This window comes from Phycicoccus ginsengisoli (genome assembly GCF_054779295.1).
Genome location: NZ_BAAGYN010000004.1, coordinates 1 through 112531, shown reverse-complemented (window position 1 = coordinate 112531; position 112531 = coordinate 1). Strand labels below are relative to the sequence as shown.

At 73.0% G+C, this 112531-nt stretch carries 110 protein-coding genes and 1 pseudogene (1 of these 111 cut by a window edge); 63 read left to right on the top strand and 48 right to left on the bottom strand.

Annotated features, from left to right (window positions below; translation table 11 throughout):
* Nucleotides 1–902 carry the 5' portion of a LacI family DNA-binding transcriptional regulator gene (locus tag ACYVDO_RS07900; protein ID WP_460934500.1) on the bottom strand. It extends 103 nt beyond the left edge of the window, so the window shows 902 of its 1005 coding nt (coding positions 1–902); the start codon lies at nucleotides 900–902; its stop codon lies beyond the left edge, outside the window.
* A gap of 197 nt (nucleotides 903–1099) precedes the next feature.
* Here ACYVDO_RS07900 and mmsA point away from each other — a divergent pair, with 197 nt between their 5' ends.
* The 4 genes from mmsA (at nucleotide 1100) to ACYVDO_RS07880 (ending at nucleotide 6419) form a co-directional block, all read left to right on the top strand.
* Nucleotides 1100–2707 carry a multiple monosaccharide ABC transporter ATP-binding protein gene (gene mmsA / locus ACYVDO_RS07895; RefSeq protein WP_460935042.1) on the top strand — a complete coding sequence of 536 codons (1608 nt, stop codon included), beginning with the start codon at nucleotides 1100–1102 and terminating at the stop codon, nucleotides 2705–2707.
* A 119-nt stretch (nucleotides 2708–2826) separates the two neighbouring features.
* On the top strand, nucleotides 2827–4077 hold the full coding sequence (gene mmsB, locus ACYVDO_RS07890; RefSeq protein ID WP_460934498.1) for a multiple monosaccharide ABC transporter permease: 1251 nt from the start codon (nucleotides 2827–2829) through the stop codon (nucleotides 4075–4077).
* Nucleotides 4078–4148: 71 nt separating this feature from the next.
* The gene (locus ACYVDO_RS07885; protein WP_460934496.1) at nucleotides 4149–5243 is read left to right on the top strand and encodes a substrate-binding domain-containing protein; all 1095 of its coding nucleotides are present in this window, start codon (nucleotides 4149–4151) and stop codon (nucleotides 5241–5243) included.
* Between the two features lie 117 nt (nucleotides 5244–5360).
* Nucleotides 5361–6419: a GDSL-type esterase/lipase family protein gene (locus ACYVDO_RS07880; RefSeq protein ID WP_460934494.1), complete on the top strand. Its 1059-nt coding sequence runs from the start codon at nucleotides 5361–5363 to the stop codon at nucleotides 6417–6419.
* On the opposite strand, the gene ACYVDO_RS07875 is transcribed toward ACYVDO_RS07880, so the two are convergent.
* From ACYVDO_RS07875 to ACYVDO_RS07850, 6 genes are all read right to left on the bottom strand, one after another.
* The gene (locus tag ACYVDO_RS07875) at nucleotides 6416–6988 is read right to left on the bottom strand and encodes a dihydrofolate reductase family protein (protein WP_460934492.1); all 573 of its coding nucleotides are present in this window, start codon (nucleotides 6986–6988) and stop codon (nucleotides 6416–6418) included. The two genes, ACYVDO_RS07880 and ACYVDO_RS07875, sit on opposite strands and share 4 nt — an antisense overlap.
* 373 nt (nucleotides 6989–7361) lie before the next feature.
* Entirely contained in the window at nucleotides 7362–8804 is a 1443-nt protein-coding gene (locus tag ACYVDO_RS07870; RefSeq protein WP_460934490.1) for an HNH endonuclease signature motif containing protein, read from the bottom strand.
* Between the two features lie 92 nt (nucleotides 8805–8896).
* Nucleotides 8897–9538 (bottom strand): DNA-3-methyladenine glycosylase family protein, encoded by a 642-nt coding sequence (locus ACYVDO_RS07865; protein ID WP_460934487.1) that lies wholly within the window; start codon nucleotides 9536–9538, stop codon nucleotides 8897–8899.
* A 134-nt stretch (nucleotides 9539–9672) separates the two neighbouring features.
* Nucleotides 9673–10068, bottom strand: coding sequence for a DUF488 domain-containing protein (locus ACYVDO_RS07860; protein ID WP_460934485.1), 396 nt, complete (start codon nucleotides 10066–10068; stop codon nucleotides 9673–9675).
* Nucleotides 10069–10121: 53 nt separating this feature from the next.
* Nucleotides 10122–10262: a hypothetical protein gene (locus ACYVDO_RS07855; protein ID WP_460934484.1), complete on the bottom strand. Its 141-nt coding sequence runs from the start codon at nucleotides 10260–10262 to the stop codon at nucleotides 10122–10124.
* 138 nt (nucleotides 10263–10400) lie between these two features.
* Complete coding sequence (locus ACYVDO_RS07850; RefSeq protein WP_460934482.1) at nucleotides 10401–11069, bottom strand: class I SAM-dependent methyltransferase; 669 nt, start codon at nucleotides 11067–11069, stop codon at nucleotides 10401–10403.
* A gap of 285 nt (nucleotides 11070–11354) precedes the next feature.
* On the opposite strand from ACYVDO_RS07850, the gene dnaK reads away from it, so the two are divergent.
* The 5 genes from dnaK to ACYVDO_RS07825 all read left to right on the top strand — a co-directional run bounded on the left by dnaK (nucleotide 11355) and on the right by ACYVDO_RS07825 (nucleotide 17256).
* A complete protein-coding gene (dnaK, locus tag ACYVDO_RS07845) occupies nucleotides 11355–13253 on the top strand; it encodes a molecular chaperone DnaK (RefSeq protein WP_460934480.1) in 1899 nt (632 codons plus the stop codon).
* Entirely contained in the window at nucleotides 13250–13894 is a 645-nt protein-coding gene (gene grpE, locus ACYVDO_RS07840) for a nucleotide exchange factor GrpE (RefSeq protein ID WP_460934478.1), read from the top strand. The genes dnaK and grpE overlap by 4 nt, the downstream gene beginning before the upstream one ends.
* A 62-nt stretch (nucleotides 13895–13956) precedes the next feature.
* Nucleotides 13957–14970 carry a DnaJ C-terminal domain-containing protein gene (locus tag ACYVDO_RS07835; protein ID WP_460934476.1) on the top strand — a complete coding sequence of 338 codons (1014 nt, stop codon included), beginning with the start codon at nucleotides 13957–13959 and terminating at the stop codon, nucleotides 14968–14970.
* A 2-nt stretch (nucleotides 14971–14972) separates the two neighbouring features.
* Nucleotides 14973–15431, top strand: a complete 459-nt coding sequence (locus tag ACYVDO_RS07830; protein ID WP_460935040.1) for a heat shock protein transcriptional repressor HspR — start codon at nucleotides 14973–14975, stop codon at nucleotides 15429–15431.
* A gap of 118 nt (nucleotides 15432–15549) precedes the next feature.
* A complete protein-coding gene (locus ACYVDO_RS07825; RefSeq protein WP_460934474.1) occupies nucleotides 15550–17256 on the top strand; it encodes a formate--tetrahydrofolate ligase in 1707 nt (568 codons plus the stop codon).
* Between the two features lie 63 nt (nucleotides 17257–17319).
* Here the strand turns inward: ACYVDO_RS07825 and ACYVDO_RS07820 are convergent, their stop codons facing one another.
* The 4 genes from ACYVDO_RS07820 to ACYVDO_RS07805 are packed head-to-tail and all read right to left on the bottom strand — an operon-like array spanning nucleotide 17320 to nucleotide 20109.
* Entirely contained in the window at nucleotides 17320–17955 is a 636-nt protein-coding gene (locus tag ACYVDO_RS07820; RefSeq protein WP_460934472.1) for a hypothetical protein, read from the bottom strand.
* Nucleotides 17956–18007: 52 nt separating this feature from the next.
* The gene (locus ACYVDO_RS07815) at nucleotides 18008–19228 is read right to left on the bottom strand and encodes a hypothetical protein (protein WP_460934470.1); all 1221 of its coding nucleotides are present in this window, start codon (nucleotides 19226–19228) and stop codon (nucleotides 18008–18010) included.
* Nucleotides 19221–19538, bottom strand: coding sequence for a hypothetical protein (locus tag ACYVDO_RS07810; RefSeq protein ID WP_460934468.1), 318 nt, complete (start codon nucleotides 19536–19538; stop codon nucleotides 19221–19223). The genes ACYVDO_RS07815 and ACYVDO_RS07810 overlap by 8 nt, the downstream gene beginning before the upstream one ends.
* A complete protein-coding gene (locus ACYVDO_RS07805) occupies nucleotides 19525–20109 on the bottom strand; it encodes an SseB family protein (RefSeq protein WP_460934466.1) in 585 nt (194 codons plus the stop codon). The genes ACYVDO_RS07810 and ACYVDO_RS07805 overlap by 14 nt, the downstream gene beginning before the upstream one ends.
* A gap of 132 nt (nucleotides 20110–20241) precedes the next feature.
* Between ACYVDO_RS07805 and ACYVDO_RS07800 the strand changes: the two genes are divergently transcribed.
* Nucleotides 20242–20577, top strand: a complete 336-nt coding sequence (locus tag ACYVDO_RS07800) for a ribonuclease E inhibitor RraB (RefSeq protein WP_460934464.1) — start codon at nucleotides 20242–20244, stop codon at nucleotides 20575–20577.
* Here ACYVDO_RS07800 and ACYVDO_RS07795 read toward each other — a convergent pair.
* Both ACYVDO_RS07795 and ACYVDO_RS07790 read right to left on the bottom strand, forming a co-directional pair.
* Nucleotides 20574–22163 carry a glycoside hydrolase family 3 protein gene (locus ACYVDO_RS07795; RefSeq protein ID WP_460934462.1) on the bottom strand — a complete coding sequence of 530 codons (1590 nt, stop codon included), beginning with the start codon at nucleotides 22161–22163 and terminating at the stop codon, nucleotides 20574–20576. The two genes, ACYVDO_RS07800 and ACYVDO_RS07795, sit on opposite strands and share 4 nt — an antisense overlap.
* Nucleotides 22164–22326: 163 nt before the next feature.
* On the bottom strand, nucleotides 22327–22470 hold the full coding sequence (locus ACYVDO_RS07790) for a hypothetical protein (RefSeq protein WP_460934460.1): 144 nt from the start codon (nucleotides 22468–22470) through the stop codon (nucleotides 22327–22329).
* 136 nt (nucleotides 22471–22606) lie between these two features.
* On the opposite strand from ACYVDO_RS07790, the gene clpB reads away from it, so the two are divergent.
* The 3 genes from clpB to ACYVDO_RS07775 all read left to right on the top strand — a co-directional run bounded on the left by clpB (nucleotide 22607) and on the right by ACYVDO_RS07775 (nucleotide 27484).
* Nucleotides 22607–25195, top strand: coding sequence for an ATP-dependent chaperone ClpB (clpB, locus tag ACYVDO_RS07785; protein WP_460934458.1), 2589 nt, complete (start codon nucleotides 22607–22609; stop codon nucleotides 25193–25195).
* Between the two features lie 142 nt (nucleotides 25196–25337).
* Nucleotides 25338–25781, top strand: a complete 444-nt coding sequence (locus tag ACYVDO_RS07780) for a hypothetical protein (RefSeq protein ID WP_460934456.1) — start codon at nucleotides 25338–25340, stop codon at nucleotides 25779–25781.
* A gap of 14 nt (nucleotides 25782–25795) precedes the next feature.
* Entirely contained in the window at nucleotides 25796–27484 is a 1689-nt protein-coding gene (locus tag ACYVDO_RS07775; protein ID WP_460934454.1) for an alpha-amylase family protein, read from the top strand.
* Between the two features lie 24 nt (nucleotides 27485–27508).
* Here the strand turns inward: ACYVDO_RS07775 and ACYVDO_RS07770 are convergent, their stop codons facing one another.
* Nucleotides 27509–28345 (bottom strand): C40 family peptidase, encoded by an 837-nt coding sequence (locus ACYVDO_RS07770; RefSeq protein WP_460934452.1) that lies wholly within the window; start codon nucleotides 28343–28345, stop codon nucleotides 27509–27511.
* 106 nt (nucleotides 28346–28451) lie between these two features.
* Between ACYVDO_RS07770 and ACYVDO_RS07765 the strand changes: the two genes are divergently transcribed.
* A complete protein-coding gene (locus tag ACYVDO_RS07765; RefSeq protein WP_460934450.1) occupies nucleotides 28452–29162 on the top strand; it encodes an LppX_LprAFG lipoprotein in 711 nt (236 codons plus the stop codon).
* The gene (locus ACYVDO_RS07760) at nucleotides 29143–30771 is read left to right on the top strand and encodes an MFS transporter (RefSeq protein WP_460934448.1); all 1629 of its coding nucleotides are present in this window, start codon (nucleotides 29143–29145) and stop codon (nucleotides 30769–30771) included. Before ACYVDO_RS07765 ends, ACYVDO_RS07760 begins: the two co-directional genes overlap by 20 nt.
* A gap of 93 nt (nucleotides 30772–30864) precedes the next feature.
* On the opposite strand, the gene ACYVDO_RS07755 is transcribed toward ACYVDO_RS07760, so the two are convergent.
* Both ACYVDO_RS07755 and ACYVDO_RS07750 read right to left on the bottom strand, forming a co-directional pair.
* The gene (locus ACYVDO_RS07755; RefSeq protein WP_460934446.1) at nucleotides 30865–31761 is read right to left on the bottom strand and encodes an alpha/beta fold hydrolase; all 897 of its coding nucleotides are present in this window, start codon (nucleotides 31759–31761) and stop codon (nucleotides 30865–30867) included.
* A gap of 1 nt (nucleotide 31762) precedes the next feature.
* Nucleotides 31763–32548 (bottom strand): exodeoxyribonuclease III, encoded by a 786-nt coding sequence (locus ACYVDO_RS07750; RefSeq protein ID WP_460934444.1) that lies wholly within the window; start codon nucleotides 32546–32548, stop codon nucleotides 31763–31765.
* A gap of 45 nt (nucleotides 32549–32593) precedes the next feature.
* Here ACYVDO_RS07750 and ACYVDO_RS07745 point away from each other — a divergent pair, with 45 nt between their 5' ends.
* Genes ACYVDO_RS07745 through ACYVDO_RS07735 form a run of 3 tightly spaced genes read left to right on the top strand, consistent with a single transcriptional unit; the run spans nucleotide 32594 to nucleotide 34771 of the window.
* Nucleotides 32594–33361, top strand: coding sequence for an SDR family NAD(P)-dependent oxidoreductase (locus ACYVDO_RS07745; protein ID WP_460934442.1), 768 nt, complete (start codon nucleotides 32594–32596; stop codon nucleotides 33359–33361).
* A 44-nt stretch (nucleotides 33362–33405) separates the two neighbouring features.
* Entirely contained in the window at nucleotides 33406–33960 is a 555-nt protein-coding gene (gene pyrE / locus ACYVDO_RS07740; protein WP_460934440.1) for an orotate phosphoribosyltransferase, read from the top strand.
* Between the two features lie 49 nt (nucleotides 33961–34009).
* Complete coding sequence (locus ACYVDO_RS07735) at nucleotides 34010–34771, top strand: LemA family protein (protein WP_460934438.1); 762 nt, start codon at nucleotides 34010–34012, stop codon at nucleotides 34769–34771.
* Nucleotides 34772–35096: 325 nt separating this feature from the next.
* Here ACYVDO_RS07735 and ACYVDO_RS07730 read toward each other — a convergent pair whose 3' ends face one another.
* Complete coding sequence (locus ACYVDO_RS07730) at nucleotides 35097–35804, bottom strand: winged helix-turn-helix domain-containing protein (RefSeq protein WP_460934436.1); 708 nt, start codon at nucleotides 35802–35804, stop codon at nucleotides 35097–35099.
* Between the two features lie 25 nt (nucleotides 35805–35829).
* On the opposite strand from ACYVDO_RS07730, the gene ACYVDO_RS07725 reads away from it, so the two are divergent.
* Genes ACYVDO_RS07725 through ACYVDO_RS07705 form a run of 5 tightly spaced genes read left to right on the top strand, consistent with a single transcriptional unit; the run spans nucleotide 35830 to nucleotide 40739 of the window.
* A complete protein-coding gene (locus ACYVDO_RS07725; protein WP_460934434.1) occupies nucleotides 35830–37056 on the top strand; it encodes an MFS transporter in 1227 nt (408 codons plus the stop codon).
* 33 nt (nucleotides 37057–37089) lie between these two features.
* The gene (locus ACYVDO_RS07720) at nucleotides 37090–38049 is read left to right on the top strand and encodes an ABC transporter ATP-binding protein (RefSeq protein WP_460934432.1); all 960 of its coding nucleotides are present in this window, start codon (nucleotides 37090–37092) and stop codon (nucleotides 38047–38049) included.
* On the top strand, nucleotides 38046–38855 hold the full coding sequence (locus tag ACYVDO_RS07715) for an ABC transporter permease (protein WP_460934430.1): 810 nt from the start codon (nucleotides 38046–38048) through the stop codon (nucleotides 38853–38855). Before ACYVDO_RS07720 ends, ACYVDO_RS07715 begins: the two co-directional genes overlap by 4 nt.
* Nucleotides 38856–38892: 37 nt before the next feature.
* A complete protein-coding gene (locus ACYVDO_RS07710; RefSeq protein ID WP_460934428.1) occupies nucleotides 38893–40116 on the top strand; it encodes a sensor histidine kinase in 1224 nt (407 codons plus the stop codon).
* Nucleotides 40113–40739, top strand: a complete 627-nt coding sequence (locus tag ACYVDO_RS07705) for a response regulator (protein WP_460934426.1) — start codon at nucleotides 40113–40115, stop codon at nucleotides 40737–40739. The genes ACYVDO_RS07710 and ACYVDO_RS07705 overlap by 4 nt, the downstream gene beginning before the upstream one ends.
* 10 nt (nucleotides 40740–40749) lie before the next feature.
* Here ACYVDO_RS07705 and ACYVDO_RS07700 read toward each other — a convergent pair whose 3' ends face one another.
* From ACYVDO_RS07700 to ACYVDO_RS07690, 3 genes are all read right to left on the bottom strand, one after another.
* On the bottom strand, nucleotides 40750–41439 hold the full coding sequence (locus tag ACYVDO_RS07700; protein ID WP_460935038.1) for a DedA family protein: 690 nt from the start codon (nucleotides 41437–41439) through the stop codon (nucleotides 40750–40752).
* A gap of 150 nt (nucleotides 41440–41589) precedes the next feature.
* The gene (locus tag ACYVDO_RS07695) at nucleotides 41590–43500 is read right to left on the bottom strand and encodes a GTP-binding protein (RefSeq protein ID WP_460934424.1); all 1911 of its coding nucleotides are present in this window, start codon (nucleotides 43498–43500) and stop codon (nucleotides 41590–41592) included.
* Nucleotides 43501–43672: 172 nt separating this feature from the next.
* Nucleotides 43673–44548 (bottom strand): LLM class flavin-dependent oxidoreductase, encoded by an 876-nt coding sequence (locus tag ACYVDO_RS07690; RefSeq protein WP_460934422.1) that lies wholly within the window; start codon nucleotides 44546–44548, stop codon nucleotides 43673–43675.
* A gap of 67 nt (nucleotides 44549–44615) precedes the next feature.
* Between ACYVDO_RS07690 and ACYVDO_RS07685 the strand changes: the two are divergent.
* The 9 genes and pseudogenes from ACYVDO_RS07685 to ACYVDO_RS07645 form a co-directional block, all read left to right on the top strand.
* Nucleotides 44616–45287 (top strand): annotated as a pseudogene (locus tag ACYVDO_RS07685) (TrmH family RNA methyltransferase); the annotation flags it as partial.
* A 153-nt stretch (nucleotides 45288–45440) separates the two neighbouring features.
* Nucleotides 45441–45800, top strand: a complete 360-nt coding sequence (locus ACYVDO_RS07680; RefSeq protein ID WP_460934420.1) for a YciI family protein — start codon at nucleotides 45441–45443, stop codon at nucleotides 45798–45800.
* A gap of 10 nt (nucleotides 45801–45810) precedes the next feature.
* Nucleotides 45811–46173 (top strand): YciI family protein, encoded by a 363-nt coding sequence (locus ACYVDO_RS07675; protein WP_460934418.1) that lies wholly within the window; start codon nucleotides 45811–45813, stop codon nucleotides 46171–46173.
* Between the two features lie 7 nt (nucleotides 46174–46180).
* A complete protein-coding gene (locus ACYVDO_RS07670; RefSeq protein WP_460934416.1) occupies nucleotides 46181–46543 on the top strand; it encodes a YciI family protein in 363 nt (120 codons plus the stop codon).
* Nucleotides 46540–47805 (top strand): RNA polymerase sigma factor, encoded by a 1266-nt coding sequence (locus tag ACYVDO_RS07665; protein WP_460934414.1) that lies wholly within the window; start codon nucleotides 46540–46542, stop codon nucleotides 47803–47805. Before ACYVDO_RS07670 ends, ACYVDO_RS07665 begins: the two co-directional genes overlap by 4 nt.
* Nucleotides 47806–47886: 81 nt before the next feature.
* Nucleotides 47887–48912 (top strand): class II fructose-bisphosphate aldolase, encoded by a 1026-nt coding sequence (fbaA, locus tag ACYVDO_RS07660; protein ID WP_460934412.1) that lies wholly within the window; start codon nucleotides 47887–47889, stop codon nucleotides 48910–48912.
* Nucleotides 48909–49319, top strand: coding sequence for a DUF3151 domain-containing protein (locus ACYVDO_RS07655; protein ID WP_460934410.1), 411 nt, complete (start codon nucleotides 48909–48911; stop codon nucleotides 49317–49319). The genes fbaA and ACYVDO_RS07655 overlap by 4 nt, the downstream gene beginning before the upstream one ends.
* 304 nt (nucleotides 49320–49623) lie before the next feature.
* Nucleotides 49624–50460, top strand: a complete 837-nt coding sequence (locus ACYVDO_RS07650) for a hypothetical protein (protein ID WP_460934408.1) — start codon at nucleotides 49624–49626, stop codon at nucleotides 50458–50460.
* A 100-nt stretch (nucleotides 50461–50560) separates the two neighbouring features.
* Nucleotides 50561–51871 (top strand): adenylosuccinate synthase, encoded by a 1311-nt coding sequence (locus tag ACYVDO_RS07645; protein WP_460934406.1) that lies wholly within the window; start codon nucleotides 50561–50563, stop codon nucleotides 51869–51871.
* Nucleotides 51872–51952: 81 nt separating this feature from the next.
* On the opposite strand, the gene ACYVDO_RS07640 is transcribed toward ACYVDO_RS07645, so the two are convergent.
* Nucleotides 51953–54169 carry a HelD family protein gene (locus tag ACYVDO_RS07640; RefSeq protein ID WP_460934404.1) on the bottom strand — a complete coding sequence of 739 codons (2217 nt, stop codon included), beginning with the start codon at nucleotides 54167–54169 and terminating at the stop codon, nucleotides 51953–51955.
* Nucleotides 54170–54422: 253 nt separating this feature from the next.
* Complete coding sequence (locus tag ACYVDO_RS07635) at nucleotides 54423–55466, bottom strand: helix-turn-helix transcriptional regulator (RefSeq protein ID WP_460934402.1); 1044 nt, start codon at nucleotides 55464–55466, stop codon at nucleotides 54423–54425.
* Nucleotides 55467–55723: 257 nt separating this feature from the next.
* Here ACYVDO_RS07635 and purD point away from each other — a divergent pair, with 257 nt between their 5' ends.
* Nucleotides 55724–57007, top strand: a complete 1284-nt coding sequence (purD, locus tag ACYVDO_RS07630) for a phosphoribosylamine--glycine ligase (RefSeq protein ID WP_460934401.1) — start codon at nucleotides 55724–55726, stop codon at nucleotides 57005–57007.
* A gap of 71 nt (nucleotides 57008–57078) precedes the next feature.
* Here purD and ACYVDO_RS07625 read toward each other — a convergent pair whose 3' ends face one another.
* Nucleotides 57079–58512, bottom strand: a complete 1434-nt coding sequence (locus ACYVDO_RS07625; protein WP_460934399.1) for an MFS transporter — start codon at nucleotides 58510–58512, stop codon at nucleotides 57079–57081.
* Between the two features lie 128 nt (nucleotides 58513–58640).
* Here ACYVDO_RS07625 and ACYVDO_RS07620 point away from each other — a divergent pair, with 128 nt between their 5' ends.
* From ACYVDO_RS07620 to ACYVDO_RS07610, 3 genes are read left to right on the top strand one after another with little or no spacing between them, the layout of a single operon-like run.
* Entirely contained in the window at nucleotides 58641–59150 is a 510-nt protein-coding gene (locus ACYVDO_RS07620) for a SigE family RNA polymerase sigma factor (protein ID WP_460934397.1), read from the top strand.
* A gap of 5 nt (nucleotides 59151–59155) precedes the next feature.
* Nucleotides 59156–60472 carry a hypothetical protein gene (locus tag ACYVDO_RS07615; protein ID WP_460934395.1) on the top strand — a complete coding sequence of 439 codons (1317 nt, stop codon included), beginning with the start codon at nucleotides 59156–59158 and terminating at the stop codon, nucleotides 60470–60472.
* Between the two features lie 27 nt (nucleotides 60473–60499).
* Nucleotides 60500–61411 carry a phosphoribosylaminoimidazolesuccinocarboxamide synthase gene (locus ACYVDO_RS07610; protein WP_460934393.1) on the top strand — a complete coding sequence of 304 codons (912 nt, stop codon included), beginning with the start codon at nucleotides 60500–60502 and terminating at the stop codon, nucleotides 61409–61411.
* A gap of 89 nt (nucleotides 61412–61500) precedes the next feature.
* Here ACYVDO_RS07610 and ACYVDO_RS07605 read toward each other — a convergent pair whose 3' ends face one another.
* The 3 genes from ACYVDO_RS07605 to ACYVDO_RS07595 all read right to left on the bottom strand — a co-directional run bounded on the left by ACYVDO_RS07605 (nucleotide 61501) and on the right by ACYVDO_RS07595 (nucleotide 64866).
* Entirely contained in the window at nucleotides 61501–62898 is a 1398-nt protein-coding gene (locus ACYVDO_RS07605; RefSeq protein WP_460934391.1) for an HNH endonuclease signature motif containing protein, read from the bottom strand.
* Nucleotides 62899–63128: 230 nt separating this feature from the next.
* Nucleotides 63129–64055: an NAD(P)H-hydrate dehydratase gene (locus ACYVDO_RS07600; RefSeq protein ID WP_460934389.1), complete on the bottom strand. Its 927-nt coding sequence runs from the start codon at nucleotides 64053–64055 to the stop codon at nucleotides 63129–63131.
* The gene (locus ACYVDO_RS07595; RefSeq protein ID WP_460934387.1) at nucleotides 64048–64866 is read right to left on the bottom strand and encodes a histidine phosphatase family protein; all 819 of its coding nucleotides are present in this window, start codon (nucleotides 64864–64866) and stop codon (nucleotides 64048–64050) included. Before ACYVDO_RS07595 ends, ACYVDO_RS07600 begins: the two co-directional genes overlap by 8 nt.
* 196 nt (nucleotides 64867–65062) lie before the next feature.
* On the opposite strand from ACYVDO_RS07595, the gene purS reads away from it, so the two are divergent.
* From purS to ACYVDO_RS07570, 5 genes are all read left to right on the top strand, one after another.
* A complete protein-coding gene (gene purS, locus ACYVDO_RS07590; RefSeq protein ID WP_460934385.1) occupies nucleotides 65063–65332 on the top strand; it encodes a phosphoribosylformylglycinamidine synthase subunit PurS in 270 nt (89 codons plus the stop codon).
* Entirely contained in the window at nucleotides 65329–66000 is a 672-nt protein-coding gene (gene purQ / locus ACYVDO_RS07585) for a phosphoribosylformylglycinamidine synthase subunit PurQ (protein WP_460934383.1), read from the top strand. The genes purS and purQ overlap by 4 nt, the downstream gene beginning before the upstream one ends.
* Entirely contained in the window at nucleotides 65997–68318 is a 2322-nt protein-coding gene (gene purL, locus ACYVDO_RS07580) for a phosphoribosylformylglycinamidine synthase subunit PurL (protein ID WP_460934381.1), read from the top strand. The genes purQ and purL overlap by 4 nt, the downstream gene beginning before the upstream one ends.
* A 57-nt stretch (nucleotides 68319–68375) precedes the next feature.
* Nucleotides 68376–69539: a sensor histidine kinase gene (locus ACYVDO_RS07575; RefSeq protein WP_460934379.1), complete on the top strand. Its 1164-nt coding sequence runs from the start codon at nucleotides 68376–68378 to the stop codon at nucleotides 69537–69539.
* Between the two features lie 295 nt (nucleotides 69540–69834).
* On the top strand, nucleotides 69835–70197 hold the full coding sequence (locus tag ACYVDO_RS07570; RefSeq protein WP_460934377.1) for a sterol carrier family protein: 363 nt from the start codon (nucleotides 69835–69837) through the stop codon (nucleotides 70195–70197).
* A 7-nt stretch (nucleotides 70198–70204) separates the two neighbouring features.
* Here ACYVDO_RS07570 and ACYVDO_RS07565 read toward each other — a convergent pair whose 3' ends face one another.
* Genes ACYVDO_RS07565 through ACYVDO_RS07555 form a run of 3 tightly spaced genes read right to left on the bottom strand, consistent with a single transcriptional unit; the run spans nucleotide 70205 to nucleotide 73128 of the window.
* Nucleotides 70205–71248, bottom strand: coding sequence for a Gfo/Idh/MocA family protein (locus ACYVDO_RS07565; RefSeq protein WP_460934375.1), 1044 nt, complete (start codon nucleotides 71246–71248; stop codon nucleotides 70205–70207).
* A 27-nt stretch (nucleotides 71249–71275) separates the two neighbouring features.
* Complete coding sequence (locus ACYVDO_RS07560) at nucleotides 71276–72079, bottom strand: spermidine synthase (protein ID WP_460934373.1); 804 nt, start codon at nucleotides 72077–72079, stop codon at nucleotides 71276–71278.
* Nucleotides 72080–72081: 2 nt separating this feature from the next.
* A complete protein-coding gene (locus tag ACYVDO_RS07555; RefSeq protein ID WP_460934371.1) occupies nucleotides 72082–73128 on the bottom strand; it encodes a zinc-dependent alcohol dehydrogenase family protein in 1047 nt (348 codons plus the stop codon).
* Between the two features lie 107 nt (nucleotides 73129–73235).
* Between ACYVDO_RS07555 and ACYVDO_RS07550 the strand changes: the two genes are divergently transcribed.
* Nucleotides 73236–74105, top strand: a complete 870-nt coding sequence (locus ACYVDO_RS07550; protein WP_460934369.1) for an LLM class flavin-dependent oxidoreductase — start codon at nucleotides 73236–73238, stop codon at nucleotides 74103–74105.
* Nucleotides 74106–74212: 107 nt separating this feature from the next.
* Here the strand turns inward: ACYVDO_RS07550 and ACYVDO_RS07545 are convergent, their stop codons facing one another.
* The 4 genes from ACYVDO_RS07545 to ACYVDO_RS07530 all read right to left on the bottom strand — a co-directional run bounded on the left by ACYVDO_RS07545 (nucleotide 74213) and on the right by ACYVDO_RS07530 (nucleotide 78204).
* Nucleotides 74213–75088, bottom strand: a complete 876-nt coding sequence (locus ACYVDO_RS07545) for an anti-sigma factor (protein WP_460934367.1) — start codon at nucleotides 75086–75088, stop codon at nucleotides 74213–74215.
* A complete protein-coding gene (sigK, locus tag ACYVDO_RS07540; protein WP_460934365.1) occupies nucleotides 75085–75681 on the bottom strand; it encodes an ECF RNA polymerase sigma factor SigK in 597 nt (198 codons plus the stop codon). The genes ACYVDO_RS07545 and sigK overlap by 4 nt, the downstream gene beginning before the upstream one ends.
* A gap of 24 nt (nucleotides 75682–75705) precedes the next feature.
* Entirely contained in the window at nucleotides 75706–76347 is a 642-nt protein-coding gene (locus ACYVDO_RS07535) for a fasciclin domain-containing protein (protein WP_460934363.1), read from the bottom strand.
* 186 nt (nucleotides 76348–76533) lie between these two features.
* Nucleotides 76534–78204, bottom strand: a complete 1671-nt coding sequence (locus tag ACYVDO_RS07530; RefSeq protein ID WP_460934361.1) for a molybdopterin-dependent oxidoreductase — start codon at nucleotides 78202–78204, stop codon at nucleotides 76534–76536.
* A 103-nt stretch (nucleotides 78205–78307) separates the two neighbouring features.
* Here ACYVDO_RS07530 and ACYVDO_RS07525 point away from each other — a divergent pair, with 103 nt between their 5' ends.
* The gene (locus ACYVDO_RS07525; protein WP_460934359.1) at nucleotides 78308–78535 is read left to right on the top strand and encodes a hypothetical protein; all 228 of its coding nucleotides are present in this window, start codon (nucleotides 78308–78310) and stop codon (nucleotides 78533–78535) included.
* Between the two features lie 22 nt (nucleotides 78536–78557).
* Nucleotides 78558–80102 (top strand): amidophosphoribosyltransferase, encoded by a 1545-nt coding sequence (gene purF / locus ACYVDO_RS07520; RefSeq protein ID WP_460934357.1) that lies wholly within the window; start codon nucleotides 78558–78560, stop codon nucleotides 80100–80102.
* On the opposite strand, the gene ACYVDO_RS07515 is transcribed toward purF, so the two are convergent.
* A complete protein-coding gene (locus tag ACYVDO_RS07515; protein WP_460934355.1) occupies nucleotides 80099–81082 on the bottom strand; it encodes a hypothetical protein in 984 nt (327 codons plus the stop codon). The two genes, purF and ACYVDO_RS07515, sit on opposite strands and share 4 nt — an antisense overlap.
* A 99-nt stretch (nucleotides 81083–81181) precedes the next feature.
* Between ACYVDO_RS07515 and purM the strand changes: the two genes are divergently transcribed.
* The 4 genes from purM to ACYVDO_RS07495 all read left to right on the top strand — a co-directional run bounded on the left by purM (nucleotide 81182) and on the right by ACYVDO_RS07495 (nucleotide 83912).
* A complete protein-coding gene (gene purM / locus ACYVDO_RS07510; RefSeq protein WP_460934353.1) occupies nucleotides 81182–82294 on the top strand; it encodes a phosphoribosylformylglycinamidine cyclo-ligase in 1113 nt (370 codons plus the stop codon).
* Nucleotides 82295–82396: 102 nt separating this feature from the next.
* On the top strand, nucleotides 82397–82840 hold the full coding sequence (locus ACYVDO_RS07505) for a hypothetical protein (RefSeq protein ID WP_460934351.1): 444 nt from the start codon (nucleotides 82397–82399) through the stop codon (nucleotides 82838–82840).
* Nucleotides 82841–82864: 24 nt separating this feature from the next.
* Nucleotides 82865–83356 carry a hypothetical protein gene (locus ACYVDO_RS07500; RefSeq protein ID WP_460934349.1) on the top strand — a complete coding sequence of 164 codons (492 nt, stop codon included), beginning with the start codon at nucleotides 82865–82867 and terminating at the stop codon, nucleotides 83354–83356.
* 73 nt (nucleotides 83357–83429) lie between these two features.
* On the top strand, nucleotides 83430–83912 hold the full coding sequence (locus ACYVDO_RS07495; protein WP_460934347.1) for a hypothetical protein: 483 nt from the start codon (nucleotides 83430–83432) through the stop codon (nucleotides 83910–83912).
* Between the two features lie 64 nt (nucleotides 83913–83976).
* Here ACYVDO_RS07495 and ACYVDO_RS07490 read toward each other — a convergent pair whose 3' ends face one another.
* The 4 genes from ACYVDO_RS07490 to ACYVDO_RS07475 all read right to left on the bottom strand — a co-directional run bounded on the left by ACYVDO_RS07490 (nucleotide 83977) and on the right by ACYVDO_RS07475 (nucleotide 87717).
* Nucleotides 83977–84531: a cysteine hydrolase family protein gene (locus tag ACYVDO_RS07490; RefSeq protein WP_460934345.1), complete on the bottom strand. Its 555-nt coding sequence runs from the start codon at nucleotides 84529–84531 to the stop codon at nucleotides 83977–83979.
* The gene (locus ACYVDO_RS07485) at nucleotides 84528–86018 is read right to left on the bottom strand and encodes a purine-cytosine permease family protein (protein WP_460934343.1); all 1491 of its coding nucleotides are present in this window, start codon (nucleotides 86016–86018) and stop codon (nucleotides 84528–84530) included. The genes ACYVDO_RS07490 and ACYVDO_RS07485 overlap by 4 nt, the downstream gene beginning before the upstream one ends.
* Before the next feature lie 144 nt (nucleotides 86019–86162).
* On the bottom strand, nucleotides 86163–86354 hold the full coding sequence (locus ACYVDO_RS07480) for a DUF3073 domain-containing protein (RefSeq protein ID WP_460934341.1): 192 nt from the start codon (nucleotides 86352–86354) through the stop codon (nucleotides 86163–86165).
* A 256-nt stretch (nucleotides 86355–86610) separates the two neighbouring features.
* On the bottom strand, nucleotides 86611–87717 hold the full coding sequence (locus ACYVDO_RS07475; RefSeq protein ID WP_460934339.1) for a Glu/Leu/Phe/Val dehydrogenase dimerization domain-containing protein: 1107 nt from the start codon (nucleotides 87715–87717) through the stop codon (nucleotides 86611–86613).
* A gap of 296 nt (nucleotides 87718–88013) precedes the next feature.
* Here ACYVDO_RS07475 and ACYVDO_RS07470 point away from each other — a divergent pair, with 296 nt between their 5' ends.
* The 3 genes from ACYVDO_RS07470 (at nucleotide 88014) to ACYVDO_RS07460 (ending at nucleotide 89990) form a co-directional block, all read left to right on the top strand.
* On the top strand, nucleotides 88014–88202 hold the full coding sequence (locus ACYVDO_RS07470) for a BldC family transcriptional regulator (protein WP_310151424.1): 189 nt from the start codon (nucleotides 88014–88016) through the stop codon (nucleotides 88200–88202).
* Nucleotides 88203–88361: 159 nt separating this feature from the next.
* Entirely contained in the window at nucleotides 88362–89480 is a 1119-nt protein-coding gene (locus ACYVDO_RS07465; RefSeq protein WP_460934337.1) for a CaiB/BaiF CoA transferase family protein, read from the top strand.
* Between the two features lie 123 nt (nucleotides 89481–89603).
* A complete protein-coding gene (locus tag ACYVDO_RS07460) occupies nucleotides 89604–89990 on the top strand; it encodes a hypothetical protein (protein ID WP_460934335.1) in 387 nt (128 codons plus the stop codon).
* 99 nt (nucleotides 89991–90089) lie between these two features.
* Here the strand turns inward: ACYVDO_RS07460 and ACYVDO_RS07455 are convergent, their stop codons facing one another.
* The 8 genes from ACYVDO_RS07455 to ACYVDO_RS07420 form a co-directional block, all read right to left on the bottom strand.
* Complete coding sequence (locus ACYVDO_RS07455; protein ID WP_460934333.1) at nucleotides 90090–93314, bottom strand: response regulator; 3225 nt, start codon at nucleotides 93312–93314, stop codon at nucleotides 90090–90092.
* A gap of 91 nt (nucleotides 93315–93405) precedes the next feature.
* Nucleotides 93406–94752, bottom strand: a complete 1347-nt coding sequence (locus tag ACYVDO_RS07450) for a nucleotide disphospho-sugar-binding domain-containing protein (RefSeq protein WP_460934331.1) — start codon at nucleotides 94750–94752, stop codon at nucleotides 93406–93408.
* Nucleotides 94749–96983 (bottom strand): glycosyltransferase, encoded by a 2235-nt coding sequence (locus ACYVDO_RS07445; protein WP_460934329.1) that lies wholly within the window; start codon nucleotides 96981–96983, stop codon nucleotides 94749–94751. The genes ACYVDO_RS07450 and ACYVDO_RS07445 overlap by 4 nt, the downstream gene beginning before the upstream one ends.
* 189 nt (nucleotides 96984–97172) lie before the next feature.
* Nucleotides 97173–97394: a hypothetical protein gene (locus ACYVDO_RS07440; RefSeq protein WP_460934327.1), complete on the bottom strand. Its 222-nt coding sequence runs from the start codon at nucleotides 97392–97394 to the stop codon at nucleotides 97173–97175.
* Between the two features lie 63 nt (nucleotides 97395–97457).
* Nucleotides 97458–97658 (bottom strand): hypothetical protein, encoded by a 201-nt coding sequence (locus tag ACYVDO_RS07435; protein WP_460934325.1) that lies wholly within the window; start codon nucleotides 97656–97658, stop codon nucleotides 97458–97460.
* Between the two features lie 113 nt (nucleotides 97659–97771).
* On the bottom strand, nucleotides 97772–98185 hold the full coding sequence (locus ACYVDO_RS07430; protein ID WP_460934323.1) for a TraR/DksA family transcriptional regulator: 414 nt from the start codon (nucleotides 98183–98185) through the stop codon (nucleotides 97772–97774).
* Nucleotides 98186–98355: 170 nt separating this feature from the next.
* Nucleotides 98356–98529 (bottom strand): hypothetical protein, encoded by a 174-nt coding sequence (locus ACYVDO_RS07425; protein ID WP_460934321.1) that lies wholly within the window; start codon nucleotides 98527–98529, stop codon nucleotides 98356–98358.
* Between the two features lie 46 nt (nucleotides 98530–98575).
* On the bottom strand, nucleotides 98576–99592 hold the full coding sequence (locus tag ACYVDO_RS07420) for a YeiH family protein (RefSeq protein ID WP_460934319.1): 1017 nt from the start codon (nucleotides 99590–99592) through the stop codon (nucleotides 98576–98578).
* A 93-nt stretch (nucleotides 99593–99685) separates the two neighbouring features.
* On the opposite strand from ACYVDO_RS07420, the gene ACYVDO_RS07415 reads away from it, so the two are divergent.
* Nucleotides 99686–100591 (top strand): LysR substrate-binding domain-containing protein, encoded by a 906-nt coding sequence (locus ACYVDO_RS07415; protein ID WP_460934317.1) that lies wholly within the window; start codon nucleotides 99686–99688, stop codon nucleotides 100589–100591.
* 3 nt (nucleotides 100592–100594) lie between these two features.
* Here the strand turns inward: ACYVDO_RS07415 and ACYVDO_RS07410 are convergent, their stop codons facing one another.
* On the bottom strand, nucleotides 100595–101302 hold the full coding sequence (locus ACYVDO_RS07410; RefSeq protein ID WP_460934315.1) for a hypothetical protein: 708 nt from the start codon (nucleotides 101300–101302) through the stop codon (nucleotides 100595–100597).
* Between the two features lie 1500 nt (nucleotides 101303–102802).
* Between ACYVDO_RS07410 and ACYVDO_RS07405 the strand changes: the two genes are divergently transcribed.
* The 11 genes from ACYVDO_RS07405 (at nucleotide 102803) to ACYVDO_RS07355 (ending at nucleotide 112220) form a co-directional block, all read left to right on the top strand.
* A complete protein-coding gene (locus ACYVDO_RS07405; protein ID WP_460934313.1) occupies nucleotides 102803–103813 on the top strand; it encodes a LacI family DNA-binding transcriptional regulator in 1011 nt (336 codons plus the stop codon).
* Nucleotides 103814–103826: 13 nt separating this feature from the next.
* Nucleotides 103827–104597, top strand: a complete 771-nt coding sequence (locus ACYVDO_RS07400; protein ID WP_460934311.1) for an ABC transporter ATP-binding protein — start codon at nucleotides 103827–103829, stop codon at nucleotides 104595–104597.
* On the top strand, nucleotides 104584–105393 hold the full coding sequence (locus tag ACYVDO_RS07395) for an ABC transporter permease (protein WP_460934309.1): 810 nt from the start codon (nucleotides 104584–104586) through the stop codon (nucleotides 105391–105393). Before ACYVDO_RS07400 ends, ACYVDO_RS07395 begins: the two co-directional genes overlap by 14 nt.
* Nucleotides 105394–105404: 11 nt before the next feature.
* Nucleotides 105405–106508, top strand: a complete 1104-nt coding sequence (locus tag ACYVDO_RS07390) for an ABC transporter substrate-binding protein (RefSeq protein ID WP_460934307.1) — start codon at nucleotides 105405–105407, stop codon at nucleotides 106506–106508.
* Nucleotide 106509: 1 nt separating this feature from the next.
* Complete coding sequence (locus ACYVDO_RS07385) at nucleotides 106510–107328, top strand: N-acyl homoserine lactonase family protein (RefSeq protein WP_460934305.1); 819 nt, start codon at nucleotides 106510–106512, stop codon at nucleotides 107326–107328.
* A gap of 9 nt (nucleotides 107329–107337) precedes the next feature.
* Entirely contained in the window at nucleotides 107338–108078 is a 741-nt protein-coding gene (locus tag ACYVDO_RS07380) for a glutamine amidotransferase (protein ID WP_460934303.1), read from the top strand.
* A gap of 223 nt (nucleotides 108079–108301) precedes the next feature.
* The gene (locus ACYVDO_RS07375; RefSeq protein ID WP_460934301.1) at nucleotides 108302–109756 is read left to right on the top strand and encodes a purine-cytosine permease family protein; all 1455 of its coding nucleotides are present in this window, start codon (nucleotides 108302–108304) and stop codon (nucleotides 109754–109756) included.
* Nucleotides 109756–110664, top strand: a complete 909-nt coding sequence (locus tag ACYVDO_RS07370; RefSeq protein ID WP_460934299.1) for an arginase family protein — start codon at nucleotides 109756–109758, stop codon at nucleotides 110662–110664. Before ACYVDO_RS07375 ends, ACYVDO_RS07370 begins: the two co-directional genes overlap by 1 nt.
* A gap of 34 nt (nucleotides 110665–110698) precedes the next feature.
* Entirely contained in the window at nucleotides 110699–111544 is an 846-nt protein-coding gene (locus tag ACYVDO_RS07365; RefSeq protein WP_460934297.1) for a ribokinase, read from the top strand.
* A gap of 47 nt (nucleotides 111545–111591) precedes the next feature.
* Nucleotides 111592–111903 carry a YidH family protein gene (locus ACYVDO_RS07360; RefSeq protein WP_460934295.1) on the top strand — a complete coding sequence of 104 codons (312 nt, stop codon included), beginning with the start codon at nucleotides 111592–111594 and terminating at the stop codon, nucleotides 111901–111903.
* Nucleotides 111900–112220 carry a DUF202 domain-containing protein gene (locus ACYVDO_RS07355; protein WP_460934293.1) on the top strand — a complete coding sequence of 107 codons (321 nt, stop codon included), beginning with the start codon at nucleotides 111900–111902 and terminating at the stop codon, nucleotides 112218–112220. Before ACYVDO_RS07360 ends, ACYVDO_RS07355 begins: the two co-directional genes overlap by 4 nt.
* A gap of 98 nt (nucleotides 112221–112318) precedes the next feature.
* Here ACYVDO_RS07355 and ACYVDO_RS07350 read toward each other — a convergent pair.
* On the bottom strand, nucleotides 112319–112531 hold a 213-nt coding region (locus ACYVDO_RS07350; RefSeq protein ID WP_460934291.1), incomplete at its 5' end, for a transposase.

Sequence of the window (112531 nt, the reverse complement as noted above, 5' to 3'; positions counted from 1 at the left end):
AACAGCAGCCGCGCCGCCTCGGCACCGACCCGCTCGACGTCCTGTGCCACGACCGTGAGGGGTGGGTCGAGCAGGTCGGCGAGGGGGAAGTCGTCGAACCCGACCAGCGCGGTGGTGTGCGACGCCCCGCGCTCACGCAGCGCCCGGACCGCCCCCGCGGCGATGGTGTTGCGGGCGGCGAAGACGGCCGTCGGGGGGTCGTCGAGGTCGAGCAGCCCGAGCAGGGCGCGCGTCGTGTCGTCCGAGGTGCGCAGTGAGGTCACGACGAGGTGGGGGTCCTGCTCCACCCCCTTCCGCTCGAGCGCGCCGAGGAAGCCGGCACGCCGCGCGGAGGCGGTCTGGATCCGGGGCAGGTCGCCCAGGTAGGCGATCCTGCGGTGGCCGACGGCGAGCAGGTGGTCGGCCGCCATCCCGGCACCCCGGGCCGCGTCGACCGCCACCGAGTCCACGTCGACGCCGTTCGGGCGGCGGTCGACGAAGACGGTGACGAGGCCGGCGTGGAGGTCGGGCAGCAGGTAGTCCTGGTGGGTCGTCGCCGGCATGAGGACCAGGCCGTCCACCCGCCGGCGCACGAGCCCCTCGACCAGCCGGCGCTCGCGCTCCGGCTCCTCGTCCAGGCTCGACGCGACGACGGCCACGTCGCGTTCGTGCGCGGCCAGCTCGAGGGCACGCAGGACGCTCGCCGAGTACGGGTTGCCCAGGTCCTGCAGCATCGCCGCCACGGTCGACGGCCGGCGCACCGTGCGGCGCAGGTTGCTGGCCACGAGGTCGTGCCGGTAGCCGAGCTGCCGTACCGCGTGCTGCACCCGCTCCGCCACGTCCGGGGACACGGCGGGCTCGTCGTTGACCACACGCGAGACGGTCTTGACGCTCACGCCTGCCACGGCCGCGACGTCTCGCATGGTCGCGCGAGGTCGGGGCCAATCGGACATCCTTGTCACGGTCTCGACTCTCTTTGGGGCTGGGAGTTGACTCGTGTCGGCGTGCTGACTAAAACTCCCCTCTGACAACGTTGTCAAGTGACGGCGGCGCGGCCCGAGGACCAGCGCCACAACCTCGGCGAGGAGGCAGCGTGAGCGACGGTGGGACGATCCTGGAGATGACCGGGATCACCAAGACATTTCCCGGTGTGAAGGCGCTCTCCGACGTCACGCTCTCGGTGCGCCGTGGCGACGTCCACGCGATCTGCGGCGAGAACGGCGCGGGCAAGTCGACCCTGATGAAGGTCCTGTCCGGGGTTCACCCCCACGGCAGCTACGAGGGCCAGATCGTCTTCGACGGCAAGCCCGTCGAGTTCGCGAGCATCCGCGACTCCGAGCACGCCGGCATCGTGATCATCCACCAGGAGCTCGCGCTCATCCCCGAGCTGTCGATCGCCGAGAACATCTTCCTGGGCAACGAGACCACCCACAACGGCGTCATCGACTGGGTCTCCACGAACAACCGCGCCCGCGAGCTGCTCGCCCGGGTCGGCCTGCAGGAGGACCCCGAGACGCCGATCAAGAACCTCGGCGTCGGCAAGCAGCAGCTGGTCGAGATCGCCAAGGCGCTGAGCAAGGAGGTCAAGCTCCTCATCCTCGACGAGCCGACCGCGGCGCTCAACGAGGACGACTCGCGCCACCTGCTCGACCTCATCCGCGGCCTGCAGCAGCGCGGCATCACCTGCATCATGATCAGCCACAAGCTCAACGAGATCGAGGCGATCGCCGACGCGATCACGATCATCCGCGACGGGCAGACGGTCGAGACGCTCGACGTCCGTGCGGGCGCCGTCGACGAGGACCGCATCATCCGCGGCATGGTCGGCCGCTCGCTGGAGTCCCGCTTCCCCGAGCACACCCCCCACATCGGCGAGACCTTCTTCGAGGTGCGGGACTGGACCGTCGCCCACCCGAGCGTGCCGGACCGGCTCGTCGCCAAGGGCTCGGACTTCTTCGTCCGCAAGGGCGAGATCGTCGGGTTCGCCGGCCTGATGGGGTCGGGGCGCACCGAGCTGATGCGCTCCATCTTCGGCCACAGTTACGGCACCTTCGTCAAGGGCACGATGGTGCTCAACGGCAAGGAGGTCCGGCTGCGCAGCGTGCCCGCCGCGATCGACGCGGGCATCGCCTACGTCACCGAGGACCGCAAGGTGCTCGGGCTCAACCTGCTCGACGACATCAAGACCACGACGGTGTCCGCGAAGCTGAAGAAGATCGCGAGCCACTTCGTCGTCGACCGCCGGGCCGAGCACAAGGCGGCGGAGGAGTACCGCGTCGCCCTGCGCACCAAGACCCCGTCGGTGGAGTACGGCGTGGCCAAGCTCTCCGGCGGCAACCAGCAGAAGGTCGTGCTGGCCAAGTGGCTGTTCACCGACCCCGAGCTGCTCATCCTCGACGAGCCGACCCGAGGCATCGACGTCGGCGCCAAGTTCGAGATCTACGGCATCATCCAGCGGCTCGCCGACGAGGGGAAGGGCGTCATCGTCGTCTCCTCCGAGCTGCCCGAGCTGCTGGGTCTCTCGGACCGCATCTACACGATCTGCGAGGGCCGGATCACCGGTGTCCTCGAGCGCGGCCAGGCCGACCAGGAGTCGCTGATGCGGCTCATGACGGTCACCAGTTCCATGCACACCCCCGAGTCGCAGCGCGCCCCCGACGTCGCGGACGACGAGTTGCACCCCGAGCCGGCCGGTGCCGACTCGGGCACCCGGGCAGCAGCGGGCTGACCCGCTCTGACCGCAGCGGTCGTCGGCGCGGCACCGAGCGCCCGGCCCCAGGCCCAGCCGGCCCACCCACCAGTACCACCCCCGCCCCACCCCCGACCAGCGAGGACCGCGAGACGCCCATGGAAAAGCTGAAGCAGATCTTCGGCGGTGACACCCGCCAGTTCGGCATGATCTTCGCCCTCGTGGCGCTGATCGTGCTCTTCCAGATCCTCACCGGCGGGCTGACCCTCAAGCCCGAGAACGTCATCAACATCTTCCAGGGCAACAGCTACATCCTGGTGATGGCGATCGGGATGGTGCTGGTCATCATCGCCGGCCACATCGACCTGTCGGTCGGGTCCGTCGCCGCGTTCGCCGGCATCGTCGTGGCGATCGCGATGCGCGACTGGGGCATCCCTTGGTGGCTCGGCATCGTGCTCGGCCTGGTCATCGGCGCGGTCGTCGGGGCGTGGCAGGGCTTCTGGGTCTCCGTCGTCGGCATCCCCGCGTTCATCGTGACCCTCGCCGGCATGCTCATCTTCCGCGGCGCGAACCAGTTCGTCGGGCACTCCAACACCGTCCCCGTGCCCAACGACTTCCAGGTCATCGGCGCCGGCTACCTGCCCGAGGTCGGCCCGGACACCGGCTACAACAACCTCACCCTCCTGCTCGGCGTGCTGCTGTGCGTGGCGATCGTCGCCGGGATGGTGCGCAACCGCCGCAACCAGCGCAAGATCGGCGTCGCGGTCGAGTCCGGCTGGTTCGTCTGGGTCCGTCCGGCGCTCATCTGCGTCGCGATCCTGGCCGCGTCGATGCTCATGGCCTCCGGGCGCAAGGGCACGTCGCTGCCCGTGTCGGCCCTCATCCTCGGCCTGCTGGTGCTGCTCTACGGCTTCATCTCGACGCGCACCATCGTGGGCCGCCACGTCTACGCCGTCGGTGGCAACCGGCACGCGGCCGAGCTGTCCGGGGTGCGCAGCCGCCGGATCAACTTCCTCGTCATGATGAACATGTCGATCCTCGCCGCGCTCGGCGGCATGATGTTCGTGGCCCGCTCCAACGCCTCCGGCCCGTTCGACGGCGTGGGCTGGGAGCTCGACGTCATCGCCGCCGTCTTCATCGGTGGCGCGGCGGTCAGCGGCGGCGTCGGCACCGTCGTGGGGTCGGTCATCGGTGGCCTCGTCATGGCCGTCCTCAACAACGGCCTGCAGCTGCTCGGCGTCGGCGCCGACCAGACCCAGATCTACAAGGGCATGGTGCTGCTCATCGCCGTCGCGTTCGACGTCTACAACAAGAGCCAGGGGCGCCGGTCGATCACCGGCATGCTCATGAAGAACTTCGGAGGCCGAGCCACCGAGGGCACAGGGGAGAAGGTCGGCCAGGAGGCGTGACTCCAGTCGTCGCTGGTGGACCTCGACCCCGGCACTCCCATGCAACTCACAGAAAAGGAAACATGATCCGTATGCGATCTCTCACCAAGGTGATGGCGGTCACCGCCGTCGCCGCCATGGCACTGGCCGGATGTGGCCGGTCCGACAGCGGCTCGGGTTCCAGCAGCTCCGGCGGGGGTTCCGACAAGTTCCCCAAGGACGCCCTCATCGGTGTCTCCCTCCCGCAGAAGACCTCCGAGAACTGGGTCCTCGCGGAGAACCTGTTCAAGACCGACCTCGCCGCAGCCGGCTTCAAGGCCGACGTGCAGTTCGCCAACGGCGGTGTGACCGAGCAGCAGAACCAGATCCAGTCCATGGTCACCAAGGGCGCCAAGGTCATCGTCGTCGGCGCGATCGACGGCTCGCAGCTCGGCACCCAGGTCAAGGCCGCCAAGGACTCGGGCGCGACCGTCATCGCCTACGACCGCCTCCTCAAGAACACCGACGCGGTCGACTACTACGTCGCCTACGACAACTTCAAGGTCGGTGTGCTCCAGGGCAACGCCCTGCTCGACGGCATGAAGAAGAAGAAGGCCAACGGCCCGTACAACATCGAGCTGTTCGCCGGATCACCCGACGACGCGAACGCGCAGGTGTTCTTCGACGGCGCGATGAGCGTGCTCAAGCCGAAGATCGCCGACGGCACCCTCAAGGTCGTCTCGGGCCAGACCAGCTTCAACCAGGTCGTCACCCAGGGCTGGAAGGCCGAGAACGCGCAGAAGCGCATGGACACCCTGCTGTCCGCGAACTACACCTCGACCGCGATCGACGGCGTCCTGTCGCCGAACGACACCCTGGCCCGCGCGATCATCACCTCGGTGAAGGCCGCCGGCAAGCCCATCCCGATCGTCACCGGGCAGGACTCCGAGGTGGAGTCGGTCAAGTCGATCATGGCCGGCGAGCAGTACTCGACGATCAACAAGGACACCCGCAACCTGGTCAAGGCCACGATCGAGATGATCCAGGCCATCCAGAAGGGTGACCAGCCGAAGATCAACGACACCAAGTCGTACAACAACGGCGTCAAGGTGGTCCCGGCCGAGCTGCTCCCGCCGCTCATCGTGACCAAGGACAACGCCAAGGAGGCGTACGCCAACGACCCGACCCTGTCCAAGGTCACCGGCTGACCTCGGGCACTCGTCGACGACGGGCCCGGTCACCCCTGCGGGTGGCCGGGCCCGTCCGCGCGATCACGTAGCGTCGTGCCCGGGTGGTCACTGCCCCTCGTCCCCAGGAGGTGCCCCGTGCGACGTACGCGCGCAGGAGCGCTCGCTGCCGTGCTCGCCGTCGTGGTCGCCGGCGGCGCAGCGGTGGCCGTCACGCGGGCCGGCGACACGGGCGGTGGCGCCTCCGCGCCCTCGACGACCGCACGGGCGGGCGCGACGACGGGCTCCGGAGCTCCGGTGACGACGGCGGGCCGGCAAGCGCCGAGCCCGACCAGCCGCCCTGGCGTGGGCACCGTGGTGGTGCTCGGTGACTCCTACTCGGCCGGCAACGGGGGCGGTGGCCGGACGGGCCCGTGCTACCGCAGCGGGGCCAGCGCCGTGCACCGGTATGCCGATGCCGTGGGTGCGCAGGTCGTCGACGCCTCGTGCAGTGGTGCCGTGGTCTCCGACCTCGTCGCCCCGGACCGGGCCGGCCGACCGCCGCAGGAGTCGGCGGTGGACCGCCACGCCGACGTCGTGGTCCTGACCATGGGCGGCAACGACATCGGTTTCGGCGACCTCGTCACCCAGTGCTTCCTGCTCGCCACCGGCTCGCGGCCCCGCGGCTGCGCGGATGCCGTCGCCCGCGCGCGCAGCCTGCTCCCCACCGTCCAGGCCCACCTGGTCTCCGCCCTGCTGCAGGTCCGGTCCAGGATGCGGCCCGATGCCGTGCTCGTGCTGCGCGCTTACCCGTTGCTGGCACCGGACCACCCGTTCGTCCAGCAGGGCGGGTACGACGCCAACGCGAACCTCCGCGCGCTCGGTACCGAGGGCGTCGCCATGCAGGAGCGCGTCGTCGCGGCGGTCCGGGCCGGCGCGCCCGGGGGCAGCGGCGCCCGCACCTACTTCGACACCTCGGCCCTGCGCGTGTTCGCGGGGCACGAGCTCGGCGCCTCGACGCCTGCCGGCAGTCCCGGCCGGTCCGCGGCGACCTCCGGCTCATCGCCGGGCACGACCACCGGCCGCGCCGCGGAGCCGTTCTTCACCGGATTCCAGACCCCCGGAGCCGACCTCTCCGACGTGTTCCACCCGAACGCCCTCGGCCAGGCCGCCTGGGGGCATTCCCTGCAGGCATTCCTCGCGCCCCTCACGCGTTAGGCGCCCGCGCCGCCCGAGGGCGTGCGGACCCGGAAACGCAGGATGGTGGCATCGGCCGAGCGCCGGCTGTCGAGGGGCTCGAGGTCGGTGTGGGGAGTGGCCGGCGAGGAGAACCTGATCCCGTCAGCGAGCAGCACCGGCAGCACGTAGACGAGGACCTCGTCCACCAGGCCGTGCTGAAGGCACTGGCCCGCCGTGTCGGCGCCGAGGACCTCGACGTCCTTGCCATCCGCTGCGTCGAGGGCAGCCGCGACGGCGGGACGGATGTCACCGGCGACGACTGTGACCCCGGGCGCCGGGGTCTCCAGCGGCCGGTGCGTCAGGACGAACATCGGACCCGTGAACGGGTAGTCCACGGCGCCCGGGTCCTCCTCCCGCATCCGGGCCCCCACGTCCCACGTCCGCCGGCCGACGAGCATCGCGCCCGTGGCGGCGGCGATGCGGGCCATGTCGTCGGCCTCGACGAAGTCGGCCAGGGCCCGGCCGCCACCCCAGTCCATGGAGTCCCCCGGTCCGGCGATGAACCCGTCCAGCGACATGCACCGGTTCACGACCACCTTGCCGCTCATGTCCCACCTCCTCGCCCCTCGCGTGCCCCCGGCCGGGCCTCCAGCTCGGCCGCCGCGCCACCCACAGCGTCGGCGCCACCGCTGATCCTTCCCGTCGACAGGCCCCGGGGGAAGGGGGGTGGCGGGGTGGGGGCGCGGGGTACCGCCCGGCTGCGGCGCCGACTCGACCGGCCTCGCGGCATACCGGGGACATCGGCCTGGCTACGGTGCCGACTCGACCGGCGTCGGGACGTACCGCCGCCGCCCTTGCCCGGGTCCGGTGCCGACTCGCCCGGCGGCGCGGGATACCTCCCCCATCGCCGTGGTGCGCCCGAGCGGCTCGCGTCGCGGCAGCCGGACGACCCCGCGCGGCCGGGCGGGGTGCGAAGCGAGGTCATGGTCGCCAGGGCGGGGAGACCGGCTCGCCCGCCGCCGTCGCGACCTGGCCCCACTCGTCGAAGAGCCGTGGACGCAGCGCGGACGCGCACTCCGCCTGGGCCCTGGCTTGGGCCTGCGGCGGCTCCTTGGCCCCCGACCCCGCGTCGAACCCGGATTCGTCCTGGGCCGCCGCCACGAGGGCGTCGGCGGCACGGGCCCGCTGCTGCGCGAGCCAGTGGTCGTAGGCGCCGGGCGTGAGGTCCCAGTCGACGTGCCCGGCGCGCACCGTGCCGTGGAAACCCTTGACGTGGACGACGGTGTGGTGCCGGCCGCACAGCAGGGCGGCATGGTCGAGGTCGCTCGGGCCGCCGTCGACCCAGTGCCAGAGGTGGTGGGCGTCGCACCACGACGCCGGCACCGAGCAGTCCGGGAAGGAGCAGCGCCCGTCGCGCAGCCACAGCGCGCGCGTCTGGGCGCTGCTGAAGAACCGGTGCCGCCGCCCGAGGTCGACGACCTCGCCCGAAGACCCGAGGACAGCCGGGACGAGCCCCGCGTCGCACGCGAGGCGACGGACCGTCTCGGGCCCGAGCAGCTCGCCCACGTCGCCGGAACCGAAGACCGTGCCGGCCCCGACCCGGGCGGTCAGGTCGGCCAGGTCCATGGTGACGTAGAGCTCGGCCTTGGGGGTGGTGGGCACGCCCTCGGCCGACGACACACCACGACGGACGACCTCGACCAGTGCGTCGAACCGGCGCTGGCCGGAGGGCCGCCGGTCGGGCTCCCCGTCGGCGGGGCGGGGTGCGGACAGCGCTTGGACGGCCGCCTCGAGCACCGCCCTGCCCTCGGCGTCGGCGAGGAGGCGGTACTCGTACAGGCCCGTGCCGTCGTCCATGGGTTGCGACAGCGAGGTGCGCTCGCGCAGCCGGTCCTGCTCGGCCTGGAACTCACCCTCGTGGCCGTACCGCGCGACCAGCCGCCGCCGCACGCCACGGATGTCGCGCCGGGTGCCCTCCTCGGCGACGCCGACCAGCGTCTCCATGACCGGCCCCTGCGCCGCGGGGTGGAGACGGTGCCCGATGCGCTCGTACTCCTCGACGACGCAGGCGGCGTGCGCCACCGGGACGCGCGCCTCGAGCACCGCCTCCTTGAGCAGGGTGTAGCGGGGGAGCCGGGTGTGCTCGACGACCGCCACGACTGGCGCCGACCCGCCGGCCCGCAGGGAGGGGGCGTGCTCGCGCAGCCATCGCTGCGCCCCGGCCGTGCCGCCGGCCGCCTCGCCACGGTCGACGGCCTCGGCCAGCACGGCCACCCGACCGGCTCCGACCCGGGCTCCGACCTCGTCGACGAGGGTCAGGAGGGGCCCGAGGTCCACCCCCTGCGCGGCCCAGAGCTCCTCACCGATCCCGTCGAGGGCCGCGCACGCGTGCTCGAGCGCCTGCCGGCGCTGGAGAAGTGTCATGCCCCCTGACATGCACCCAACCTAGCGGCGACCACTGACACTGCCCGTGGGCAATCCCTTGCCACGCAAAGGGATCGGCGCAGCAGGCGGGCTCAGCCCAGGACGGTCACCGGCGTCTCGACCCGGCCCCGCCGGTCGAGGTAGCCGTGCCACAGCAGCCGCGCGGCCGTCGAGCGGTGTGGCCGCCAGCGGTCGCCGAGGTCCTCGAGCTCGGCGGGCCCGGGGACCGCCTCGAGGCCCAGTGCCTCCGCGGTGGCCACCTGCAGGGCGCGGTCGCCCACCGGCCACAGGTCGGGCCGGCCCAGGCACGCGAGCAGGTACACATCGGCCGTCCACCGGCCGATGCCGGGCAGCGTCGTCAGCTCGCGGCGGACGGCGTCGTCGTCACGGCTCGCGAGCCCGTCGAGGTCGAGCCGCCGGGTGAGCACCGCGGTCGCCAGCGTGCGCAGGTAGCGGTCCTTCTGGCGCGAGACCCCGTCGAGCCGAAGCTCCTCGGGCGTCGCTGCCAGGACGGCGGCGGGGGTCATGACCCCGACCCGGTCCAGGACCCTCGTGTAGGCCGCGGCCGCGCTCGCGAGGGACACCTGCTGCTCGAGGATGAACAGGACGAGGCTGGGGAACCCGGCGGGCCGCAGCCACAGCGTCGGCACGCCGTGCGCCTCGACCAGGGCGGCGAGGTGCTCGTCGGAAGCGGTGAGCTCCTCGACGGTGCGCCGGAAGAGGCAGTCGTCCACCGGGCGACGGTACCCGACCCCCCGCGCACGGCGCCCGGGCACGAGGTGCCGACGGACGGCGCGTCCGGCTCCGTGGTCGGGTGCGGGCTCTCCCGGCCCCGGGCGCGAGGTGCCGACCGCGGGGTGGGTCAGTGTCAGTCGTCGGACGCGAGCTCTGCCCCCGCGTCGACGAGCAGCTCCCGCAGCACCGCGCGGTGGCAGCGGGACTCGTCCTCGCAGTAGCAGCCGACCGCGAGGTCGGTGCGGTGCGACGAGGCAGCCAGCAGGTCGATGAGGTGCCGTGCGGCCGGCTGGGCCATCTCGCGCCGGTAGGCACGGACGAAGGCCGCCCACTCGCGGTCGGTTCCGGCCGCCAGGGCGCGCGTCACGAGCGCCGCGCTGGGCGAGAGCTCGGGCAGCCAGACGTCGTACCAGTCGTGGCTGGCGAACTCGGACTTCGGCACGCCGCGCGGCGGCCGGCGCACCGTCCCGATACGCAGGCCCTCGCGATCGTGCCGCGGCGACCCCAGGCGTACGACTCGCAGTGCCATGCCCACCACTGTGCCACCGGCCGCCCGCTCGCCCTCACCGGGAGGGGAGCGCGTCAGCCGGCGCGCAGGCGCCGGCGCTGCTCGCGCAGGGCCTGGACCTGGGCCCAGTAGTCGCTGCGGTCGGGGGTGTCGCGGACGTCGGGTGCCTGCGGGGCCCGGACCACCCGCAGGTGACGCGAACGCTGCTCTGCCATGTCCCGAACGCTAGGGCCGCCCACCGACACCCGTCGCGACCCCGTTCGCGGGCGCGCCGGGCTGCCGGGGTGGTGGGGGGCTGGCGGGCAGGACGGTCTCGCAGTGAGGGGGCCGGGGACCGGGGCCGAGGGGCTGCGTCAGCCGGGCCGTCGCGCCTCGCCGAGGACGTGCGGCGTGGCGGGTGTCGTGGGGCCCGGGTCGGGGAAGCGGAACCGCCGTATCGCCGTCACCTCGAACCCCGCCGCCTCGAGCTCGGCGACCTGGTCGCGAGAGGTGTGGCAGCCCCCGACGAGCAGCGGCCAGACGGTCGCGTCCACGAGCCGTTGGAGCCGCCGCTGGCCCGCCCCCTCCGCGACCGTGTGCTCGAGGAACCGCACGGTGCCACCGGGCCGCAGCACCCTGGCCACCTCGGCCACGGCGCCGTGCAGGTCGGCCACCGAGCACAGGACGAGGCACAGGACCGCCGCGTCCATGCTCGCGTCGGGGAGGGGCAGTGCCTCGGCCCGCCCGGGCAGCACGGTCACCGGCCGCTCGGGCCGGGAGACCTCCGCGGCCCGTTGCTCGGCCAGCCCGCGCAGGCGCGGCTCGGGCTCGACGCCGACGACCTCGGTGACCGCCGCCGGGTAGTGGGCGAAGTTCAGGCCGTTGCCGCACCCGACCTCGACCACCCAGCCGGCCACCGGCGCGAGCAGCGCGCGGCGCAGGTCACCCATGCCCGCCGGCTCGATCCGCTCGCTCGCCCGCGCGTACAGCCGGCTGAAGACGGGTCGGCTCAGGTCCGTGGAGGAGTCGCCGGTCCGGGCCATGCCCCACCCTCCCATGCCCCACCCTCCCATGCCCTCGCCCGAGCCCCACCCGCCGAGCTCCGATGGGACGGGCCGGCCGGCCGGACCAGTCCGCGCGCACCCGCCCGCCGGGGAACCCCAGTCCGCGCGAGCCCGCCCGCCGGGGAACATCCGCGGCCCTGCCGAAGTTGAGTCAGGTGAGCGCAAGTTCGGACGCCCCGATTTGCCACGCGGCATACCGGCTCCTAACTTGAGCGAAGACAACTCAACCCAGCACCATCCCCGAGCAAAGCAGGAGAAACTCCCATGGCACGTGCGGTCGGCATCGACCTCGGTACCACCAACTCGGCTGTCGCCGTCCTCGAGGGCGGGGAGCCGACCATCATCGCCAACGCGGAGGGTGGTCGCACGACCCCGTCCGTCGTCGCGTTCTCCAAGGGCGGCGAGGTCCTCGTCGGCGAGATCGCCAAGCGCCAGGCCGTCACCAACGTGGACCGCACCATCCGGTCGGTCAAGCGGCACATCGGCACCGACTGGAAGTCGGCCGAGATCGACGGCAAGCAGTACACCGCGCAGGAGATCTCCGCGCGCATCCTGCAGAAGCTCAAGCGCGACGCCGAGTCCTACCTCGGTGAGGACGTGACCGACGCCGTCATCACCGTCCCCGCGTACTTTGACGACCACGAGCGCCAGGCCACCAAGGAGGCCGGTGAGATCGCGGGCCTCAACGTCCTGCGCATCATCAACGAGCCCACCGCCGCGGCCCTCGCGTACGGCCTCGACAAGGGCAAGGAGGACGAGCTCATCCTCGTCTTCGACCTCGGTGGCGGCACCTTCGACGTGTCCCTCCTCGAGGTCGGCAAGGACCCCGAGGACGGGTTCTCCACGATCCAGGTCCGCGCGACCTCGGGTGACAACCAGCTCGGTGGCGACGACTGGGACGAGCGCATCGTGAACCACCTGCTGACCGTCGTGAAGAACACCTCGGGCGTCGACCTCGCCAAGGACAAGATCGCCATGCAGCGCCTGCGGGACGCGGCGGAGCAGGCCAAGAAGGAGCTGTCCTCCTCGACCTCGACCTCCGTGTCGCTGCAGTACCTCTCGATGTCGGAGAACGGGCCGATCCACCTCGAGGAGACGATCACCCGTGCCCAGTTCGAGCAGATGACCAAGGACCTGCTCGACCGCACCCGCCAGCCGTTCGCGAACGTCATCAAGGACGCCGGCATCTCGGTGGGCGACATCGACCACGTGGTCCTCGTCGGCGGCTCGACCCGCATGCCGGCCGTGAGCTCGCTGGTCAAGGAGCTCACCGGTGGCAAGGAGCCCAACAAGGGCGTCAACCCGGACGAGGTCGTCGCCGTGGGCGCGTCCCTGCAGGCCGGTGTCCTCAAGGGCGAGCGCAAGGACGTCCTGCTCATCGACGTCACGCCGCTGTCCCTCGGCATCGAGACCAAGGGCGGCCTGTTCACCAAGCTGATCGAGCGCAACACCGCGATCCCGACCAAGCGTTCCGAGGTGTTCTCGACCGCCGAGGACAACCAGCCGAGCGTGCTCATCCAGGTCTTCCAGGGCGAGCGCGAGATCGCGCAGCACAACAAGGCCCTCGGCACCTTCGAGCTGACCGGCATCGCGCCGGCCCCGCGCGGCGTGCCGCAGATCGAGGTCACCTTCGACATCGACGCCAACGGCATCGTGAACGTCTCCGCCAAGGACCGGGGCACCGGCCAGGAGCAGAAGATCACGATCTCCGGCGGCTCGGCCCTCCCCAAGGAGGACATCGAGCGGATGGTCAAGGAGGCCGAGGAGCACGCGGCCGAGGACAAGAAGCGCCGCGAGGAGACCGAGGCCCGCAACACCGCGGAGAACCTCGTCTACTCCACCGAGAAGTTCCTCACCGACAACGCCGACAAGCTCCAGGACGACCAGCGCAAGCCGGTCGACGAGGCGCTGGCGGACCTCAAGGAGGCCCTCAAGCCCGAGTCCGGCGCGAGTGCCGAGGACATCTCCGCCAAGAGCAGCAAGCTCTCGGAGGAGTCCCAGAAGATGGGCACCGCGATGTATGCCGCGGCCTCGGCTGCCGACGCCTCCGCCGGGTCCGAGGGTGCGGCCTCCGGTGAGGGTGCCGCCGCGGGCGGTGCCGGTGCCTCCGACGAGGACGTCGTCGACGCCGAGGTCGTCGAGGACGACGAGGAGAAGAAGTGACCGACCACACCCCGACGGCCGACCAGCCCGACGGAGCCGAGGCGATGGTGGGCTCGGAGGAGTTCGAGCCCACCACCGCCGAGGCGGCGGCCGCGGAGCAGGCCGCCGTCGCGGACCAGCAGCCGTCCCACGACACCGTGACCGGCGAGTGGCAGTCCGGTGCCCAGCCGGCTGCCGCCGGGCAGCCGGGGTCGCAGGTCCACCCGGACACCGCGCTGGCGGCCGAGCGGCTGACCGACCTGCAGCGCCTGCAGGCGGAGTACGTCAACTACAAGCGCCGGGTCGACCGCGACCGCGCGGTCGTGCAGGAGCGCGCCGTCCGCGACGTGCTCGAGACGCTGCTGCCGGTGCTCGACGACATCTCCGGTGCGCGCGAGCACGGGGACCTCGCCGACGGCCCGTTCGCCAAGATCGCCGACAAGCTCGAGACCACGCTCGGCAAGTTCGGCCTCGAGCGCTACGGCGCGGTGGGGGAGGAGTTCGACCCCAACCAGCACGAGGCGCTCATGCACACGGCGTGGCCCGCGGACGGCTCCGTCCAGGGCGACTCGACGACTGTGGTGCAGGTGCTGCAGGCCGGCTACCGCGCCGGCGAGCAGGTCCTGCGGGCGGCCCGCGTCGCGGTCGCCGACCCCGAGTGACCCGGCTCCGGGCCGGGACCGACGCACGACTCCCCACCCCGTCCCGCTGAGAGGAGGACGCCATGGCCAGCCAGGACTGGTTCGAGAAGGACTTCTACGCGATCCTCGGCGTCCCCCAGGACGCGGACGAGGCGGCGATCAAGAAGGCCTACCGCAAGCTCGCCCGCAAGCACCACCCCGACCAGAACCAGGGGGACGCCGCGGCCGAGCAGCGCTTCAAGGACGTAGGCGAGGCGCACTCCGTGCTCTCCGACCCCGAGAAGCGCCGTGAGTACGACGCCATCCGGCAGATGGCACGCGGCGGGGCCCGCTTCACGGCCGGTGGTCCGGGCGGTGCCACCAACGGCGGCTTCGAGGACATCTTCTCCTCGATGTTCGGCGGCGGAGGCCCGGGAGGTGGCACCCGCGTCCGGTACTCCACCGGCGGGGGCGGCCAGCCCGACCTCGAGGACATCCTCGGCGGGATGTTCGGGGGCCGCCCGGCCTACGGCGGGGGTGCGGGTTTCCGTGCCCCCACCGGCCCGCGCAAGGGTGCGGACCTCACCGCGCGCACCACGCTGTCCTTCCGCGACGCGGTCTCCGGTGCCACGGTGACCCTGGGCACCTCGGGTGGCGACCAGATCACCACCCGGATCCCCGCCGGGGTCAAGGACGGCCAGAAGATCCGGCTGCGCGGCAAGGGCCAGCCGGGGGACTCCGGCGCGCCGGCCGGCGACCTCATCCTCACCATCACGGTGGAGAAGCACCCGGTCTTCGGCCGGGACGGCGACAACCTCACGGTGGAGCTGCCGGTGACCTTCGCCGAGGCCGCCCTGGGTGCCACGGTGTCGGTCCCGACCCTCGAGGGCGACCCGGTCAAGGTGCGGATCGCGCCCGGGACGCCGAGCGGTCGCGTCCTGCGGGTCAAGGGCCGCGGGGTGCAGCGCAAGGACGCCCCCGGCGACCTCATGGCCAAGGTCGCGATCGTGGTGCCGCAGCGGCTCTCCGACGAGGCGAAGGCCGCCGTGGAGACGCTGCGCGAGCTCGACGGCGGGCACGACCCGCGGGCGGAGCTGTTCGAGAAGGCCCGGCGGTGAGCATGGCGGCCGAGCCCGAGTTCCGGCCCGACGACGACGCGCCGATCTTCGTGATCTCGGTCGCCGCCGCGCTCGCCGGCATGCACGCCCAGACGCTGCGCCAGTACGACCGGCTCGGCCTCGTGCGGCCCTCGCGCACGCGGGGCGGCGGCCGGCGCTACTCCGGCCGCGACGTCGCGCTGCTGCGCGAGGTGCAGCGGCTGTCGCAGGACGAGGGCATCAGCCTCGCCGCTATCCAGCGCATCCTCGCGCTCGAGGACCAGGTCTCCGCCCTGCAGGCGCGGGTGCGCGAGCTGCGGGCCGAGCTCGAGGAGGCCCGCACCGCCGCCGGCTACGGCGGCCCGGGCTCCCGGGTGTTCGCGGTCGGCCCGAGCGGCGAGGTGTATGCGCTGCGCGCCGGCCAGCGGGTGCGCAGCGAGCGTTCGCAGGCCCTCGTGGTCTGGCGCCCCGGCTCCCGCTGAGCCGGCAGGCCCCTTCACCACCGCCCCGTCGGCCTGCACCCTCCTACCCCGGCCCGGGGGCTCGCACCACGGACCTCCGGCCCTGATGGTGCGGCCGTCGCCGGGGCACACTGACGGGGTGTCCTCGTCGCCAGCACCCACGGACCTCGCCATCGCCCGGGCCGCGCACCTCGAGCCGATCGCCGAGGTGGCGCGCGCCGCCGGCATACCCCCGGAGCGTCTCGAGCCCTACGGCCGCCACGTCGCCAAGGTCGACCTGGCGGCCGTCCACGACCTCGCCGACCGGCCGCCAGCGAAGTACGTCGTCATCACGGCCATCACCCCGACCCCGCTGGGGGAGGGCAAGACCACGACGGCGGTCGGCCTGGCCCAGGGCCTCGCCCAGCTCGGCCACCGCGCCACGCTCGCGCTGCGCCAGCCGTCGATGGGACCGACGTTCGGCATCAAGGGCGGCGCGGCCGGAGCAGGCCACAGCCAGGTGCTGCCGATGGAGCAGCTCAACCTGCACCTCACCGGCGACTTCCACGCCGTCAGCGCGGCGCACAACCTGCTCGCCGCGATGGTCGACAACCACCTGCACCACGGCAACGAGCTCGGCCTCGACCCGCGCAGCATCGCCTGGCGGCGGGTGCTCGATGTCAACGACCGCGCCCTGCGCAACATCGTCGAGGGCCTCGGCGCCCGCATCGACGGTGTGCCGCGGCAGAGCGGCTTCGACATCACCGCCGCCAGCGAGGTGATGGTGGTCCTCGGCCTGGCGACGTCGCTGCGCGACCTGCGCGAGCGGCTCGGGCGCATCGTCGTGGGCTTCACGTATGCCGGTCGGCCGGTGACCGCCGACGACGTCCGGGCGGCCGGCGCGATGGCCGTCATCCTCAAGGACGCACTCCAGCCGAACTTGCTGCAGACCACCGAGAACACGCCGGTCCTGGTCCACACCGGCCCCTTCGGCAACATCGCGACGGGCAACTCCTCCGTGGTCGCCGACCGGCTCGGCATCCACACCGGGGACTACCTGCTCACGGAGGCCGGGTTCGGCTCGGACATGGGGGCCGAGCGCTTCGTCAACCTCAAGTGCCGGGTCTCGGGGCTGCGCCCGGACGCCGCCGTGCTCGTCGCGACGGTGCGCTCGCTCAAGGCGCACTCGGGCAACTACCAGGTCGTGGCCGGCCGGCCGCTGCCGCCGGAGATGCTGCACGAGAGCCCGCGCTCGGTCCGTGCCGGCGTCGACAACCTGCGCCGCCACCTCGAGATCGTCCGGTCGTTCGGGATGTCGCCCGTGGTCGCCGTCAACGCCTTCCCGTCCGACTTCGAGTCCGAGCACGCCGTCATCCGGGAGGTGGCCGAGGCGGAGGGGGCGCACGTCGCGGTCTCCACCCACGTGGCCGACGGCGGGAAGGGTGCGCTCGACCTGGCCGAGGCGGTCGTGGCCGCCTGCGGCGAAGCGAGCGAGCTGCGGTTCACCTACGAGCTCGACGACACCCTGCGCGACAAGATCGAGGCGGTCGCCAGGAAGGTCTACGGCGCCGACGGCGTCGACTTCTCGCCGGCCGCGGCCAAGGACCTCGAGCGGTTCGAGGTGCTGGGCTACGGCGGCTTCCCCGTGGTCATCGCCAAGACGCACCTGTCGATCTCCTCCGACCCCACGCTCCTCGGCGCCCCCACCGGCTGGCGGCTCCCGGTGCGCGAGGTCCGGGCCGCGGCGGGCGCCGGCTACGTCTACGCGATCAGTGGCGAGATGCGCACCATGCCCGGCCTGCCACGCCACCCGGCCGCAGCGGACATCGACCTCGACGAGGACGGCGAGGTCGTCGGCCTCTTCTGAGGGCGGGTGAGGGTGCGGCGGTGGGGGCGCGGCGAGCGGCCGCCGAGGGCCTGCCGCTCGTGCCTAGCGGAGGTGGGGCCGGTCGGAACCGTCGGCCGAGCCGTCCGCCGAGCTGTCCGGCGGGCCGACCGACGCACCGGGGAGGCCCCGGCGGGACCGGATGATCCCGCGGGCGTAGGTGAGGTCGCCCCAGAGGACCACCAGTCCCACCACCGCCAGCAGCGCGCCGGCAACCTCGTTGCTCCCGCCCAGGAGGCCGACCAGGCCGCCGGCGAGGAAGAGGACGCCGATCGCGGCGATGACCGCGGCGACCGCCCAGGCCACGGCCAGGTGCCACGCGCGCACCTCCCGCGCGGGCGTGTCGTCCCGGCGGACGGGGCGTGCGGCCTCGTGCACCGCCGAGGGCCCGGTGCGTCCTGCCCGGGAGGCGTCCCGTCGACCCGGCGCAGCGGTGTCCAGCGCCTGCGCGAGCTCGGTCCGGGCCGAGGTGAGCTCCCCGGCCGCACGGCGGTAGCGCAGCAGGCGCGTGAGCTGCCACCCCGCACCGGCCAGCACGAGCAGGCCGAGGCCGGTGACGGCTGCAGCCTGCGTCCCGGTCACGCCGCCGGCGGCCGCGCCCAGCACCACGAGGCCGAGGCCGACGAGGAGGCCCAGCACGGCGAGGGTCCACAGCAGGACGAGGGTGGAGCGCTTGGTCACGGGGTGGTTCGCCCTTCGGGAGGCTGCTGGAGGCTGGTGGGGTGGACCGGGCTCAGAAGATGGCGTCCCAGGCGTCGCCGGCCAGGTCGCCGACCGCCGAGCCCAGATCGGTCACCGCGTCGATGCCGGCTGACGCGGCTGCCCCCAGGTCGGTGATGCCGTTCTCGAACATCGAGTCGATGGCGCCGGAGGTGAAGGCGCCGACCACCGAGCCGACGGCCGCACCCGCCACGAAGCCCACGGCCGTCCCCACGCCGGGTACCGGGATGAAGGTTCCCACGAGCGCACCGATGGGGGCGCCCGCTGCGGCACCGGCCGCCATACCCGCCACCATGCCGCCGACGTTGGAGGTGACCGCCTGCGTCGCGGACTCGCCCTCCTCCATGTCCTCGTGGATGGAGTAGCCGGTCGCGACGACACCGAGGATGCCCAGGCCGCGACCGATGCCCTTGGGGATCTCGACGTTCCGCGCGCTGCGGGCGACCCGGGCGGCGTCCGTCTCGGCGGCCGAGGCCCGGTCGAGGAGGTCGTAGTAGGTCTTGGGGTCGTAGACCCGGCCCGTGGGGGTCTTCAGGGCCCCGGCATGCTCCCGCAGACGGCTGGCGGTGTCGGCAAGGAACTCGGACTGCTTCATCAGGATGGGGGCGGTCCTGAGCACGAGCGCTGCCGAGGCACCGCCGGTGAGGAAGTCGGCCGTCATGCTGACGAGCTCCTTGTCCCACCGGACGAGGGCCGAGGCGGAGTCCTCGACGGCAGCGGCCCAGTCCTTGAAGACGCTGTCGGCCGCCTTGCACGCCTTCTCGAACGCGTCGACCTTGTCGTTCTGGGTCTTGACCTGCTCCTTGACCTGCTCGTACCGGGCCGACTCCCGGGGGGTCGCGTCGGGGCCGGGTGGGGTGCCCTGCACCACCATCCGCTGACCGGGGTCGTGGATGACGGTCCCCGACACGGTGAGGTCGTCGGCGCCCGCCGTCCTGCGGACCTGTCCCATGTCGTCCAGCGCCCGGTCGAGGGCCGTCGCGAGACGTTCGACGTCGCGATCCGCCACCAGTGAGGACTCGTGCGCGTGCTGGGCGGCCTCTGCCAGGACCTTGGCGCGGTTGCCGAAGGCGGTGCTCGCCGGTCCGTCCCACGCCCCGAGGCCGGTGCTGCGGCCGCGGAACACCGCGGTGGCCATCTCGTCCGCCTGGTTGCCGAAGGAGTCCCTGAGCCAGTGGCCGACGGCGCGGATGCTGCCCGGGGAGCCGTCGATCCTCGTGTCGAGGTCAGTCATGAGCGCCTCCGCCGATGAGGAACCGCTCGGCCGCGGCCGCATCGGTCGCCGCGGAGGTGTCCACAGAGGTGCGCACCGCCTCGCTGATCGTGCGGGCCTCGAGGGCCAGGCGCCCACCGGCCTCGCACCACCGACTGAGCAGGCTGCTCAACACCGGGCCGGCCAGCCCGAGGTCCGAGGACGCCGGCAGGGCATTGCCGGTGGCGTCCATCTGGCCCGCGCTGTCGGACAACGACGTCGCGACGTCCCCCAGCACCTTCTCGTCGACGTAGAGGCGGCTTCCCCCGCCGCCTCCTTCAGCTGCGTACATGCAGGCTCCCCTCGCCTCGGCCGTGGACAGCGAGCTCGTCGTCGACGAGCAGGTGGTCGTACGGGTGTGCGCCCCGCAGCGTCTCGAGCTTGGCGGTCTCTGCCAGGAACCACGGCTGGTCGACCCCGAGCACGGCCTGCAGCCGGTCGAGGGAGGTGAAGGCCGGCAGCCCGGTGGAGCCGTCATCAGCCTGCAGGAAGCAGATCTCGACGTCCTCGAGGCTGGTGACGTCCGTGGCGCAGGGCAGGTAGAGGACCGGCGGCAGCCCTCGAGGGGCCGGCGAGGCGCCTCGCCGCTGGTCCGCAGGCATCGCGAGGTCGAGCAGCAGCAGGTCGAACGGCTCCCGTCGCTGCAGCTCGTCGAGCTGCTCGAGCGTCATGAGGGTCCAGGGCTGCTGGGCGCCGCAGCCGTCGAGCAGCCGGTCGAGGGCCGAGTAGGCGACCACTGCCGTGCGGCCGTCGCGCGTGCGCCGGTACTCCACCCTCGGGGCGGCGGCCGGACCGTCGGTGGCGTCGGCGTCGGCGCACGGCAGGTAGACAACGGGCGGGTATGCCGGCGACGGGCGACGCATGCCGAGAATATAGGCTATGTCCGAATGGTCCCGTCCGGTCCGACGGCGGTCGTACCCGTGCCAGCGGCCGGCGAACCCGTGCCAGCGGCCGGCGAACCAGTGCCGGCGCCGCGCACGCGGCATACTCGACCCATGAGCGAGCACCTGCTGGTCTTCCCCGAGCGCGACGTCGCCGACCAGGTGGCGGCCGAGCTGCGGGACGAGGGGTTCAGCGAGGTGCGGGTCGTCCGGGAGGCGCTCGCCGGCGAGGACGACTCGGAGTCGCACGAGTGGGGCGTCCACGTCGTCGAGGAGATGGTGGCCGACGAGTCGGGGCCGGTCGAGGGTGGCCTGCGCGACCGGTTCCAGGCCCTCGTCGAGGAGCACGGCGGCTGGTACGACCCCGAGCCCGACGGCTGGTCGACCCCGCCCGGCGTGGTCGCGCACCGTTCCACGGCCGAGACCACCCAGGAGCCGACCCCGGCCTAGGGCCGGTCCGGGCCGCCCAGGAGCTCGACGACGGCCTCGCCCGCCGCCCACGACGCCCCCTGGGTGAGCACGTGGGTGGTGCCCGCGGGCGGCTCCCAGCCGGGCCACCCGGTGTCGACGACCACGGCCCGGGGCCGCGCGGCCACCACGGACCGCACCGCGTCGTCCATCCAGGTGTGCCGGTGCGGGTCCCGCACGACGACCCACAGCGGCCGGTCCTGCGCGGCCGCCCGAGCCGCCGCGGCGACGTCGTCGGTGGTCCCCAGCCGGCGCACCTCGACCTCCGGCCAGCGCCGACGTGCCGCGGTCACCACGCCCACCGGTGTCTCGGCGCCGACCGCGATGTTCGTCGCCGCCTCGAGGACCAGCAGCACCGGGACGTGCGGGGACGGGACCACCTCCCCACGCACCCGCAGCGAGCGGGCAGCGGCCTCACGTCCGGCCGCGCGCCCCGCCTCGCGTCCCGCCCCAGGCCCTGCCTCGCGCCCCGCCCCCCTCACGGGCCCGGCGAGCTGCTGACCGAGCTCGCCCGGGTGAGCCGTCGCCGTGGCGCCCCGGGCGGCGTGGTCGGCTCGGTCGCGCAGGGCGTCGCGCCCGGCGGCGGCTGCGGCGACGCGAGCGACCGCCTCGGCGAGCCGCTCCTCGGGCAGCCGGCCGGCGTGCACCGCCTCGACGACCGCGTCGACGACGAGGTCGAGCGTGTCGACCCCGGCGGTGTCGCCGCCGATACACAAGGCGTCCACGCCCGCTACCAGCGCCAGCACGGCACCCTCGGCGAGCCCCACGGTGCGGGCGACGGCGCCCATCTCCAGCCCGTCCGAGACGGCGAGCCCGGTGAAGCCCAGGGTCTCGCGCAGCAGCCCGGTCATCACGGCCGGGACGAGCGTGGCCGGGCGGTCGTCCAGCACGGGGAGTCGGATGTGCGCGCTCATGATCGCGGCGACCCCGGCGTCCACGGCGGCGCGGAACGGCTCGAGCGCCGGGTCGTGCGCGGGGTCCCGCACGTCGACGACCGGGACGTCGAGGTGGCTGTCGACCCGGGTGCCCCCGTGGCCGGGGAAGTGCTTGGCGCAGGCGAGGACGCCGGCCGACTGCAGGCCGCGCACCCACGCCGCCGTGTGGCGGCCCACCAGCGCCGGGTCGGACCCGAAGCTGCGCACCCCGATGACCGGGTTGGCGGCCTCGACGTTGACGTCGGCGTCGGGGGCGTAGTCGAGGTCGATGCCGACGGCGACGAGCGAGAGCCCGATCTCGGCGCCGACGCGCTGGGTCAGGTCGACGTCGTCGACCGCACCGAGCGCGAGGTTGCCGGGCCAGGACGACCCGGTCTGGTGCTCGAGCCGGGTGACGTCCCCGCCCTCCTCGTCGACCGCGACGAGCGCGGCGGGGTTCGCCTCGTGGACCTGGGCGGTGAGCCGGGCGACCTGCGCCGGGTCGACGATGTTCCGCCCGAACAGCGCCACCCCGCCCAGCCCCTGCTCGAGGCGGGCCAGCAGCCAGGACGGCGCGGTCTCGCCGACGAAGCCCGGCTGCACGACGGCCAGGGCGAGGCGGGCCAGGTCGGGGGAACGCGACGACAGCTCCACGGGTCCTCCTGCTGCGGGTCGGTCGTGCCACGCCGGCACGGGGCGACACAGTGCGGCACGGGGCGGCACGGTCCGCCCGTGCCGCACGGTAACAGCGGTACGTCCCGCCGTGGCCGTGGTTCCACCCGCGAGCGGGGGCGCCAGGTCGGGCGGCTCCCGCGCCTCACACCGTGCGCAGCTCCAGGAACTCCTCGACGTCGAGGAGCCCGAGGACCGCTCGCTCCACCCGGCGGATGCCCCGGCGGTCCGGGTCCCGGTAGACCCGGAGCCCCTTGGTGAACCGTGCGACCGCAGCGGGGATGGGCACCACCCCACGGTATGCCGCGTGCCCGCCGGGCGGGGGGTGGTCGCGGTTGCCGAGCAAGGTTGAGCGGAATACGCTCAACTTTGACGAGGTTGTCACCCACGGAACCGTCCACCGAGCACAGGAGAACCGACCAGGCATGGAGCTCAAGCCCACCGCCAAGGTCGCGGAGGCGCTCGCGCTCGCGCAGCGCGCCGCCCAGACCGCGGGCCACCCCGAGATCACCCCGGACCACCTCACGAGCGCCATCGTGCAGCTCGACACCGCCCAGGCGGACGCGCTGCTTCAGGCCGCCGGCACCGGCGCCCAGCACGTGCTCGGCCAGGCCGACGCCCGGCTGCGCGCCCTGCCCACGACCTCCGGTGCCAGCGCGACCCCCGGCCTCGGCCGCGAGGCCGCTGCGGTGCTCCAGCACGCCGACACCCTCATGCGGGCCAAGGGCGACACCTACCTCGCCCTCGACCTGCTCCTGCTCGCCCTCGCCGAGACCGGGCACCTCTCCGCCGTCCAGCAGCGCGGCGCCAAGGACATGGAGGCCAAGATCGACGCCCTGCGCGGGGGGCGCAAGGTCACCAGCGAGACCCCTGCCGAGCAGGGCGAGGCGCTCGAGAAGTACGGCACCGACCTGACCGAGATGGCGCGCGACGGCAAGCTCGACCCGGTCATCGGCCGCGACTCCGAGATCCGGCGCGTCGTGCAGGTGCTGTCCCGCCGTACCAAGAACAACCCGGTCCTCATCGGCGAGCCCGGCGTCGGCAAGACCGCCGTCGTCGAGGGCCTCGCCCAGCGGATCGTCGACGGCGACGTGCCCGAGAGCCTGCGTGGCAAGCGGCTGGTCAGCCTCGACCTCGGCGCCATGGTCGCCGGGGCCAAGTACCGGGGCGAGTTCGAGGAGCGGCTCAAGGCCGTCCTGGAGGAGATCCGGAACAGCAACGGCCAGATCGTCACCTTCATCGACGAGCTGCACACCGTCGTCGGCGCCGGGGCCACCGGCGAGAGCGCGATGGACGCCGGCAACATGCTCAAGCCGCTGCTCGCGCGTGGCGAGCTGCGCCTCGTCGGCGCCACGACCCTCGACGAGTACCGCGAGCACATCGAGAAGGACCCCGCGCTCGAGCGCCGCTTCCAGCAGGTCTTCGTCGGCGAGCCCTCGGTCGAGGACACCATCGCGATCCTGCGCGGCCTCAAGGAGCGGTACGAGGCGCACCACAAGGTGACCATCGAGGACTCCGCCCTCGTCGCCGCGGCCTCGCTCTCGGACCGCTACATCTCGGGCCGCCAGCTGCCCGACAAGGCGATCGACCTCGTCGACGAGGCCGCCTCCCGCCTGCGCATGGAGATCGACTCCAGCCCGGTCGAGATCGACGAGCTGCGCCGCCAGGTCGACCGGCTCCGGATGGAGGAGCTGCACCTGCAGACCGAGACCGACGAGGCCTCGCGCGAGCGGCTCGAGGCGCTGCGGGCGACCCTGGCCGACAAGGCCGAGCAGCTCGCCGCGCTCAACGCCCGCTGGGAGGCCGAGAAGTCCGGCCTGAACAAGGTCGGCGAGCTGCGCGCCAAGGTGGACGAGCTGCGTACGCAGGCCGACCGGTTCGAGCGCGAGGGCGACCTCGGCAGCGCCTCGCGCATCCGGTACGGCGAGCTGCCGGCCCTGGAGAAGGAGCTGGCCGCCGCCCAGGCCGCGGAGGACGCGGCCACCCCGGCCGACGCCATGGTCAAGGAACGCGTGGGTGCCGACGACATCGCCGAGGTCATCTCGGCGTGGACCGGCATCCCCGCCGGCCGGCTGCTGCAGGGCGAGACCGAGAAGCTGCTCTCGATGGAGTCCATCATCGGGGCCCGGCTGATCGGCCAGGAGACCGCGGTCCGCGCGGTGTCCGACGCCGTCCGCCGCTCGCGGGCCGGCCTCGCCGACCCCAACCGGCCCACCGGGTCGTTCCTCTTCCTCGGCCCGACCGGCGTGGGCAAGACCGAGCTCGCCAAGAGCCTCGCCGACTTCCTCTTCGACGACGAGCGGGCGATGGTCCGCATCGACATGAGCGAGTACTCCGAGCGGCACGCGGTCGCGCGGCTCATCGGCGCCCCGCCCGGCTACGTCGGTTACGAGGAGGGTGGCCAGCTCACCGAGGCGGTCCGCCGCCGGCCCTACTCCGTCGTCCTGCTCGACGAGGTCGAGAAGGCGCACCCGGAGACGTTCGACATCCTGCTCCAGGTGCTCGACGACGGCCGGCTCACCGACGGCCAGGGTCGCACGGTCGACTTCCGCAACGTCATCCTCGTGATGACCTCCAACCTCGGCAGCCAGTTCCTCATCGACCCGGTGATGGCGCCCGAGGACAAGAAGGAGGCGGTGATGACGGCCGTGCGCACGGCCTTCAAGCCCGAGTTCCTCAACCGGCTCGACGAGGTGGTGGTCTTCGACCCGCTGAGCACCGAGGAGCTCAGCCACATCGTCGAGCTCCAGGTCCGCGAGCTCGCCTCGCGCCTGGCCGACCGCCGGATCACCCTCGAGGTGACCGACGCGGCCCGCGAGTGGCTCGCCATCACCGGCTACGACCCGGCCTACGGCGCCCGCCCGCTGCGGCGGCTGGTGCAGCGCGAGATCGGCGACCGGCTGGCGCGGGCGGTCCTCTCCGGTGAGGTGCGCGACGGCGACACGGTCGTCGTGGACCGGGACGACAGCCTCGACGGGCTCACCGTGCGGGGGGCGGACCACGCCGTGGCCTGACCGCGCCACCCGCCGCGCCCCCGAACCTGGGGACGAGGGGGTATGCCGTGGGCACACGGCATACCCCCTCTGCCGTCCCAGCGGGGTGCAGGAGGCGACGCGAGCCGTGCGAGTCCGGACGGACCGCACCAGACTGGGGCGCATGACCAGGAACGGCGAGGAAGGGCTGGCCCGGCGGCCGGAGGGAACCAGCGACGCGACGGTCGAGGCGGTCGGCAAGCTCAGCGAGGCCTTCGAGACCATCGAGGAGGCCCGCGGGCGGCTGTACGGCTTCCACCGGCTCACCGGGTCCGCGGACCTCGCGCTCGGCGAGGCGGTGGACAAGCTGCGGGACGCCGGCCACGCCGAGCTCGCCGACCGGATCCAGACCGAGCTCGTGGGGCGCAACGTGGTCCAGGGCCGCTGGACCTTCCAGCTCGTCGAGGAGTTCGACGACGGCTACCACGCCGACTTCGCGCGGATCGAGCGCGAGGTCCGCGAGGAGCTCATGGGCGGCCGGCGGCACGTCTTCGAGGCCGAGATGAAGGCCGACCGGCGCACCGAGGGGCGCGCGGGCCACGAGGCGACGCCCGAGCCGGGCGCCTGAGGGGACGACGACCCGTGACCACACGCCTGTCCCAGACCAGCGACCTGTGGTGGAAGAACGCCGTCATCTACTGCGTCGACGTCGAGACCTACTTCGACGGCAACGGCGACGGGATCGGCGACCTGCACGGCCTGACCCAGCGCATCGACTACCTCGCCGAGCTCGGCATCACCTGCCTGTGGCTCATGCCGTTCTACCCCTCGCCGGACCGCGACGACGGCTACGACGTCACCGACCTCTTCGGCGTCGACCAGCGGCTCGGCACCCACGGCGACCTCGTCGAGCTGATCCGCACCGCGAACGACCGTGGCATCCGCGTCATCGCCGACCTCGTCGTCAACCACACCTCCGACCAGCACCCGTGGTTCAAGGCGGCCCGGCGCAGCAAGGACAACCCCTACCGCGACTTCTACGTCTGGCGGTCCGACCCGCCACCAGATACCTCGGACAAGGTCGTCTTCCCCGACAAGGAGGACAGCATCTGGGCGCTCGACGAGAAGACCGGCGAGTGGTACCTCCACCACTTCTACACCTGCCAGCCCGACCTGAACTTCGCCAACCCGGCGGTGCGCGACCAGATCGCGAAGTCGATCGGGTTCTGGCTCCAGGTGGGCATGGCGGGCTTCCGCGTCGACGCGGTCCCGTACCTCGTCGACGACATCGACACCGAGGCACCGGACGTGCCGGGCGACCCGCACGAGTACCTCAAGGAGCTGCGCGCGTTCCTCAACCGCCGCCGGGGCGACGCGATCCTGCTCGGCGAGGTGAACCTGCCGCACCAGGACCAGAAGCAGTACTTCGGCGGCGCGTCCGGCGACGAGCTGCACATGATGTTCGACTTCATCGCGATGCAGGCGATGTACCTGTCGCTGGCCCGGCAGGACGCGCGCCCGCTCGCGAAGGCGGTGCGGGCGCGGCCCGCGATCGACCCGGACTGCCAGTGGGCGACGTTCGTGCGCAACCACGACGAGCTCACCCTCGACAAGCTGAGCGACGAGGAGCGGCAGGAGGTGTTCGCCGCCTTCGGGCCCGACCCGCAGATGCAGCTCTACGGCCGGGGGCTCAAGCGGCGGCTGCCGCCGATGCTCGACGGCGACCCGCGCCGCATCCGGATGGTCTACAGCCTGCTGTTCTCCCTGCCGGGGACGCCCACGCTGTACTACGGCGAGGAGATCGGCATGGGCGAGGACCTCGCCTCCGAGGGGCGGATGGCGGTGCGGACGCCGATGCAGTGGGAGCGGACCGCCAACGGCGGCTTCTCGAGCGCCCCGCCCCGCAAGCTCGTGCAGCCGGTCGTCCCCGGCGGCTACGGGCCGGAGCACGTCAACGTCGCCGACCAGAAGCGCGACCCCGACTCGCTGTGGAACTACGTGCGCAGCCTCATCCAGACCTACCGCGAGTGCCCCGAGCTCGGGTGGGGCGACTTCACCGTGCTGGAGCAGCCCCTGCACCAGGTCCTGGTCCACCGCTGCTCCTGGGAGGGCTCGACCGTCGTGGCGGTGCACAACTTCGCCGCCGAACCGGTGTCGGTGACCTTCCCGCTCGACCCGCTCGACCTCGAGGGCGACCTGCCGGTCTGGCTCGAGGACCTCGTGGCGAGCGGGACGCAGGAGCCGCGGCCCGACGGCACCGTCGAGGTCGCGCTCGAGGGCTACGACCACCGTTGGTACCGCCTGCGCCGCGACGACCTGCCCCGCCGCTGATCGACGCCGACGGACCGGACGTGCTCAGCTCACCGGCCGCACGGCATACGGCATGACGCCCGTCTCGGAGGTGGAGAAGGCTCGGACGTGGAGGTCCGGGCCGCTCACCCGGTCGGCCTCCACGATCCTGCCGTCGCCGACGTAGAGCGCCACGTGGTGGATGCGCGAGGCGGACCTCGTCGAGTCGGACCAGAAGACCAGGTCGCCCGCCCGCAGCCTGCTGATCGGGACTCGGGGCCCGTCGGCGTACTGGCTGCGCGAGGTGCTCGACACCCGCACCTTCGCGCCCTGGTAGAACGCGTACTCCATCAGGCCGGAGCAGTCGAAGCCGACGGTGTCGCGGTCGTCGATCCCGCTGGGGCTGCAGCAGATCCCCTTCGTCGGGCCGTACGCGTTCCCGCCGCCCCACGAGTACGGGTACTTCCCGGTCATCGACCGCGCCGCGGCGATGACGGCCCTGACCTTGGCGCTCGGGGCGCCCTGCGACGGCGGCGTCGTGCCCGCGCACAGGGGCGCGACGAGGCCGTCGGACCCGGTGCGCACGTAGGCGTCGCTGACGTAGCCGCCGGACTTGATCCGGTCCCAGACCCGGCTCGTGCCGTAGGTGCCCGTCACGTCCTGCCCGTACGTCTGGCAGGTGATGGTCACGCGGGCACCGTCCACCCGGGACCCGATCGCGGCCGAGGCGGCGGTGGGCTCCTGCCGGACCGTGAGCGCCGGCCCCGGGTTGCCCCTGGTGTTGACGATGCCGGTGGCGCCGGCCGCCTGCGCGGCGACGGCGCCGGCGACGGAGGTGCCGACGAGGGCCGCGGTCGCGACGGCCGTGGCCACCCGGCGGCGGGTGGTGGAGAGCAGGTTCATGGGGTCCCCCTGATGGTGTGCCGGCTCCAGCCGGGTCGCCGCGAACGCTAGGGCGGGGCGCGTGTGGCGACCATGGGGAGCGGTCCCCGGCGGATAGCGTGGGCGCATGCGTCCCCCCGGTCGGTATGCCGTCGCCGCCGCCCTCGCGGTCGGCCTCGCCTCCGGCCTGCTCGCCGGGTGCAGCGGCGGGGACAAGGCGGCCGCGAAGGCCGAACTCCCGCCGGCCCAGCGCCTCGCCGCGGCCAGGACCGCCCTGGAGAAGAGCCCGGCGGTGTCGTTCACCCTCACGTCCGAAGGCCTGCCCGGCAAGGCCGTCGGGGTCTCGGCGGCCAAGGGCACCGGGCTGTTCCAGCCGCCGTCGTTCAAGGGCACCCTCGACGCCACCATCCGCGGCGTCACGGGCACCGTCGAGGTGGTCGCGGTCGAGCAGGACGTCTACCTCAAGTTCTTCACGCCCGGGTTCAGCAAGATCGACCCCAAGACGTACGGGGCGCCGAACCCCGCGCAGCTGTTCAACACCCAGACAGGCGTGACCAGCCTGGTGTCGAAGACGACCGGCCTCGAGGCAGGCCCGCGCACCCGCGACGGTGCCACCATCGTCGACACCTACACCGGGAAGGTCCCGGGCTCCGCGGTCGCCGACCTCTTCGTCATCGGCGACCGAGCGGGGACGTTCGACGTGACCTACGGCGTCGCGGAGGACGGTGACGAGCTGCGGTCCGTGGTGCTCAAGGGGCCGTTCTACGCCGGCTCGACCTCGACCTACACCGCGCGCCTCACGAAGCTGCCCCAGGCCGTTGCGATCTCCCGCCCCTAGGGCGCTGCTGGCCACCGCGTCGGTCGCGGTGGCGCTGGCGGCGGCCGACACCTACGTCGTCGTGCTCGCCCTGCCCGACATGATGACCGGCGTCGGGCTCGGGATCGACGCGCTGCAGGAGGCGACGCCGATCGTGTCGGGCTTCCTGCTCGGCTACATCGCCGTGCTGCCGCTCATCGGGCGCCTCGCCGATCTCGTTGCCCGGCAACGGATCCTGCTCGGCTGCCTCCTGGTCTTCGTCGTCGGCTCCCTCGTCACCGCCGTGGCCGTCGAGCTGCCCGTGCTGGTCTGCGGGCGGTTGCTCCAGGGGGTCGGCGGCGGAGGCCTGGTCCCCGCCACCCTGGCCCTCGTGGCGGACCTGTGGCCGCGAGGACGGCGTGGCACCGCGCTCGGTGTCGTCGGCGCCGTGCAGGAGCTCGGCAGCGTCCTCGGCCCGGTCCTCGGGGCCCTCGTTCTCGCGGTGGCCGACTGGCGGGCGATCTTCTGGCTCAACGCCGGTGCCGGGGTGGTGCTCGCCGGCCTCGTCGTCGTGACGGGGGGTCGCCGACCCGCGTGGCCGCGGGCAGTCCCTGCGGTGGTGGGCCTGCTCGGGCTGGTCGCCACCGGGCTCGCCCTCGTGGCGCCCGAGCGGCTCGTCACGGACGTCACCCTCGGCGTGCCGTTCGTGCCCTTCGCCGGGTATGCCGCGCGGCTGGCCACGCCGGTCGGAGTCGTGGGGCTCGTGCTCGTCGTGGTGTGGCTCGGGCTGCTGCTGCACCGGTCGTGGCCGCTGCTGCGCCGGGCCGACCTGCCCGGCGCCCTGCTGCTCGGGACCGCCCTGGGCACCCTCGTGCTCACCTTCGCCGCGAGCGACCCCGAGCGCGAGGTCGTGGGTCCCCTCGGTCTCGTGCTCCTGCCGGTCGGCGGGCTCGCCCTCGGCCTCTACCTGTGGCGGCACCGCCGGGCTGCTGAGCCGCTCGTCCCGCGCGGTGTCGTCCGCGGCCGCACGGCCAGTGCGCTCGTCGTCAGCCTGCTGACCGGTGTCGCCCTCGTCGCGGTCGTGGTCGACGTGCCGCTGCTGGCCCGGCTCACGCTCACCGACTCGCAGACCACGGCGGCGCTGGTCCTCGTGCGGTTCCTCGTGGCCGTGCCGGTGGCGGCGCTGGCCGGTGGCTGGGCCCTGCGCCGCGCCGGTGAGGCCGTCGTGAGCGGAGCCGGCCTGCTCCTGTCGGCCGCCGGCCTGTTCGCCATGAGCCGCTGGGGCGACGGCGCGCTCGGCTCGTGGGCGGCCACCGTCGTGCTGGTGCTCGTCGGTCTGGGGATCGGTCTGGCGCTCGCCCCGGTGAACAGCGCTACCCTGGCCGACTCGCCGGCCGACGCCCACGGTGTGGCGGCCTCGCTCGTGGTCGTCGCGCGGATGGTGGGGATGGTCGTGGGCCTCGCCCTGCTGACGGCGATCGGCCTGCACCGGTACTACGCCGCGGTCGCAGCCCTGTCCGATCCCACGGACACCGGCGCGCTGGTGCGCGCCGGTGTGGTCCAGGTGCAGACGGTCTTCCTCGGAGCGGCGCTCGCGGCTGCGCTGGGTGCGCTGGTGTCCGTGCGGCTGGGACTGCACAGCCGGGACTGACCCCGGGCGGGGGCGTCAGTGTCCCTGTCGGTGTCAGCTGTCTGAGTCAGCTCGGGTCTGTGTCAGCTCGGGTCTGTGTCAGCTCGGTCTGTGTCAGCTCGGGTCGGGCCGGGCGGACAGGACGGTGTCGAAGGCGTCGACGACGTGGTCGGTGGCCTCGTACATGAGCATGTGGCCGCGCCCGGGCAGCTCGACGACCCGGGCGCCGGGCACGAGCTCACCGAGCCGGTGGGCGTGCCGGGGCGGGGTGAGCCGGTCGCGGGAGCCGACGAGCACCACGGTGGGCACCGCCGCGAGCCGCGCGACCGCCTCCGTCTCGTCGTGCTCGCCCAGGGCGGCGTGGAACCGGCCGAGGGTGGGCAGGGTCGTCGCCGCCACCTGCTCGCGGGTGAGGCGGACGAGCTCGGGGTGCGCCTCGTCGCCGAACAGCAGCCGGCGCTGTCCCCTGGTCGTGACGAGGCGTCCCGTGGCGATGGCGGGCATCCGCGCCGCGAGCCGCATCGCCGCACCCTGCACCCGCGGCAGGCCGGTGCCGAGGTCGCCCGCCGAGGTCGCGACCAGCACCACGCCCGACACCCGGTGCCCGAAGTCGTCGGGGTGCAGGCCGGCATACGCCATCACCGTCATGCCGCCCATCGAGTGGCCGCCGAGGACGACGTCCCCGTCCGGGGCGACGACGCCGAGCACGGCCGCGAGGTCGTCCCCCAGTGCACGGACGCTGGCGGCGCCGCGCAGCGGCGAGGAGCCGCCGTGCCCGCGCTGGTCGTAGGACACGACCCGCAGGCCGCGCTCCAGCAGCACCTCGACCACGGGCAGCCACGACTGCCGGGTCAGGGTCCAGCCGTGCGCAAGGACGACCGTCGGTGCGCCCTCGCCGGCCGGGGAGCCGGGGAGGTGCTCCTCGACCCGCAGCAGCGCGCCGTCGGGCGCCGCCACCGTGAACGTCCGCCCGGTGCCCGGACGGCGGTCCGCCCCCGACGTCCCCGCCACGTCAGTCCTCCAGCTCGACGACGACCGGGGCGTGGTCGGAGGCGCCCTTGCCCTTGCGCTCCTCCCGGTCGATCGCCGCACCGGCCACGCGGGCGGCGAAGGCCGGGGTGCCGAGGACGAAGTCGATCCGCATGCCACGCCGCTTCTGGAAGCTCAGCTGCGTGTAGTCCCAGTAGGTGTAGGTGCCCGGTCCCGGTGCGTGCGGCCGCACGACGTCGACGTAACCCGCGTCGAGGAACGCCTGGAAGGCGGCCCGCTCGGGCGGCGACACGTGGCTCTTGTCGAGGTAGTACTCCATCGACCAGACGTCCTCGTCCTGCGGCGCGATGTTCCAGTCGCCCATCAGCGCTGCGGTCTCCCCGCGGTCGACCCAGCCCTTCGCGTGGGCCTGCAGGTGGGCCAGCCAGTCGAGCTTGTAGGCCATGTGCGGGTCGCCGATGCCCCGCCCGTTGGGGACGTAGACCGATGCCACGCGGACGCCGCCGCAGACGGCCGTCAGGGCGCGGGCCTCGACGACCGCGGGCTCGCCCCAGCCGGGGGCGCCGGGAAAGGAGGGCTCGGCGTCGCTGATCCCCACGCGCGAGACGATGGCGACGCCGTTCCAGTGGTTGAGGCCGTGGTGGGCGACCTCGTAGCCGAGCGCCTTGAGCCGGTCGAAGGGGAACTGCGCGTCCGTCGCCTTGGTCTCCTGGACCGCCAGCACGTCGACGTCGGTGCGCTGCAGCCACGCCTCCAGCCGGTCGATGCGGGAGCGGACCGAGTTGACGTTCCAGGTGGCGATACGCACGGAGCCACCCTAGGTGACCCCCGGTAACCGCCGTACAGTGACCGCATGAGCACTGCCCTGGTCACCGGCGCCACCGCCGGAATCGGTCTGTCCTTCGCCCACCAGCTCGCCGAGCGCGGCCACGACGTCGTCCTGGTCGCGCGCGACCGGGCGCGGCTGGAGAACGTGTCCGACGACCTGCGGGCGAAGTACGGCGTCTCCACCGAGATCCTGGTCGCCGACCTGTCCGACCGGGCCGAGACGGGCAAGGTCGCCGAGCGGCTCGCGGACCAGGCCCGGCCGGTGGATCTGCTCGTCAACAACGCGGGCTACTCGCTCAAGCGGCGCTTCCTGGACAACCCCATCGAGGACGAGGAGGCGCTCTTCGACGTCCTCGGCCGCGCCGTGCTCGTCCTGTCGCACGCCGCCGCCAACGCCATGCGCGTGCGTCGTCACGGGGCGATCGTCAACGTCTCGTCCGTGGCCGGGCAGATCGCGTCGGGGCCGTACTCGGCCGTGAAGTCCTTCGTCACCGTCTTCACCGAGGGCCTCGCGACCGAGCTCGCCGGCACCGGCGTCACGGCCACCGCCCTCCTGCCGGGCTTCACCCACACCGAGTTCCACCAGCGTGCGGGCGTGACCATGTCGAGCATCCCCGAGTTCATGTGGCTCGACGCCGACAAGCTGGTCCGCGCCTGCCTCGACGACGTCGCGAAGGGGCGCGTCGTCTCGGTGCCCGGCGCGCAGTACAAGGCGATCGTGGGAGCGCTGCGCGTCCTGCCGCGCGGCCTCGTGCGCTCCCGGGCTCGCAAGGCCCACCGCCCCAGGGACTGAACGGTCACGTGCTGGGTGCGCGGGCATCGGTAGGCTGGTCGCCCGTGACCGACATCGCCGCCGCCCGCGCCCGCCTGCTCGAGATCATCAAGGACAAGGCCATCGTGCACGGCCGGGTGACGTTGTCCTCCGGCAAGGAGGCCGACTACTACGTCGACCTGCGCCGGATCACCCTCGACGGTGAGGCGTCGCCGCTGGTGGGCATCGTGATGCGTGACCTGGTCAAGGACCTCGAGTTCGACGCGGTCGGCGGGCTCACCCTCGGCGCCGACCCGGTCGCGACGGCGATCCTGCACGCCAGTGCCGCTGCCGGGGACCGCAAGGACGCCTTCGTGGTCCGCAAGGCCGGCAAGGCCCACGGGCTGCAGCAGCGGATCGAGGGCCCGTCGATCGAGGGACGCCGCGTCGTGGTCGTCGAGGACACCTCCACCACCGGCGCCTCCCCGCTCGAGGCCGCGAACGCCGCGCGCGAGGTGGGTGCCGAGGTCGTGGCGGTCGCCACCATCGCCGACCGCGCGACGGGGGCGGCCGAGAAGTTCGCCGCGGCCGGGCTCGAGTACCGCTTCGTCTACGGGCTCGAGGAGCTCGGGCTGGCCTAGGATCGCCTCGACCGACAGACGTCCTGTCCGGACAGGCAAGGGGAAGCCCGTGATCGTCGCGATCGTCATTCTCGTCCTCGTCGTGCTGCTCGCCCTCTGGGCGGTCGGCATCTACAACGGGCTGATCAAGCTGCGGAACCTCGTGCAGGAGGCGTGGCGGCAGATCGACGTCGAGCTCAAGCGCCGGCACGACCTCATCGGCAACCTCGTCGAGACGGTCAAGGGGTATGCCGCCCACGAGCGGGGCACCCTCGAGGACGTGATGAAGGCGCGCTCGGCCGCGATGAGCGGCGGGCAGTCCCCGGCCCAGCAGGCGCAGTCGGAGGGGCTGCTGTCCGCGGCGCTGGGGCGGTTGATCGCCGTCGCCGAGGCCTACCCCGACCTCAAGGCCAACCAGAACTTCCTGGCGCTGCAGGGCGAGCTGACCTCCACCGAGGACCGCATCGCCAGCGCCCGGCGCTACTACAACGCCAACGTCCGCGAGCTCAACACCAAGGTCGAGACGGTCCCCTCGAACGTCGTGGCCGGCATGTTCGGCGTGCACCGCGAGGAGTACTTCGAGACCGAGACGGCCGCCGAGCGCGAGCCCGTGCAGGTCGACTTCGGCCAGCGCGAGGCGACGATCCCGCCCCCGAGCGGGTATGCCGGCGGCGGGGCTGCGGGCGCGGGGGATGCGGGTGCCGGCACCGATGCGGTGCCCCCGGCCGGTGCTGCCGCAGCGGCCGGTCCCGCTCCGGAGGCGGCGGCACCCTCGCCCGAGCAGGCACCGCCGACGCCGCCCCAGCAGGGCGAGCCGCCGGCCCAGCCGTAGTCCTCGCTGTCCTCCGTCACTGATCCGCATGGTGCTCAGTGACGTAGCACGGGTCCGGTGCACCCGGCGGGGCACTACGTCACTGATCCGCACGGTGGTCAGTGACGCAGGGCGGCCCTGATGCGCCGGGCGGCTCGCTACGTCCTTGATCGGACAGGCCGATCAGTGACGCAGGACCGGTCCCGTGCGCTCGGCGGCTCGCTACGTCCTTGATCGGGCAGGCCGATCAGTGACGTAGGACGCGGCACCAGTGCGTCGTCCTGGCCGGCAGCGGGGGCTCGGCCTCGGGCCAGGCGGTAGGTCAGGCCGTGGGTCGGTCGGTGGATCAGGCCGTGGGTCGGGCGGGCTGGTCGGCGCGACGGGCGGGCAGCACCAGGCCGTAGACGTCCCACGGCCGGGCGCCGTCCGGGTGGTCGCGACTGGTGCGGCCGCCGTACGACCGGATGAGCACGTGCAGGGACTCCCGCAGCTCGCGCTCCTCGTCGTCGGTGAGCCAGAGCCGTCCCCGGGCGGTCATGCCGTGCTCCTCGCCGTCGGCCACGAGCACGGCGAGCCGGTCCAGACCCCCCTCGAGGTCGGCGAACCACTCGTGCACCGACAGCCGGCTGTCGTCGATGCCCGCAGCCCGGTGCGCACCGGGGGTGATCGTGAGGCTGTCGGCCACCGCCCGCCACGGCCGCTCGCGGCCGTCGCCGGACTCGACCCGCTCGACGATCCCCCACGTCGCGAGCGCCCGCAGGTGGTAGCTCATCGCCGACGGCGTGACGTCGCAGAGGCGGGCCGCCTCGGTGGCGGTGAGCACTTCGCCCGAGTACAGCTCGGTGACGACCCGCTGGCGGGCCGGGTGGGCCAGCGCGCGCAGGGCCCGCGGGTCGGTGATCCGCAGCTCCTCACGGGTCACCGCCTCCTCGGCCCGCGGCGCCCCGTCGCGCGGGCTCCCCTTCGCGGCACGTGACGTCCCCCCGCGAGGGCGCGCCCTCTCGGCCCGTGACGTCCGCTCGGCGCCCTGCGACTGCGTGGTTGACCGCGGCATACCTGAAAGACTACCTTCACAAACTGTGAAAGGTTTCTTTCAGGAATGGCGAGCCGTCGCGACGACGCCCGGAGCGGCCGTCGTCCTCGGCGCGGGTGCCGTCTCGGTGGCGGGGGACTCGGCCGCCATGGTGGCGCTCGTCCTGCGGGCGCACGCCTCCGCCGGGGGCCCGGCCGCCGTGGCGGCCCTGCTCGTCTGCTTCGCCCTGCCGGTGGTCGCGACGACGGGGGTCGCCGGCGCGCTCGCCGACCGGGCAGAGCCGAGGCACCTGCTGCTCGCGACCGGGCTCCTCCAGGCGGGCGCGGCGGCCGGGCTGGCCGTCGCCGACGGCCTCGCCGCCACCTGCCTGCTCGTCCTGGTGATGCAGACCGGCTTCGCGTTCGGTCAGCCGGCGTGGGGAGCGGTGGGGCCGGCGCTCGTCGGCGAGGACCGCGTCGGCCGCTTTGTCTCGCTCCAGCAGGCGCTGCGCGGCGTCGCAGGGCCTGCGGGCGCCGGCCTCGGTGGGGTGCTGGTCCAGACCGGCGGCACCGACCTCGTCCTGGCCCTCGACGCGGTCACCTTCGTCCTGCTGGCCCTCGCCGGTGCCGCGCTGCGGGTCGGTGCCGCGGCCCCGGCCGGCCCGCGGCCCCGTGGCTGGGACGCCGTCCTGCCCCGTTCCGGGGTGGCGGCGCTGCGCGATCTCCCCGTGCTGTGGGTGCTCGTGCTGGCCCTCTTCCCGGTGGTCGTCGCCGTCGAGTCGGTCAACGCCGCGGAGGTCTTCCTCGTCCGGGACGTGCTCGGCGCCTCCGCTGCCGCCTACGGGCTCGCCGAGACGGTGCACGGCGGGGCCGCGGTCGTCGGCGCCCTCGCCGCCGGGGCCGTCACCCGACCGGGCGTCCGCGTCCGCACGGTGCTGGGCGCCATCGTGGTCGTGGCGTTCGCCCAGGTGGCCCAGGGCCTCGCGCCGACGTATGCCGCGTACCTCGCGGGGAGTGCCGTGTCCGGCGCCGCCCTCGGGGTCGTCAACGCGCTGCTGTTCGCGCTGCTCCTGTCGCAGGTCACGGCGGGCCGTCGCGGCTCCGTCGTCGCCTTCGTCAGCGGGGTCTCCCGCGGGTGCTCGGTGCTCGCCCTGTCGCTCGGCGGCGTCCTCACGGTGCTGTCCGGGCCGCGCACGGCATACCTCGTCACCGGCTGCGCCGGCCTGCTCGTCGCGCTCGCGGCGGCCGCGCGTGTCCACCGGTCGGTGGACACGCGATCCACCGTCCGGGGCTGACGCGGACGCCGCCGACCCCGGCAGGCTGGTGGCATGGACCACCCCATCCGCGTCACCGGCCTGCGCAAGACGTACGGCACCCGGGCGGCCGTCGACGGCCTCGACCTCGAGATCCGCAGCGGCGAGGTCTTCGCGCTGCTCGGCCCGAACGGCGCCGGGAAGACGACCACGGTCGAGGTGCTCGAGGGCTTCCGCCGGCGTGACGGCGGCACCGTCGAGGTGCTCGGCGAGGACCCCCAGGGGGCGGGCCTGGCCTGGCGGAACCGGATCGGCATCGTGCTCCAGAGCTCGACCGGCCTGGACCTGATCACCTCCCGCGAGGCGCTCGCGAGCACCGCCAAGGTCTACCGGCGCCCGCGCGGCGTGGACGAGGTGCTCGACGCGGTCGGCCTCACGGACAAGGCCGACGACCGCGTCGGCAAGCTCAGCGGTGGGCAGCGGCGCCGGCTCGACGTCGGCCTCGGCATCGTCGGGTCGCCCGAGCTGCTGTTCCTCGACGAGCCGACGACCGGGTTCGACCCGCAGGCGCGGCGCGACTTCTGGGAGCTCATCCGCGGGCTGGCCGGCGGCGGCACCACCATCCTGCTCACCACCCACTACCTCGACGAGGCCGAGCACCTCGCCGACCGGGTCGGCGTGATCGCCGGCGGCCGGATGCTCGCCATCGACTCGCCGGCGAACATCGGCGGCCGGGCGGCCTCCGAGGCGACCGTCACCTGGGAGGACCCCTCCGGGCAGCGGCACACCGAACGCACCCCCGCCCCGACCGCCCTCGTGGCCCGGCTGGCGTCGGCGCACGGCGGCGAGGTCCCGGGCCTCACCGTGACCCGCCCCTCGCTCGAGGACACCTACCTCTCCCTCATCGCCCCGCACCTCGCCGGTACGGCCGTCGGCGCCGACACCGCCCTCGCGCCCACTGCCGCCGGGGGTGCCGCCGCCCACCCTGCAGGTGCCGCACCCGGCGCCGCTCCCGACCTGGAGGTCGCCCGATGACCGCGCTCGCCATCGGCTGGGACCGCAGCGTCCTGGAGCTGAAGATGTACTTCCGCGAGAAGGAGGCGGTCTTCTTCTCCTTCGCCTTCCCGATCCTGATGCTCTCGATGTTCTCGGTCATCTTCGGGCCCGGTTTCGAGCACGGGGACGCCGCGGCGGTCGGGGTCAACGCCGCCCGGTTCTTCCTGCCGGGCATGGCCGCGGCCGGCGTCATGCTCACCAGCTTCCAGTCGATGGCGCTGTCGGTCGCGGCCGAACGCGACGACGGCACGCTCAAGCGGCTGCGCTCGACCCCGATGCCGCCGCTGTCGTACTTCCTCGGGAAGGTCGGCCTCGTCGCGTCGACCTCGCTGGCCCAGTTCGTCCTGCTGATCGGAGTGGCGCGGCTGGGGTTCGGGGTGCAGCTGCCCACGGACGCGGGACGCTGGCTGACCTTCCTCTGGGTCTTCCTGCTCGGCGTGGCCGGTGGCTCCGTCCTCGGGATCGCCTACTCCTCGCTCGCCACCTCGGCCCGCTCGGTCGGCGCCACCGTCATCGCGCCGACGTTGGTGCTGCAGTTCATCTCCGGCGTCTACTTCGCGTTCACCGACCTGCCCGAGTGGCTCAAGCAGGTGGCGGCGCTCTTCCCGCTCAAGTGGATCGCCCAGGGGATGCGCTCGGTGTTCTTCCCGCAGGACTGGCAGACGCAGGAGATGGCCGGCACGTGGGAGCACGGCCGCACCGCGCTGGTGCTCGCCGCCTGGCTGCTCGTGGGCCTGCTCGTGTGCGTCCGCACCTTCCGCTGGACCAGGCGGGGCAGCACGTGACCGTCCCCGCGGCGGCTCCGCACGACAGAATGGGCCCGTGAGCACCGACGACCCGGTGGAGTGCGCGCCGCTGCCGGGGACCTCCTCCCACCAGCTCGACCAGATGTGGCAGCGCCAGCTGGTCTGGTGGCACGCGCTCTTCGCCGTGCTCCTCGCGACGACCGTCGTCGTCATGCTCGCCGAGGGCAAGGCGCACCTGTCCTGGCAGCTCGCGTGCGTGGCGGGCATCGCCGCCGCGTATGCCGTGTGGGGCCGGCGCGGCCTGGGCGAGTCGCAGTCGAACGCGGCCCTCACCTACGTCACGGTCGCGTGGGTCCTGATGGTCGTCCTCATGGCGCTCGACGGCACCGGGACCGCGTGGATCCTCACCTTCGGCCTGTTCCCCCAGACCTGGGCGAGCCTGCCGCGCAACCGGGCAGCCGTGGCGGTCGTCCTGGCCGTCGTGGGCATCGGCCTCGCGCGGATCTGGCAGGGGCCGCGCACCGGTGACGAGCTCGTCGGCATCGCCATCAGCACCGTCATCATGCTCGTGCTCTCGCTCACCCTCGGGCTGTTCATCGACCGGATCATCCGCGAGGCCGACACCCGCGCCCGCACCATCGACGAGCTGCGCCGCACCCAGGACGACCTCGCCGCCGTCGAGCGTGCGCAGGGCGTCGCGGTCGAGCGCGAGCGCATCTCCCGCGAGATCCACGACACCCTGGCCCAGGGCTTCACCTCCGTCGTGACCCTGGCGCGGGCGACGCAGTCGGCGCTCGAGCGCGGTGACCTCGCCGCCGTCCGCGAGCGGCTCCGCGTGATCGAGCAGACGGCCTCGGAGAACCTCGCCGAGGCTCGGCTCATCGTCGCCGAGACGACCCCGGGCCACCTGCAGTCGCGCACCCTGGCCGAGGCGCTGCAGCGCCTCGTCGACGCGGTCGCCGACGGCAGCGGCATGCAGGGCCGGCTCGTCGTCGAGGGGCTGCCCGAGGTCCTCCCCGCGAACTCCGAGGTGGTGCTGCTGCGCAGCGCCCAGGAGAGCCTGGCCAACGTGCGCCGCCACTCCGCGGCCCGCTCCTTCGAGGTGCGGCTCCGGTATGCCGCCGGCGAACCGGTGTCGCTCGAGGTCACCGACGACGGGGTCGGCTTCGACAGCGGGCAGGACCGGGCCGGGTACGGCCTCGACGGCGCGACCGCCCGGGTCGCGGAGGTCGGCGGCCGGTTCGAGGTCGACAGCAGCCCCGGCCACGGCTCACGCGTGCGGGTGGAGGTGCCCCGGTGACCCTGCGGCTGCTGGTCGTCGACGACCACCCCGTCGTGCGGATGGGGCTGGTGGCGATGCTCTCGGACCTCGAGGACTTCGAGGTCGTGGCGGAGGCCGCGGACGGGGAGGAGGCCGTCGTCCTCGCCCGGCGGCACCGTCCCGACGTCGTCCTCATGGACCTGCGGATGCCGGGGGTGGACGGCGCCGCTGCGACGGCGCGGCTGCGAGCCGACGAGGACGGTCCCGCGGTGCTCGTGCTCACGACGTACGACACCGACGCCGACATCGTGCGGGCGGTCGAGGCCGGCGCCACGGGCTACCTGCTCAAGGACGCCCCCCGCGAGACGCTGGCCGACGCCATCCGCCGTGCCGCACGCGGCGAGACGGTGCTCGCGCCACCGGTCGTGGCCCGGCTCGCGCACCGCCTGCGCGCGCCCGCCGCCCCCACGCTCACCGACCGCGAGACGCAGGTGCTGCAGTGCGTGGCCCGTGGCCTGTCCAACGCCCAGGTGGGCCGGGAGCTGCACATCGGCGAGGCGACGGTGAAGACGCACCTGCTGCGGTCGTTCGAGAAGCTCGGGGTGACCGACCGGACGGCGGCCGTCACCGCGGCGTACCGGGCCGGCCTGATCGAGCTCTGAGACCCGCGGCTCAGTAGGCCTGGTCGCGCAGGTCGCTGACGGCCTCGCCGGTCTCGTCGAGGATCTCCTCGCTGGCGGTGCGACCGCGCCGGGCCCGGATGATCTCGACAGCCATGGGGATGACCGACACGAGCACGATCGCCAGGATCGCCGCCTCGAGGTGGTCCTTGAGGATCGGGAACGCGTTGCCCAGGAAGTACCCGAGCAGGGTGACGCTCGTCGCCCACAGGACGGCACCGACGCCCGACCACACGAAGAAGTGGCGGCGGTCCATCCGGCCGACCCCGGCCACCACGGTGATGAACGTGCGCACGATCGGCACGAAGCGGCCGATGACGAGGGCCTTGGCCCCGTACTTCTCGAAGAACGCGTGCGTGTCGTCGAAGTACTTCTTCTTGAGGAACCGGCCGTCCCGATCGTAGAGCGGGGCGCCCACGGCGCGGCCGATCTCGTACCCGACGACGTTGCCGGCGAAGGCGGCGAGGCTCAGCACGACGCAGGCCAGCACGATGTTGACCTTGATCGAGCCCTCCGCGATGAACAGGCCGACCGCGAACAGCAGCGAGTCACCCGGCAGGATCGGGAACAGCAGCCCGCACTCGACGAAGACGATCGCCGCGCCGACCCAGAAGAACTGGGCGCCGAACTGCCCGAGGAGCCACTGGGGGTCCATCCAGTTGGGGCCGAGCGAGGGTGCCATCACCCGGCAAGGGTATGCGGTGCGGGCGGTCCTGCCCGAATCGTGCGCTGTGAAGGGCCTGAGAGGTTGCTCAGGGCGAGGCTGGTGAGCACGAGGCTGGGCGGGAAGGAGGGCTCGGCGCGGGACGACCAGGCCGTGCCTGCTGCCAGCTCACCCGGAGGGCCAGCTGCGGGAGATCCGGGTCCAGTCGCCGATCTGCCCGAACGGGTCCGGCTGCGCGCGCCGCCGCTCGGGCGGCGGCCCCGGCACGGGCCCGTGGTGGTCGAGCACGGTCGTGAGCACCCCCTCGCCCCGCGTCAGGTGCGGCAGCCGCTGCTGCAGCCCGTGCACCTCCTCGGCGGGGACGTGGCCGGTCAGCACCGCCGGAGCCGTGGCGCACGACCCCGTGACCCGGGTCGTGAGCGGGACGGCCCGGTGGCGGGGCAGCTCGGCCAGGACGGTGCCCAGCAGGTCCTGGGGCACCTCGAGCTCGAACCGGTGCACCGGGGCGCACACGACCGTCCCGCCCTTCACCAGCGCCTCGGCGAGCACGAGCCGGGCCAGGCTGCGGAAGTCGGCCGCCGTGCTGGACATCGCCTTGTCGAAGCTCGCGTGCATCGCGCTCTGCCGGGGGTAGTAGCCCGAGTGGGTCACCACGACCCGGCAGTCGGGCACCGTCCACCCGTGGACCGCCTCCCCCAGCGTGGCCTCGACGCCCTCGCGCACCGCCGTGAAGAACGACGGCGGCATCGACCCCAGCTCGACCTCGAGGCCGAGCTCCACGCCCCGGCCGACCTCGGCGGGCTCCACCCGCAGCCCGACCGTGGCCAGGAACGGGTTGGGCGCCACGTCGATGACCCGGTGCGCGGCCCCCGGCCGCACGACCCGCTCGACGCAGACCGGCGTCGTCGGGCGGAACGAGGCGCGCACCCCGTGGTCCTCCGCCAGGAACGTCGCGATGACCTCCTTCTGCACCTCGCCGTACAGCGACACGGCCACCTCGCCGCGGCCGTCGTCGAGCCGCAGGTCGATGAGCGGGTCCTGCTCCGCGAGCTCGGTCAGCGCCGTGAAGAGGCGCCCCCGGTCACGGGGGTCGACCGGGTCGACCACCGTCTCCAGGCTCGGTCGGGCCAGCTCGACGGCATACCGCCGACCGCGGCGCGGCCCGAACGTGTCGCCCACGCGCGCCGTGACCGGGCCGCGCAGGACGGCGATGCGGCCGGCGCCGACGGCCTCGGCCGGCCGCGGGCCGCCGCTGTCGAAGACCTCGATCCCCGTGACCCGCTCGCACCGGCTGCCCGGCAGGGGCAGCCGGTCGCGCACCCGCAGGGTGCCCCCGGTCATCCGCACCACCGTCCGGCGGTGCCCGCCCGGCGTGCGCTCGAGCTTGAAGACGACGCCCGCGGGCTCGCCGCCCGGGTCCTCAGGGCTCGCCGCGACCAGGTCGGTCACCGCGTCGAGCAAGGGGCGGACGCCGACGCCGGTGATCGCGGACCCGAAGACGACCGGCTGCACCTCGCCCGCGCGGGTCCGGGCCCGCAGGTCCGCCCGCTCGGTGCCGCTCAGCGGGAAGGGCTGGTATGCCGCGTCGCGGCTCCCCGGGCCCTCCGCCACCCCGAGCGGCACGGCGCCCGCGGTGAGGCGGTCGGCGACCTGCCCCAGGACGCGGTCGGGGTCGGCGCCCGCCCGGTCGAGCTTGTTGACGAAGAGCAGGGCGGGCAGCTCCAGCCGCTGCAGGGCCCGCATGAGCACGAGCGTCTGCGCCTGCACCCCCTCGACGGCCGACACGACGAGCACGGCCGCGTCGAGCACCGCGAGGGCCCGCTCGACCTCGGCGACGAAGTCGGAGTGGCCGGGGGTGTCGAGGAGGTTGACGAGGGTGTCGTGCCACGCGAACGAGGCGACCGAGGACCGGATCGTGATCCCGCGGCGTCGCTCGAGCTCGAGCGAGTCGGTCTGGGTGTCGCCGGTGTCGACGCTCCCGGGGTGGTCGAGGACCCCGGCCTCGTAGAGGATCCGCTCGGTCAGGCTGGTCTTGCCGGCGTCAACATGCGCGACGACCCCGACGGTCAACGTGCGCAACTGCCTTCACATCCATTCGGTAGGTGGGTACCTGGCGGGACGTGGAAGCAGCTCGCATCGGGTTCTCCGGTTCGGTCGTCGGTCGGTGTTCCTCCATGGCAGCAGGCGGCGACCGCCGGCGGCAAAGGGTTTTCGCCGCCGTGGCGGACCGGAGTGGCTCAGCCGAGCAGTCTCAGCCGAGCAGGGGACGCACCTCGCGGCCGGCCCACGCGGCGAACGCTGCGGCGTCCGTGCCCGAGGTCGGCTGGAGGACCACCGTGGTCGCACCCAGCTCGCCGCACCGCCGCACGGCCGCCGCCACCGCGGCCGCGTCGCCGACGACGGCTCGTCCCCCCGTCGGCTCGAGGCCCCAGGCGGCCAGGTCGGCGACCACGCGCTCGTCGGCGCCGGGACCGGTGTCGGCCATGAGGGTGTGCACCACCTCCGGCACGGTGGAGCCGGCCGGGCGTACGCCGCGGATCGTGTCGACGGCCGAGCGCAGGTCGTCGTGGCCGAGGCCTCCGGCGAGCAGGACGCCGTCCACCAGCCGCGCGGCGAGGGCGAGGGTGCGCGGGCCGTGGCCACCGCTCATCAGCGTGACCGGGGTCATGGGCGGCCAGTCCAGCCGCACCCGGTCGAGCCGGACGTAGCGACCCTCGGTGGTCACCTCCTCGCCGGCCAGCAGTCGCAGCAGCGCGTCGGTGTACTCCTCGAGCAGGGTCATGGGCGAGGCCACCCGGGCACCCCCCTGCGCCATCCACTCCTGGACGCCGTGCCCGACGCCCGGCACGAACCGGCCGGGGAAGAGCCGGGCCAGGGTGGCGACCTCCATGGCCGCGATCGCGACGTTCCGCAGGGCGGCGGGCATGAGGCCGAGCCCCACGCGCACCCGGCTGGTCGACGCGAGCGCCGTGGCCGCCGAGGCGATGCCGCTCTGCTTGAAGCAGTCCTCCCAGACCCACAGGTCGTCGAGGTGCTCGTCGGCCGCCCGGGCCAGGTCGGGCAGCGACTCCGGCGGGAGGGTGGGGACGAAGGCGATGCCGAGCCGGGGGCGCGAGGTGGAAGCCATCCCGGCATCGTGGCAGCGCCCGCCGACGACCGCACCCACCGGCAGCCGCCGGACCTAGGGTGGGTCTGTGGGCGAGCAGACGGACGAGGTCAGCCAGCGGGAGGACGTCATCGGCGTCGGGCCCTGGCCCGGCCCGTGGCCGGGCGGCGGCCACTGGGACCCCGAGCTGCTGCGCGACGGCGACCGGCGCAACGTCGTGGACCGGTACCGCTACTGGCGGCACGACGCGATCGTCGCCGACCTCGACACCCGGCGGCACGACTTCCACGTTGCCATCGAGAACTGGGGTCACGACTTCAACATCGGCTCGGTCGTCCGCACGGCGAACGCGTTCAACGCCAAGGCGTTCCACATCATCGGCCGCCGCCGGTGGAACCGTCGCGGGGCCATGGTCACGGACCGCTACCAGCACGAGCTGCACCACCCGGCCGTCGACGACCTGGTCGCCTGGGCCGCCACCGCCGGGCCACCGGACGACGAGGGCCGGCCCACCGGCATGCCGCTCGTCGGCATCGACAACCTGCCCGGCTCGCGCCCGCTCGAGACGGCGACCCTGCCGCGGCACTGCGTGCTCGTCTTCGGCCAGGAGGGGCCGGGTCTCAGCGAGGAGGTGCGTGCGGCCTGCGCGCAGGTGCTGCACATCGAGCAGTTCGGGTCGACCCGCTCGATCAACGCCGGCGCCGCGGCCGCGGTCGCGATGCACGCGTGGGTCCGCCAGCACGTCTTCGCGCAGGACGTCGGCGGCCAGCACGTCGTCGGCCAGCACGTCGGCGGCCAGCACGTCGTCGCCCGGAACGTCCCGGCGCAGAAGACCTCGCGGCCGGCTGTCGATCCGGCCGCCGCCCGTACGTCACCAGGGTGCACGCAGTCCCACTGACGAGAGGAACCAGCCATGACCCAGTACCTCGTGCTGCTGCCGAGCCCCGAGGGCCGGTACGCCACCGCGACCGAGCAGGAGAAGCAGGACCTGCACACCGCCCACACCGAGTTCGTCCAGCTCCTGGCCGAGCGCGGGCACAAGATGACCGGGGGAGCGCAGCTCACCCCGTCGTCGCAGTCGCGCGTCGTCCGGGGCAGCGCCCTCGACGACGTCGCGCTGACCGACGGCCCCTACGCCGAGAGCGCCGAGCAGGTCGCCGGCTACTACCTGGTCGAGACCGACGACGTGGAGGACCTGGCGCGCGTGTGCGGCCGGCTGCTCGCCACGCCGTTCCACCCGGCCGTCGAGATCCGCCCGACCGTGGGCATGTGAGGAGGCAGTCATGAGCGAGTACGTCGTGCTGATCGTGGGGGACGCCGACCGCTGGTGGACCACCATGGACGTCGAGAAGCGCAAGGCCGGGTATGCCGAGTACGCCCGGTTCGCCGAGGAGCTCGGGAAGCGGGGCCACACCATCACCGGAGGCGCCGAGCTGCACGCCACGAGCGAGGGCCGGCGCATCCCGGCCGGCGGCGGCCCGGTCACCGACGGGCCGTTCGCCGAGGTCACCGAGCAGGTGGGCGGCTTCTACACCGTGAAGACCGACGACCTCGACGACCTCCTGGACTGCTGCCAGATCATCGCGAGCCTCGGGGACGGCGTCGAGGTGCGCCGCGTCGTCACCCCCGAGGACCGGCCCTCGTGACGCTGCCATGAGGTACGTCGTCCTCCTGGCGTACCGCCCGGGGGAGTGGGAGGACGCGTCGGAGCAGGTCAGGCAGGAGTACTTCGACGCCCACCACGACTTCGAGCGGTTCGTCGACGAGCGGGGCCGCCGGGTCGCCGGCGCCGCCCTCGCCGACGCCGACCTGGCGACCACGGTCCGGCACCGCGAGGACGGCACCGTGGCCGTGACCGACGGCCCCTTCGTCGAGCTCACCGAGCAGGTCGGCGGCTACTACGAGGTCGAGCTGCCCGACCTCGACACCGCCATCGCGGCCGCGAGGCTGCTGCCGCGCGTCTACGCGGTGGAGCTCCGGCCCACGGTGCCCGTGGAGGGGTACGAGGGCACGTGACCTCCGAGCGGTCGGCGGCCGACGTCCTCGCCGACGTCGTGCGCGAGGAGTGGGGACGCCTGGTGTCCCTGCTCCTCGCGCGGTTCCGCCGGCTCGACCTGGTCGAGGACGCGCTCGCCGACGCCGTCGAGGCCGCCGCCCGGCGCTGGCCCCGTGACGGTGTGCCCGAGAACCCCGCCGGCTGGCTGCACACCACGGCGCGCCGGCGGGTCCTGGACCGGCTGCGCGGCGAGGCGATGGCGCAGCGCAAGGTGCCCCTGCTCGTGGTCGAGGGTGAGGGCGAGGCGGAGCGCGCGGGTATGGTGCGCGCCGACCCGGGCGACCTCGTCGAGGACGACCTGCTGCGCCTGGTCCTCCTGTGCACCCACCCTGCGCTCGACCCCGCGGCGGCCAGTGCCCTGACGCTGCGCCTCGTCCTGGGTGTCGGCACGGCCGACGTGGCCCGGCTCTTCCTGGTGCCGGAGCCGACGATGGCGGCTCGGATCACCCGCGCCAAGAAGAAGATCGTGGGCGCCGGGATCCCGTTCACGGTCCCGTCGGCGGCCGAGCTCCCTGAGCGGCTCGATGTCGTCGCCCAGACCGCGTACCTCGCCTTCACCGCCGGGTACGCGCCCGGCAGCGGCCCGGACGCGCTGCGCACCGAGCTTGCGGGGGAGGCCATCCGGCTGGTCCGGGTGGTGCTGCGGCTGCGCCCCGGCGAGCCGGTCCTCGTCGCCCTGCTCGCGCTCCTGCTCCTCCAGCACTCGCGCCGCGACGCCCGCGTCGACTCCGCGGGCGGCATCGTGCTGCTGCCCGACCAGGACCGCACCCGCTGGCACCGCGACGAGGTCGACGAGGCACTGGGGCTGCTCGCCTCGCCGCACCTCACCGGGCCGATCACCGTCCAGGCGGCCGGGTATGCCGTGCAGGCCCGCATCGCCGCCGAGCACGCGACCGCGCGGTCGGCCGAGCGCACCGACTGGGAGCGGGTCGTGGCCCACTACGACCAGCTGCTGGAGCTCGCGCCGGGACCGAGCGCCCGGCTCGCCCGCGCCGTGGCGGTCGCCGAGGCGCGTGGGCCGCAGGCCGGGCTGGTCGCCCTCGAGGGTCTCGAGGACGACCTCGCGCACGGGCACCGCCTCGCGGCGGTCCGCGCCGAGCTGCTCTCCCGCGCCGGCGACGTCGACGCCGCCCGCGCGGCATACGCCCTGGCCATCGAGCGCTGCGGCAACGACGCCGAGCGCGCCCTGCTGGTCCGGCGCCGCGACGCGCTGACGACCTGAGACGCGGGTGTCGGCGCGCGACCGGGACGTGGAAGGATCGGTGTGACGACGACGTCCGACCGATGGCTCGAAGGAGACCCCATGCCCATCGCCACCCCCGAGGTGTACGCCGACATGCTGGACCGCGCAAAGGCCGGCTCCTTCGCGTACCCGGCCATCAACGTGTCCTCCTCGCAGACGCTCAACGCCGCGATCCGCGGGTTCGCCGAGGCCGGCAGCGACGGCATCGTGCAGGTCTCGACCGGCGGCGCCGAGTACCTCTCCGGCCCCACGGTGAAGGACATGGTCACGGGCTCGCTCGCGCTCGCGGCGTACGCCCACGAGGTCGCGAAGAACTACGACGTCAACATCGCGCTGCACACCGACCACTGCCCCAAGGACAAGCTCGACGGGTTCGTCCGGCCGCTGCTGGCCGCCTCGACCGAGCGGGTCAGGGCCGGCGGCAACCCCTGGTTCCAGTCGCACATGTGGGACGGCTCGGCCGTGCCGCTGGACGAGAACCTCTCGACCGCCCGCGAGCTGCTCGACCTGTGCGCGGCCGCGAAGGTGGTCCTCGAGATCGAGGTCGGCGTCGTCGGCGGCGAGGAGGACGGCGTCGCCAACGAGATCAACGACAAGCTGTACTCCACCCCCGAGGACGCCATCGCCACCGCGCGGGCCCTGGGCACCGGCGAGAACGGCTACTACATGACCGCGCTCACCTTCGGGAACGTGCACGGCGTCTACAAGCCGGGCAACGTCAAGCTGCGCCCCGAGGTGCTCAGGGCGGCGCAGGACGCGGTGCACCAGGAGTTCGGCACGCCCGACGAGAAGCCGTTCCACCTCGTCTTCCACGGCGGCTCGGGCTCGAGCGCCGAGGAGATCGCCGCGGCCGTCGACTACGGCGTCGTGAAGATGAACATCGACACCGACACCCAGTACGCCTTCACCCGCCCGGTGGCGGGCTACATGCTCACCAACTACCAGGGTGTCTTCAAGATCGACGGCGAGGTCGGCAACAAGAAGCAGTACGACCCGCGCGCCTGGGGCAAGGAGGCGGAGGCCGGCATGGCCGCCCGCGTCGTCGAGGCCTGCGAGCACCTGCGCTCCGCGGGGACGCACCGGTGACCGAGGGCCACAACCTGCTGGGCATCCCCGAGACGCGGCTGCCGGTCGACCCGGCCGCCGCGCAGCTCGAGCAGGGCGTGGCGGCCGACCAGGTCGCCGCCGCCCACCCGACCTCCTCGCTCGCCTGGGCCACCCTGGCCGAGGACGCCCTCGCCGACGGCCGCACGGTGGAGGGCTACGCGTACGCCCGCACCGGCTACCACCGGGCGCTGGACGCCCTGCGCCGCGGCGGCTGGCGCGGGCAGGGGCCGGTGCCGTGGGAGCACGAGCCCAACCGCGGCTTCCTGCGCGCGCTCGCCGCCCTGTCGCGGGCCGCCGGCGCGATCGGCGAGACCGACGAGGAGCAGCGGTGCGCCCAGTTCCTGCGCGACTCCTCCGCGACGGGAGCGCGCGAGCTCGGCCTCTGACCCGGCGGACCTGACAGGGAAGCGGGCGCAGGCGCCCGACCTGGGGGCAGGCTGACCCCTCGACCTGAACCCTCGATCCGACCCAGGGGCCCTGACACTGAGATGCCGGGGGACCCGACCCCCGTCGGGTCCCCCGGCTCCGCCCCCTGCGCAGACCGGAGCCTGCTGGCTGCGGTTCTCCCCGATGCGTCCCCTGCCTCCCCGGGGAGAGCTGCAGCGCTGCCATTCTGCATGGCGTTCACGCCAGAATGTGACACTATGCGGCCAATGGACAGATGATGACAGGAAGGGCGGTGGCAGGCCTGTGACCAGCGACGACGCGATCGTGGTGCAGCGGCTCTTCCACGACCCGGTCGCCCGCCTGCACGAGGTCCTCGAGCGGGGCGAGCTCGAGCTCGAGCGGCGCCGCACCGAGCTGGCCGAGGTCCGGCACGCCCTGCTCCAGCTCTCCGCCGGGGCGAGCGCGCCGGAGGGCAGCGGCCCGACGCCGGTGTGGGAGCGGGTGGCGGCCGAGCTCGCGCCACCGGTCCTGCGCCAGCTCACCGAACGCACCACCACCGTGATCCGCAGCTGCGTGCTCAGCCTCGACGTGGGCCCGGGCCTGGACGAGGAGAGCGTCCGGCGGACCCAGGACATCCTGCGCTCCGGCCGGGTGCGACAGCGCACCATCTACCCCGCCGACGCGATGGTGTCCGGCGAGGGCCGGGCCTGGGTGCAGTCCTGGGCCGCGGCCGGGGAGGAGCAGCGGGTGAGCCTGGTGCCGCCCAGCGACTTCGCGATCTTCGGTGACGAGGCCGTGATGGCGGTCGCGGAGTGGGGCAACGCCGCGGCCGACTACGTGCTGATCCGCGAGCCGATGATCGTCGCGGCCTTCACCACCCTGTTCGACCGGGCCTTCGAGCGGGCGCTCCCGGTGGCGCGCGACACCAACGCCCCGGGCTCGGACCTGCGCCTGCTGCGCCTGCTCGTGCTCGGCCTGAAGGACGAGTCGATCGCCCGCTACCTCGGCGTCAGCCTGCGGACCGTGCGCCGCCGGGTCGCCGCGCTGATGGAGGTCCACGGCGCCCAGACCCGGTTCCAGCTCGGCCTGGCGGTCGCCCGGGAGGGTCTCGTGGACCCCGCCGGGGGCGACGACCGGTAGCCTTTCCGGGGATCGGGCCCCTGCGCGTCCACGCCAGGGGCCTGCTGCCTGACCGGGTCCGTCTCCGCGGGCCGCTGGACGACCGAGGAAGGGTGTGGGTATGCCGGCGATCGTGCTGGTGGGTGCCCAGTGGGGCGACGAGGGCAAGGGCAAGGCCACGGACCTCATGGGCTCCGACGTCGACTACGTCGTGAAGTTCAACGGCGGCAACAACGCCGGCCACACCATCGTCATCGAGAAGGACGGCAGGCGCGAGAAGTTCGCGCTGCACCTGCTGCCCTCGGGCATCCTGACCCCGACCTGCATCCCGGTGATCGGCAACGGCGTGGTCATCGACCTGGCCGTGCTGTTCGAGGAGATCGACGGGCTCGAGGCGCGCGGCGTCGACACCTCCCGCCTCGTGGTCAGCGCGAGCGCGCACATCATCGCGCCGTACAACCGGGTCCTGGACAAGGTCACCGAGCGCTTCCTCGGCTCCCGGAAGATCGGGACCACCGGCCGCGGCATCGGCCCGACCTACGCCGACAAGATGGCGCGCAACGGCATCCGCGTCCAGGACCTCTTCGACGAGAAGATCCTGCGGCAGAAGGTCGAGGCCGCGCTGGCGTTCAAGAACCAGGTCCTGGCGAAGATCTACAACCGTCGCGCGGTCGAGGTCGACGAGGTGATGGAGGAGCTGCTCGGGTATGCCGAGCGGCTGCGCCCCATGGTCGCCGACACCTCCCTGGTGCTGGAGGAGGCGCTCGCGCGCGGCGAGAACGTCCTGCTCGAGGCCGGCCAGGCGACCCTGCTCGACGTCGACCACGGCACCTATCCGTTCGTGACCTCGTCCAACGCCACCGCCGGTGGTGCGTGCACCGGGTCCGGCATCCCGCCGACCCGGGTCTCGCGCGTCATCGCGATCCTCAAGGCGTACTCCACGCGGGTCGGCGAGGGGCCGTTCCCGACGGAGCTGTTCGACGACAAGGGCGAGTTCCTGCGCAAGACCGGGGCCGAGTACGGCACCACGACGGGCCGCCCGCGCCGTTGCGGCTGGGTCGACACCGTCGTGGGCCGGTACGCCACCCGGATCAACGGCGTCACCGACTTCGTCGTCACCAAGCTCGACGTGCTGACCGGCCTGGACACCGTGCCGATCTGCGTGGCCTACGACGTCGACGGCGTCCGGCACGACCAGATGCCGGTCAACCAGACCGACTTCCACCACGCCAGGCCGATCTACGAGGAGCTGCCGGGGTGGTGGGAGGACATCTCCACCTGCCGCACCTTCGAGGAGCTGCCCGCGAACGCGCAGGCGTACGTGCTGCGGCTCGAGGAGCTCATCGGGGCCCGCGTCTCGGCCATCGGTGTCGGCCCCGGCCGTGACGAGATCATCAGCCGCCACCCGCTGCTGGATGCCCAGCCGGCCTGACCCGGCCGTGGCGCGCCGTCTTCCCCATGCTCCTCGACGGCTGGGCCCGAGCGGTCCTGTGCGACCTCGTCGTCGGCTGGGCTAGTCGACCGTGAGCACCGTCATCCGGTGCGCCGCACGGGTGAGCGCGACGTAGAGGACCCGGATGCCGCCGGGGGACTCCCGGGTGATCTCCGGCGGGTCGACGATGACCGTGGCGTCGTACTCCAGGCCCTTGGTCGACATCGGGTCGATGACGACGACCCGCCCCCCGCCGGCACCGCCGACGGCGGCCAGCCGGTCGGCATACCGGCCCGGGGTGACGACGGCGACGGAGCCCTCGACCTCCGCCAGCAGCGCCTCCACCGCGTCCTGGACGGCCGCCACGACGTCCGCGGCGCCGGTGCGGGCCTCGACCGGCTGCACGCCCGTCTCCCGGACTGCGGCAGGGATGTCGGCGTCGGGCACCTCGGCCCGGACCACGCGCGCCGCGTAGTCGAAGATCTCGCGGGCGTTGCGGTAGTTGGTGTCCATGTGGAACAGGCGGCGCTCCTGGGAGCCGAACGCCTCCTCGCGCGCCCGCGCGGCCTCCTCGGCGTCCGGCCACGAGGCCTGCGCGGCGTCACCGACGACGGTCCACGACGAGAACCGGCCCCGCCGCCCGAGCATGCGCCACTGCATGGGCGAGAGGTCCTGCGCCTCGTCCACGAGGACGTGGGCGTACTCGCCCGGACCCTCGACGCGCCCGTGCAGCAGCCGCTCCCGCGGGTCGGTCGGCGCCGTCCGGGTCGCAGCGCCACGGCCGTTGCCGCTGACGGGGCCGACCTCGGCCACCCCGAACTGCGAGACGTCCTCGAGCTCCTCGATCTCGTAGAAGCCGCGCTCCTCCGGCGGCGCCTCCTGCACGGTGCCGAGTCGGGCCGCGAGGTCGTCCACGAGGGCGGCGTCGGCCACCGACCAGGTGCCCGTCTCGAGGGCCTCGCGCAGGGACGCCGCGAAGGCGTCGCACTCCGCGGGGGCCAGCACGCCCTGGCCGTGCCGGCGGACCAGCTCGGCGTCGGTGAGCCAGAGCAGCACCTCGCGCGGGTCGACCTGCGGCCACCACCGCGCGAGGAACGCCTCGACCTCGAGGTGCCCGTCGAACCGGTCCATGAACTCGGCCCGGTCGCCCTCGCGGACGCTGGCCCAGGCCGCCTCGGCGAGCGCGGCCTCGACCGCCTTGGTCGCGAGGTTGCGCTGGCGGTCGCGCAGCACCCTGCTGCGGATCCGGTCGAGCGCCGGGGTGTCGACCCGGACCGCGTGCCCCGCGATGAACGCGCGGAACGTCGTGGGGGCGTCGGGCACCCGGCCCCCGGCGGCGCGCGCCAGCAGGCGGCGGATGCGCAGCGAACCCTTGAGCGCCGCGACCTCGGGGGTGTCCAGCCGGGTGGCGGTGATGCCGTCGACGACGTCGCCGAGCGACCGGAGCGTCACCGACTCCTCGCCCAGCGAGGGGAGCACCCGCTCGATGTAGGCCGTGTAGGCCGACGAGGGGCCGACGACGAGGATGCCGCCGGACTCGAAGCGCCGGCGGTCGGAGTAGAGGAGGTAGGCCGCCCGGTGCAGGGCGACGACCGTCTTGCCGGTGCCGGGGCCACCGGTGATCTCGGTGACGCCACGGGCGCTGGCGCGGATGGCCTCGTCCTGGTGGCGCTGGATGGTCGCGACGATGTCGCGCATCTGCGCGCCCCGGCTGCGGGTCAGCGCGGCGAGGAGCGCGCCGTCGCCGACCACGACGAGGTCGTCGGGCGCCTCGGCGACCATGAGGTCGTCCTCGACGCCGACGACGTCCGGGCCCTTGCAGCGCAGCACCCGGCGGCGCAGCACGTCCATCGGCTCGACCGGGGTGGCGCGGTAGAACGCAGCCGCGGCGGGGGCGCGCCAGTCCACGACCAGGGGCTCGTAGTCGTCGTCGCGGACGCCGAGCCGGCCGATGTAGCGGACCTCGCGGTCGGGGGCCGAGCCGTCGTGCGAGAGGGCGTGGTCGAGGTCGAGCCGGCCGAAGACGAGGCCCTCGTACTGGGTGTCGAGGGTGGTGCGACGGCGGGCGGCGTTGAAGACCAGCGCGTCGCGCTCGAAGAGGCCGGTCAGCTCCTCGTCCCGGACGTCCCCCGTCCGGTCGGTGCGACCGCGGGCGAGGCCGTCGGCCTCGACGAGGCCGGCCCGGGCCTGGGCCTTGGCGAGCTCGGCGTAGACGAGGTCCACGTGGGCCTGCTCGACGGCGATCTCGCGGGCCACCTCCGCCGTGTCGGCGCGGGTGGTGTGGTCCGAATCGGTCACGAGTGGTCTTCCTGTCGTCCCTCCAGCGAACGCACGAGTCTAGCCCGGCGTCGTGCGCGCCCGTGCGCGGTCCGCGGCATCCGGACGGCGACCCGGACCGGGCCGGACAGTGGGCCCCACGGTGAGCCCCACGTGAGCCCGACGGTGGGGCCGACCGTGGGCCCGACGGTGGGCCCGAAGGGGGGCGCTCCCCTGGACGGCTCGTCGGCACCAGACGCACCCTCGCCCCGCGACGAGGTCCCGGGCCGGTGGCTCAGATCAGGCCGCGCCGGGCAGCCTGGACCCCGGCCTGGAACCGGGTGCTCGCACCGAGCTGGTCCATGAGGGCCCGCACGCGCCGCTCGACCGTGCGCTGCGAGATGCCCGTCTGCCGGGCGATGGTCGCGTCGGGGGCGCCGGCGGCCAGCAGGGCCAGGATCGTGCGGTCGCGCCGGTCGCCACCGGGGGCGTCGCGGTGCAGGGGCGACCCGCGGTCCCACAGCTGGTCCGCGAGGGCGATGAGGGCCAGGACCATCGGGCGGGCCCGCACCACGACCGACCCGGAGCCCGAGGGGTCGAACTCGCTGAGGTCGACGACCGCCGACGTGTCGTCGACGATGACCGCCGAGAACGGCACAGCGCTGCTGAACCGCGCCCGCTCGCCTCCGCGCTCGCGGGCCGCGAGCACCTCGAGGACGTTGTCGACCGCCAGCACCGCCGTGTCGTAGACCGCCGTGTAGTCCAGCGTGGTCCCTCCCACCCCGTGGCTGGTCTCCTCGTGGGCGTGCAGCGGGGCGGCGAACACCGCTCGCGTGCGGGGGGAGAGGGTGCGGAAGGTCCGGATGCGCTCGCGGCCCGAGGCGACCGCCTCTGCCGTGGCTGCGGCGATCTCCTCCATCGAGTCGAGCACGCGGATCGCGCCGGCGTCCGGGGCGCGCGAGGCCGCCCGGGCCTGGAAGAACACCTGGGCCAGCTCGTGGGCGGCGGACCGGGCGCCACGGGCCTGCCGCTCGTAGGCCTGGGCGAGGGCGGGCAGGGAGATGTCCGGCGGGAGGACCTCGATGGTCCCGCCTGCGTGCACCCGCAGCAGCCCGCGCTCGGCGAGCAGCCGCAGGGCCAGGTCGACCAGGGGGGCCTGCATCCCCTGGGCCAGCAGGAGCGACCGGCTGGGTTCGGGATGCTGGACGACGGCGAGGTACGCCCGGGTGACCGCCTGCTCGGCGTCGCTGTGGTCGAGGTCGAGCGCCGACGCGAGGTCGGCCGGAGAGGGGACGGGGTGCCCAGGGTCGTCCTGGGCGTCCGGGTCGGCTCCAGCCATGGCGCACATCGTTGCCCGGTGGCGTGTATCCGTCAATGGCGCAAGTCCGACAGGTTCGGGCTTTACCTGCCCGCCGTCCATGGTCCACTCTTGAGTCAGTCGACTCTGTCGACCCACGTGCCCGGTTGCAGGTTCCCCCGCCAGGTGACCGCACGTCGGCTGCGCGGCGTCCCCGGGAGAATGTCCCCCCTGCCTCCCCGGGACGCCGCGCTTTCCTCGTTCCCGGCCCGGCCGACCGGCCCTCTACGCTGACCACCGTGAAGGTTCTCGTCGTCGGGTCCGGTGCTCGCGAGCACGCCATCGTCAGGGCGCTCGGCGCCGACCCGGCCGTCGACGCGGTGGTCGTCGCCCCGGGCAACCCGGGGATGGACGCCGTGGCCCTCTGCGAGGAGCTGCCCGGTGGCGTCACCGACGCCGATGCCGTGGTCGAGGTCGCCCGCCGGCACGCGGTGGACCTCGTCGTGGTGGGGCCGGAGGCACCCCTGGTCGCGGGGGTCGCGGACGTCCTGAGGGAGGCCGGGTTCGCGGTGTTCGGGCCGTCGGCGCAGGCGGCCCGCCTCGAGGGGAGCAAGGCGTTCGCCAAGGAGGTGATGGCGGCGGCCGAGGTGCCCACGGGGCTGGCCCGTGTCTGCACGTCCGAGGCGGAGGTCGCCGACGCCCTCGACGCGATGGGGGCGCCGCACGTCGTCAAGGATGACGGCCTCGCCGCGGGCAAGGGCGTGGTCGTCACGGACGACCGGGACCAGGCCCTCGAGCACGCCCGCGCCTGCCTGGCCAAGGAGGGCAGCCGGGTCGTCGTCGAGGAGTTCCTCGACGGGCCCGAGGTCTCTCTCTTCTGCATCAGCGACGGGCGCGCCGTGCTGCCGCTGGCGCCTGCGCAGGACTTCAAGCGGGTCGGTGACGGGGACGAGGGACCGAATACCGGCGGCATGGGCGCGTACTCGCCGCTCGACTGGGCGCCCGCGGCGCTCGTCGACGAGGTCGTGACCCGGATCGCCGAGCCGACGGTCCAGGAGATGGCCCGACGGGGGACTCCCTTCGTGGGCGTGCTGTTCGTCGGGCTGGCCCTGACCGCCCGGGGGCCGCGGGTCATCGAGTTCAACGCTCGCTTCGGCGATCCCGAGACCCAGGTCGTCCTGGCCCGCCTCACCACCCCGCTCGGTGGCCTGCTGCACGCCGCCGCCACGGGCACCCTGGACTCGGTCGGCACCCTGACCTGGTCCAGCGAGCACGCGGTCACCGTGGTCGTGGCGGCTGCCGACTACCCCGGCACCCCGCGGACCGGGGACCCCGTCACCGGCATCGAGGACGTCGAGGACGTGCCCACGGCATACGTCCTGCACGCCGGGACCGGCCGCGACGCCGACGGCACCCTCGTGTCGGCCGGCGGACGGGTCCTGTCCGTCGTCGCGCTGGGCGAGAGCCTCAGCCAGGCGCGCTCGCGTGTCTACGACGCGGTGGGCCGGATCGGGCTCGAGGGCTCCCACCACCGCACCGACATCGCCCTGGCCGCCGAGCGCGACGAGCTGCACGTCGGCTGAGGACCGCCGGGCCACCTGCCCGGCCGCCCGGCCGCCCGGCTGCCCGGCAGCCTGGTTGCCCCGCGAGGGCGCTACCGGCGGTCCCCCGCCGCCCGGCCCGCGAGGGCCAGGCCACCGACGCCGGCGGCGACGGACCCGCCCATCACGACCGCGAACAGCCCGCCCGTGAGGGAGTCGGCCTGCCACGCGATCGCCGCCCCGGACGCCGCGAAGGCGACCGCCTGGGTGACCGACGGGGCGAGGAACGACGCGGCCGAGTTGCGCCCCTGGTCGGCCTCCGTCGACAGGGCGAGCACGTGGGTGCTGATCACCGGCGACGTGATGCCGATCCCGACACCGGCGACCGCCCACGCGCCGAGGCCGAGCCAGGCGGGCACCACCTCGAGCGACAGCAGGACCGGTCCGGCGAGCCCCGCCGTGAGCAGCGCGAAGCCGGCGCGCAGCCGCAGCGCGACCGACGTCCCGTCCTGCACCGCCCGCAGGCCCTGCAGCTGGGAGCCCAGGGCCCAGAACAGCCCGGTGATGGTCAGGCTCAGGCCCGCGCCCGCCGGCCTGTAGCCGTGCACCTCCGTCAGCATGAGCGGGAGCAGGCCGGCCGTCGTCCCGAAGGCGGCGCCCAGCAGGCCGCGGGCGGCGGTGAGCGCCGGTATGCCGGGTGCCCCCCTCAGTGTCCCGGTGGGCAGGATCGCCCGCAGCGACGGCACCAGGGCGAGCGCCCCCGCAAGGAGCAGCAGGCCGCCCATCGGGGTGTCGACCCCGCCGCGGGGCAGCAGGGAGCCCCCTGCGGTGAGCGCGGCAAGGCCGGCTGCGGCGACGACCGCCCACGCCGCCGCACGGGCGGGGGCGGGTCCGGACGGCCCGATGGTGGCGGGCTCACCCGCGGAGCCGTCGTCCGGTCCCGCCGGGGCGCCGGCCCGAGGAGCCCACAGCGCGGGTCGCAGCAGCGCCGCCACCGGGCCGAGCAGCGCGACCCCGACGAGGAACACGGCACGCCAGCCGACCTGCTCGGCGATGACGCCGGCGATCGACGGGCCGAGGAGCGACGGCAGCACCCAGGCTGCGGCGAACGTCGCGAAAACCTTGGGCCGCAACGACGCCGGGAGCGCCCGGGCGACGAGCACGGTGAGCCCCACGTCGAAGAGGCCCTCGGCGAGCCCGGCGAGCAGCCGGCCGCCGACGAAGGCCGGCATCGTGGGCGCGAGGCCGCAGAGCAGCTGCCCGGCCACGAACGAGGCCATCCCCGCGAGCAGGACCGGCCGTGGTCCGCTCCGGTCGCTCCACAGCCCGGCGACGGTGGTGGCGACGACGAAGGTCACCAGGGGGGCGGCGTTCGCCGCGCCGAAGAGCCACAGGCCGTCGAGGTCGCGAGCCACCGTGGGGAGGACCGTGGACACCGCACGGTTCTCGAACGCTCCCAGCGTGACCAGCGCGACGGCTCCCACGGCGAAGGGCAGGTGCGCGCGGGAGAGCAGGGAGGGTCGCGTGTCCGGGAGGGCGCTGGGCATGCCGGCCAGTCTCGAAGGTCAAGTCCACTTGAAGTCAAGCCGCGGGGTCGGCTCCCCGGGCATCTGGCAGGGTGACCCAACCGGACCGGGACCCCACCGCGTCTCCTCGCACCGGAAGGGGAGGTGCAGTGAGGACAGACCTCGAGGACGAGTTCCGGGCGTTCGCGGCGACCGCGATCCCACGCCTGCGTCGCATCGCGCTCGCCACGTGTCGGGACCCGCACCGGGCCGACGACCTGGTGCAGACCACGCTGGAGAAGCTGTATGCCGTGTGGCCGCGCGTCCACGGCGTCGACGACCCCCTGGCCTACGCCCGCACCACGCTGGTGCGCTCGCTCGTCTCCGAGCAACGTCGTCATTGGTGGCAGCGGGAGCGGTCCACGGCGGACGCCGGGCACGACGTGGTCGCGGCCGCGCAGACGGAGCGCGTCGAGCAGCGCCTCGACCTGCACGACGCGCTGTCCCGTCTGCCCGAGCGGCAGCGGATGGCCGTCGTGCTGCGGCACCTGGAGGACCTGTCCGTGGCCGAGGTCGCGCGGCTCATGGGCTGCTCCGAGGGCACCGTCAAGAGCACGACCAGCGACGGGTTGCGCGCGCTGCGCTCCTCGCTGGAAACCGTTGCGGGACCGAGGAAGTGATGGGAATGGACGACACGATGGAGCGGGTGCCCGAGGGGTTCCTGCGGCAGTACGAGGAGGAGCTCCGGCCGGCGCCGTTCTCGGTGGACGACCTGGTCGGCGGGGGCCGTCGTCGGGTGCGTCGCCGCCGCGGGGCGGTCGCCGGTGCGGCGATGCTCGCCGTGGCCCTGGCCGTGGGCGCTGGCCTGGGGGTACAGGCACTGCGCCCCGAGCGGGGGGCTGCGGTGCCGGCGGGCAGCGTGCGCTCCGGCCTGGTCGGGTGCGGGGGCACCCCGGAGCCGTGCGCTCCGCTGGTCCGGCAGTGGGCGAGGACCGAGCTGGGGGTCGACCTGCCGGCCGGGGCGCGGTTCGTGCGCGGACCGGTCGCGGGCTCGCCGTCCGCGTCGACGTGGTCCTTCCGGGCGTCCGGTGCCGACCCCGAGGTGAAAGGCCAGCGACTCGAGGTGGCAGTGACCCTCTCGGACCGCGAGGTCGTCCCCGACGGTGCGGGCGTCCGTGGTGCCGACGTCGGCACGACGGGAGGGGCCCTGCCCCCTGCCGCCCGGTTCACCCGGACGGGTGGGCCGCTCGGCGGCGAGCGCCGCTGGACGGCCTGGACCGTGCCTGCGGATGCGGGGCGGCCGGTGCTGACGGTCCTCGTGACCGCGGTCAACAGCGCAGGAGCGGCCTCCCTGCCGAACGCCCTCACGGACGTGGCCGTGGCCCATCTGGTCTGGGGTGTCGACACCGCGACGCCGCCGCCAGGCACGGCGGGCTGCGTCGCCAGGCCGGAGTCGTGCGTGTCCGTCGTGGCCGAGTGGTCCCGCCGGGTGGCCCACTCCACGGCGACCGTCGGCACGGAGGCGGCCGACGCGTCCGAGCCCGGCACCGTCGTGATCCAGCAGAAGGTGAGCTCCGTGCCCGGCCTGCAGGACGTCCACCTCTCGGTGGTCATCGCGCCCACGACGACGGAACCGAAGGTCGGGAGCGGGCTTCCGTACGGGCCCGACCCCGTCTCCCTGCCGGGCATTCCCGGCCAGGCGGGCAGGCTGACGGCGAACGGCGGCGGCAACCTGGTCGAGAGCTACCGGCTGCCTTCGACGGGGTCGCGACCGGCCGTCGAGCTCGTGCTCAACGCCGCGAACCAGGGGCCGGTCGGCGGCTCGTACTCCGAGACCTCGGACGACGTCAGGGCACCCGCGTGGTGGACCGAGGCCAACGTCGCCGACCTCCTGACACGTCTCTACGGAACCGACGCGGTGCGGCGGGCGGCACAGGCGTCGACGTCCGAGCAGGGCGCCGTGGGCACGAGCGGGTCCGCCACGGGGACGGGGCCGCGCTGACGGACGCCGGGCTGGGAGGATGTCGCCATGACGTCCTCCCGGCTCGAGTCCCCGCCGGCGCTGCCCGGCTACGTCCACGTCTACTCCGGCAAGGTGCGCGACCTCTACGCACCGGTGGACGCCGCGACCGGGGCTGCTCGCGACGACCAGCTGCTGCTCGTCGCGAGCGACCGGCTGTCGGCCTTCGACTTCATCCTGCAGACGCCCGTGCCCGACAAGGGGGCCGTGCTGACGCAGCTCTCGCTGTGGTGGTTCGAGCAGCTCGAGGACCTGGTACCCAACCATGTCGTCTCCACCGACGTCCCGGCGCAGGTCGCCGGCCGGGCCGTTCTCGTGCGCCGGCTCGAGATGCTGCCGGTCGAGTGCGTGGCGCGGGCCTACCTCACCGGCGGCGGCCTGCGCGAGTACCAGGCGGACGGCCACGTGAGCGGCGTCCGGCTCCCCGCGGGCCTCGTCGACGGGTCGCGACTGCCAGAGCCGGTGTTCACCCCCTCGACGAAGGCGCCGGAGGGCCAGCACGACGAGCCCATGCCGTATGCCGACGTGGAGGCGGCCGTGGGCCCGGGCCTCGCCGCGCGGGCGCGCGACCTGACCACGCGGATCCTGGCCCGGGGCAACGAGATCGCCGCTGGGCGGGGGATCCTCATCGCCGACACCAAGGTCGAGTTCGGCCTCGACGGTGACGAACTCGTCCTCGCCGACGAGGTGCTCACCCCGGACTCCTCCCGGTTCTGGCCGGCCGACCAGTGGGAGCCGGGGCACACCCAGCCGTCCTTCGACAAGGAGTTCGTCCGCGAGTGGCTGATGTCGCCGGCCAGTGGCTGGGACACGGCCTCGGGCGAGGCGCCGCCGCCCCTGCCGGACGACGTGCTGGAGCGCACCCGCGCGAAGTACGTCGAGGCGTACGAGCGGCTCACCGGCCGCACCTTCACCGCCTGACCCGCACCTGACCGGGCGGTGACTCCGCGGTGGGCTGCTCCCCGAGCATGCCTGCGCCCCCGTCCGGGTGGGCGGGGTGCGGGGCGGGGTCATGGCAGGGGCGGGTCGTCACCGTCGTGCTGCGGCCACCGGGGGACGAGCCCGGCACGGCGGAGCGCCTCGAGCCGGTCGTCGTACGAGCCGTAGGTGAGGTCCCACTCGACCTGTGGTCCGTGCCCACGGTCGACGACCGCCCCGGCGTACCGACCCTGGTGGACCACGGTGTGGTGGGCCCGGCACAGCAGCGCCGCGTTCGTGATGTCGCTGGACCCACCGTCGGCCCAGTGGACGAGGTGGTGGGCGTCGGTCCAGGCGGCCGGCTTCGAGCAGCCGGGGAAGCTGCACCCGCGATCGCGCATCCACAGGTGCCGGATCTGGCCCCGCTTGAACAACCGCTTGGCCCGGCCCTGGTCGAGCACCTCGCCGCGCGAGCCGAGCACCACCGGGACGACCTCGGCGTCGCAGGCGAGCCGGCGCACCGTGCCGGCCGTGAGCAGGTCGCCGGCAGTGGTGAGGCCCGAACCCCGGCACCGGCCCGCGAGGACGTCGAGGCCCACGGTCACCACCAGACTCGCCTTGGCCTGACGCGGTACGCCGTCCGGTGCCTCGACCGCCCGCAGGACCAGGTCGACCAGGGCGTCGGCCCGACGTGCCGCCGGAGTGCGCGTGTCCATCTCGCCGGTCTCCTCGTCGCGCGAGGGCTTGGCCAACGCGTCGACCGCGGCGTCGACGACGGCGGCGCCCTCCTCGTCGAGCAGCAGCGTGTAGCGCGACAGACCCATCGGCCCCGAGCCCTTCACCAATGAGCGGTGGGCCCGACGCACGGCCGCGTCGTGCTCGACGAGCCTGTCGGGTCGCAGCAGGTCGCTCGTCTGCCGCACCGCTACGGCCAGCACCTTCTCTGGCAGGCCGCCGGGTCCGCTGGCGCCGTCGAGCAGTTCGGTGGTCACCGCGTCGAGCACCCGTGCGTCGGCCATGCCACGGAAGGACCGGTGGAAGCGCACCAGCTGGGCGGCCTTGGCCAGCGGCACCGCGCTCTCGAGTCCCTCGCCGCTGCGGTCCACGCTCGCCGCCCGCGTCGCCCCTGCCACGACGTCGCCGAGTCGGAGGTCGTCCGCCGCCTCGGCCACCGTCTGGGCTTCCGCGAGGGCTCGCTCGCGGACGAGCGGGGCGTGCGCCCGGGCCCAGTCCAGCCGGTCCCAGCCGTCCCCCGATCCTAGGCCCCGTCGGCCGGCCTCCGCGAGCGCCGTCACGAGGTGGGCGTCGACGCTGGCGGACAGCACCCCGAGCAACCGCACGACCTCGGCGACCTCGCCCTCGTTCAGCGCCCAGATCCGCTCCGGCGTCGAGCGCGAGAGCACCTCGACGGCTGCCGTGACCGCACCCAGGACGGGGCGCGTCGCGGGGTCCGGCCCCTGCAGTGCCCAGTCGTCCGGTGCGATCGCCATGAACCAACCCTAGGGGCGACCACCGACAGTCCAGACGCCGATGTATGACGAGGATGTCGTTGGCGCACAAAGGGTTCCAGCGACCGCCACAACCTCCCACTTGTTGCCACCTCGCCGTCGTCCTGACGCCTGATCCCGCCGGTTGTGACCACCAGATGGCAACAAGTGGGGAGCGGGGGCTGGAGCTGACCGGGCGACGGACGTCCGGGCGTCAGGGGCGCGCGGCGGCGTCAGCCCTGGGTGGTCAGCTCGTGCAGCAGCGAGGGCACGACCGCCGGCACCTCCCGTGCCAGGAAGCCGACCGTGCCGATCCGCTCGGCGAGCTCGTCCCCGGCCCGGCCGTGCAGGTAGGAACCCCAGGTCGCCGCCTGCTCCGGCTCCGCCCCTCGGCCCAGCAGCCCCGCCACGATGCCCGCCTGCACGTCGCCGGAGCCCGAGACGCCCAGTCCCGGCCCGCCCGCATCGGTCCACCACACGCGTCCGTCCGGGGCCGCGACCGTCTTGGTCGCCCCGCCGCAGAGCACGACCGCCCCGCTGCGCGAGGCCAGGGCCCTCGCCGCCCCCGCCGGGTCGCCATTCACGTCCTCCACCGGGACACCGAGCGTCAGGGCCACCTCGTCCATGTTGGCGCTCAGCACGCAGCCGTGGCCCAGGTGGTGCACGTCGCCCCCTCCCTTGCCCAGGTATGCGGAGGCGACCGCGTCGAGGACGAGCGGCGCCTCGAGCCGCGGGACCAGCGCGTGCAGCAGCGCCAGCGTCGCGTCCACGTCGGAGAAGCCGGACCCCACCAGCACCGCGTCGGCCCCCTCTGCCAGCTCCAGCAGCTCGTCGGCGGCCTCCGGCGTGAGTGATCCGCCGGCGTCGGTGGGCAACGGGTGCACGAGCGCCTCGGGGACCGCGACCGCGAGGGCGGCGGCGACCTCGTGGGCGCTGGCCACCTGCAGCTTCCCGCCACCCGCGCGCAGCACCGCCTCGCCGGCCAGGAGGACCGCACCCGGCGTGCTGGCCGTACCCCCGACGACGAGCACCCGGCCGCGGGACTCCTTGTCGCCGCCGGGCGCGGGCAGCGGCCACTGCCGCAGGAGCGTGGCGGTGACCCGCTCAGCGGGCCCGGTGGTGTCGTGGCCGTTCGTGGGGTCCCCGGCCCGGTCAACCATCTCGGTCCACCCCCGCGACAGCCTCGCCGCGTTCGACCTTGCTCGGCTCCTCCGTGTGCTCGGCCCCGAACCGGTCGACGGCGTCGGTGTCGGCGAACGCCACGAGCTCCATGGCGCGCTCGCCACCCCGGTACCTCGTCACCGAGCAGTTCGGCAGCCGCTCCCGCTTGTCGATGTCGAGCAGCTCGGCCTCGGTCAGGTCCTCGAGCACGTACCGGAAGGACATGAGCACGGCCTGGTGCGTGAACAACCAGACCCGACGGCCCTCGTACCCCTCGCGCAGGTCGGCCAGGATCGAGCGGACCCGCAGGGTGACGTCGCACCAGCTCTCGCCCGACGGCGGCTGGTAGTAGAACTTCCCGACGTGGCTGCGGCGCTGCGCCTCCGCCGCGTACTCCGCCTCGATGCCGCGCCACGTCAGCCGGTCGAACGCCCCGAGGTCGCGCTCGCGCAGCCGCTCGTCCACGACGAGGTCGTCGGGGCCGGCCACCCCGGACGCGCCCTCGCCCGAGCGGGACGCGTTCGCCAGCGCCCGTTCGGCCGTCTCGGCCGCTCGCCGGTACGGCGAGGACACGACCACGTCCGGCCGGTCGTCCGCGCCGAGCTCGGCCAGGAGCCGCCCGACGGCGTCCGCCTGCTCCTTGCCGGTGTCGGAGAGGGGCACGTCGGCGTCGCGCAGCTCGAGCTCGAGCCGGTCCGCGCCGCGCTCACGCGCCTGCGCGTCGGCGAGGTTGCCGAGGCTCTCCCCGTGCCTGACGAGCACCAGCTCGCTCGGCCAGCGGGACGTGGTGACCAGGGCTCCTCTGGGCATGGGTTGCCTCTCCTCGGGGACGTCGTGGATGCCTCCTACCCCGGATGCCGCGTGCTCACTCGCCCCGCGTGGTCCCGGGTGCTCAACCCGCGTGGACGCCGGGCGTCGCTCACCGGGCGGACCGCGCGGCATACCCGGTCCGCGGCGCGGATAGACTCGCCCCCGGCACCCTCCCCCCGTCCCAGGAGACACCCGAATGGGCCACGTCGTCATCGACGTCATGTTGAAGCCAGAGATCCTCGACCCCCAGGGCCAGGCCGTCGGCGGGGCACTGCCCCGACTCGGCTTCGACCAGTTCACCGACGTGCGGCAGGGCAAGCGCTTCGTGCTCACCGTCAACGGTGACGTCACGGACGAGCACCTCGCCGCCGCGCGGGAGGCAGCGGAGAAGCTGCTCTCCAACCCGGTGATCGAGGACGTCGTCTCGGTCCGGGCCCTGGACGAGGACCAGGACGCAGGCCGGTGAAGGTCGGGGTCGTCACCTTCCCGGGGTCGCTCGACGACCGTGACGCCGCCCGGGCGGTGCGCGCCGTCGGTGGCGAGCCGGTCAGCCTCTGGCACGGCGACGCCGACCTCAGGGGCGTCGACGCCGTCATCCTCCCCGGCGGGTTCTCCTACGGGGACTACCTGCGCTGCGGCGCGATCGCCCGCTTCGCCCCCGTCATGGACCGGCTCGTGCCGGCCGCGCAGGGCGGCCTGCCGGTGCTCGGCATCTGCAACGGCTTCCAGGTGCTCACCGAGTCGCACCTGCTGCCCGGGGCGCTGATCCGCAACGACCACCGCAAGTTCAACTGCGTGGACACGACGCTGCGGGTCGAGAACGCGCAGACGGCCTGGACCTCCGACTTCGAGCAGCGCCAGGAGATCACGATCGTCCTCAAGAACGGCGAGGGCGGGTTCGTCGCCGACGAGCGCACGCTCGACGAGCTCGAGGGCGAGGGCCGTGTGGCCTTCCGGTATGCCGGGGACAACCCGAACGGCTCGTACCGCGCCATCGCCGGCATCACCAACGCGCGCGGCAACGTCGTCGGCCTCATGCCCCACCCCGAGCACTGCGTCGAGGAGGGCTTCGGTCCCAGCCTCGACGGCCTGCCCTTCTTCACCTCGATCCTCAAGCAGGTTGTCAACGCATGAGCGCCAGGACCACCACCGGCCAAGCCACCGACCGCCCGCACGTCGACACCGTCGAGCACGCCGCGCAGACCCCCGAGGTCGAGCAGCCGTGGGCCGAGCTCGGCCTCAAGCCCGACGAGTACGCCAACATTCGCGAGATCGTCGGCCGGCGCCCCACCAGCGCCGAGCTGGCGATGTACTCGGTCATGTGGTCCGAGCACTGCTCGTACAAGTCCTCCAAGGTCCACTTCTCGCTCTGGGGCGAGAACACCACCGACGAGATGCGCGAGAAGCTCCTCGTCGGCATCGGTGAGAACGCCGGGGTCGTCGACATCGGCGACGGCTGGGCGGTGACCTTCAAGGTCGAGTCGCACAACCACCCGTCCTACGTCGAGCCCTACCAGGGCGCCGCGACCGGCGTCGGCGGCATCATCCGCGACATCATGTCGATGGGTGCCCGTCCGATCGCCGTCATGGACCCGCTCCGGTTCGGCAACCTGCACCACCCCGACACCCAGCGCGTGCTGCCCGGTGTCGTCGCGGGCGTCGGCGGCTACGGCAACTGCATTGGACTGCCGAACATCGGTGGCGAGGTGGTCTTCGACGACTGCTACCAGGGCAACCCGCTCGTCAACGCCCTGTGCGTCGGCGCCATGCGGGTCGAGGACATCCACCTGGCCAAGGCCTCCGGCGTCGGCAACAAGGTCATCCTCTTCGGCGCCAAGACCGGCGGCGACGGCATCGGTGGCGTCTCGGTCCTCGCGTCCGAGACCTTCGACGAGGGCGGCCCCACCAAGCGCCCCGCCGTCCAGGTCGGCGACCCGTTCGCCGAGAAGGTGCTCATCGAGTGCTGCCTCGACCTCTACAAGGCTGGTGTCGTCGACGGCATCCAGGACCTGGGCGGTGCCGGGCTGTCCTGCGCCACCAGCGAGCTCGCGTCCAACGGTGACGGCGGCATGCAGGTCGAGCTCGACCTCGTCCCGCTGCGCGACGCCAGCCTCCGGCCCGAGGAGATCCTCATGTCGGAGAGCCAGGAGCGGATGATGGCCGTCGTCGAGCCCGGCGCCAAGCTCGACGAGTTCATGGCCATCTGCGAGCGCTGGGACGTCGAGGCGACCGTCATCGGCGAGGTCACCGACGGCGACCACCTGGTCATCACCTGGCACGGCGAGGTCGTCGTCGACGTCCCGCCGCGCTCGGTCGCCCACGAGGGCCCGACCTACCACCGCCCGCTCGAGCGGCCGGCGTACCTCGACGCGTTGCAGGACAACGGCGCCGGCACGCTGCCGAAGCCCGCCACGGGTGAGGCCATCGCGGCCGACCTGCTCACCCTGCTCGCGTCGCCGAACCTCTGCGACAAGTCCTGGGTCACCGACCAGTACGACCGCTACGTCCTCGGCAACACCGCGCTCGCGATGCCCGACGACGCTGGAGTCGTCCGCGTCGACGAGGAGACGGGGCGCGGCGTCGCCGTGTCCACCGACTGCAACGGCCGGTTCGCCAAGCTCGACCCGTATGCCGGGGCGCAGCTCGCGCTCGCGGAGTCCTACCGCAACGTCGCGACGGCAGGGGCGACCCCTCTGGCCGTCACCGACTGCCTCAACTTCGGCTCGCCGGAGGACCCGGGCGTGATGTGGCAGTTCCGCGAGGCCGTCAAGGGCATCGCCGAGGGCTGCAAGGCGCTGGGCATCCCGGTCACCGGCGGCAACGTCAGCTTCTACAACCAGACCGGCGACGTCGCGATCCACCCGACGCCCGTCATCGGCGTCCTGGGTGTCATGGACGACGTCACGCGCCGCACCCCCAGCGGCTGGAAGACACCCGGACAGGTCATCTACCTGCTCGGCACGACCCGCGACGAGCTCGACGGCGGTGAGTGGGCGCACGTCGTCCACGGCCACCTCGGCGGCCACCCGCCCGTGGTCGACCTGGCCGCGGAGCAGCTGCTCGGCGAGATCCTCGTCAACGCCAGCCGGGACGGGCTCGTCGACGCGGCGCACGACCTCTCCGACGGTGGCCTCGCCATCGCGCTCGCGGAGGCCACGCTGCGCCACGGCGTCGGCGCGCGCATCTGGCTCGACGCGGTCTGCGAGCGTGACGGCATCGATGCCTTCACGGCCCTCTTCAGCGAGTCGACGGCGCGGGCGGTCGTGGCCGTGCCGCGTTCGGAGGAGGTGCGGTTCACCGACATGTGCACCGCGCGCGGCCAGGTGCACGCCCGGATCGGCGTCGTCGACGACCAGACCGACGGCCTCGACGTCCAGGGTCAGTTCAGCGTTTCCTGCGCTGCGCTCCGGGATGCGCACGCCGGCACCCTCCCGGCGGTCTTCGGTCGCTAACATCCCTCCATCGGGGTGGATGTTCCTTTCGGGAGGAGACGTCCGGGAGGGAGAGGCGTGAGCACAGCCCAGGACCTGGCGCGGCGACAGGCGATCGCCGCCTACGACGTCGTCGGTCGCCTACCGGAGGCCGACCTCCAGGGGCTGGTCGAGCTCGCGGCCGCGGTCTGCGACGTGCCGACCGCCGCGATCAACATCATCGACGACCGCCTGCAGCACCAGGTGGCCGCGGTCGGGATGGCGCCGTCGGTCTGCGCGCGCGAGGACTCCATGTGCGCGCAGGTGTTCCAGGGCGGGGAGCGGGTCGTCGTGCCCGATGCCCGCGCCGACGACCGCTTCGCGCGGAACCCGTTCGTCACCGGGGTGATCGGCAAGGTCCGCTTCTACGCCTCGAGCCCGCTCGTGACGCCGAGCGGCATCCCCGTCGGCACCCTCTGCGTGTTCGACGAGGACACCCGGGAGCTCTCGGAGGCCGCCGGGCGGGCCCTGGAGCTGCTCGCAGCGCAGGTCGTCGACGTCCTCGAGCTGCGCCGCACCCACCGCGAGCTGACCCGCTCGAACGAGCAGCTGGCGCGGTTCGCGGGCCAGGTCAGCCATGACCTCGGCAACCCCCTGGCCGCCCTGCGCGGATTCCTGGAGCTGGCCTCCAGCAGCCCCGAGCTCGCGGACGCACCGTTCGCCACCATGGCGCTGTCGAGGGCCGAGCTCGCCGCCGACCGGATGAACGCGCTCGTCGTGGACCTGCTCGAGTTCGCGCGCGTGGGTGGACGGGCGCGCCGGAACTCGGTCGACCTCGCGTCGGTGGTTGCGGCCGTCGTCGACGACCTCGACGCCCAGCTCACGGACGGCGGTGCCACCGTGCAGGTGGGCGAGCTCCCCGAGGTGACGGGCGACGAGACCATGCTGCGCGCGCTCCTGCAGAACCTGGTCGCCAATGCCGTCAAGTTCGCCGCGGCCTCCGGTGTCGAGCCCGTCGTCTCGGTGACGTGCGACGAGATCAGCGACGGCTGGCGCGTCGCGGTCGACGACAACGGACCCGGCGTCCCGACCGCCGACCGCGACCGGGTGTTCGGCCTCATGGAGCGCGCGGCCAGCACGGTCGACGGACTGGGCATCGGTCTGAGCACCTGTCGCCGGATCGTCGAGGCCCACGGCGGCCTCATGGCGATCGACGAGTCGCCGGCCGGTGGCGCGAGCGTGTGGTTCACGCTGCCCGGCTGACGCACCATCGGCCCTGCTCGCCGAGCGCGGGGAGTGGTCGGGCAGCGGCGCAAGGCCCGCGGACGCGGGAGTGACTGCGTACGCCGGAGTGACCAAGGACGCGCGAGTGGCCGCGGACGGCGAGCGGCCCGGTCACGCGTCCCCCCCCGCGTGACCGGGCCGTTCGTCCCCTGTGGTGTCCCCACGGAGAACATTAGGCCTCTGCGCCGACCCGGTCGATGGGTAGAAGTACCCATCCCGCCGCCAGTGGTCCCGGTGGTCCCTCGCCTCCGGGGGACGTGCGACGATTTCCGGTATGCCGCCGCGCCGCCGAGTCCCCGTGGCCGCCGGGAGGGAGGCCGTCGCCGGGTGGCGGACCACCGGGCCCGACACCGCCCGGACCGACCTGGCCACCGCGGTCCGCTACACCCTCGAGGAGCTGGCGGCGGTGGCGCCGGGACGCAGCGTCGAGGTGCGGGTGCCGCCGTTCGGCGCGGTGCAGTGCGTCGCCGGCACGACCCACACGCGGGGGACGCCGCCCAACGTCGTGGAGACCGACGCCCAGACGTGGCTGCAGGTCGCGACCGGGGCGCTCGGGTGGGAGCAGGCGTGGGAGTCGGGCCGGCTGCAGGTGAGCGGCCACCGCGCCGACCTCGGCCCCCTGATGCCGCTCGCCTGAGCCGGGCTCACTCGCCGGGGTAGGACACCCCCAGCTGGCGTCGCACCTCGTCGAGGGTGCCCATGATGGCGACGGTCTCGTCCAGCGGCAGGAGCGGCGACTCGAGCTCGCCGGCGCCGACCCGCCGGGCCACCTCGACGGCCTCGTGGTGCAGCCCGAACTCGCGGTCCGCGGAAGTGTACTCGTCCAGCACGCGGTGGTCGGGGGAGACGAGCCGCACGACGGCCCCGGGCGTGTAGAAGTCCCCGGAGAGGTCCAGGCGGGCGCGCGTGCCGCAGATGCTCGCCGTGGTGGGCGTCTTGGTGAGCATGGTGGCGAGGACCGACGCCACCGCGCCCGACGCCGCCTCGAGCACGACACCCTCCTGGCCGTCGACCCCGGTGTCGGTCACGGTGCCGTGGGCCGTCACCGCGCTGAACCCACCCCGCGTACCGAGGGCGAACGACGCGAAGGACACGGGGTAGATGCCGAGGTCGAGCAGGGCTCCGCCGGCGAGGGCAGGGTCCCAGAGGCGCTGCGGGCCGGCGGGGAACAGCTTCTGGCCGTGGTCGGCGAACACCGTGTGCACCTCGCCCAGCAGGCCGTCCTCGAGGCACCGCCGGACGACGTCGACGTGGGGCAGGAAGCGGGTCCACATCGCCTCCATCGCGAACAGCCCTGCGGCCCGGGCGGTCTCGACGACCTCGCGGGCCTCGGAGGCGTTGCGCGTGAAGGCCTTCTCGACGAGGACCGGCTTGCCGGCGCCGAGCGCCAGCAGGGCGTGGTCGCGGTGCTCCGAGTGCGGGGACGCGATGTAGACGGCGTCGACGTCAGGGTCGGTCACGAGCTCCTCGTAGGAGCCGTGGGCAGTGGCGACACCGAAGTCGGCCGCGAACTCCTGCGCGCGGCCGAGGTCGCGCGACCCCACGGCGACGACGCGCTGCCCGGACCTGGTGTGTATCGCGTCGGTGAAGGCCCGGGCGATGCCGCCGGGGGCCAGGACACCCCAGCGCAGTGCCGGGGCGTCGTGGGGGTCGGGCGTGCGGGGCGGCGGCAGGGTGAGTTCGGGCACGGGCCCATCCTGCCCGGCCCCGCCGGGTCAGCGCACGCGCCAGCGGTCCAGCAGGGGCGGCGCCGGCGTCGGCTCGGCGTCCGCGTCCGTGAAGGGGCGCGCCGACCCGAGGGCGCCGAGCAGCTCGCGCCCGTGCACGAGCGTCGCCGAGAACGCCGTCATGGCGACGCGGCGAGGGAGCTGGTCCATCGGCAGCCGCTTCGACCCCGCCACCAGGACGGTGTTGCCGAACCGGCGGCCCTTGCGGACCTCGGACGTGGCGATGGCCGCGGTGTGCGGCAGGACGGCGTGCACGGACGCGTGGAGGCGCGCGAGGTGGCGGCGGGCGGGCTCATCGGTCGTGTTCATGGCCAGCACCCCTTCGGGCTTGAGCACCCGACGCACCTCGGTGAACCACTCGATGCTCACCAGCTCCGCCGGCACCTGCCCGGCGGCATACGCGTCGACGACGACGACGTCGGCACTGGCGTCGGCGAGCGCGGCGAGGCCGGTGCGCCCGTCGACGGGCCGGACCCTGATGCGGTGGCCGCGGGGGAGCGGCAGCTCGGCCCGCACCCGCTCGGTGAGGGCGGCGTCCGGCTCGAGCACGATCTGGGGCGACCCGGGCCGGGCGTGGGCGACGTACCGGGGCAGGGTGAGGCCGGCGCCACCCACGTGGGTCACCGCGAGCGGTCCCTCCGGCAACGAGTCGACGACGGCGGCGAGGAACTGGACGTACTCGAAGACGAGCAGCCGCGGGTTGTCGAGCTGCACGTACGACTGTGGATGGCCGTCGAGCATGACGACGGTGCCTCCGCTGCCGTCGTCGACGAGCTCGAGGTCACCGGACACGGTCAGGGCCGCACGAGCGACTTCACGGCACGGCGCTCGTCCATCGCCGCATACGCCTCGGCGACGTCGGACAGCGGGACCTCGAGGTCGAAGACGAGCCCGGGGTCGATCGCGCCGGCGAGCACGTCGTCGCGCAGCTGCGGCAGGTACTGCCGGACCGGGGCGACCCCACCGGCGATCCCGACGTTGCGGCTGAACAGGTCGCGCACGGGGTACTGGATCCCGTGCGGTACCCCGACGTAGCCCACCGTCGCACCCGGACGGGCGACGGCGATGGCGGTCTGCATCGACTCGTCGGTGCCGACGCACTCGAGCACTGCGTCGGCGCCGATGCCACCGGTCAGCTCGTGGACCGCGGCCACCGCCTCCTCGCCGCGGACCTCGACGACGCCGGTCGCGCCGAACTCGCGCGCGATGGCCTGGCGGGAGGCGTGCCGCGACATGGCGATGACCCGCTCGGCGCCCATCCGCGCAGCCGAGAGCACCCCGCTGAGGCCCACTGCCCCGTCGCCCACCACGACCACCGTGTCGCCCTCCTGGACGCGGGCCGCCACAGCCGCGTGCCAGCCGGTGCCCATGACGTCGCTGAGGGCGAGGAGGCTGGGGACGAGGTCGTCGTCCGGCACCTCACGCGTCGAGACCAGGGTCCCGTCGGCCAGTGGCACGCGGACGTACTCGCCCTGGCCACCGTCGACCATGACGCCGTCGCGGTCGGGGCCGCCCCAGAACCCGCCGCGACCGCACGAGGTCTGGATGCCGACCCGGCAGTGGGGGCAGGTGCCGTCGGAGTACTTGAACGGCGCGATGACGAAGTCGCCCGCCCGCAGGCTGCGCACCTCGGAGCCGACCTCCTCGACAATGCCGACGAACTCGTGGCCGATGCGGGTCGGCTCGGTCACCTCGTTGATGCCGCGGTACGGCCACAGGTCGCTCCCGCAGACGCAGGCGGCGGTGACGCGGACGAGGGCGTCGGTCGGCGCGACGACCGTGGGGTCGGGGACGTCCTCGAGCCGGATCTCCCGGGGGGCGTTGAGAATCGTGGCCTTCACGGCGCCAGCCTGCCACGCGCGTCCTCGGCCGGCCCGACATGGTGTCGCCGGTGAGCGACGGGCCGACGGGGCGACGGGGTGCCGGCCGCGCGGCATACCCTCGGCGCATGCGCTTCGGCATCACGATCCTCCCCGAGCACCGCTGGTCCGACGCCGAGCGCCTGTGGCGCGGAGCCGAGGAGCTCGGGTTCGACCACGCCTGGACCTACGACCACCTCGTGTGGGCGGGGCTGCCCGACTCGCCCTGGTTCGGGGCGCTGCCGACGCTGACCGCCGCCGCCACGGTGACGTCGTCGATCCGGCTGGGCACGTTCGTGAGCTCGCCGAACTACCGGCACCCCTACGTCTTCCTGCGCGACCTGCTGGCGCTGGACGACATCTCCGGCGGCCGGCTGCTGTGCGGCCTGGGCACGGGCGGCGACCTCGACGCGCGCATCCTCGGCGAGGACCTGCCGCTCAAGGACCGCGTCGACCGGTTCCACGAGTTCGTGGAGGCGCTCGACCGGCTGGCGACGCAGGACCACGTCGACCTCGACGGCCGGTTCCACCGCACCATGGACGCGCGCACGCTGCCGGGGTCCACCCAGCGACCGCGGTTCCCGTTCGTCGTGGCGGCCAACGGGCCGCGCGTCCTGCGGCTCGCCGCCCGGTTCGGGCAGGGCTGGGTCACCTACGGAGCCGGTGGCGACACCCTGGACGACTGGTGGGCGGGCGTGGCGGGGCTGGTGGCCCGGCTCGACGAGGCGGAGGCCGGGGTGGCACGGGACCGGCCGCTCGAGCGCTACCTGTCGCTCGACGGCTCACCCCGGTTCTCGCTCGAGAGCGTGGACCTGTTCGAGGAGATGGTCGGCCGGGCGGCGCAGCTCGGCTTCACCGACGTCGTCACCCACTGGCCGCGGGCCGAGGGCGTGTATGCCGGGAGCGAGGCCGTCCTCGAGGCGGCGGCCGGGCGGATGGCGGCCCTGCGCGCTGCGTGAGACGGGGCGGTGGGACGTGGCCGTGGGCGAGTGCCCTCTCGGGCACCCGCCCCACGGCCGGTCGGTCGTCGGCTGCTGAACGAGAATCGCTGGCTGGACGAGGATTGCTAGCTGAAGGAGAACAGCGCCAGGGGCGGCGACGTCGGCTCGGGTGAGCCGCCCGCCGGCTCGAGCGTGATCCCGGCGCCGGTCGCCGACGCGGCATCTCCCTCGAGCATGACCGTCACCGTCGGCGCGCTGCCGTGCGGCATGACGACCGCGCTCTGCATCCCCTTGCCGGGCTGGTCGAACCAGACCTGGAAGTCCTTGCCGGCGGGGGCAGCGGGCATGTTGTCGGCGATGAGCACGGCCTTGCCCATGGACGGGCTGCGCACGATCGTGGCGCGGGCGCCGTCGATGACCTTGACGAAGCGCTGGGCGTCCTTGGCCTCGAGCACCTGCTCGGTGGCGGTGATCGGCCCGGGCCGTCCGGGGCCGCTGTCGGACCACGGGCTCCACACCAGGCCCCCGATCACGAGGGCGGCAGCGGCCGCGACCCCGGCCAGCCAGGTCATCGCTCGCCGGCGTCGCAGGGGCACGACGACCCCTCCACCCGACTCCTCCTCCTCCGCCGTGGAGTCGTGCCCGGTGCCGCCACGTCCCTCGTCGGCGCGGCCGGGAGCCGGGACCGGCACCAGGGGGGTCGGCGCGTCGAGGTGTGGCGCGGCAGGAGCACTGGTCGCGGACGGGCTCGGGCGCAGGTCCTCGGCCAGGGGCGGGAGCGGACGCACGGTGCCGATCCGGCCGAGCACGGCGTCGCGCAGGCCGGAGGGGGGAGCGGTCTCGGCGAGCAGGCCGAGCTGGCTGGCCGCCTCGCGCAGCGAGGAGACCTCGGCCCGGCACTCCGGGCACTCGGCCAGGTGGGCCTCGAACGCGGCGCGCTCGTGGTCGTCGACGGCGTCGACGGCATAGGCGCCCACGAGGCCGTGGATGTCGGCGCTCATGACTGCACCCCCAACGTGTCTCTCAGCCGGATCAGCCCATCGCGGATCCTGGTCTTGGCGGTACCCAGTGGGATGTCCAACAGGGTGGCCACCTCGGTGTGCGTGTAGCCGCCGAAGTAGGCCAGCTCGAGCGCTCCCCGCTGGGTGTCGGTGAGCGTCTCCATGGCGTTGCGGACGCGTTGGGCGTCGAGGCTGCGCTCGACGGCCTCGGCCGTCTGGTCGAACTCACGGTCCTGGTTGCGGGCGCCGTAGACGCTCTCCCGGTCGGTGGAGGCCTGGGCGGACCGGACCCGGTCGACCGCCTTGCGGTGGGCGATGGTCAGCATCCAGCTGATGGCGCTGCCCTGGGCCGGGTCGAACCGGGCGCTGGTCCGCCAGATGTCCAGGAGCGCCTCCTGGGCGACCTCCTCGGACTGGGCGGGGTCGCGGACCACGCGCAGCACCAAGCCGTACACCCGTGCCGACACGAGGTCGTACAGGCGGCTGAAGGCCCCTTCGTCGCCGAGCGCGCACGCCTTGAGCAGCGCTGCCAGGTCCGATGGGGCGGCAGCACTTCCCCAGGTCGCTCCGGGACCTGGGGAAGTGGCTGCCATGGGAACCATCATGACGGACGTTGCCTACTTCGGGAGAAGAACGCCGTCGATGATGTAGACGGTGGCGTTGGCGGTCTGCACGTTGCCGCAGACGATGTTCGCCTCGCCGACCTTGAAGGACTCGCCCGAGCCGGTCACCGAGATGGTGGTTCCGGCGAGGGTCTTGTGGTCGCCGGGCAGCTGCTCAGGGGTGAGCTTGCCGGGGACGACGTGGTTGGTGAGGACCTTGGTGAGCAGGCCCTTCGGGTCCTTCATCGCCGCGTCCATGGTGGCCTTCGGGACGGCCTTGAAGGCGTCGTTGGTCGGCGCGAAGACGGTGATGTCCTTGGCGCTGTTCAGGGTGTCGACCAGGCCGGCCTCCTTGACCGCGCCGACGAGCTGGCTCAGGACGGGGTTGTTGCTGGCCGCGGTGGCGACGGGGTCGGTGGCCATGCCGGCGAACGAGCCCTTGCCGTCCTTCGGGACGGCGCTGCAGGCGGCGCCGAACGGCTGGGCCATCATGTCCGACGACGACGAGGACGACGAGCTGGACGAGCTCGGCATGCTCGAGGACGAGCTGCTCGACGTGCCGGCGCTCGCGCTGTCGTTCGAGCTGCCACACGCCGCGAGGCCGAGCGGCAGGGCGAGGGCAAGGGCAGCAATGGTGCTGCGACGTGCAGTGCTCATGGTGTGACGCTCCTTGGATGAGGTTCGACTTACACCGGGCATTCGTGGCAGTTCGGGATGCGGATTGGCTTGGGGCACAGAAGTTTCCGCACGCACCGATCCAGACACCACGAAGCCCCCGTGGCGCGCACGGGAGCGTCATGCGGCCGCGCACCCTGCCCCTACGGTGGGTGCGCGGCCTCGCCGTCAGGAGACGATGACGACGATCGAGTGGTACCCGGAGGCACCACCGGGGAAGGGGTCGGTCCGCTGGTCCGTCTGGACCTCGCCCCTTCCGTTCGTGGCGCGGACGGTCACGTCGTGCCGTCCGCTGGTCGCGTCCCAGACCCAGCTCCACTGGCGCCAGTACGTCGTGCCACCGTCGGGGCCGAGGGTGGCCTCGCGCCAGGGCCCGTCGTCGATGCGCACCTCGACCTTGCTGATGCCGTCGCCCGCCTGGGCCCACGCCACGCCCCCCACCGCGATCTTCCCGGGCTTGTAGGTCCCGAGGCCCATGGGGGTGTCGATGCGCGACTGCGTCTTGACGGGGGCGTCGGTCACCCAGTCCCGCTCGGTCCAGTAGGCCTTGTCCTTCGCGTAGGTGGTGGCGGTGAGCTTGCTCAGCCACTTCGTCGCGCCGACGAAGCCGTAGAGCCCGGGCGTCACGAGGCGGGCGGGGAAGCCGTGCCGTGGTGGCAGCGGCTGCCCGTCCATCGCGATCGCGATGAGGGCGTCGCGGTCGTCGGTCAGGGCCTCGACCGGGGTCGAGATGGTCATCCCGTCCACCGACTCGGAGAAGATCTGGTCCACGCCCTGCTGGATCCCGGCTCGCTGCAGGACGTCCCGCACCCGGACCCCGAGCCAGCGGGTGGACGAGATGTACGGACCGCCGACGTCGTTGCTGACGCAGTTGAGGGTGATGTCCTTCTCGATGACCTCCATGGCCAGCAGGTCCTGGAACGACATCGAGAACGGCCGGTCGACCATCCCCCCGACCTCGAGCTTCCAGCTGCCGACGTCGACGCGCGGGATCACGAGCGCGGTGTCGACCCGGTAGAAGTCGTTCGTGGGGGTGCGGAACGGCGAGACGCCCCGGACCCGGCCCTCGATGCCGGTGGGCAGCGGAGGCAGGGGCGTGGCCGGGGCGGGAAGGCTGACGTCCGCGGGGGTCGAGGCCCCACCCCCGAGCCTCTGCCCTAGGGCGCCCACGGCCACCGCACCGACGGTGGCACCCGCCGCGCCGAGCAGGAAGCTGCGCCGGGCAGGGGTGCCGAGGACGCCGGGGGCCTGTGCCGTGTGCTGGAGCGGTGACTCGGGGGCCTCCCGCCGGGAGGTGGGGGTGGTGGCCGGGCCCCGGTCGGTCGCCCAGTCGGTGCTGCCGGCTGGGCCGGGAGCCGTCCCGCCCGCGCGCGCCGCCAGCTGGTCGGAGTCCTCGATGCGCTCGGCGAGCAGCCGCAGCCCCGACAGGACCGCGACACCGACGGTGCCGGCCGCCACGGCGGGGATGACGTCCTGGGGCAGCGATGCCGGCCGCAGCAGCGCGGCGACGCCGGCGAGCGCGGCCAGCACGACCAGGAGCGCGTTGGCGAGCGGGGGCCGGTCGCGCGACAGGACGCCGATCGCCGCAGCGGCGAGGGCGGTGACCAGTGCGACGGTGGCGAGCAGGACGGGCTTGTCCGCCGTGCCGAGCGTCTGCACCGCCCACTCCTTGACCGGGGTGGGCGTGGCGTCGACGACGGTCGAGCCGATGGCGAGCACCGGGGAGGCCGGCGGGTTGACGAAGGCGGAGACGAGGTGCCCCGCAGCCATGGCGGCGGCGGCGGCGAGCAGGCCGCACACGGCATACCGCAGGCGGGTGGTCCTCGTGGCGGTGCTCATACCTCCCATTCGTACCCGCGCAGCGTTGCGGATGGGTCACGGAGGCGACGGTGGGGCGCACCCGCCGGCGGCGGGCCCGCCCGCCGGAAGGTACCGTGAGGGGGTGAGCCGCACGCGTCGCTACCCGAACTTCGTCGCCTTCATCGCGACGGGCGCCATCGTGGGTTTCGTCATCGGCTCGGCCGTCGCCTGGTTCACGCCCGAGAACACGACTCCGTACGGCAACAGCTACGGCTCCGGCACCGCCGTGATGTTCCTGGGGGTGGGGGGCGCGTTCCTCTTCGGCCTGCTCGCCGCTGTGGTCGCCGTCCTGCTCGACCGGGGCGACTGACGCCTGTGGGAGGATGGGCCCCGTGGCACGCGGCGACGGACGGCTGACGCACGACATCCTCCCCGGCGAGAAGGGTCCGCAGGACGCCTGCGGGGTCTTCGGGGTCTGGGCCCCCGGCGAGGAGGTCGCCAAGCTCGCCTACTACGGGCTCTACGCCCTGCAGCACCGCGGGCAGGAGTCTGCGGGCATCGCCACCTCCGACGGGCGGTCGATCCTCGTCTACAAGGACATGGGCCTGGTGTCGCAGGTCTTCGACGAGCGGTCCCTGGCCTCCCTGCGTGGGCACCTCGCGGTGGGCCACTGCCGCTACTCCACCACGGGGGGCTCCACCTGGGAGAACGCCCAGCCCACCCTGGGCGGCCACGACTCCTCGACGGTGGCCCTCGCCCACAACGGCAACCTCATCAACTCCGCCGAGCTGCGCGAGCTGGTCGCCGAGCGCCGAGCCGACGGTTTCGGGGGTGGCGGCGGGGAGCTCACCCGCGGCAACACCACCGACACCGCCCTCGTCACCGCGCTGCTCTCCGACGACCCGGACCGCTCGCTCGAGGCCGCGGCCCTGGACATCCTCCCGCTGCTGCGCGGCGCCTTCTGCTTCGTGTTCATGGACGAGACGACGTTGTATGCCGCGCGCGACCGGCACGGGATCCGTCCGCTGGTCCTCGGCCGCCTCGAGCGCGGGTGGGTGGTGGCCTCGGAGACCGCGGCCCTCGACATCGTCGGCGCCTCGTTCGTCCGCGAGGTCGAGCCCGGCGAGCTCGTCGCCATCGACGAGGACGGCCTGCGCTCGCAGCGCTTCGCCGAGGCCGAGCCCAAGGGCTGCGTCTTCGAGTACGTCTACCTCGCCCGCCCGGACACGACGATCAACGGCCGCGGCGTCCACGAGTCGCGGGTCCAGATGGGCCGGCAGCTGGCGCGCGAGCACCCGGTCGAGGCCGACCTCGTCATGCCGACGCCCGAGTCGGGCACGCCTGCGGCAATCGGCTACGCCCAGGAGTCCGGCATCCCCTACGGCCAGGGCCTGGTCAAGAACTCCTACGTCGGGCGGACGTTCATCGCGCCATCCCAGACGATCCGGCAGCTCGGCATCCGGCTCAAGCTCAACCCGCTGCGCGACGTCATCCGCGGCAAGCGGCTCGTCGTGGTCGACGACTCGATCGTGCGCGGGAACACCCAGCGCGCCCTCGTGCGCATGCTGCGCGAGGCGGGTGCGGCCGAGGTCCACGTGCGCATCTCCTCCCCGCCGGTGCGCTGGCCCTGCTTCTACGGCATCGACTTCGCGACCCGGGCCGAGCTCATCGCGACCGGTATCGGCGTCGACGAGGTCTGCACGTCGATCGGCGCTGACTCGCTCGGGTACATCTCCGAGGAGGGCATGGTGGCGGCGACCGACCAGCCGGCGTCGGCCCTGTGCACGGCGTGCTTCACCGGCAGCTACCCCGTGCCACTCCCCGACGCGTCCCGGCTGGGCAAGAACCTGTTCGAGACGCTGCCGCTCGAGGTGGACGTCGACGGCGTGAGCCTCGGCGTCTCCGGCGGTGCCGCGGACGCCCTCACCCGCCCCTAGCCGTTCTCACCTGGGCGGGGCGCTTGGGCCTGTCCCGCCCCCGGGGCGGCCACCCCGGGTGGCGTCGTGGCCGACACGGCAGGTGCCGGCGGCGCCGGTCCGGTGGCCTTGGCCACCTCCGGTGGCGTGGGGTCGCCGCGCCGCGGCTCGTTCCACAGCTCGATCGTCTGGGTCAGCCAGTACGTCGCGAACTGCCCGATGAGCAGCGCCTCGAGCCAGAACACCCAGTTGTCCAGCCAGCCGAGCCACGGCCCCGTCACGACCACGGCGCCGATCGAGACGACCATGACCACGAAGCCCCAAAAGTAGCGGTTCCACAGGTGCGCCCGCGCCGGCCTGCCGTCCGCGCGGGACTGCTTGCGGGCCAGGCCCCACCCGTTGATGAAGACGGTCGCCACGATGCCCACGAACAGCATGAGCGCCGCCCCGTCGTGCCCGTGGCACAGGAACGCCCCGCGGTTCCACAGGTAGGCACCCGTCAACGCGAGGAACGCGACGACCGACACCGCGATGGCCGTCCCCACACCCTTGGACAGCACCCGCTCGGACTCCGGTGTCGCGACGAGCTGGATCCACATGACGACGCCGAAGGTCACGGCCGCGAGGACGAGGAGCGACCCGACGTTGTTCGAGATCGCGTCGCGGACGTCCCTCGGGATCGCACCGGGCACGCACCTCGCCTCCGGGCGCGTGGGGACGAACGCCACGATGAAGGCGAAGAACCCCGACCCGTTGAGCAGGACGTCCTCCACCGGGCTGTTGCCCTGGTACACGATCAGGCAGGTCCCGACGGCGCACAGGCTCGAGACGAAGACAGCCTGCACCGGCGTGTAGTACGACGCGCTGATCGACGGAAGCATGTGGCCCCGGCCGATGACGTACGCCGCCACCGCCACCCCGAGGAGCAGGACGAGGAGCACCATGGCCAGCCGCAGGAACCGGTAGGTGCGCAACAGGTCGAACTGGTAGCTGCTGGACACGATGGACCCCTTTCCGCTGTGAGTCCCTGCGTTTGCGATCGTCCTCCTGCCCTCGAGGCGCTGTCCTCCGTCATCGGTGGTGGCCCTACGCTGGGACCCGTGAGCGAGCCGAGCACGTACGCGTCCGCCGGAGTCGACGTCGAGGCGGGCGACAGGGCCGTCGAGCTGATGAAGGCCAGCGTGCGACGAGCCACCAGGCCCGAGGTGATCGGCGGCCTCGGCGGCTTCGCGGGCATGTTCGACGCGAGCGCCATCGCCCGGATGACGCGCCCGGTCCTCGCCACCAGCACCGACGGCGTCGGCACCAAGGTCGCGATCGCCCAGGCCCTCGACCGGCACGACACGCTCGGCTTCGACCTCGTCGGCATGGTCGTCGACGACATCGTGGTCTGCGGCGCCGAGCCACTGTTCATGACCGACTACATCGCCACGGGCAAGGTCGTCCCCGAGCGGGTGGCCGCGATCGTGTCCGGCATCGCCGCGGCCTGCGAGCAGGCGCGGGTCGCCCTCGTCGGCGGCGAGACCGCCGAGCACCCCGGCCTGCTCGAGCCGGACGAGTACGACGTGGCGGGCGCCGCCACCGGTGTCGTGGAGCATGCCGACGTGCTGGGTCCCGACCGGGTCGTCGCCGGTGACGTCGTCCTGGCCCTGGCGAGCAGCGGCCTGCACAGCAACGGCTACTCCCTGGTGCGGCACGTGATCCGTTCCGCCGGCTGGGAGCTCGACCGCGAGGTCCCCGAGTTCGGGCGCACGCTCGGCGAGGAGCTGCTCACCCCGACCCGGGTGTATGCCGCCGACCTCGTCGACCTCCTGCGCACCGACGGCGTGGACGTCCACGCGCTCTCGCACGTGACCGGTGGGGGGCTGGCCGCCAACCTCGCCCGCGTCCTGCCGCCCGGCTCCTTCGCCCGGGTCGACCGCTCGACCTGGACACCGCCGGCAGTGTTCTCGACCGTCGGCGCGCTCGGCCGGGTGCCGCAGGCCGACCTCGAGCGCACCCTCAACATGGGCGTCGGCTTCGTCGCGATGCTCCCCGCCGAGCAGGTCGACGCCGCCACGGCGTTCCTGGCCGCCCGCGGCATACCGGCCTGGGTCGCCGGCGACGTCGTCGACGACGTCGACGCGACCCCGGCCGCCGGCCACGAGGTGGTCCGTGGCGCCAAGGGCGTCGAGGGCGGAGCCGTCCAGCTCGTCGGCGACTACCGCTCCTGAGCCGACCACCCCCCCCGGATGACCACCTCCACCAACGTGGCCACCCCGACTGAGTAGGTCGGCGGATGGTGGGCGCAGCCGTGTCCGCCCGACCATGGTCCCGTGACCACCAGCCCGACCACCGTCGCCGAGACCCCTGACGCCTCAGGTGGCTCATCCGACTCCGCCGCCCGGCACCGGGCCATGCGGTGGGCAGGGGTGAGCACGACCGTCGTGGGACTGCTGGCCACCGCGGCGCTCGTCGTCGAGTGGGCCACCGCCCAGCTCGTCGGCCGGGCGATGTACGGCGTCGCGCGGGGGCTCGCGGGTGGCTGGTCGACGACGGGCCCGGACGACCTGCCGTCCGCTGCCGACTCCCTGGACGACCTCCTCCTGACGGCCGCCGTCGCGACGGTCCTGGCCGTGGCCGCCGCGGTGGCCCTGGCCTCCAGGCTCGGCCGCTCGGTGACGATGCCGGCCTGGGCCACGGGCCTGGTGGCCGCGGCCCTGTGCAGTGGGACCGAGCTCGTCGTCCTCGCGGAGCTCACCGGGGGCTTCCCCGTCTGAGTCGCGCGGGTCTAGCGTCGGAGGGTGCCCGGGTGGGAGGCAGAGGACCAGTCGGTGCGCCAGTACCGCTTCCTGCTGCGCACCATGCCGCTCGACGCCCTCGAGGCCGCCCACGTCGAGGCACTGGTCCCCATGGCGAGGTCGCGCCGCTCGATCGTGCTGCGCGCCGTGCAGCACGGCCTCGTGACGGGCCTGCGCCTCACGCCCGACGACGTCGGCCGCATCGCCCACCTCGTCACGGTGGGTGAGCGCCGCCGCCCGGGTGACTTCCTCGGCGCGTGCCCCCGCCCCGTGCTGCTGGCCCTGGCGGAGGGCGTGATCGTGGCCGAGGCGTCGTTCGGCCGGTTCGGCGGGTATGCCGCGTGGGACGGCCTGGACCCCGACCCCGAGGACGACGGGGTGGACGACTCCGCCTACGCGCAGAGGTGGCACATCGTGCACGAGCAGCAGGTGAGCTACCCGGGCATCAGCGGTGGGCGTTCGGACCCCGGGTCGTCCGGCTCGCGGGGGTGGTGAGCCGATGTCTCCCCTGGCCCGGGGTGGGCGGGCCTATGCTCCGAGCACCAGCGCGCGATCCGGAGGGGGAGCCATGACGACGCCGACCGAGGACCAGGTGGTCCGCCAGTACCGGTACCTGCTCGCGACCGCCCCGGTGGACGCGCTGCAGGTCGCCCACGTCGAGGCGCTCGACCGGCTCGACGACGGCGGTCGGGAGTCGGTGCTGCACGCCGTGCAGGAGGCACTCGTCGCCGGGGCCCGGCTCCGCGCGAACGACACCACCGCCGTCGCCCGCCTGGTCGCGCACGGCGAGCAGCGGGCGCCGGGGGAGTTCCGGCGGGCGTGCGACCCGTCGGTCCTGCACGCGCTCGCCGAGGGCGTCCTCGGGTCGGAGGCGACGTTCGGGCTCCTCGGCGGGTACGCCGACTGGGACGGCGCCGACCGTGTGCCGGTCGACGCCGGGGTCGACCACGGCGGGGGCCCCGGTCGTGACGGCGACCCGGCTGCGGAGGCCTGGGCGTACGCCCGGGCGCACGCCGCCCAGCAGAGCGGCCTGGGCGCCGGCTCGGTCTGACGATCGCGGGCTCACCTCCCGGGCGAGCCGCCGTGCGTCCGGCTGCTCCCGCAGCAGTGCCGGCCTACGACCTCGCCAGCACGTCCGCGGTGGTCGCGAGCGTCACGAGGGGGGCGTAGAGACCCATGACGTCGAGGGCCTTGGCGTGGTTGTCGTCGGTGGACCCGGCGCACGCGTCGGTCACGACCGTGACGTCAGCCCCGGCGTCGGCAGCGGCCAGCACGGTCGAGATGACGCAGCAGTCGGTGGCCACGCCGGCCACGACGAGCTGGGGCTGCTCACCGACGACGGCCTGCAAGTCGGCCCCCCACTTGCCGAAGGTGGTGGCCGTGACCGAGGCGGCCCGTCGAGCCTGCGGGGCCACCTCGTCCGTGAGGTCGTACAGCGGGCTGTCCGCCGGCTGGAGCGCCCACGGGAACTGCTCGTAGTACGGCACCCACGCGCCCGTGGGCTGCTGCGGTGCGACGAACCGGGTGAACACCACGTGCTCGCCGAACGCGTCGGCGAGCCGCACCGCGTTGGCCGCCGCCGCGGCATACCGGGGGGCGCGCCACTCGCTCGACGGGTCGCCGAACACGCGCTGGAAGTCCACGGCGACCAGCCACGCGGAGGAGGTCACGCGCGGCCCTCCTGGCAGCGCACCGTGCCGCGGCGCAGGACCAGGGTGACGACGAAGGACAGCACCAGGGCGAGCAGCACCCCGAGGTTGGCGTAGGCCCAGTTGCCGTCCCAGTAGGGGCCGGAGGGGTCGTCGACGTACTTCCCGAGGCCGAGCGGTTCGAGCAGGTAGCCCTGCCAGTTGTTCCATGACGCGTCGGCGGCGAAGTTGTTGACCACCAGTCCCCAGCCGAGGACCGACGAGACCACCATCGTGCCGATCGACACCCAGTCCCAGGCGCCGTAGCGGCCGCTCGGGTCGAACAGGGCGTCCTCGTCGTAGTCGCGCCGGCGCAGGGCGATGTCGGCCAGCATGACCCCCGCCCACGCGGCGAGCGGGACGCCCAGGGTGATGAGGAACGACTGGAACGGGTTGATGAAGCTCTGGGCGAAGAAGACCACCCAGATGGTGCCGAGGGTGAGGATGACCCCGTCGACGAGGGCGGCGCGCGGGCGCGCGATCCGCACGCCGAGGGAGAGCAGGGTCAGGCCGGAGGAGTAGATGCCGAGGACCGCGCCGCTGACGAGCGCGAGGATCGCGGCGAGCAGGAACGGCAGCAGGAACCACGTCGGCAGGATGGTGGCGAGGGTGCCGATCGGGTCGGCCTGGATGCCCTCGCTGAGCTTCTTGTCCGACCCGGCCAGCAGCAGGCCGTAGACGACGAGCAGGGTGGGGGCGAGGGCTCCGCCGAAGGTGTTCCACGCGACGATGGACCCGCCGGGGGCGTCCCGGCGCTGGTAGCGGGACCAGTCGGCGGCGATGTTGATCCACCCCAGCCCGAACCCGGTCATGACGAGCACGAGCGCGCCGACCACCTGCTGGGCCGACCCGCTCGGCAGCGCGGAGACGGCGGACCACTTGATGTGGCCGAGGGTGAGGGCGACGTAGACGACGGTCGCGGCGCCGGTGATCCAGGTCAGCCACGACTGCAGCCGCATGATGATGTGGTACCCGGCGACCGAGGCGGCCACGATGAGCGCCGCGGTGACCACGCAGGCCACGACCTTGGTGCCGGTGCCGCCGCCCCAGCCGAGCTGCTTGAAGATCGTGGCGGTGGCCAGCGTCGCCAGGATGGCCAGGAAGGTCTCCCAGCCGATCGAGGTGAGCCAGGAGATGACACCGGGCACCTTCTGGCCGGTGACGCCGAACGCCGCCCGCGAGAGCACCATCGTGGGGGCCGACCCGCGCTTGCCCGCGATCGCGATCAGCCCGCACAGCAGGAACGACACCACGACGCCGACCACGGTGACGAGCACCGCCTGCCAGAACGAGATGCCGAAGCCCAGGACGAACCCGGCGTAGCTGATGCCGAAGACCGAGACGTTCGCCGCGAACCACGGCCAGAACAGGTCCCGGGGTCGAGCGGTCCGCGCGGCCTCGTCGATGATCTCGATGCCGGTGGTCTCGACCCCGAGACGGCGGGTGCGCTCCCGCGTGTCTGTGCTCATGAGCGGAGCGTAGCCCTCGGCCGGGCACCGTCAGCGGTGGCTCGGCCGGGGCGCGGCGCCGTGGCGGCCGGACGCCTGCGAGGGCGTCGGTCGACACGGACCGCCGGCCCGTGCATGAGGGTGGAGCTTAGGAGGTGGATCGGGTCATCGCTGACCCGAGGCCCACTTCCCGTAGTCGTCGTACTCGTCGTTGCCCTCGTCGGAGGCAGGCTCCGGCTCGGTGTAGGACGAACCGTGTAGTTCTCGCTCAAGCGCGCTCAGGTCGGTGTTCGGGGAGAAGTACTTCAGCTCCCGAGCGACCTTCGTCTGCTTGGCCTTGGCCCGGCCGCGCCCCATGGCGTGACCCCCTCATGCGTCTGCCGGGACGGCATCGCCTGGTCGAGTCACCGTGTCGGTGCCTCGGCTCCACGGAGCGGTCCCGGGAATTGTGTATGTGTCGTGGGTCCAACGCTACATGAGCCGCGCAAGTTCTGCGGCCGGACCCGCGGCGACCCAGCCGGTCGGACGACCCGGTGGTGCGAACCTGCCGGGCGAACCGGTGGGGCGAACCGGCGGCTCCGGCCGCAGGGGTCGCCCCTGCCGCCGCAGCGGCTCAGCGCGCGGGCAGCCAGATCCCGCCGGCCTGCTTGGCGGCCATGCGCTCCTCGGCGATGTGGTCGGCGGCCGCAGCCGGGGTGATCGAGCGCTCCCGCGCGGTCTCCAGCACCTCGAGGGTGTGGTCGAAGATCGCGGTCGCGGCCTTCTTGGCCCGCTCGAAGTCGAAGCCGTGCAGCTCGTCGCTCACCTGGATCACGCCACCGGCGTTGACGAGGAAGTCGGGCGCGTAGGTGATCCCGCGGGCGGCGAGCTGGTCGGCGGTGCCGCCCTCGCCCTCGGTCACGAGCTGGTTGTTGGCGCCGCCGCACACGACGCTCGCGCGCAGGGCCGCCACGGTCTCGTCGTCGAGCGCACCGCCCAGGGCACACGGGGCGTACACGTCGATGTCGGAGCGCACCAGCGCCGCGGTGTCGGCGACGACCTCGACCTCGGGGTGCGCGGCGGTCAGGGCCGCGAGCGCCTCCTCGTTGACGTCGGTGACGACGACGCGGGCGCCGTCCTCGAGCAGGTGGCCGGCCAGGATGCGGCCGACCTTGCCGACACCGGCGATCCCGACGGTCCGGTCGCGCAGGGTCGGGCTGCCCCAGACGTGCTGGGCGCAGGCGCGCTGGCCCTGGAAGACGCCGTAGGCGGTGAGCACCGAGGAGTCGCCGGCGCCGCCGTTGGCCTCGCTGCGCCCGGTGGCGAAGCGGGTGGTCTCGCTGACGACGTCCATGTCGGCGACGTAGGTGCCCACGTCGCAGGCGGTGACGTACCGGCCGCCGAGGCTCTCGACGAAGCGGCCGTAGGCCCGCAGCAGCTCGGGCGTCTTGTCCGTGGCGGGGTCCCCGATGATGACGGCCTTGCCGCCGCCGAGCTCGAGGCCGGCCACCGCGTTCTTGTACGCCATGCCCCGGGACAGGCGCAGGACGTCTGCGAGCGCCTCGTCCTCGCTGGCGTACGGGTAGAACCGGGTGCCGCCGAGGGCCGGCCCGAGGGCGGTGCTGTAGATGCCGATGATGGCGCGCAGGCCGGTGGTCCGGTCGTGGCAGAAGACGACCTGCTCGTGCTGGGACAACGAGGTCAGGGACGGCGAGGTCAGGGGCGGCGAGGACACGGTCACGGTGGTGACTCCTAGGGCTCGGTGGCGTGGGCGGGCGCGGGTCGCGCGTCCTGTGCCCAGCGTATTCCTGCCCGGGGCTCCCGCGGTTCCCCACGGGAGCCGCCGTCCGTGGCGGCAGGGAGGGTCGCGCCTGTGGTCGCGGTGGCCGCAGCGGGCCGGGGACGGGGTCCGCGGGGGCGGCGGAAGGGTCGTGACTAGTACTTCCGGACCATGCGGGATGGCCCGTTCGGAATGTTCCCAATGGGGCTCGGTTGTCCGATTATGGGCAGACGTCCCCTGAAGTAGGAGAAGAACACATGGTCACTCGTCCCACGGAGGTCGAGAAGCTGCTCACGCCTGCAGAGGTTGCTGCGCTCTTCCGAGTCGATCCCAAGACAGTCACGCGCTGGGCCAAGGCAGGCAAGCTCAACTCGATCCGCACCCTCGGCGGCCACCGCCGCTACCGGGAGGCGGAGGTCCGGGCGCTCCTGTCCAACGTCATCTGACGGGGGAGTGAGGCCGGCTCCGGGTTTCAGGGGCTCGGACCGGCCAGCACCCTGGTGGTCGCGGTACGCCGCACCGCCGGCACCCCCGCCCACCTCTAGGGGACAGAGGTGGGCGGGACGCCGGCGGTAGGCCCTGCCCGACCGGTTACCGTGCCTCCCATGAGCGGTGCGCCACGTCCCGGACCGTTGTCCGGGGTCCGCGTCCTCGAGCTGGGCGGCATCGGTCCCGGCCCGTATGCCGGCATGCTCCTGGCCGACCTCGGCGCGGACGTCCTCCGCGTCGACCGGCCGGGTGAGGACCTGCGGGCCACCCACGCCGTGCTGCTCCGCGGCCGCCGGTCGGTCGCGCTCGACCTCAAGACGGACGACGGGCGCGCCGCCGTCCGGGACCTCGTCGCGCGGTCCGACGTGCTGCTCGAGGGCTTCCGGCCCGGGGTGGCGGAGCGGCTGGGGCTGGGTCCGGAGGACCTGCTCGCCCTCCGGCCGGCGCTGGTCTACGGCCGGATGACCGGCTGGGGGCAGGACGGTCCCTACGCCGGGCTGGCCGGCCACGACATCACCTACCTCGCGGTCTCGGGTGTGCTCGAGGCGTTCGCCGGCCCGGACGGGCGGCCCGTGCCGCCGCTCAACCTGCTCGGCGACTTCGGCGCCGGCGGCATGCTGCTGGCCTTCGGCGTGGTGTCGGCACTGCTGCACGCCCGGGCGACCGGCGAGGGGCAGGTGGTCGACGCGGCGATCGTCGACGGCGTCGCCTCGACGACCGCGATGCTCCAGTCGATGCTCGCCTCGGGCCTGTGGCCCGGGCCGCCCGGCGCCAACCTCTTCGACGGGGGCGCCCCGTTCTACCGCTGCTACCGCACCGCTGACGACCGGTGGGTGGCGGTGGGTGCGGTCGAGCCGGTCTTCTACGCCAGGCTCCTCGACGGCCTCGGGCTCGAGCCCGGGCTGGCCGGGACCCAGCTGGACCGGAGCACCTGGGCCGAGGTCAGCGCCCGGTTCGCGGCCGTCTTCCGTCGCCGGTCCCGGGACGAGTGGGCGGCGCACTTCGCGCGCCGGGACGCCTGCGTCGCGCCCGTCCTCTCGGTGACGGAGGCGGCTCGGGACCCTCACCTGGCGGCCCGGGGCACCTACCTCGTCGACCCGGCGGGTGTCTCGCCGACGGCCCCCGGCGTCGTCCCCCGCTTCTCCCGGCCCCCCGGCTCCACGTCGGCAGTGGCCCCTGAGCCGTCGAGGGACACCCGTCCCGATATGCCCGAGTTGGGCAGGACCGAAGGGTGAGACCCGTTCGGCTGAACGGTTGAGTGGTCATTCAAGGCTTGGCAAAGTGCACTGTGCAGCGGCCCGCTCCGGCGGTTTAGTCATCCCTGGAACGTATGCCTCGTGACCCCTGGGGAGCCCACCGTGACCAACAGCCTCGGAACCTTCGTCCGCGAGCAGATGCGCCTGCTCGGGTGGAGCCGGGAGACGCTGCTGCAACGCACCGCGCTCGACGAGTGGACCGTCGAGGCCATCCTGGACGCTCCCGTGCTGCCCGAGTGGCCTGAGCCGCACGCCATGCTCGCCCTCGCCCGGGCCTTCAACCTCCCCGTCCGAGAGGTCGTGCTCCAGGCGGCCCAGGGGTGCGGCCTGCACGTCCTGGCACCGCTCAACCCCACCGAGACACTGATGCTCGCGTCGAACGAGGACCTCATGAAGGAGGTCCGCCGGCGGCTCGCCCTGGGGGCGCGCACGGGCCAGTACATCGCCAGCACCCACGGAGCCCTCGGCGCGGACGTCGAGTCCGCCTGAGCCTGTCCCATCCCGGGCGGCCCGCCGCCCAGACGCCGAACGGCCGGTCGGAGACCTTCTCCGACCGGCCGTTTGCGTCGTCGGCGGGTGGTGCTCGCCTCAGTCCGGGCGGATGCCGTCCCGGACGGCCTGCAGGGCGCGCACCGCGAGCTCGCGGTGGTGCTCGAGGTCGACCAGCAAGGACTCGTCGGCCAGGTCGCCGTCCTCACCGAGCAGCTCCACCGCCAGGCACCGCTCGGCCAGGGCCGTGGCGCCGAGGTTCGAGGCGGTTCCCTTGAGCCGGTGGGCAGCTCGCCCCTGCGCCTGGGCGTCCTGCTCGGCGTGGGCCGACCGGAGGGCCTGGAGGGTGTCGGCCGTGCTCTGGTCGAACCGGTCGAGCATCCGCAGCAGCAGGCTCGGGTCGTCGGGGTCGAGCTCCAGCAGCTCGCCGAGGCGCGTTCGGTCGAGCACGTCGGCGTCCGCGAGGGCGGGAGGGAGCGTGGGGCCGGCTCCTCCCGGGAGCGGAGCGGGCACGTCCCGGTCCGGACCGACGAGCCGGTCGAGCACCTGGCCGAGCAGTGCGACGTCGACCGGCTTGGTCAGGAAGTCGTCCATGCCTGACTGCAGGCAGCGCTCTCGCTCCCCGGAGATGGCGGAGGCGGTCATCGCGATGACGGGGGTGTGGGTCCGGCCGTCCTCCAGCGCCCGGATGGCGCGGGTCGCGTCGTACCCGTCCATCTGCGGCATCTGGCAGTCCATGAGCACCGCGGCATAGGCCCCGTCGGCCTCCTGGAACGCGTAGTAGCCGGCCAGTCCGTTCTCGGCAAGGTCCACGCTGAACCCCATCGACTCCAGGATCCCGGCGGCGACGAGCTGGTTGACCTCGTTGTCCTCGACCACCAGCACGCGGCCCCGTTCCCCGGCGCGACCCTGGTGCCGCGAGGTCACCGGGCCCGGGGTGGCGCCCATGGCCGAGCCCCCGAGGTCGCGGTGCGCGGCCCCCACCGTGTTGAGCGCGTCGAGCAGGCTCGAGGGGAGCACGGGCTTGAGCAGGCTCGCGTCGATGCCGGCGGCGGTGACGTCGGCCGGGTCCAGGTCCATCGCGGAGGTCAGCAGGACGATCCGGGTGCCGTCGAACCGCCGGTCGGCACGCACCATCCGCGCGAACTGCTCGCCGTTGACCCCCGGCATCACGTAGTCGAGGAGCACCACGTCGAACGGCGTGCCCTGGCGCTCCGCCTCGTCGAGCAACCCCAGGCCCTGGACGCCCGACGAGGCCACGGCGGTGTCGACCCTCCACCCGGCGAGCTGCTCCTCCAGGATGAACCGGTTGGTCTCGTTGTCGTCGACGACCAGCGCCCGCAGGCCGGCGACGACGCTGCTGGGACGTGGCGGCGGGGTCGAGCCCTCCGCCGCCACCTCGAAGGCGGCCGTGAACCAGAAGGTGCTGCCCGCGCCCTCCTCGCTGTTGACGCCGATCTGGCCGCCCATGGCCGACACCAGCTGACGGCTGATGGCCAGGCCCAGGCCGGTGCCGCCGTACTCGCGGGTCGTCGAGCTGTCCCCCTGCGAGAAGGCCGTGAACAGCCTGGCCTGCACCTCCGGCGACATGCCCGCCCCGGTGTCGCTCACGTCGACGCGCAGGACGACCTGCCCGTCGTGGGCGGCCTCGACCGTACCGCGCACCACGACCTCCCCGGCTGCGGTGAACTTCACGGCGTTCGCGGTGAGGTTGGCGACCACCTGACCGAAGCGGACCGGGTCCCCGAGGACCCGTGACGGCACGTCGGGGGAGCAGGTGACCGCCAGCTCGAGCGCCTTGGCGCGGGCGCGTTGCGCCGACAGCGTCGTGCTCTGCTCGACCACACTGGTCGGGTCGAACTCGATGCGCTCGAGGTCGAGGCGCCCCGCCTCGATCTTGGAGAGGTCGAGGATGTCGTTGACGAGGGCGACGAGGCTGCGGCCCGCGGAGTCGATGCCCTCGGCGAGGCGCTTCTGCTGGGGCGACAGCTCGGTGCGACCGAGGAGCTCGGAGAGCCCGATGACGCCGTTGAGCGGCGTGCGGATCTCGTGGCTCATCGTCGCGAGGAACTCGGACTTGGCGAGCGAGGCACGCATGGCGTCGTCCCGTGCCTTGGCGAGGCGTTCGGCGGCCCACTCCCGCTCGGCCACCCGGGCGAACAGGGCGCTGGCCTGCCCGACCGTCACGCTGTCGGTGTCGGTCGGAGGGGTGGACGCCCTCGTGTCCATGACGATGACGCAGGCGACGCGCTCCTCGGCGACCACGGGCGCGGCCACGAGGTGCGTGCCCTCCCGGCTGCGCGAGATCTCCGGCATGAGCGTCCTGACCGTGGCCCGCGCCATCCGCCGGGCCTCGGCGACGTCCTCCGCGGGGGCATGGCGCGTCTCGCCCGGGACGGGGACCAGCTCGCGGTCGTCGACCACCCTGAAGGCCGCCACGGGGCGCCAGCCGGTGTGCTCCGCGACGTCGTGCAGGACCTGGGGGATGACCTCCACGAGCGAGGCAGCCTCGTTGGCGGCGGTCGCCATGGACGTCAGCAGGCCCAGCGCCTGCTCGGCGTCCTTGGTCTCGGTGACGTCCTGCGAGGTGCCGCGCATCCGGACGACCCGCCCGGTCGCGTCACGAGCGGCCTGGCCGCGTCCCCGGATCCAGGCCAGCGCGCCGTCGCGGCGCACGACCCGGGCGTCGAACTCGAAGAAGCCGCTCTCCAGCGCCCCGCGCACCGCGGACTCGACCCGGGCGCGGTCGTCGGGGTGGATCCGCTCCAGGAAGCCGCCGTAGGTGGGGGTGAACGTCGACCGGTCGATCTCGTAGATGCGGTAGAGCTCGTCCGACCACGTGACCGTGTCGCTGAGCACGTCCCACTCCCAGCTGCCGATCCTGGCGATCCGCTGCGCCTCCGCGAGCAGCTGCTCGCTGCGCTGCAGGCTGTCGATGAGCTGCCGCTGGTGGCCGTAGTCCGAGACGCGGTGCAGCCACCCCACCGGACGGCCGGCGTCGTCGTGGATGCGGGTGTGGCTCACCAGCGCCCACAGGACGCTGCCGTCCTTGCGCAGCAGCGCGCACTCGAGGTTGTCGCCCGACTGGCCGGTCTCGTCGAGCTCGCGCAGGTGCTCGGCGAACTGCCCTCGGCCGACCTCGTCGAGCGTGTCGAACACCGACAGGCCGCGCATCTCCTCGGGCGTGCGGCCCAGGAGGTGGGCGAGGCGGTCGTTGGCGTAGACGGTGGTGCCTACGCGGTCGAACACCCAGAGGCCGTCGGGGGATGCCTCCGCCAGCCAGCGCTGGAGCTCGGCGGGGTCGACGTCGCGGGGGTCGGGCACGGGCCAATCCTCGCACCACCACCGCCGTCAACCCGCGCAAACCGGCGCGTCCGGAGGGTGCCGGGAGGTTCGGTGCGGTCCGGTCCGCCCGTCAGGAGGGCAGCGGCTCGGGTGCGGTGCGTCCCGGCACGAGGGCCTCCCAAGCCCGTTGGGGGCCGGGTCGGTCACGCAGCGAGGCACCCAGCCGCGCCAGCGGGAGGTGGCCGGCCTGCGCAGTGGTGGCTGCACCCCGACCGGCGAGGAGCCGGGTGGCCGCGGCGCGCAGCTCGTCGGGACGGGCGGTGTTGGGGGCCAGGGCCTCGCCGAGGCCGTGCCGCTCGACGGCGGCGGCGCCGGAGAACTGGTCGGTGGACAGGGGCAGCACGAGGAGGGGCACACCCGCGGTGAGCACCTCCGTCACCGAGTTGTTGCCCCCGTGGGTGACCGCCAGCGACGCGTGCCGCAGGAGGGTCACCTGGGGCAGGGTCTCCCGGACGAGCCAGGAGTCCGGGAGCTCGCCGAGGGCCCCTCGCGGGGTCGACCCGTGGGCGAGGGCCACGCGCACGTCGAGTCCGCGCAGGGCGGCGGCGATCCGGGTCAGGACGTCGGTGCGCGCCGAGAGGAAGCTGCCGAGGCTCACGTAGGCGACAGGCTGCTCGCCCCGGGCGAGCCACGCCTCGACCTGCTCGTCGCGCGACTCCTCCCGCACGCAGGACCCGAGGAAGGTGTGCCGCGGCAGCAGCGCCGTCCGGGCGGGGTCGTGCAGCTCCTCGGGGTAGTTGAGGAGCAGCCGGCCGCCGGTCTCGGCGAACGCGTCCGTGCTGGGTGCCGCGCCGGCGTCCAGCTGGGCGAGGGCGGTGTTCCACTGGGCGGTGAACTCGTCGCGCACCTGCTCGCACAGCCGCCTCAGCCGCTCGAGGCCCTGCGGGTGCGGGACGAGGGCGCGCGGCCAGTCCTCCGGGCAGCCGTACACCTCGTCGCCGACCACCAGGGCCGACGGGTGTCCGAGGAGCACGTCGGTGTGCTCGATGCCGGCGCCGAGCAGGCCGAGCCGGGCCCCGAAGGCCAGGTGGTCCACGAGGATGGCGTCAGGTCGGGTTTCGTGGACGACGTCCTGCACCGCCCGCCCCACCTCGACCGGGTTCCAGAGGAGGTCGTCGCGCCGGGCCTGCGCCTGGTACTCGAGCGTCTCCACCGCGCCACGGCGCGTTGCCGCGAAGAAGCCGCGCAGCGAGTCGTCCTCGCCCGGCGGCTGCTCCTCGGCGCGGATGACGCCGGGGTTGGAGCCGCGGCCGAGCTGCAGGTGCGCGCGTTCGTACCCGAACCCACGGACCAGGGCGTCGGTCGCGTGACCCGTCGCGACGACGACACGTTCGCCGGCGTCCCGCCACGCGGTCGCGATCGTGGCGAGGGGGTACAGGTGCGAGGCGTAGTCGGGACTGATGACGAGCAGCGTCACGAGACGTCCTCCACGGCCGCCGGGCCCACCGTGCCGGGCCGGCTGCGCCGGGCGACGGACTCGTACACGTCCGCCAGCGACGTGGCCATCGCATCGATGCCGAAGCGGCTGCGCACCATGTGCCGGGACCCCGCTGCCCGCTCGTCCGCCCCGTCGGTGGCGGCGAGGTCGAGGGCCGCGTGCACACCGCCCACGAGGGCTGCGCGGGAGGAGGTGTCGACGAGGAAGCCGGTCCGGCCGTCCGCCACGTAGGTCGCCGGGCCACCGCCGTCAGGAGCCACCACGACGAGGCCGACACCCATGGCCTCGAGGATGGCGATGCCGAACTCCTCCTTGAGGCTGGCGCTGACGTACACCCCCGGGGGCCGGCCCGAGGCCGGGTCGCCCCGGCGCACCGCAGCCAGCCAGGCGGCGGTCGTCGCGTTCGGGCGGTGGCCGGCCAGGAGCAGCCCCTGCACCGCGGCCCGCTCACGAGGGAGGACCGAGGCGATCCGGGCGAGCTCTGCCGCCTCGTCGTCGCTGGGGTCGTCGAGGTCACCCCCGACGACGAGCAGGTTGCAGCGGGCGCGCAGGCGGTCGTCGTCGGCCCAGGCCCGCGCCAGGGTCGCCATGCCCTTGACCGGGCTCAGCCGCCCCACCGACACCGCGATCGGCAGGGCCCGGCGGTCCGGCGGCAGGGTGGCGAGCAGCTCCTCCAGCTGCGCCAGGGCGGTGGCGGTGCCGCGCGTGCGCAAGGCCGGCTCGGCCCCCTCCCGTACGGCACGGTCGACCGCGCTGAGGTCGATGCCCTCGGCCACGACGGCGACGCGGTCGCGTCGGCTCGCCAGGTCCAGGCCCAGGAAGCGGCGCAGGTCGCCGTCGACCTCACGCCGCGGCAGCACCACGAGGTGGTCAGCGGTCGCGGCGAGGTCCCGCAGCAGCCGGTCCCGGAACCACAGGTGCTCGACCACGTCCGCGTCCCCGAAGCCGTCCCTCGTGAGCGTCCCGGCCGCGTCGCGCGAGGCGATGAGCGCCTGTGGGTCGGGCGCAGCGGTGAGCACGACCGGGATCCCGAGCTCGCGGGCCACCTCCGCCGCAGCCATCGAGCCGACGTCGGCCATCCGCACGTGGATCGCGTCCACCCTGCCCGCGGCGCGGAGCACCCGGCGCATGCCCCGCCGCGCCGCCACCCGCGCGGGCCAGGCCCGCGGGATCCCCTGGGGGAAGCCGGCGAGGGGAAGCCTGGTGTAGTGGTGCCCGGGGTCGCGCAGCCCCGGCTCACGGTGAGCCGGGTCCCGGTGGCCGGGTTCCCAGTCGCCGGCCAGGACGTTGCCGCGGGCGATGGGGAAGTGCGCCAGGTCGGGCCGGCCGCCGGAGACGGTGATGACCCGGGCGCCACGCGGCCGCTGCCGCACCAGGGCGTCCCCCAGCTGCACCAGCAGGGTGGCGATGCCGCCGGTGTCCCCCCTGCCGGCCTGATGCAGCTGGCCGTCGATGTCGGCGTGCAGGAAGAGCTGGACGACGGCCGGCCGGCTCGGGACGAGGACCGCCGGGTCGGGGCCGAGGTCGTGCAGCGCGAGCCGGGCGGTCTCCGCCAGGGGCCCCACGGACCGCGAGTAGGAGACCAGGAGCTCCTCGGCGCGCAGGTCCGCCGCCGGACCCTGGCCGAGCGCAGCAAGGGCGGCGCGGCGGACGGGGACCGGCTGCTCCACCTCACCGGCGGCGAGGTCCAGCAGGATGCGCGACGAGCCGGGTCCGGGGACCAGCCCGAGCGTCTCCACCACACGGGCCCGGGGATCGGCCTCGACGACGTGTGCGAGCGCGCCGGCGAGGGCGGCCGTGACCACGTCCGGGGCGCGGACGGCCCAGTGCTCGAGCGTGCGCTGGGCGAGCATCCCGCGGAACCCTCCCTCGCAGCACGCGCGGACCAAGGGTTCGAGCGCGCGGTCGACGACGGGTGTCAGGCGCAGCGCGTCGAGGGCGTGCTCGACCACGAAGGGCCGGGCGTCGTCGAGCAGGTCCGCGAGTGCCTCGCCGGCCTGCTCGTCGGCGCAGGCGCCGATGGCGTGCACCGCGGCGATCGTCGTCAGCGGGTCGGCGGTGACGACCGCCGACCGCAGGACGTCGACGACCCCGGGCGTGGCGGCAGCAGTGGCCCGCGCTGCGGCGTCGGCAACCGCGTCCCCCGCGCGCATGCCCTCCAGGAGGCTCGGCGCGGACGCAACTGCGGCGAGCGCCGCCCCCAGGTCCATGTCTGGAACGGTAAGTCGGTGCGACCGGATCCGCTCGCCGGGCAGGAGGGTGCGCCAGCGCGTCCCGGTCGCCCCGCGGGACGTCGCCCGTCAGCACGCTCCCGGTGCGCCGGCAACGCTGCAGGTCAGGCGCGGCGAGCGCGCCGACACCGTCCGGTCAGGCGCGGCGAGCGCGCCGACACCGTCCGGTCAGGCGTCCCCGCGCGCCTGCTCGAGGATGGAGCGCTGGCCTCGCGCGGACGCGACCGTGACGCCGAGTCCGGTCCCCGTGGCGACGAGCACCACTGCCACGTATGCCGGGAGCCCCGCCTCGTGGTGCTCCACCAGCTCCCACGTCTCCTTGAGCGCGATGAGCCAGGCGCCGCCGGCGACGATGAGCCACCCCCGCGCGATCGCGAGGTAGCGGGTCACGAGGGCCAGGTCCTCGGGGCTGATCGCCCTCAGCAGGGCCCGGTGGTACCGGTCCCGTCGCCGTCAGGACAGGACCAGCCGGACCGGGGGCAGCAGCCACCACCACGGTGACACCGGGGGCGGGGCGGCCACCTGCTCGGACAGGGCGTGCAGTCGCTCACTGGCGTCGTCCTCGGCCTCGAGCTCGAGCTTGGCCTGGTAGACGGGGCCGGTGAACAGCAACCAGGCGCCGATGAATCCGAACCACAGGACCGCCTCTGCCATGCGGTCACCCTAGGTGCGGCGTCCCCCTCCGCGCTCCGGCCGGTCACAGTCCCACAGGCGGTCAGGTCCCGCTGGCGGTCAGGTCCCGCGGAGGGGTCGGGACGTCCGGGCGGTCAGCGCGCCCGCGCTTGGGTGGCGCAGGGCACGCACAGGGTGACCGCCGGGGCGGCCTCGAGCCGCGCTCGGGGGATCGCCACCAGGCAGCCCCGACTCTGCCCGTACGTCCCGGCCTCGAGCCGTGCGAGGGCGGACCGGACCTCGGCCAGCGCCTTCGTCACGCTGTCCCGGTACGCCCGGGCGACCGGGTCCGGGTCGCCCGGTGGCAGGGAGTCGAGCTGTTCCTGGCGGGTCCGTTCCCGCCGCCGCAGCTCGGCGCCGATGGCGGCACGACGGACCGCGTCCCGTGTGCCGGGCGCGGGCGCCTGCTCGGGGTGGTGGCCGCCCGGGTCGGGGGCGGTCGGTGGGGTCGTCGGCACCGCCGTGGTGGTCGACGGCGTGGTGGAGGGGGTGCTGGCGTGACGGGGCATGGCGGGTCCTGGGTCGGCGGGGCGTCGCGGGGGCGCCGGGACCGCGCGGGCGTCGGTGCGGGCGCGGGCGTCCGCGGTGTGGCGACCTGGTCGCCTCACCGTGGTGGACCGCGCGCTGTCAGCGACGGGGCACGAGAGGAGGCGTCCCCGCGAGGGAGGGGCTCGGGGGCTCAGGGCAGCCGCGGCGGGGCCCGGTCGACGCTGCGGCGCAGGACGTCGAGGCCGCGGATGCCCCGTGCCGCCTCACCGAGCTCGAGGGCCAGCAGGGCCGCGCCGGAGGGCACGTGCGGCGGGAAGTACCCGGCGACGGTGCTCGGGAGCTCGACGACGGCCACGGCGGACATGCGGCCAGACCATAGCAACGTTCGGCGTCCGGGCCGAACGCCTGCGTCAGCCGGCGAGGGCGACGCCGGCGAGGGCCACGACGAGGACCCACACGGTGGACACGGCGCCCAGGACCAGGGGTCGGGGGCCCATGCTCCTGACCTTGTCGAAGCGGACGCCGCAGCCCAGGGCGAACATCGCCGCGGACAGCAGGATCGTCTGTGCGATCGACGCAGCGGTGAGGATGCCGGGGCCGACGTCGACGAAGGTCCGCAGGGCGACGGCCACGACGAACCCGACGACGAAGAGCGGGACGGGCGTCGGGCGACGAGTCGTCTCCAGCGTGCTGCTCCGGCGCCGGACGGCGCCCACGACCAGGATCACCGGGGCCAGCATCAGCACCCTGGCCAGCTTCGTCACCACGGCCACCTTGAGGGCGCCGCCCCCGATGACGCCGGCAGCCGCCACCACCTGGGCCACCTCGTGCACCGAGGCGCCGGCGACGAGCCCTGAGGCGCGGGTGCCGAGGCCGAGCAGGCCCGTCAGCACGGGGACCACTCCGATCATTAGGGTGCCGAACAGGACCACCAGCCCGACCGACGTGGCGACGTCCTCCTCGTCCGCCTCCGCGGTCTCCTCCATGGCCGCGACCGCAGCGGCGCCGCAGATCGAGAAGCCCGTCGCGATGAGCAGGCGCTGGGCCGGCGGGACGCCGAGCCACCGCCCGGCGAGCAGCGTCCCGAGGATGCCCAGCGTCACCACCGAGACCACCACGGCCACCATGGGGCCACCTAGGGTGGCGATGTCGCCCAGGGCCAGCTGGAGGCCGAGCAGGACCACCCCGGCGCGCAGCAGCCGGCGCGAGGCAAGGTGCAGCCCCGGGCCGAGCACCGCCGGGAGCGTGCGGACGTTGGACACGACCGCACCCGCGAGGACGGCGACGAGCAGGGGGCTCAGACCCGGCACGGCCCGCTGCAGCAGGACGGCCACCGCGGCCACGCCCGCCGCCAGCGCCAGTCCGGGCCACGGCCGGGACGGGGCGTGCCGGTCGGTGCGGGTCTCTCTCTCGGCGGTGACGTCCATGCGCCCAACTCTCGCCCGGGCCCGACCCGGCGGGTACCCTGCAATCCGGCATGGACTCATAGCCACCGGTTATGACCCAGGGTGGAGGTGCAGGTGAGCGCGCGCTGGCCCGACCTCGAGGTGCTGGAGCTGCTCGTCGCCGTGGCGGAGACCGGGAGCATCGGCGCGGCCGCCGCCCGCCTCGCCGTCTCGCAGCCGAGCGCGAGCACGAGCATCGCGCGGCACGAGCGGCGGCTCGGGCTGTCCCTCGTCGAGCGCACGCCGCGGGGCTCGGCGATGACCGCCGAGGGTGCCCTCTACGTGGACTGGGCGAGGGACGTGCTCGCCGCCGCGGAGCGCCTGCGCCTGGCCACCTCCGCGCTGCGGGCCGAGCGCAAGTCCCACCTGCGCGTCGCCGCGAGCATGACCATCGCGGAGCACCTCGTGCCCCGGTGGTTGGCCGCGTTCCGGCGCGAGCACGCCGACGTGGACGTGGACCTCGACGTGGTCAACTCGGCTGCGGTGGCGCAGGCGGTCCGCGAGGGTCGCCGGGACCTCGGCTTCGTCGAGACGACCCGGGTCCCGAAGGGGCTGCACTCGGCCACGGTCGCGACCGACGACCTCGTCGTGGTCGTCGCACCCGGTCACCCGTGGACGCGCCGTCGGGCGCACGCCGTGACGGCGGAGGAGCTCGCCCGCAGCCCCCTGGTGGTTCGTGAGGAGGGCTCGGGGACGTTGCAGACGCTCACCGAGGCGTGCGCGGCCCGGGGCCTGCGCCTGACCGGGACCACGCAGGCCCTGTCGAGCAACACCGCCGTCCGCGTCGCCGCCACGGCCGGAACAGCCCCCGCCGTCCTCAGCCGGCTGGCCGTGGTCGATACCGTCGCCGCCGGGGACCTGGTGGTCGTCCCGGTGGCGGACCTGCCGATGCGACGACGTCTTCGGGCGGTGTGGACCGGCGGCACGCGGCCGGTCGGCCACGCCGCCGACTTCGTCTCCGTGGCCCGCCGCGACGGCTGAGGCCTACCCGTGCCGTGCCGGACCGGGTTGGCGGATGCGGTACGGCCCTGCCTGGCCGAGGACCGGCCAGGAGCCGATGACCTTCCGGTCCGCGGCCGTGAGCCCGTTGCCGCTCGCCGCCCGCATGATGATCGTCGCTTCCCCGCTGCGCAGGTAGGTGAAGAGGTACGCCTTCCAGGCCGTGTTCCTCGACCGTCCGAGCGCGCGTCCGTCCGCACTGCGAAGGCGAAGGGTGTCATGGGTGACGCCGCTGACGTCGATCTCGACCCGACAGCCGTTGCGGAAGTCCCTGGACAGCGCGTCGAGGGCGATGAGTCCCCACGGTGAGTCCGAGGTGACGCAGCGCGTCGACGCCACCACGGGCCGCAGCTCTCGTCCCGGGAACGGCTTCCCGGCCGCGTAGTCGAGACTCTCGACGGCTCCGACCCCGACGGCCACGACCGCGATGGAGGCCACCGTGACGGCTTCCACACGCCGAGGACGGGACGACGCGGGGAGGGGACGCAGGAGGGCCACCCCGCTGATGGCGGCGGGAACGAGGAGCGCGAACATCGGCGCGGCGAAGGCGGCATAGAACCCGAAGAACGACGGCGCCATCAGCAGTACGACGATCACCGACACGGTGAGGCACACGAACAGCCGGCCCTCCACCGACGTGAGGGCAGCCAGCGCGCCGGCGACGACGAGAACCACGAGCAGGGTCCACCCCACGCCCGCCATCAAAGATGCATTGCGGCCGAGCAGCTTCCACGTCTCCGAGCCCCGATCTCGTTGAGTCGTTCCAAGGTGCCGACCGACGCCCTGCTCCGCCCACCTGGGCCGCCACGACCATCCGCCACATGACGCCCGGTGCGGCGATGAAGAAGGGGAGGCACACGACGGTCGCCGCAACCGCCGCGCCCACCGACGTCCGCAGGAGCGCGCGGCCCCCGTACCGCAGCGCGACGTAGCCCAGGACGATGACGACCGGAACGACCCACCAGATCTTCACCACGAGAGCAAGACCCAGCGCAGCGCCGGCTGCCACCTGCACCCCACGACGGCCGGCGAGGCCGCGGACCGACAGCAGCGCCAGCGCGCCGAGCACCGCCACGGTCCCCAGGGGCTCCAGCAGCGGACCGGACTCGACCCGGATCGCGGGAGGCCACAGGGCGTAGAAGACGCCGCCGGCCAGTGCGGCCACCAGCCCGAACCGGCGGGTGACCACCACCACGAGCGCCGCGTTGAGGCCTCCCAGGCAGGCCCAGGCGAGTCGCGCGGCCGCCATCCCGTTCGGGTCGCTGGTCATCCGGCCCAGCCACGCGAACGGCAGCAGCGCCCACACGATGCCGGGCGGGTGGAGCAGCACGAAGTCCCGGTACGGCAGGTGTCCGAACGCCACGGCAGTCGCTGCCGCGTAGTAGACGCCGTCGTCGTAGAACACCGACAGGGCATGGGGGCCGGAGCCGCGCACGATGGTCCCGACCCGGATGGAGACGGCGAGCACACCGACGGCGAGTGCCACGACGCCGGTGAGGCGCGTCGACAGGGGAGCCGGCGCCCGGCCGGTCGCCCCCGACCCGGAGGGTGGGGACGGGATCGTGGAGGCCGCAGCCATCGGCCGACCCTAGTGCAGGTGGTACGGCCAACTAGGGCCGACGGGGACCGCCCGGGCACTGAGAGAGCGAGACCCGCGGGCCAGTGCTCTGACCTGCGGGTTTGTGGTGGCCAGGGGCGGGGTCGAACCGCCGACCTTCCGATTTTCAGACAGAGACGAACGCGAAGGTCAGGGGGCACTTTTCGGCGGCCGTGCTACATCTCGTGCAACATCTCGCCAGTTCCGGAGCATCGAGACGCTACCTGCGGGCTGCGGCAGCAAATGTACGGACGTCCACCGACAGCGGCCTCCGGTCGCACAGATACACGGGGTCAGACGTTGCGGCGGCTCTGCCCATCGACCTCGAAGAAGGCGCATCTTGCTGATCTGTCCGAGCGAAGGGCGTCGGACTGCCTCTATGAGGGCTTCGACGCCGTTCGCGCCTTGATGGCAACGGTCTTGCCTCCGTTCCAGCCCGGGAAGCCGAGTCAGGCCCCGGCCTTCTGGGCATCGACCAGCGCGGCCAGCGCTCCGTCCGCCATGTGACAGCCATCCGCCAGAGTCTTGACAACCCGACCGTGGCTTCCGTACGTTTCCCAAACCGGTTTGCCAAACCGGTTTGCAAAGGAGCAAAAATGACGGTTTCCATCGCAGACGTCGCTCGACGCGCAAGCGTCAGTCGCACCACGGTCTCCCACGTCCTCAGCGGGAACCGCCCAGTGAGTGAGGCTGTGGCAGGCCGCGTCCGGGCCGCGATGGCTGAGCTTGAGTACGTGCCAAGTCGCTCGGCGCGCAATCTGGCGATGGGCTCTACGCAGACGATCGGACTCCTGCTTCCCGACATCAGTAACAGCTTCTTCGCGGACATCGCGAAAGGCGTTGAGGGCACGTGCATCGAGAGCGGCTTCAACGTCCTCCTGTGCAACACAGGGTGGAACCTGGAGCGCGAGGTGTTCTACCTCGAGACGCTTCGCTCCCGTGCCGTCGACGGCGCGGTGTACGCGGCCGGGTCACCCCCGGCCGCCTCGAAGCTCGTGGAGCTGCTGGCCGGCCTGCCGGTCGTCGCGGTCGACGAGGCCCTTGAGGGCGTGACTGTCACCTCCGTATCGTCCAACAACCGCCAGGGTGGGCGCGCAGCCGCAGCACACCTGCTGGGCCTGGGTCACCGGGGCGCCGCCGTCGTTGGCGTCAACCGCGAGCTGGCCAGCAGTTCTCAACGGCTGATCGGCTTCCAGACAGAGTGGAAGCGGCAAACGGGCGAGCGCGCACTGGTCCTCGAGGGGTCCTTCGACGAGCAGTCCGGCGCCCGAGCCGCGCGCGAGCTGATCCCGTCGATACGCGCACGGGAGGTCACCGCTGTCTTCGCGACGAACGACCTTGCTGCGCTGGGCGCCATGCAGGTCCTGCGGGAGGCCAACATCGGCGTGCCATCGGACTGCTCGATCGTGGGATTCGACGACTCATTCGTGGCTCGGCACGCCTCACCCCCACTCACCACAATTCGGCAGGACGCCAGCGGGATGGGTGCGATGGCGGCGCAGGCCCTGCTCGACCAGCTGGCCGGCGTGGAAGCTCGCCAGGTCACCGCGCTGCCTGTCGAACTGATCGTGCGCTCCAGCACGACCTCTACGCCAAAACGCAAGTAGAAGGTTGCCAACCATGGGCGTCATCACCATTGACCAGGTCAGCAAGGAGTTCGTCAGCCGCGGCAGGCGGACCCTTGCCCTGTCCGAGACCGACCTTCAGATCGAGGAACATGAGGTGGTCTGCGTCGTCGGCCCGAGCGGCTGCGGAAAGACCACCCTGCTCAACCTCATCGCCGGCTTCCTGACGCCAACCGAGGGCGAGGTCCGGGTGGATGGCCGGACGGTGGCCGCCCCGGACGCCTCACGCACGGTCGTCTTCCAGGCGGATGCGGTTTTCCCCTGGCTCTCCGTGGGGCGCAACGTCGAGTACGGACTGCGGTTGCGAGGAGTAGACAAGGCGACGCGTACCGAGCGTGTCGAGCGATTCCTCGGACTGGTCGACCTCGATGAGTTCGGGGACGCCTACCCCAAGGAGCTGTCGGGCGGCATGCGAAAGCGCGTCGACATCGCTCGCGCGTATGCATCGGGTCCGGAGGTGCTCCTGCTGGACGAGCCGTTCGGCGCCCTGGACATTTTCACCAAGGAATCGATGTGGCTCGCGCTCCACTCGATCAACGCCTCAGAGCCGCGCACCATCGTCTTCGTCACCCATGACATCGAAGAGGCGCTGTTCATCGGGGACCGCGTGGTCGTCATGACCCCACGCCCGGCTCGCATCCATGCCGACGTGACCGTGCCCTTCGGCAAGAACCGCGACCTCGACCTTCGAAGCAGTTCGCAGTTCCAGCAACTGCGACTCGAGATCGCCCATTCGCTCAGGGAGGTCTCCCATGAACCAGTCTGATCCGAACGGCGGAGTCGCACCGGCGAGTCTGCGCGATCGCACCAAGGCCACTGGACTCGGAATCGGTGCCGTGGTCATCATGATGATCCTCGTCGTCTGGTGGCTCCTCACCGACGCGACACGAACCATCAAGCCGCTGTTCTTCCCTGCCCCCAGCGAGGTATTGCAGGCGCTCTCCCAGGTCTGGACCACGCTGTGGCTGGACGCGGTCGCCACCCTCGCACGGGTGCTGGGCTCGTGGGCCTTGGGTTCGGCGCTTGGAGTCCTGGTCGGTCTGGTCATGGTCCGCTCCCGACTCCTGTTCTACGCGCTGACGCCCGTCATCGAGGCGCTGCGTCCCGTCCCGCCCATTGCGTTGATCCCCTTCGTCATCCTGTGGTTCGGGATCGGCAACAGCGGCAAGCTGTTCCTCGGCTCGCTCGCCTGCTTCATGGTCATGGTGGTCAACACCATCGTGTCGGCCGGCAACGTCCCGCCCGTGTACAGCCGAGCGGCGCGCTCGCTGGGCGCCCGCGAGGGGCAGGTGTACAGAACGGTTGTCTTCCCGGCCATCGTGCCGGAGCTTGTGTCCGGTCTGCGCATCGGCAGCGCGCTGGCCTTCGCCGTTGTGGTCGCCGCGGAGTTCCTCGGCTCCGAGCACGGCATCGGCCGCCTCATCATGCAGGCCAGCCGAACGCTCAACACGCCGGTCGTCCTTATCGGCACGATCATCATCGCGCTCGAATCCGTCCTGCTCGATCGACTCATCCTGCTCGCCAGCGCCCGGCTCACCACCTGGTCCGAAAACAACAGCTAAGGAATGAAGACATGCGTCGCACCATCACCCTCGCAGTCACTGCAGCCATTGCGTTCACGCTGGCGGCCTGCGCCGATTCCGGCACAGGCTCCGATCAGTCGCTGCCAACCATCAAGCTCGGCATCTCACCCTTCCAGGACACCATGCTGCCGATCGTCGCCGAGCAAAAGGGCTGGTTCAAGGGCGAAGGCATCAACGTAGAGCTCAAGTCCCTCGCCTGGGACGCCATCATGCCGGCCGTCGCATCAGGAGGCGTGGACGCCGCCATCAACAACACGACCGGGGTCGTGTCCGCGGCCAACAGGTCCCCCGAGGTCGTCTACTGGTACGCCTGGAACCCCTTCACCGAGGGCTCGGCCCTCATGGGTCGAAAGGGGGCAGGACTCAAGACGATCGATGATCTCGAAAGGGCCGGCGTCGATCCGGCGAGCGCACGCACACAGACTTTCGAACAGCTCCGGGGACGCACCATCGTCACCACCATGTCCACCGACATGGGCAAGCAGGTCATCGCCGCCCTGAACTCGGTCAAGCTGACGCAGAAGGACGTCAAGATCGTCGACATGGACCCCGACCAGGGGCTCGCCGCGTTCCTCAGCGGAACCGGTGATGCATACCTCGGCGGAATCCCGCAGAGGGTACGGGCCACGGCCGAGGGCATGCCGGTTCTCGCGTCCGGCCCCGACCTCGCACCCCCGCCGATCAACGGGCTCGTGACCACCACGGGCTTCGCCAAGGAGCACGACGCCGACCTGCTCAAACTCGTCCACGTTCTCCACAAGACGATCCGGTACTGCGACGCAAACACGTCCGACTGCGGAACGATCATCACCGACAAGCTGAACAAGGACACCGGCGCCAACCTGACGGTCAAGGGGTTCGAGGATTTCTGGCAGAAGTTCGAGCTCTACGCCGGCAACGGCAAGGCCGTCAACGACATGATCCTCTCGCCGTCGGGGGTGTCGTACTGGGAGAAGACCTGGAACGGCGACAACGACTACCTCACGTCCAACGGCGCAATCTCCGCGCCAGTCGATGCCAAGACCCACTTCCTCGTCCAGCAGACGTGGGACGCCTACGTCAAGAAGTACGGCGAGAACGAGACCGGGTACTGACATGCGCATCCACAACATCGTGACCGGTGAGCTCGAGAGCTCGCTCGCCGTCAGCCTGCTCAACTCCGGCTCCCATCCGGACCTTGACCCGGAAGCCGTGCTCCCGTTCGGGTTCCGGCACGACATCAAACGGCTCGACGGCGAGGTCACCTCAGGGGTCATGGTTCCTGTCCCGGTCTGGCTCATCGAGGGTGCTGACAAGACGATCCTGATCGACACCGGTCTGGGCGACATCGACGAAGTCAGCACCATGCAGAGCCGTTACGGAGTCGACTTCGTCGCAAGCCGCGGTTCAGACCAAGACCTGGTGGCTGGATTGGCACGACACGGCGTGAAGCCGGAAGACATCGACATCGTGGTTCTCACCCACCTGCACTTCGACCACGTCGGCAACAATCACCTGTTCCCCCGGGCGAGGTTCTACGTCCAGCGCGACGAGCTTCCGCAGGGCATCGCACCGCCGTCGTTTTGCATGTTCTACTACCCGGAGTACTCCTACAAGGTCACCGAGGTCCGCGACCGCCTCGTTGTCATCGACGGGGACATCGACATCGCCGACGGTGTTCGCCTCGTCAAGATCGGCGGGCACACACCCGGGTGCATGGTCGTGATGGTGGAGACCGATCAAGGCACGGTCTGCCTGACTAGCGACGTCATGTACAACTACCGCAACCTCGAGCTGAACTGGCCGATGGGCTCGTTCTGGAACCTGCCAGAACTGATGCGCGGCTACGACCGCATCCGTCGCGAAGCAGACCTCATCGTCCCCGAACACGACTGGCAGTTCCACCAACTCTTCCCCACCGGCACCATCGAATAGGAAACGACAATGCGCATTCTTCTCCTGGGTGAGTCGTGGCACATCCACCTGATCCACCAGAAGGGATTCGACAGCTTCACCAACAGCGAGTACGTCGAGGGCGGTGCTGAGTTCAAGGAAGCACTGACCAGCCGCGGCTGGCAGGTGGAGCACATCCCCGCACACCGCATCGCCGAGGACATGCCCCGCACGATCGAGGGGCTGTCCGCCTACGACTGTGTCGTGGTCAGCGACGTCGGCGCGAACACGTTCCTGCTGACCCCCACCGTGTTCAAGAGCTCCATCTCTGAGGTCAATCGCCTGGAGGTCCTGGCCGAGTACGTCAGACAGGGTGGCGCGCTTCTCATGGTCGGCGGCTACCTGTCATTCTCCGGGATCGATGGGAAGGCGCACTACGCCCGCAGCCCCCTTGCACCCATCCTGCCCGTCGAGTTGCTCGCTGGCGACGACCGGATCGAGAAGCCGCAGGGCGTGAAGCCCCTGGCGCTGCTGGATCACCCCGCCCTGCCCACGCTGACCGACTGGCCAGCCCTGCTGGGTTACAACGCGACCGTCGCCAAAGCCACCGCCGAGGTTCTGGTGACCGTCGACGACGACCCACTGATCGCGGTCAACGCTGTCGGGCAGGGGCGTGTGGGTGTCTTCACCTCGGACCTGGCCCCCCATTGGGCGCCGCCGACCTTCCTGGCCTGGGAAGGCTACGCCGAGCTCTGGGACAACCTCATCACGTGGCTCAGCGCGAGGGAGTAACGCCCCGGCCGCTCACACTCGGCGCCTCGCCCTCGCCCTGGCCCTCGACTCCGACGGAGTCCCCAAGCGCCTCGAGGGGTGGGGGGCCGCTCGATCCGCGAAGTCGGGGTGCCCAAGACCCGCTGGACGCTCGGACGAGCTCGCACTCAGCCCTGTCACAGACCGACAGCCGCCCCACCTTCACCGCAACCCCAACCACCTCAACACCCAAGGACCCCCCCTGATGGCCAACGAATTGCTGGAAGACCGCTCTTTCGACTACGTCCCCCCCAACGAACGCAAGGGCAGCCTGTGGTCCCAGACGCAGCTGTGGTTCATGATCAACGCCTCGTTCCTGACCGCGTTCACCGGCGCCTTGGGCTCCCTTGCAGGACTGGACTTGTCGTGGTCGATTGTGGCCATTGTTCTCGGCAGCGTGTTCGGCACCCTGTTCCAGGCCTTCCATGGCGCCCAGGGGCCGCGGATGGGGCTGCCTCAGATGATCCAGTCCCGGGCCCAGTTCGGTACCCGTGGCGCGGTGCTTCCCCTGGTGGCGGCGGCACTGGTGCAGTTCGGGTTCGCCATCTTCTATGTCCAGACGGGCGCGTCGTCTATCAAGGAGGTATCGGCCGGTTCGTCCCTGGGGCTGATGCAACTGGGCGTGGGCATCGCGGCCCTCGCGGTGGCCACTGTCGGGTACCAGCTGGTGATGCGCGCGGAAAAGACCGTCTCCTACCTCATGGTGACCGCGCTGGTCGTCTTGACCGTGTGCACCTTCGTGTACCTGCCGGTCGGTGAATACTTGGCTCGGGCCGACTTCAAGCTGACCCCCTTCCTGCTGCAGTTCGGCGCCTCGGCCACCTTCCAGATCGCGGTCGCGCCGGTGGTCTCCGACTACACCCGGTATCTGCCCGAGCGAGTCTCAGCCGCCAAGGTGTCGGCCACGGTCTTCGGCGGCACCCTGTTGTCGGCCATCTGGATTGAGATCTTGGGCGCCATCTTGGCCATCGCGTACCCCGATGCCAGCACCGTTTCCGCCTTCGGCCTCTTGGCTCGCAACGTCTCGTCCGAGGTGGAGGTGATCGTGATGGTCGTCTCGCTGATCACCTGCCTCAATGCGGTCGCGGTCGCCTTCTACAGCGGGTCGGTCGCCTTCCTGACAGCCGTCGAGGGGTTCCGCCGATTCCGGTCGACCTTCAAGATCCGAGCCCTGTCCATCGTGGCGCTGGGGTCCGTGGCCATTGTCGCCAGCCTCTTCCTGCCCGAGAACGCGTTGAACTCGTTCAGCGTCTTCTTGGCGATCCTTGTCTACTTCCTCATCCCGTGGACCGCGGTGAACCTCACCGACTACTACGTGGTGCGACGGGGGATCCTGTCCATCACCGACATCCTCAAGACCGATGGGGGCATCTACGGGCTGTGGGGACGCTCGGGCCTGATCAGCTACGCCGCCGGGTTCCTTGCCATGATCCCGTTCTTCAGCACCACCGTGTGGGTTGGCCCAGCCGCGAAGGCCATGGGTGGAGCCGACTTCTCCTTCGCCGTGGGACTGCTGGTATCGGCTGGGCTCTACCTGATCCTCACCCGCGACTTCGACCGTGAGGCAGAGTTCCAGCTGGTGGCCCGGGCCCCCATCAACACCATTGAGGACTCCCCCGTGCCCCCGAGTGCAGCGATGTCCGCGATTGGAGGCCTGTGATGGCCGGGACGACGCTGAGGCTCGAGTGGCCCCAGTGGCAGGGCGGCGAGCCGCAGGCCGTCGCGCACTACACGCCTGGGCTTGACTCCGATGAGAGCCGCATCGCCTACGGGGTCGGCGGGCAACTGACGGCATTGCTGGCCCCGGATCACCACGGACCCACCGCCCGGGTCCCCGTCCCCGAATACACCGAGGACCTCCCCGTCGTGGACGGCATCGTGGGCAAGCACGAGGTGATCCGCCAGCACGAAGAGGCCCTCACCCTCATCCGCCAAGCCGGCGCCGACAAGATCGTCACGCTCGGCGGGACGTGCGCGGTCAGCCTGACGCCGTTTTCCTACCTGGCCCAGCGCTACCCGGACGACCTCGCCGTCGTCTGGCTGGACAGCCACGCCGACAGCAACCTGCCCGGCGGGCCCAACTGCGGCTTCAACACGATGGTGGTCAGCCACCTCAGCGGCCACGGCGAAACCGACGTCCTCAACCACCTGCCAGCCACGGTTCCGCCGCAGCGAATCCTCCTGGCCGGTGTGCACGGCTGGGACGACCAGGACAGTCACACTCATGAAGGATGGGGACTGCAGTTAGTACCCCCCGCCGACGAGAAGGACTTCATCGACCGGGTGCTGGCCTGGCTGCGAGCCAGCGGCGCTCGGCACGTCGCCATTCACTTCGATCTCGACGTCATCAACAGCGACGAGCACGCGTTCGGCATGGCGTGGGAGCCGGACGGCATCTCGCGGGCCACGGCAACGAACACCATCGCCAAGATCGCGGCCGAGTTCGACCTCGTGGGGCTCACCGTTGCAGAGTTCGTCCCCCGTGAGGCGGTTGCCCTGCGCTCCATCCTGCGCGGGTTGCCCCTGATCGGCGGCGACCGACCGCACACGCAAACGCCGACGGAGTAAGGCAATGTCTCCTCCAACGAGCCCGCTCGTTGCCGTGCTGGGCAGCATCAACCTCGACATCACCATCCGAGTTGACGACCTGCCACGACCCGGCCAGACAGTGCTAGGCCGCGACGCAACCCGCGGCCTGGGTGGCAAGGGTGCCAACCAGGCAGTGGCCGCCGCGCAACTCCTGGGCAGGAGTCGGATGATCGGCGCGGTCGGCACCGACCCCGAGGGCGGTTGGCTCTTGGACCGTCTCGCCGCATTCGGAGTCGACGTCAGCACCGTGCAGCGCGACGAACACCATCCGACCGGCCTGGCGCTGATCGGTGTGGACGAGCGTGGTGAGAACAGCATCATCGTTTCCCCTGGAGCAAACGCGCACCTCACCGCACCGGCGAGTGCCGCCGTGGACGCTGCGGCGCTGATGATTCAGTTTGAGATCCCGCTGGACACGGCCACCCGAGCCGTCGAAGAGTTTCACGGTTTCGTGGCGGTCAACCCCTCTCCCACCCAGTCCATCCCCGCCGCCCTACTGCACCGAGCCGACCTCTTCGTCGTCAACGCCGAGGAGTACCGACAACTGCCCGAACTGGAGCAGGCAACCCTTGTCGTGGTCACGCTGGGCTCCCAGGGTGCGGAAGCCCGCGCGCATGGTCGCCGCACCCACGCTGTGCCGGCCCACCCAGTGATGCAGGCGGCGAACACCGTCGGGGCCGGAGACGCCTTCGTCGCATCCTTGGTCAGCGCGCTCATCGTCGACACACCCCTACCGGAAGCCCTCAGGGTCGCCGCCATGGTTGCATCGGCGGTTGTCGAGGACCTCGGCTCTCAAACTCGCTTGGACCCGCTCGGCAGCTACATCGCTCGCGTGGCTTCGGACTCGCGAAGCCGATAGGAGTTGTTCGCGGTAGCGGTGGTGTAACACCCGCCGACCTTGGTCGGGTGCTCGATCCACGCTTCAGTCTCGCCAACGAGCGGACCTTCTTGGCCTGGACGCGCACCTCGTTCGCCTTTATGGCCGCCGGGGTGGGGCTGGAGGCGATGTCGCCGATCGCACCACCGATGCGTCTGGTCGTCGCCGTGCTGCTCACCGTGCTTGGCGTTTTGGCGGCCATCCAGGCATGGCAGGGCTGGGTCCGTACCGAGAAGGCGCTGGGCACCGACGCGCCACTGCCGGCGGCCAGCTGGAAGTTGCCCATTGCGACCGGACTGGCCCTGGCCTGTGTGGTCTTGACGGTGGGGATGGTGATGTGACGTCTCCTGATCGGGGCCCACAGGCGGAACGCACGGCTCTGTCCTGGAGGCGGACTGCCCTTGCGGTGGCCGTGGGTTCCGTCGTCCTCGCCAAGGTGCTGGCGGCCCACCTCGGAGGTGTGGCCCTTGCCCTCGCGCTCCTTGGCCTGACCTGGAGCGCCGATCTGGCCATCATCGCCCAACGTCAATACCAATCGGGGAGGAGCGCCCTGTCCGGGACGGACTGTCTACTCGATGGCGCGCACGTCCTGCGGACGTGGGTCTGTCTGGTCGTTTCCAATGTCGCCATGTTGGCGATCGTGATCCTGATCAGTTGATGCGTGTGCCCTTCATCCATGCTGGCTCCGACTATTGAGAGCGCGCGAATGACAGCGTCCCGCGGGGTGGTGGGCTTTCGAGGCCGATCCTCGGTGCCTTACGTGCCGCTGGTGATGGCGGCCGTGGGTTGAGTATCTCGCTCGGGATACAGCAACGCTAGGGACCCTTCAGAGAGGTAGCGGTGTTCGTCGGTGACCCATTCGTCGTGGGTGTCGGCCAAGACGGCTCCGACGAGGCGGATCACGGCGGCGTCGTTGGGGAAGATGCCCACGACCCGGGCGCGGCGTTTGATCTCCTTGTTCAGGCGTTC

Excerpts from the sequence above, each read along its gene's own strand:
- ACYVDO_RS07435 (WP_460934325.1), bottom strand. The coding sequence starts at position 97,658 with ATGGCAGAGGCGGTCCTGTGGTTCGGATTCATCGGCGCCTGGTTGCTG.
- ACYVDO_RS07430 (WP_460934323.1), bottom strand. The coding sequence starts at position 98,185 with ATGCCCCGTCACGCCAGCACCCCCTCCACCACGCCGTCGACCACCACG.
- ACYVDO_RS07425 (WP_460934321.1), bottom strand. The coding sequence starts at position 98,529 with ATGTCCGCCGTGGCCGTCGTCGAGCTCCCGAGCACCGTCGCCGGGTAC.
- ACYVDO_RS07420 (WP_460934319.1), bottom strand. The coding sequence starts at position 99,592 with ATGGACGTCACCGCCGAGAGAGAGACCCGCACCGACCGGCACGCCCCG.
- mmsB (WP_460934498.1), top strand. The coding sequence starts at position 2,827 with ATGGAAAAGCTGAAGCAGATCTTCGGCGGTGACACCCGCCAGTTCGGC.
- ACYVDO_RS07805 (WP_460934466.1), bottom strand. The coding sequence starts at position 20,109 with ATGCGTCGCCCGTCGCCGGCATACCCGCCCGTTGTCTACCTGCCGTGC.
- ACYVDO_RS07715 (WP_460934430.1), top strand. The coding sequence starts at position 38,046 with ATGACCGCGCTCGCCATCGGCTGGGACCGCAGCGTCCTGGAGCTGAAG.
- ACYVDO_RS07615 (WP_460934395.1), top strand. The coding sequence starts at position 59,156 with ATGGACGACACGATGGAGCGGGTGCCCGAGGGGTTCCTGCGGCAGTAC.
- ACYVDO_RS07550 (WP_460934369.1), top strand. The coding sequence starts at position 73,236 with ATGCGCTTCGGCATCACGATCCTCCCCGAGCACCGCTGGTCCGACGCC.
- ACYVDO_RS07675 (WP_460934418.1), top strand. The coding sequence starts at position 45,811 with ATGAGCGAGTACGTCGTGCTGATCGTGGGGGACGCCGACCGCTGGTGG.
- ACYVDO_RS07745 (WP_460934442.1), top strand. The coding sequence starts at position 32,594 with ATGAGCACTGCCCTGGTCACCGGCGCCACCGCCGGAATCGGTCTGTCC.
- ACYVDO_RS07730 (WP_460934436.1), bottom strand. The coding sequence starts at position 35,804 with ATGCCGCGGTCAACCACGCAGTCGCAGGGCGCCGAGCGGACGTCACGG.
- ACYVDO_RS07635 (WP_460934402.1), bottom strand. The coding sequence starts at position 55,466 with ATGGCTGGAGCCGACCCGGACGCCCAGGACGACCCTGGGCACCCCGTC.
- ACYVDO_RS07780 (WP_460934456.1), top strand. The coding sequence starts at position 25,338 with ATGACCAGGAACGGCGAGGAAGGGCTGGCCCGGCGGCCGGAGGGAACC.
- ACYVDO_RS07625 (WP_460934399.1), bottom strand. The coding sequence starts at position 58,512 with ATGCCCAGCGCCCTCCCGGACACGCGACCCTCCCTGCTCTCCCGCGCG.
- ACYVDO_RS07765 (WP_460934450.1), top strand. The coding sequence starts at position 28,452 with ATGCGTCCCCCCGGTCGGTATGCCGTCGCCGCCGCCCTCGCGGTCGGC.
- ACYVDO_RS07605 (WP_460934391.1), bottom strand. The coding sequence starts at position 62,898 with ATGGCGATCGCACCGGACGACTGGGCACTGCAGGGGCCGGACCCCGCG.
- ACYVDO_RS07445 (WP_460934329.1), bottom strand. The coding sequence starts at position 96,983 with ATGGACCTGGGGGCGGCGCTCGCCGCAGTTGCGTCCGCGCCGAGCCTC.
- ACYVDO_RS07530 (WP_460934361.1), bottom strand. The coding sequence starts at position 78,204 with ATGAGCACCGCCACGAGGACCACCCGCCTGCGGTATGCCGTGTGCGGC.
- ACYVDO_RS07545 (WP_460934367.1), bottom strand. The coding sequence starts at position 75,088 with ATGAGCGCCGACATCCACGGCCTCGTGGGCGCCTATGCCGTCGACGCC.
- clpB (WP_460934458.1), top strand. The coding sequence starts at position 22,607 with ATGGAGCTCAAGCCCACCGCCAAGGTCGCGGAGGCGCTCGCGCTCGCG.
- ACYVDO_RS07815 (WP_460934470.1), bottom strand. The coding sequence starts at position 19,228 with ATGACTGACCTCGACACGAGGATCGACGGCTCCCCGGGCAGCATCCGC.
- ACYVDO_RS07855 (WP_460934484.1), bottom strand. The coding sequence starts at position 10,262 with ATGGCAGAGCAGCGTTCGCGTCACCTGCGGGTGGTCCGGGCCCCGCAG.
- purS (WP_460934385.1), top strand. The coding sequence starts at position 65,063 with ATGGGCCACGTCGTCATCGACGTCATGTTGAAGCCAGAGATCCTCGAC.
- ACYVDO_RS07690 (WP_460934422.1), bottom strand. The coding sequence starts at position 44,548 with ATGGCTTCCACCTCGCGCCCCCGGCTCGGCATCGCCTTCGTCCCCACC.
- dnaK (WP_460934480.1), top strand. The coding sequence starts at position 11,355 with ATGGCACGTGCGGTCGGCATCGACCTCGGTACCACCAACTCGGCTGTC.
- ACYVDO_RS07770 (WP_460934452.1), bottom strand. The coding sequence starts at position 28,345 with ATGAACCTGCTCTCCACCACCCGCCGCCGGGTGGCCACGGCCGTCGCG.
- fbaA (WP_460934412.1), top strand. The coding sequence starts at position 47,887 with ATGCCCATCGCCACCCCCGAGGTGTACGCCGACATGCTGGACCGCGCA.
- ACYVDO_RS07700 (WP_460935038.1), bottom strand. The coding sequence starts at position 41,439 with ATGGCACCCTCGCTCGGCCCCAACTGGATGGACCCCCAGTGGCTCCTC.
- ACYVDO_RS07375 (WP_460934301.1), top strand. The coding sequence starts at position 108,302 with ATGGCCAACGAATTGCTGGAAGACCGCTCTTTCGACTACGTCCCCCCC.
- ACYVDO_RS07680 (WP_460934420.1), top strand. The coding sequence starts at position 45,441 with ATGACCCAGTACCTCGTGCTGCTGCCGAGCCCCGAGGGCCGGTACGCC.
- ACYVDO_RS07405 (WP_460934313.1), top strand. The coding sequence starts at position 102,803 with ATGACGGTTTCCATCGCAGACGTCGCTCGACGCGCAAGCGTCAGTCGC.
- ACYVDO_RS07600 (WP_460934389.1), bottom strand. The coding sequence starts at position 64,055 with ATGGTTGACCGGGCCGGGGACCCCACGAACGGCCACGACACCACCGGG.
- ACYVDO_RS07875 (WP_460934492.1), bottom strand. The coding sequence starts at position 6,988 with ATGAGCGGCAAGGTGGTCGTGAACCGGTGCATGTCGCTGGACGGGTTC.
- ACYVDO_RS07870 (WP_460934490.1), bottom strand. The coding sequence starts at position 8,804 with ATGACACTTCTCCAGCGCCGGCAGGCGCTCGAGCACGCGTGCGCGGCC.
- ACYVDO_RS07800 (WP_460934464.1), top strand. The coding sequence starts at position 20,242 with ATGAGCGAGCACCTGCTGGTCTTCCCCGAGCGCGACGTCGCCGACCAG.
- purL (WP_460934381.1), top strand. The coding sequence starts at position 65,997 with ATGAGCGCCAGGACCACCACCGGCCAAGCCACCGACCGCCCGCACGTC.
- ACYVDO_RS07835 (WP_460934476.1), top strand. The coding sequence starts at position 13,957 with ATGGCCAGCCAGGACTGGTTCGAGAAGGACTTCTACGCGATCCTCGGC.
- ACYVDO_RS07850 (WP_460934482.1), bottom strand. The coding sequence starts at position 11,069 with ATGGCCCGGACCGGCGACTCCTCCACGGACCTGAGCCGACCCGTCTTC.
- ACYVDO_RS07670 (WP_460934416.1), top strand. The coding sequence starts at position 46,181 with ATGAGGTACGTCGTCCTCCTGGCGTACCGCCCGGGGGAGTGGGAGGAC.
- ACYVDO_RS07830 (WP_460935040.1), top strand. The coding sequence starts at position 14,973 with ATGGCGGCCGAGCCCGAGTTCCGGCCCGACGACGACGCGCCGATCTTC.
- ACYVDO_RS07385 (WP_460934305.1), top strand. The coding sequence starts at position 106,510 with ATGCGCATCCACAACATCGTGACCGGTGAGCTCGAGAGCTCGCTCGCC.
- ACYVDO_RS07390 (WP_460934307.1), top strand. The coding sequence starts at position 105,405 with ATGCGTCGCACCATCACCCTCGCAGTCACTGCAGCCATTGCGTTCACG.
- ACYVDO_RS07485 (WP_460934343.1), bottom strand. The coding sequence starts at position 86,018 with ATGAGCACAGACACGCGGGAGCGCACCCGCCGTCTCGGGGTCGAGACC.
- ACYVDO_RS07570 (WP_460934377.1), top strand. The coding sequence starts at position 69,835 with ATGCCGCCGCGCCGCCGAGTCCCCGTGGCCGCCGGGAGGGAGGCCGTC.
- ACYVDO_RS07370 (WP_460934299.1), top strand. The coding sequence starts at position 109,756 with ATGGCCGGGACGACGCTGAGGCTCGAGTGGCCCCAGTGGCAGGGCGGC.
- ACYVDO_RS07535 (WP_460934363.1), bottom strand. The coding sequence starts at position 76,347 with ATGAGCACTGCACGTCGCAGCACCATTGCTGCCCTTGCCCTCGCCCTG.
- ACYVDO_RS07810 (WP_460934468.1), bottom strand. The coding sequence starts at position 19,538 with ATGTACGCAGCTGAAGGAGGCGGCGGGGGAAGCCGCCTCTACGTCGAC.
- ACYVDO_RS07470 (WP_310151424.1), top strand. The coding sequence starts at position 88,014 with ATGGTCACTCGTCCCACGGAGGTCGAGAAGCTGCTCACGCCTGCAGAG.
- ACYVDO_RS07480 (WP_460934341.1), bottom strand. The coding sequence starts at position 86,354 with ATGGGGCGCGGCCGGGCCAAGGCCAAGCAGACGAAGGTCGCTCGGGAG.
- ACYVDO_RS07720 (WP_460934432.1), top strand. The coding sequence starts at position 37,090 with ATGGACCACCCCATCCGCGTCACCGGCCTGCGCAAGACGTACGGCACC.
- sigK (WP_460934365.1), bottom strand. The coding sequence starts at position 75,681 with ATGGCAGCCACTTCCCCAGGTCCCGGAGCGACCTGGGGAAGTGCTGCC.
- ACYVDO_RS07380 (WP_460934303.1), top strand. The coding sequence starts at position 107,338 with ATGCGCATTCTTCTCCTGGGTGAGTCGTGGCACATCCACCTGATCCAC.
- ACYVDO_RS07860 (WP_460934485.1), bottom strand. The coding sequence starts at position 10,068 with ATGGCACTGCGAGTCGTACGCCTGGGGTCGCCGCGGCACGATCGCGAG.
- ACYVDO_RS07395 (WP_460934309.1), top strand. The coding sequence starts at position 104,584 with ATGAACCAGTCTGATCCGAACGGCGGAGTCGCACCGGCGAGTCTGCGC.
- ACYVDO_RS07595 (WP_460934387.1), bottom strand. The coding sequence starts at position 64,866 with ATGCCCAGAGGAGCCCTGGTCACCACGTCCCGCTGGCCGAGCGAGCTG.
- ACYVDO_RS07465 (WP_460934337.1), top strand. The coding sequence starts at position 88,362 with ATGAGCGGTGCGCCACGTCCCGGACCGTTGTCCGGGGTCCGCGTCCTC.
- ACYVDO_RS07610 (WP_460934393.1), top strand. The coding sequence starts at position 60,500 with ATGACGTCCTCCCGGCTCGAGTCCCCGCCGGCGCTGCCCGGCTACGTC.
- ACYVDO_RS07495 (WP_460934347.1), top strand. The coding sequence starts at position 83,430 with ATGACGACGCCGACCGAGGACCAGGTGGTCCGCCAGTACCGGTACCTG.
- ACYVDO_RS07885 (WP_460934496.1), top strand. The coding sequence starts at position 4,149 with ATGCGATCTCTCACCAAGGTGATGGCGGTCACCGCCGTCGCCGCCATG.
- ACYVDO_RS07400 (WP_460934311.1), top strand. The coding sequence starts at position 103,827 with ATGGGCGTCATCACCATTGACCAGGTCAGCAAGGAGTTCGTCAGCCGC.
- mmsA (WP_460935042.1), top strand. The coding sequence starts at position 1,100 with ATGACCGGGATCACCAAGACATTTCCCGGTGTGAAGGCGCTCTCCGAC.
- ACYVDO_RS07645 (WP_460934406.1), top strand. The coding sequence starts at position 50,561 with ATGCCGGCGATCGTGCTGGTGGGTGCCCAGTGGGGCGACGAGGGCAAG.